General features: G+C 67.0%; 103 protein-coding genes (1 of these 103 cut by a window edge). 35 read left to right on the top strand and 68 right to left on the bottom strand.

What is annotated here, in order from left to right:
- From ACQKLX_RS19390 to ACQKLX_RS19335, 12 genes are all read right to left on the bottom strand, one after another.
- Positions 1-797: molybdopterin molybdotransferase MoeA (locus tag ACQKLX_RS19390; protein WP_427363191.1), on the bottom strand; the 797-nt coding region annotated here is incomplete at its 3' end.
- A gap of 2 nt (positions 798-799) precedes the next feature.
- Complete coding sequence (gene mobB, locus ACQKLX_RS19385; RefSeq protein ID WP_427363190.1) at positions 800-1,330, bottom strand: molybdopterin-guanine dinucleotide biosynthesis protein B; 531 nt, start codon at positions 1,328-1,330, stop codon at positions 800-802.
- Positions 1,331-1,424: 94 nt separating this feature from the next.
- Positions 1,425-2,429 carry a formate dehydrogenase subunit gamma gene (locus ACQKLX_RS19380; protein WP_427363189.1) on the bottom strand — a complete coding sequence of 335 codons (1,005 nt, stop codon included), beginning with the start codon at positions 2,427-2,429 and terminating at the stop codon, positions 1,425-1,427.
- An 87-nt stretch (positions 2,430-2,516) separates the two neighbouring features.
- Positions 2,517-3,113, bottom strand: coding sequence for a formate dehydrogenase FDH3 subunit beta (fdh3B, locus tag ACQKLX_RS19375; RefSeq protein ID WP_326873147.1), 597 nt, complete (start codon positions 3,111-3,113; stop codon positions 2,517-2,519).
- 14 nt (positions 3,114-3,127) lie between these two features.
- Entirely contained in the window at positions 3,128-6,106 is a 2,979-nt protein-coding gene (locus ACQKLX_RS19370) for a formate dehydrogenase subunit alpha (protein ID WP_427363188.1), read from the bottom strand.
- Between the two features lie 13 nt (positions 6,107-6,119).
- Complete coding sequence (locus tag ACQKLX_RS19365) at positions 6,120-6,341, bottom strand: formate dehydrogenase (RefSeq protein ID WP_427363187.1); 222 nt, start codon at positions 6,339-6,341, stop codon at positions 6,120-6,122.
- On the bottom strand, positions 6,338-7,129 hold the full coding sequence (locus ACQKLX_RS19360) for a Cro/CI family transcriptional regulator (RefSeq protein ID WP_427363186.1): 792 nt from the start codon (positions 7,127-7,129) through the stop codon (positions 6,338-6,340). Before ACQKLX_RS19360 ends, ACQKLX_RS19365 begins: the two co-directional genes overlap by 4 nt.
- A 105-nt stretch (positions 7,130-7,234) precedes the next feature.
- Complete coding sequence (locus ACQKLX_RS19355) at positions 7,235-7,909, bottom strand: DUF3306 domain-containing protein (RefSeq protein ID WP_427363185.1); 675 nt, start codon at positions 7,907-7,909, stop codon at positions 7,235-7,237.
- Positions 7,909-8,415, bottom strand: a complete 507-nt coding sequence (locus ACQKLX_RS19350) for a DUF3305 domain-containing protein (protein WP_427363184.1) — start codon at positions 8,413-8,415, stop codon at positions 7,909-7,911. The genes ACQKLX_RS19355 and ACQKLX_RS19350 overlap by 1 nt, the downstream gene beginning before the upstream one ends.
- Before the next feature lie 10 nt (positions 8,416-8,425).
- The gene (locus tag ACQKLX_RS19345; RefSeq protein WP_427363183.1) at positions 8,426-9,436 is read right to left on the bottom strand and encodes a DUF6352 family protein; all 1,011 of its coding nucleotides are present in this window, start codon (positions 9,434-9,436) and stop codon (positions 8,426-8,428) included.
- Complete coding sequence (locus tag ACQKLX_RS19340) at positions 9,433-9,984, bottom strand: DUF6505 family protein (protein ID WP_427363182.1); 552 nt, start codon at positions 9,982-9,984, stop codon at positions 9,433-9,435. The genes ACQKLX_RS19345 and ACQKLX_RS19340 overlap by 4 nt, the downstream gene beginning before the upstream one ends.
- A gap of 154 nt (positions 9,985-10,138) precedes the next feature.
- A complete protein-coding gene (locus ACQKLX_RS19335) occupies positions 10,139-10,882 on the bottom strand; it encodes a biotin/lipoate--protein ligase family protein (protein WP_427363181.1) in 744 nt (247 codons plus the stop codon).
- A gap of 129 nt (positions 10,883-11,011) precedes the next feature.
- On the opposite strand from ACQKLX_RS19335, the gene ACQKLX_RS19330 reads away from it, so the two are divergent.
- Complete coding sequence (locus ACQKLX_RS19330) at positions 11,012-13,051, top strand: 4Fe-4S binding protein (RefSeq protein WP_427363180.1); 2,040 nt, start codon at positions 11,012-11,014, stop codon at positions 13,049-13,051.
- Position 13,052: 1 nt separating this feature from the next.
- Here the strand turns inward: ACQKLX_RS19330 and ACQKLX_RS19325 are convergent, their stop codons facing one another.
- On the bottom strand, positions 13,053-14,309 hold the full coding sequence (locus ACQKLX_RS19325) for a c-type cytochrome (RefSeq protein WP_427363179.1): 1,257 nt from the start codon (positions 14,307-14,309) through the stop codon (positions 13,053-13,055).
- Positions 14,310-14,501: 192 nt separating this feature from the next.
- On the opposite strand from ACQKLX_RS19325, the gene ACQKLX_RS19320 reads away from it, so the two are divergent.
- A complete protein-coding gene (locus tag ACQKLX_RS19320) occupies positions 14,502-14,765 on the top strand; it encodes a sulfurtransferase TusA family protein (protein ID WP_427363178.1) in 264 nt (87 codons plus the stop codon).
- Positions 14,766-14,794: 29 nt separating this feature from the next.
- The gene (locus tag ACQKLX_RS19315) at positions 14,795-15,925 is read left to right on the top strand and encodes an Mrp/NBP35 family ATP-binding protein (protein ID WP_427363177.1); all 1,131 of its coding nucleotides are present in this window, start codon (positions 14,795-14,797) and stop codon (positions 15,923-15,925) included.
- A 16-nt stretch (positions 15,926-15,941) separates the two neighbouring features.
- Here the strand turns inward: ACQKLX_RS19315 and ACQKLX_RS19310 are convergent, their stop codons facing one another.
- Positions 15,942-16,430 (bottom strand): VOC family protein, encoded by a 489-nt coding sequence (locus ACQKLX_RS19310; RefSeq protein WP_427363176.1) that lies wholly within the window; start codon positions 16,428-16,430, stop codon positions 15,942-15,944.
- Between the two features lie 162 nt (positions 16,431-16,592).
- Here ACQKLX_RS19310 and ACQKLX_RS19305 point away from each other — a divergent pair, with 162 nt between their 5' ends.
- Positions 16,593-16,994: an SRPBCC family protein gene (locus tag ACQKLX_RS19305; RefSeq protein WP_427363175.1), complete on the top strand. Its 402-nt coding sequence runs from the start codon at positions 16,593-16,595 to the stop codon at positions 16,992-16,994.
- Here the strand turns inward: ACQKLX_RS19305 and ACQKLX_RS19300 are convergent.
- The 4 genes from ACQKLX_RS19300 to ACQKLX_RS19285 all read right to left on the bottom strand — a co-directional run bounded on the left by ACQKLX_RS19300 (position 16,991) and on the right by ACQKLX_RS19285 (position 19,242).
- Positions 16,991-17,113 (bottom strand): hypothetical protein, encoded by a 123-nt coding sequence (locus tag ACQKLX_RS19300; RefSeq protein ID WP_274532920.1) that lies wholly within the window; start codon positions 17,111-17,113, stop codon positions 16,991-16,993. The two genes, ACQKLX_RS19305 and ACQKLX_RS19300, sit on opposite strands and share 4 nt — an antisense overlap.
- A gap of 71 nt (positions 17,114-17,184) precedes the next feature.
- Positions 17,185-17,817, bottom strand: a complete 633-nt coding sequence (gene mobA / locus ACQKLX_RS19295; RefSeq protein ID WP_427363174.1) for a molybdenum cofactor guanylyltransferase MobA — start codon at positions 17,815-17,817, stop codon at positions 17,185-17,187.
- Positions 17,810-18,703, bottom strand: coding sequence for a formate dehydrogenase accessory sulfurtransferase FdhD (locus ACQKLX_RS19290; RefSeq protein WP_427363173.1), 894 nt, complete (start codon positions 18,701-18,703; stop codon positions 17,810-17,812). The genes mobA and ACQKLX_RS19290 overlap by 8 nt, the downstream gene beginning before the upstream one ends.
- A gap of 20 nt (positions 18,704-18,723) precedes the next feature.
- Positions 18,724-19,242 carry a DUF2478 domain-containing protein gene (locus tag ACQKLX_RS19285; RefSeq protein WP_427363172.1) on the bottom strand — a complete coding sequence of 173 codons (519 nt, stop codon included), beginning with the start codon at positions 19,240-19,242 and terminating at the stop codon, positions 18,724-18,726.
- Positions 19,243-19,419: 177 nt separating this feature from the next.
- On the opposite strand from ACQKLX_RS19285, the gene ACQKLX_RS19280 reads away from it, so the two are divergent.
- Positions 19,420-20,679, top strand: coding sequence for a peptide ABC transporter permease (locus ACQKLX_RS19280; protein ID WP_427363171.1), 1,260 nt, complete (start codon positions 19,420-19,422; stop codon positions 20,677-20,679).
- Between the two features lie 73 nt (positions 20,680-20,752).
- Positions 20,753-20,977: a hypothetical protein gene (locus ACQKLX_RS19275; RefSeq protein ID WP_427363170.1), complete on the top strand. Its 225-nt coding sequence runs from the start codon at positions 20,753-20,755 to the stop codon at positions 20,975-20,977.
- A gap of 9 nt (positions 20,978-20,986) precedes the next feature.
- On the opposite strand, the gene ACQKLX_RS19270 is transcribed toward ACQKLX_RS19275, so the two are convergent.
- From ACQKLX_RS19270 to argE, 9 genes are all read right to left on the bottom strand, one after another.
- Entirely contained in the window at positions 20,987-21,979 is a 993-nt protein-coding gene (locus ACQKLX_RS19270) for an ABC transporter ATP-binding protein (RefSeq protein WP_427363169.1), read from the bottom strand.
- Complete coding sequence (locus tag ACQKLX_RS19265) at positions 21,976-22,977, bottom strand: ABC transporter ATP-binding protein (RefSeq protein WP_427363168.1); 1,002 nt, start codon at positions 22,975-22,977, stop codon at positions 21,976-21,978. The genes ACQKLX_RS19270 and ACQKLX_RS19265 overlap by 4 nt, the downstream gene beginning before the upstream one ends.
- A 43-nt stretch (positions 22,978-23,020) precedes the next feature.
- Positions 23,021-23,968, bottom strand: coding sequence for an ABC transporter permease (locus ACQKLX_RS19260; protein WP_427363167.1), 948 nt, complete (start codon positions 23,966-23,968; stop codon positions 23,021-23,023).
- A gap of 7 nt (positions 23,969-23,975) precedes the next feature.
- Positions 23,976-24,959 carry an ABC transporter permease gene (locus tag ACQKLX_RS19255; protein ID WP_427363166.1) on the bottom strand — a complete coding sequence of 328 codons (984 nt, stop codon included), beginning with the start codon at positions 24,957-24,959 and terminating at the stop codon, positions 23,976-23,978.
- A gap of 73 nt (positions 24,960-25,032) precedes the next feature.
- On the bottom strand, positions 25,033-26,634 hold the full coding sequence (locus ACQKLX_RS19250) for an ABC transporter substrate-binding protein (RefSeq protein ID WP_427363165.1): 1,602 nt from the start codon (positions 26,632-26,634) through the stop codon (positions 25,033-25,035).
- A gap of 157 nt (positions 26,635-26,791) precedes the next feature.
- The gene (locus tag ACQKLX_RS19245) at positions 26,792-27,739 is read right to left on the bottom strand and encodes an ABC transporter permease (RefSeq protein ID WP_427363164.1); all 948 of its coding nucleotides are present in this window, start codon (positions 27,737-27,739) and stop codon (positions 26,792-26,794) included.
- A gap of 8 nt (positions 27,740-27,747) precedes the next feature.
- Entirely contained in the window at positions 27,748-28,728 is a 981-nt protein-coding gene (locus tag ACQKLX_RS19240) for an ABC transporter permease (protein WP_427363163.1), read from the bottom strand.
- 195 nt (positions 28,729-28,923) lie between these two features.
- Entirely contained in the window at positions 28,924-30,513 is a 1,590-nt protein-coding gene (locus ACQKLX_RS19235; protein WP_427363162.1) for an ABC transporter substrate-binding protein, read from the bottom strand.
- Between the two features lie 238 nt (positions 30,514-30,751).
- Positions 30,752-31,900, bottom strand: coding sequence for an acetylornithine deacetylase (gene argE, locus ACQKLX_RS19230; RefSeq protein ID WP_427363161.1), 1,149 nt, complete (start codon positions 31,898-31,900; stop codon positions 30,752-30,754).
- A gap of 151 nt (positions 31,901-32,051) precedes the next feature.
- On the opposite strand from argE, the gene ACQKLX_RS19225 reads away from it, so the two are divergent.
- Entirely contained in the window at positions 32,052-33,020 is a 969-nt protein-coding gene (locus tag ACQKLX_RS19225) for a threonine ammonia-lyase (protein ID WP_427363160.1), read from the top strand.
- Positions 33,021-33,078: 58 nt separating this feature from the next.
- Here ACQKLX_RS19225 and ACQKLX_RS19220 read toward each other — a convergent pair whose 3' ends face one another.
- The gene (locus tag ACQKLX_RS19220) at positions 33,079-33,666 is read right to left on the bottom strand and encodes a hypothetical protein (RefSeq protein WP_427363159.1); all 588 of its coding nucleotides are present in this window, start codon (positions 33,664-33,666) and stop codon (positions 33,079-33,081) included.
- A 98-nt stretch (positions 33,667-33,764) separates the two neighbouring features.
- On the bottom strand, positions 33,765-34,715 hold the full coding sequence (locus ACQKLX_RS19215) for a phosphoribosylaminoimidazolesuccinocarboxamide synthase (protein ID WP_427363158.1): 951 nt from the start codon (positions 34,713-34,715) through the stop codon (positions 33,765-33,767).
- A gap of 215 nt (positions 34,716-34,930) precedes the next feature.
- On the opposite strand from ACQKLX_RS19215, the gene ACQKLX_RS19210 reads away from it, so the two are divergent.
- Both ACQKLX_RS19210 and ACQKLX_RS19205 read left to right on the top strand, forming a co-directional pair.
- Positions 34,931-36,106, top strand: a complete 1,176-nt coding sequence (locus ACQKLX_RS19210; RefSeq protein WP_427363157.1) for a M20 aminoacylase family protein — start codon at positions 34,931-34,933, stop codon at positions 36,104-36,106.
- Positions 36,103-37,209 (top strand): NAD(P)/FAD-dependent oxidoreductase, encoded by a 1,107-nt coding sequence (locus tag ACQKLX_RS19205; protein ID WP_427363156.1) that lies wholly within the window; start codon positions 36,103-36,105, stop codon positions 37,207-37,209. Before ACQKLX_RS19210 ends, ACQKLX_RS19205 begins: the two co-directional genes overlap by 4 nt.
- A gap of 183 nt (positions 37,210-37,392) precedes the next feature.
- Here ACQKLX_RS19205 and ACQKLX_RS19200 read toward each other — a convergent pair whose 3' ends face one another.
- Positions 37,393-37,728 (bottom strand): GIY-YIG nuclease family protein, encoded by a 336-nt coding sequence (locus tag ACQKLX_RS19200; RefSeq protein ID WP_427363155.1) that lies wholly within the window; start codon positions 37,726-37,728, stop codon positions 37,393-37,395.
- Between the two features lie 99 nt (positions 37,729-37,827).
- On the opposite strand from ACQKLX_RS19200, the gene ACQKLX_RS19195 reads away from it, so the two are divergent.
- On the top strand, positions 37,828-38,391 hold the full coding sequence (locus tag ACQKLX_RS19195; RefSeq protein ID WP_427363154.1) for a DUF2239 family protein: 564 nt from the start codon (positions 37,828-37,830) through the stop codon (positions 38,389-38,391).
- Here the strand turns inward: ACQKLX_RS19195 and eda are convergent.
- The 9 genes from eda to ACQKLX_RS19150 all read right to left on the bottom strand — a co-directional run bounded on the left by eda (position 38,388) and on the right by ACQKLX_RS19150 (position 46,824).
- A complete protein-coding gene (gene eda, locus ACQKLX_RS19190; protein ID WP_427363153.1) occupies positions 38,388-39,032 on the bottom strand; it encodes a bifunctional 4-hydroxy-2-oxoglutarate aldolase/2-dehydro-3-deoxy-phosphogluconate aldolase in 645 nt (214 codons plus the stop codon). The genes ACQKLX_RS19195 and eda overlap by 4 nt on opposite strands.
- Positions 39,033-39,057: 25 nt before the next feature.
- Positions 39,058-39,747: a 6-phosphogluconolactonase gene (pgl, locus tag ACQKLX_RS19185; protein WP_427363152.1), complete on the bottom strand. Its 690-nt coding sequence runs from the start codon at positions 39,745-39,747 to the stop codon at positions 39,058-39,060.
- Complete coding sequence (gene zwf, locus ACQKLX_RS19180; RefSeq protein ID WP_427363151.1) at positions 39,744-41,252, bottom strand: glucose-6-phosphate dehydrogenase; 1,509 nt, start codon at positions 41,250-41,252, stop codon at positions 39,744-39,746. Before zwf ends, pgl begins: the two co-directional genes overlap by 4 nt.
- The gene (locus ACQKLX_RS19175) at positions 41,225-41,506 is read right to left on the bottom strand and encodes a hypothetical protein (RefSeq protein WP_427363150.1); all 282 of its coding nucleotides are present in this window, start codon (positions 41,504-41,506) and stop codon (positions 41,225-41,227) included. Before ACQKLX_RS19175 ends, zwf begins: the two co-directional genes overlap by 28 nt.
- A 14-nt stretch (positions 41,507-41,520) precedes the next feature.
- A complete protein-coding gene (locus ACQKLX_RS19170) occupies positions 41,521-42,276 on the bottom strand; it encodes an ABC transporter ATP-binding protein (RefSeq protein WP_427363149.1) in 756 nt (251 codons plus the stop codon).
- Positions 42,273-43,112 carry an ABC transporter ATP-binding protein gene (locus tag ACQKLX_RS19165; protein ID WP_427363148.1) on the bottom strand — a complete coding sequence of 280 codons (840 nt, stop codon included), beginning with the start codon at positions 43,110-43,112 and terminating at the stop codon, positions 42,273-42,275. Before ACQKLX_RS19165 ends, ACQKLX_RS19170 begins: the two co-directional genes overlap by 4 nt.
- A gap of 5 nt (positions 43,113-43,117) precedes the next feature.
- Positions 43,118-44,035, bottom strand: coding sequence for a nickel transporter permease (nikC, locus tag ACQKLX_RS19160; protein WP_427363147.1), 918 nt, complete (start codon positions 44,033-44,035; stop codon positions 43,118-43,120).
- A gap of 5 nt (positions 44,036-44,040) precedes the next feature.
- Positions 44,041-45,108, bottom strand: a complete 1,068-nt coding sequence (locus ACQKLX_RS19155; RefSeq protein WP_427363146.1) for an ABC transporter permease — start codon at positions 45,106-45,108, stop codon at positions 44,041-44,043.
- Between the two features lie 114 nt (positions 45,109-45,222).
- Positions 45,223-46,824 (bottom strand): ABC transporter substrate-binding protein, encoded by a 1,602-nt coding sequence (locus tag ACQKLX_RS19150; protein WP_427363145.1) that lies wholly within the window; start codon positions 46,822-46,824, stop codon positions 45,223-45,225.
- A 239-nt stretch (positions 46,825-47,063) separates the two neighbouring features.
- On the opposite strand from ACQKLX_RS19150, the gene ACQKLX_RS19145 reads away from it, so the two are divergent.
- Genes ACQKLX_RS19145 through ACQKLX_RS19130 form a run of 4 tightly spaced genes read left to right on the top strand, consistent with a single transcriptional unit; the run spans position 47,064 to position 54,589 of the window.
- Positions 47,064-50,447 carry a transglutaminase family protein gene (locus tag ACQKLX_RS19145; RefSeq protein WP_427363144.1) on the top strand — a complete coding sequence of 1,128 codons (3,384 nt, stop codon included), beginning with the start codon at positions 47,064-47,066 and terminating at the stop codon, positions 50,445-50,447.
- An 8-nt stretch (positions 50,448-50,455) separates the two neighbouring features.
- Entirely contained in the window at positions 50,456-52,978 is a 2,523-nt protein-coding gene (locus ACQKLX_RS19140) for a circularly permuted type 2 ATP-grasp protein (protein WP_427363143.1), read from the top strand.
- Positions 52,979-52,988: 10 nt separating this feature from the next.
- A complete protein-coding gene (locus ACQKLX_RS19135) occupies positions 52,989-53,867 on the top strand; it encodes a transglutaminase family protein (protein ID WP_427363142.1) in 879 nt (292 codons plus the stop codon).
- A gap of 14 nt (positions 53,868-53,881) precedes the next feature.
- The gene (locus ACQKLX_RS19130; RefSeq protein WP_427363141.1) at positions 53,882-54,589 is read left to right on the top strand and encodes an HAD family hydrolase; all 708 of its coding nucleotides are present in this window, start codon (positions 53,882-53,884) and stop codon (positions 54,587-54,589) included.
- Between the two features lie 74 nt (positions 54,590-54,663).
- Here ACQKLX_RS19130 and ACQKLX_RS19125 read toward each other — a convergent pair whose 3' ends face one another.
- The gene (locus tag ACQKLX_RS19125; RefSeq protein ID WP_427363140.1) at positions 54,664-56,109 is read right to left on the bottom strand and encodes an aldehyde dehydrogenase family protein; all 1,446 of its coding nucleotides are present in this window, start codon (positions 56,107-56,109) and stop codon (positions 54,664-54,666) included.
- A gap of 197 nt (positions 56,110-56,306) precedes the next feature.
- Between ACQKLX_RS19125 and ACQKLX_RS19120 the strand changes: the two genes are divergently transcribed.
- Positions 56,307-57,110 (top strand): GAF domain-containing protein, encoded by an 804-nt coding sequence (locus tag ACQKLX_RS19120; RefSeq protein WP_427363139.1) that lies wholly within the window; start codon positions 56,307-56,309, stop codon positions 57,108-57,110.
- 216 nt (positions 57,111-57,326) lie between these two features.
- Positions 57,327-58,691 (top strand): sensor domain-containing diguanylate cyclase, encoded by a 1,365-nt coding sequence (locus ACQKLX_RS19115; RefSeq protein ID WP_427363138.1) that lies wholly within the window; start codon positions 57,327-57,329, stop codon positions 58,689-58,691.
- 12 nt (positions 58,692-58,703) lie between these two features.
- Here ACQKLX_RS19115 and ACQKLX_RS19110 read toward each other — a convergent pair whose 3' ends face one another.
- Complete coding sequence (locus ACQKLX_RS19110) at positions 58,704-59,357, bottom strand: glutathione S-transferase family protein (protein ID WP_427363137.1); 654 nt, start codon at positions 59,355-59,357, stop codon at positions 58,704-58,706.
- Positions 59,358-59,505: 148 nt separating this feature from the next.
- Between ACQKLX_RS19110 and ACQKLX_RS19105 the strand changes: the two genes are divergently transcribed.
- Complete coding sequence (locus tag ACQKLX_RS19105; protein ID WP_427363136.1) at positions 59,506-60,720, top strand: polyhydroxyalkanoate depolymerase; 1,215 nt, start codon at positions 59,506-59,508, stop codon at positions 60,718-60,720.
- 4 nt (positions 60,721-60,724) lie between these two features.
- On the opposite strand, the gene ACQKLX_RS19100 is transcribed toward ACQKLX_RS19105, so the two are convergent.
- From ACQKLX_RS19100 to ACQKLX_RS19085, 4 genes are all read right to left on the bottom strand, one after another.
- On the bottom strand, positions 60,725-60,877 hold the full coding sequence (locus tag ACQKLX_RS19100) for a hypothetical protein (protein WP_427363135.1): 153 nt from the start codon (positions 60,875-60,877) through the stop codon (positions 60,725-60,727).
- A 73-nt stretch (positions 60,878-60,950) separates the two neighbouring features.
- A complete protein-coding gene (locus tag ACQKLX_RS19095) occupies positions 60,951-61,646 on the bottom strand; it encodes a phosphatase PAP2 family protein (RefSeq protein WP_427363134.1) in 696 nt (231 codons plus the stop codon).
- Positions 61,647-61,654: 8 nt separating this feature from the next.
- Entirely contained in the window at positions 61,655-62,644 is a 990-nt protein-coding gene (locus ACQKLX_RS19090) for a diacylglycerol/lipid kinase family protein (RefSeq protein WP_427363133.1), read from the bottom strand.
- Positions 62,645-62,828: 184 nt separating this feature from the next.
- Positions 62,829-63,212, bottom strand: a complete 384-nt coding sequence (locus ACQKLX_RS19085) for a PRC-barrel domain-containing protein (RefSeq protein ID WP_244543758.1) — start codon at positions 63,210-63,212, stop codon at positions 62,829-62,831.
- Between the two features lie 346 nt (positions 63,213-63,558).
- Here ACQKLX_RS19085 and ACQKLX_RS19080 point away from each other — a divergent pair, with 346 nt between their 5' ends.
- Complete coding sequence (locus ACQKLX_RS19080) at positions 63,559-63,825, top strand: glycine zipper domain-containing protein (protein WP_427363132.1); 267 nt, start codon at positions 63,559-63,561, stop codon at positions 63,823-63,825.
- A 43-nt stretch (positions 63,826-63,868) separates the two neighbouring features.
- On the opposite strand, the gene hutC is transcribed toward ACQKLX_RS19080, so the two are convergent.
- A complete protein-coding gene (gene hutC, locus ACQKLX_RS19075) occupies positions 63,869-64,618 on the bottom strand; it encodes a histidine utilization repressor (protein WP_427363131.1) in 750 nt (249 codons plus the stop codon).
- Between the two features lie 13 nt (positions 64,619-64,631).
- A complete protein-coding gene (locus ACQKLX_RS19070; protein WP_427363130.1) occupies positions 64,632-65,999 on the bottom strand; it encodes a formimidoylglutamate deiminase in 1,368 nt (455 codons plus the stop codon).
- Between the two features lie 159 nt (positions 66,000-66,158).
- Between ACQKLX_RS19070 and hutI the strand changes: the two genes are divergently transcribed.
- The 5 genes from hutI (at position 66,159) to ACQKLX_RS19045 (ending at position 72,158) form a co-directional block, all read left to right on the top strand.
- The gene (gene hutI, locus ACQKLX_RS19065) at positions 66,159-67,325 is read left to right on the top strand and encodes an imidazolonepropionase (protein WP_427363196.1); all 1,167 of its coding nucleotides are present in this window, start codon (positions 66,159-66,161) and stop codon (positions 67,323-67,325) included.
- Positions 67,322-68,848, top strand: a complete 1,527-nt coding sequence (gene hutH, locus ACQKLX_RS19060; RefSeq protein WP_427363129.1) for a histidine ammonia-lyase — start codon at positions 67,322-67,324, stop codon at positions 68,846-68,848. The genes hutI and hutH overlap by 4 nt, the downstream gene beginning before the upstream one ends.
- A 117-nt stretch (positions 68,849-68,965) precedes the next feature.
- Positions 68,966-69,772: an N-formylglutamate deformylase gene (gene hutG / locus ACQKLX_RS19055; RefSeq protein WP_427363128.1), complete on the top strand. Its 807-nt coding sequence runs from the start codon at positions 68,966-68,968 to the stop codon at positions 69,770-69,772.
- Entirely contained in the window at positions 69,769-71,436 is a 1,668-nt protein-coding gene (gene hutU / locus ACQKLX_RS19050; RefSeq protein ID WP_427363127.1) for a urocanate hydratase, read from the top strand. Before hutG ends, hutU begins: the two co-directional genes overlap by 4 nt.
- Positions 71,437-71,597: 161 nt before the next feature.
- Positions 71,598-72,158 carry a HutD/Ves family protein gene (locus tag ACQKLX_RS19045; RefSeq protein WP_427363126.1) on the top strand — a complete coding sequence of 187 codons (561 nt, stop codon included), beginning with the start codon at positions 71,598-71,600 and terminating at the stop codon, positions 72,156-72,158.
- A gap of 163 nt (positions 72,159-72,321) precedes the next feature.
- Here ACQKLX_RS19045 and ACQKLX_RS19040 read toward each other — a convergent pair whose 3' ends face one another.
- Positions 72,322-73,398, bottom strand: coding sequence for a citrate synthase/methylcitrate synthase (locus tag ACQKLX_RS19040; protein WP_427363125.1), 1,077 nt, complete (start codon positions 73,396-73,398; stop codon positions 72,322-72,324).
- Positions 73,399-73,494: 96 nt separating this feature from the next.
- On the opposite strand from ACQKLX_RS19040, the gene ACQKLX_RS19035 reads away from it, so the two are divergent.
- On the top strand, positions 73,495-74,634 hold the full coding sequence (locus ACQKLX_RS19035; protein WP_427363124.1) for a citrate synthase family protein: 1,140 nt from the start codon (positions 73,495-73,497) through the stop codon (positions 74,632-74,634).
- A 19-nt stretch (positions 74,635-74,653) separates the two neighbouring features.
- Here ACQKLX_RS19035 and ACQKLX_RS19030 read toward each other — a convergent pair whose 3' ends face one another.
- The 10 genes from ACQKLX_RS19030 to ACQKLX_RS18985 form a co-directional block, all read right to left on the bottom strand.
- Positions 74,654-76,117 (bottom strand): lyase family protein, encoded by a 1,464-nt coding sequence (locus ACQKLX_RS19030; RefSeq protein WP_427363123.1) that lies wholly within the window; start codon positions 76,115-76,117, stop codon positions 74,654-74,656.
- Positions 76,118-76,228: 111 nt separating this feature from the next.
- Positions 76,229-77,437: a class I SAM-dependent methyltransferase gene (locus tag ACQKLX_RS19025; protein ID WP_427363122.1), complete on the bottom strand. Its 1,209-nt coding sequence runs from the start codon at positions 77,435-77,437 to the stop codon at positions 76,229-76,231.
- A 185-nt stretch (positions 77,438-77,622) separates the two neighbouring features.
- Positions 77,623-79,029: a TRAP transporter large permease gene (locus ACQKLX_RS19020; protein WP_427363121.1), complete on the bottom strand. Its 1,407-nt coding sequence runs from the start codon at positions 79,027-79,029 to the stop codon at positions 77,623-77,625.
- A 3-nt stretch (positions 79,030-79,032) separates the two neighbouring features.
- On the bottom strand, positions 79,033-79,611 hold the full coding sequence (locus ACQKLX_RS19015) for a TRAP transporter small permease (RefSeq protein ID WP_427363120.1): 579 nt from the start codon (positions 79,609-79,611) through the stop codon (positions 79,033-79,035).
- Positions 79,612-79,804: 193 nt separating this feature from the next.
- Positions 79,805-80,776, bottom strand: a complete 972-nt coding sequence (locus ACQKLX_RS19010) for a sialic acid TRAP transporter substrate-binding protein SiaP (RefSeq protein ID WP_427363119.1) — start codon at positions 80,774-80,776, stop codon at positions 79,805-79,807.
- A gap of 43 nt (positions 80,777-80,819) precedes the next feature.
- Positions 80,820-81,572 carry a FadR/GntR family transcriptional regulator gene (locus ACQKLX_RS19005; RefSeq protein ID WP_427363118.1) on the bottom strand — a complete coding sequence of 251 codons (753 nt, stop codon included), beginning with the start codon at positions 81,570-81,572 and terminating at the stop codon, positions 80,820-80,822.
- 128 nt (positions 81,573-81,700) lie between these two features.
- Positions 81,701-82,486 carry an ABC transporter ATP-binding protein gene (locus ACQKLX_RS19000; protein WP_427363117.1) on the bottom strand — a complete coding sequence of 262 codons (786 nt, stop codon included), beginning with the start codon at positions 82,484-82,486 and terminating at the stop codon, positions 81,701-81,703.
- Entirely contained in the window at positions 82,483-83,256 is a 774-nt protein-coding gene (locus ACQKLX_RS18995; protein ID WP_427363116.1) for an ABC transporter permease, read from the bottom strand. The genes ACQKLX_RS19000 and ACQKLX_RS18995 overlap by 4 nt, the downstream gene beginning before the upstream one ends.
- Entirely contained in the window at positions 83,253-83,774 is a 522-nt protein-coding gene (locus ACQKLX_RS18990; RefSeq protein ID WP_427363115.1) for a mismatch-specific DNA-glycosylase, read from the bottom strand. Before ACQKLX_RS18990 ends, ACQKLX_RS18995 begins: the two co-directional genes overlap by 4 nt.
- The gene (locus ACQKLX_RS18985) at positions 83,771-84,709 is read right to left on the bottom strand and encodes an ABC transporter substrate-binding protein (RefSeq protein WP_427363195.1); all 939 of its coding nucleotides are present in this window, start codon (positions 84,707-84,709) and stop codon (positions 83,771-83,773) included. Before ACQKLX_RS18985 ends, ACQKLX_RS18990 begins: the two co-directional genes overlap by 4 nt.
- A 265-nt stretch (positions 84,710-84,974) precedes the next feature.
- Between ACQKLX_RS18985 and ACQKLX_RS18980 the strand changes: the two genes are divergently transcribed.
- Entirely contained in the window at positions 84,975-86,531 is a 1,557-nt protein-coding gene (locus ACQKLX_RS18980) for an acetolactate synthase large subunit (RefSeq protein ID WP_427363114.1), read from the top strand.
- Positions 86,532-86,992: 461 nt separating this feature from the next.
- A complete protein-coding gene (gene msrA, locus ACQKLX_RS18975; RefSeq protein ID WP_427363113.1) occupies positions 86,993-87,499 on the top strand; it encodes a peptide-methionine (S)-S-oxide reductase MsrA in 507 nt (168 codons plus the stop codon).
- Between the two features lie 182 nt (positions 87,500-87,681).
- Here the strand turns inward: msrA and ACQKLX_RS18970 are convergent, their stop codons facing one another.
- The 5 genes from ACQKLX_RS18970 to ACQKLX_RS18950 form a co-directional block, all read right to left on the bottom strand.
- Positions 87,682-88,725 (bottom strand): histone deacetylase family protein, encoded by a 1,044-nt coding sequence (locus tag ACQKLX_RS18970; protein ID WP_427363112.1) that lies wholly within the window; start codon positions 88,723-88,725, stop codon positions 87,682-87,684.
- Positions 88,726-88,789: 64 nt separating this feature from the next.
- On the bottom strand, positions 88,790-91,108 hold the full coding sequence (locus ACQKLX_RS18965) for a putative bifunctional diguanylate cyclase/phosphodiesterase (RefSeq protein ID WP_427363111.1): 2,319 nt from the start codon (positions 91,106-91,108) through the stop codon (positions 88,790-88,792).
- A 59-nt stretch (positions 91,109-91,167) separates the two neighbouring features.
- Positions 91,168-91,761, bottom strand: coding sequence for a TetR/AcrR family transcriptional regulator (locus tag ACQKLX_RS18960; protein WP_427363110.1), 594 nt, complete (start codon positions 91,759-91,761; stop codon positions 91,168-91,170).
- A gap of 2 nt (positions 91,762-91,763) precedes the next feature.
- A complete protein-coding gene (locus ACQKLX_RS18955; protein WP_427363109.1) occupies positions 91,764-92,939 on the bottom strand; it encodes an acyl-CoA dehydrogenase family protein in 1,176 nt (391 codons plus the stop codon).
- 145 nt (positions 92,940-93,084) lie between these two features.
- The gene (locus tag ACQKLX_RS18950; RefSeq protein ID WP_427363108.1) at positions 93,085-93,348 is read right to left on the bottom strand and encodes a hypothetical protein; all 264 of its coding nucleotides are present in this window, start codon (positions 93,346-93,348) and stop codon (positions 93,085-93,087) included.
- 255 nt (positions 93,349-93,603) lie between these two features.
- Here ACQKLX_RS18950 and ACQKLX_RS18945 point away from each other — a divergent pair, with 255 nt between their 5' ends.
- Complete coding sequence (locus ACQKLX_RS18945; protein WP_427363107.1) at positions 93,604-94,779, top strand: hypothetical protein; 1,176 nt, start codon at positions 93,604-93,606, stop codon at positions 94,777-94,779.
- A gap of 57 nt (positions 94,780-94,836) precedes the next feature.
- On the opposite strand, the gene ACQKLX_RS18940 is transcribed toward ACQKLX_RS18945, so the two are convergent.
- Together ACQKLX_RS18940 and ACQKLX_RS18935 are read right to left on the bottom strand one after the other, a co-directional pair.
- Positions 94,837-95,850, bottom strand: a complete 1,014-nt coding sequence (locus ACQKLX_RS18940) for a TRAP transporter substrate-binding protein (RefSeq protein WP_427363106.1) — start codon at positions 95,848-95,850, stop codon at positions 94,837-94,839.
- 158 nt (positions 95,851-96,008) lie between these two features.
- Entirely contained in the window at positions 96,009-97,907 is a 1,899-nt protein-coding gene (locus ACQKLX_RS18935; protein ID WP_427363105.1) for a TRAP transporter large permease subunit, read from the bottom strand.
- A gap of 153 nt (positions 97,908-98,060) precedes the next feature.
- On the opposite strand from ACQKLX_RS18935, the gene ACQKLX_RS18930 reads away from it, so the two are divergent.
- The 3 genes from ACQKLX_RS18930 to ACQKLX_RS18920 are packed head-to-tail and all read left to right on the top strand — an operon-like array spanning position 98,061 to position 101,427.
- Complete coding sequence (locus ACQKLX_RS18930) at positions 98,061-98,936, top strand: IclR family transcriptional regulator (protein WP_427363104.1); 876 nt, start codon at positions 98,061-98,063, stop codon at positions 98,934-98,936.
- Positions 98,933-100,573 carry an acyl-CoA synthetase gene (locus ACQKLX_RS18925; RefSeq protein ID WP_427363103.1) on the top strand — a complete coding sequence of 547 codons (1,641 nt, stop codon included), beginning with the start codon at positions 98,933-98,935 and terminating at the stop codon, positions 100,571-100,573. The genes ACQKLX_RS18930 and ACQKLX_RS18925 overlap by 4 nt, the downstream gene beginning before the upstream one ends.
- Positions 100,570-101,427, top strand: a complete 858-nt coding sequence (locus ACQKLX_RS18920) for a PCC domain-containing protein (RefSeq protein WP_427363102.1) — start codon at positions 100,570-100,572, stop codon at positions 101,425-101,427. Before ACQKLX_RS18925 ends, ACQKLX_RS18920 begins: the two co-directional genes overlap by 4 nt.
- A 10-nt stretch (positions 101,428-101,437) precedes the next feature.
- Here ACQKLX_RS18920 and ACQKLX_RS18915 read toward each other — a convergent pair whose 3' ends face one another.
- From ACQKLX_RS18915 to ACQKLX_RS18905, 3 genes are read right to left on the bottom strand one after another with little or no spacing between them, the layout of a single operon-like run.
- Positions 101,438-101,800 carry a RidA family protein gene (locus ACQKLX_RS18915; RefSeq protein ID WP_427363101.1) on the bottom strand — a complete coding sequence of 121 codons (363 nt, stop codon included), beginning with the start codon at positions 101,798-101,800 and terminating at the stop codon, positions 101,438-101,440.
- Between the two features lie 2 nt (positions 101,801-101,802).
- Positions 101,803-104,139 (bottom strand): molybdopterin-dependent oxidoreductase, encoded by a 2,337-nt coding sequence (locus ACQKLX_RS18910; RefSeq protein WP_427363100.1) that lies wholly within the window; start codon positions 104,137-104,139, stop codon positions 101,803-101,805.
- Positions 104,140-104,155: 16 nt separating this feature from the next.
- Positions 104,156-104,884, bottom strand: a complete 729-nt coding sequence (locus ACQKLX_RS18905; protein ID WP_427363099.1) for a GntR family transcriptional regulator — start codon at positions 104,882-104,884, stop codon at positions 104,156-104,158.
- 285 nt (positions 104,885-105,169) lie between these two features.
- Here ACQKLX_RS18905 and ACQKLX_RS18900 point away from each other — a divergent pair, with 285 nt between their 5' ends.
- The 5 genes in view from ACQKLX_RS18900 to ACQKLX_RS18880 are tightly spaced (at most 9 nt apart) and all read left to right on the top strand, a layout consistent with a single transcriptional unit that may run on beyond the window.
- A complete protein-coding gene (locus tag ACQKLX_RS18900) occupies positions 105,170-107,095 on the top strand; it encodes a TRAP transporter permease (RefSeq protein ID WP_427363098.1) in 1,926 nt (641 codons plus the stop codon).
- Complete coding sequence (locus tag ACQKLX_RS18895; RefSeq protein ID WP_427363097.1) at positions 107,092-107,814, top strand: aspartate/glutamate racemase family protein; 723 nt, start codon at positions 107,092-107,094, stop codon at positions 107,812-107,814. Before ACQKLX_RS18900 ends, ACQKLX_RS18895 begins: the two co-directional genes overlap by 4 nt.
- Positions 107,815-107,823: 9 nt before the next feature.
- Positions 107,824-108,948, top strand: coding sequence for an NAD(P)/FAD-dependent oxidoreductase (locus tag ACQKLX_RS18890; protein WP_427363096.1), 1,125 nt, complete (start codon positions 107,824-107,826; stop codon positions 108,946-108,948).
- Positions 108,923-109,234, top strand: coding sequence for a (2Fe-2S)-binding protein (locus ACQKLX_RS18885; RefSeq protein ID WP_427363095.1), 312 nt, complete (start codon positions 108,923-108,925; stop codon positions 109,232-109,234). The genes ACQKLX_RS18890 and ACQKLX_RS18885 overlap by 26 nt, the downstream gene beginning before the upstream one ends.
- On the top strand, positions 109,231-109,849 hold the beginning of the coding sequence (locus ACQKLX_RS18880; RefSeq protein WP_427363094.1) for an FAD/NAD(P)-dependent oxidoreductase. It continues 776 nt past the right edge of the window; the window shows 619 of its 1,395 coding nt (coding positions 1-619); it begins with the start codon at positions 109,231-109,233; its stop codon lies off the right edge, out of view. Before ACQKLX_RS18885 ends, ACQKLX_RS18880 begins: the two co-directional genes overlap by 4 nt.

Here is a 109,849-nt window from a genome sequence, read left to right as displayed (position 1 = left end):
TCGCCGGTCGAGACGCCGCCCGAGGTCAGGATCAGGTCGCAGTCCGCCGCCGCCTCGCGCAGCCTCCGAGCGAGGCTTTCACGCTCGTCCTTGAGGATGCCGAGATCGACGACCTCCGCCCCGGCGCGAGACACAAGCGCCCGCAGCAGACTGCGATTGGCGTCGTAGATGCCGGCGGGCGGCAAGGTCGTGCCGGGTTCGTTGAGCTCGTCGCCGGTCGAGAAGATCGCGACGCGGACACGGCGGCGTACCGTGATCTGCGTCAAGCCGAGCGCGGCGAGCAGAGCCAGGTCCTGCGGGCGCAAACGCCGGCCCGCAGCAAGCGCCGTGTGGCCACGCGGCAGATCCTCGCCCGCCGGCCGCGCGTTGGCGCCGCGCTTCAGCCCAGCCGGCAGGACGACAGAGCCGGCATCCAGCGTGACATCCTCCTGCATGAAGACCGTGTCGGCGCCTTCCGGCATCGGCGCGCCGGTGAAGACGCGGATGGCCATTCCCGCCGTCGCCATGCCGGCGGCATCGGCGCCAGCCGGAACCCGTCCGGAGAGCGGCAGGCGCGTTTCCCCTGCGGCCGCCAGATCGGCGAAACGGACCGCAAAGCCGTCGACCGCCGAATTGGCGAAGGGGGGCAGGTCGACCGGCGCGACGACATCCTGCGCAAGCACACGGCCATCCGCTGCGGCGAGCGGGACAATCTCGGTGCCCGCCACGGCGACGACATGCTCGGCCGCGCGTTCGGCCGCCTGCTCGATCGTCAGCATCTGCCCGAAGACGTCGGCATCCGCACTGAGCTGAGCCATCGTCAGATACCCTCTTTCACCCGGGCCAGCACGGCGTCGAGCGGCTGCGCCTTGGCGAAGAGACAATCGGCGATGGCGGGGATATCGTCGAGCCCGATCACCGGCCGGCTGGCATCAGGAAACGGCGTATCGCTGGCGATCGCGACGATGCTGGGGTCACCCGGATGCAGCGGTGGCTTGCCGTTGGCGGCGCGATAGACCTCGAGCTTGGCATGCGGATCGCGCTTGAAACCTTCGACGATGACGAGGTCGACCGGCGACAGCCGCGCCAGCAACTCCGGGAGCACCGCCTCGGGCTCATCGCGCAGTTCGTGCAGCAACGCCCAGCGCTTGGCCGAGGAGATCAGCACCTCGGAGGCGCCGGCCTGCCTATGCGCCCATGAATCCTTGCCGGGCGTGTCGAGATCGAAAGCATGATGGGCGTGCTTGATCGTCGAGACCCTGACGCCGCGGCGGCTGAACTCCGGGATCAGCTTTGTGAGGAGGGTCGTCTTGCCGGCCCCGCTCCAGCCCGCCAGTCCGATCACGCGCATCGACAAGGACATCCTCAAAAGACAAAGCCGGGCGCGAGATGCGCCCGGCTGTCATCGTGCAAATGCCGTCAGCGGGTCAAGCGCGGCAAAAAGCTCACTCCGCCGGCTGCAGCTTGCCGGTGTGGACATGGCCCTTCTTCATCTCGTCGGCGACCCAGAGCGAATGGTGCTCCCTGGCCCAGTTGAGATCGACCTCGCCGGAGCCCATCGCGTCAAAGGCGCCCTCCATGCCGATGGTACCGATATAAATGTGCGCCAGGATCGCGGCGACCATCAGCACGCCGACGATGCCGTGGATCACGTTCCAGAATTGCAGGTTGAGCACGCCGCCCGCGGTCGCCGGGAAGAGCAGGTAGACGCCGGAGACGCCAAGCGCCGTGCCGCCGAGCACTACCGTCCAGAACACGATCTTCTGGCCGCCATTGAAGCGCTTGGCCGGCGGGTGGCCCTTGCCGACGATGCCGCCGCCAGCCGCGAACCAGCGGACATCGACCATGCCGGGAATGTTGTCCTTGATCCAGATCAGGAACATCAGGGCGATGCCGAGCATGAACGGCCAGGCGAGGTAATTGTGCGCCCACTTCGCCACGATCGAGATGTTGGTGAACGCCTCCGGGCCGATCAGCGGCAGCAACAGCGCCTTGCCGAAGGTGACGTTGAGCCCCGACAGCGCCAGCACGATGAAGCAGGCGGCGGTGAGCCAGTGGACGAAGCGCTCGAAACCGTTGAAGCGCGTCAATGTCTGCCCGGACGGGCCCCCCTCGATCCGGATGCGGCCGCGAACGAGATAAAAGGCGATCAGCGCGATCAGCATGCCGAGCACGGCAACGGCGCCGATCTTGGTCATGGTGTTCTGGTGGAAGGCGCGCCATTCGCGCCCTGCCGGACGCTCCAGCGTCGCAGCCTTCGTGTCGGGAATGGTGACACGGCCCTGCAGCTCGGCAGAAGGATTGCCCTTCAGCGCATCGAGGAACTGCTTCTCCTTGACCGAGTCGGCGGTCGGATTGACCTGCTGTGCGACGCTGGGCTGGGCGACGCCGACCGCGACGGCCAGCAGCAGCGCCGTGACGAGAAAGCGGAGATGGGCGCGGAGCGACATGGCGGCATCCTTTCGCGAAGGCGGCATCAAACTGGGGAGGAACGCACCCGACCCTTTTCGAGCCGTGATGCGCCCCCCTCCCCCAGCTCAGATCGTGATGGTTTCCCGGTACGCTGTCTGCCAGCCCCAAGCACCCGAGCCGTAGCCGCGTTTGACCACCCGTTCCTTGTAGATCTGCGCGATCACCTCGCCGTCGCCGGCAAGGAGCGACTTGGTCGAGCACATCTCGGCGCAGAGCGGCAGCTTGCCTTCGGCGAGGCGGTTCGAGCCGTATTTCTGGTACTCGGCCGGCGAGAGGTCGACCTCCGGGCCACCCGAGCAATAGGTGCACTTGTCCATCTTGCCACGCGAGCCGAAGTTGCTGACCTTCGGATATTGCGGGGCGCCGAACGGGCAGGCGTAGAAGCAGTAGCCACAGCCAATGCACAGATCCTTGTTGTGCAGTACGACGCCGTCGGCGGTGTTGTAGAAACAGTCGACCGGGCAGACGGCCATGCAAGGTGCATCGGTGCAGTGCATGCAGGCCATCGAGACCGAGCGCTCGCCCGGCTTGCCGTCATTGATGGTGACGACGCGCCGGCGGTTGATGCCCCAGGGCACGTCGTTCTCGTTCTTGCAGGCGGTGACGCAGGCGTTGCACTCGATGCAGCGGTCGGCGTCGCAGAGGAATTTCATCCGGGCCATGGTTCAGTTCCTCCTCACGCCGCCGCGATCTGGCAGAGCGTGACCTTGCCTTCGTGCATGGCGGTCACGGGGTCGTAGCCATAGGTAGTGACGGTATTGACGGACTCGCCGAGCACGATCGGATCCAGCCCCTTCGGGTAGTTGCCGCGCTGGTCGACGCCCTGGAAGAAGCCACCGAAATGGAAGGGCATGAAGGCCGCGCCCTTGCCGACGCGTTCTGTGACCAGCGCCTTGACCCTGGCCTTGGAGTTGTTCTCCGGGCCGGTGACCCAGACCATGGCGCCATCCCTGATGCCGCGTTCGGCCGCGTCCGCCGTGTTGATCTCGACGAACATGTCCTGCTGCAGTTCGGCCAGCCATTTGTTCGAGCGCGTCTCCTCGCCGCCGCCCTCGTATTCGACGAGGCGGCCGGAGGTCAGCACGATCGGGAAGGATTTTGCGATGCCCTTCTCGACCGCCGCCTTCTGCACGGAGGTGTGCAGGTTCGGGATGCGCAGCGTGCGCTCGTCCGGTCTGGCCGGCCATTTTGCCACGAGGTCGACGCGCGGCGAATAGATCGGCTCGCGGTGGACCGGCACCGGGTCGGGCAGGTTCCAGGCATTGGCCCGGGCCTTGCCGTTGCCATAGGGCACGCAGCCATGCTCCATCGCGACGCGCTGGATGCCGCCGGAGAGATCGGTCGACCAGGAGACATTGTCGATCGTATTGCCGCCGATCCAGGAGATCGTGGCCAGCTCCGCCGGCGTCAGGTCCTTGTCCCAGCCGAGCTTCTTCAGCACGCCCATGGTGAACTCGGGATAGCCGTCCTTGATCTCCGAGTTCAGCGAGTAGGAACCGCCCTCGGCGAGCAGGGTATCCTCGACCTTGCTCCCATCCGGCAGCGTGCGCTCGCGGGTGAGGCCGAAGCGCGGCCGGAAGGTGCCGCCGCCATCCTTCGCAGCGAGCGACGTGTTGTAGAGAATGTGGGTGCCGGGATGCTTGTATTCGGGCGTGCCCCAGCACGGCCAGGGCAGGCCGTAGAAATCGTTCTCGACCGGCGAGCCCTTGGCGCCGCGCAGCGTCACGATGTCGAACTTGTCCTGGTTCGCCATGTGCAGCTTCAGCCGCTCGGGCGACTGGCCGGTGTAGCCGGTCGACCAGCCGCCGCGGTTGATCTCCTTGAGGATGGATTCCGCCGTCGGTTCCAGCCCGATCTTGCCCTGGACCATCTCGTAGGGCCGGAACATCGCGTCGGCGAAGCCGAGCTTCTGCGAGAACTTGTAGATGACCGCGTAGTCGCTGGCGGATTCGAAGATCGGCTCGACGACCTTCTCGCCCCATTGCACCGAGCGGTTCGAGCAGGTGCGCGAGCCCGAGGTCTCGAACTGGGTGCAGATCGGCAGGATATAGGTGCCGTTCTTGCGTCCGCCGAGCGAGACGAAATTGGTCGGGTGCGGATCGCAGACGACAAGCAGCTCGAGCTTCTCGAGGCCCTTCACCGCATCAGGCATGCGCGGAATGGTGTTGCCGCCATGGCCCATGACGAACATGGCCTTGAGATTGTCCTTCTGGTCGACCTGCTCGGCCGGCAGGTTGGCCGCGTCGAACCAGCGGGTCGAGGTATGGCCCGAGGTCTCCATGTTCTGCTTGCGGGTGCGGGCGGCGCGGCCGCCCTTGGCCGGCACCTCGTCGAAGCGCGAGACGAAATAGTCGTAGTCGACGCCCCAGACGCGGGCCCAATGGCGCCAGGCGCCTTCGACCAGGCCGTAATAGCAAGGCAGGTTCGAGATATCCAAGCCGAAGTCGGTCGCGCCCTGGACGTTGCAGTGGCCGCGGAAGATGTTGGCGCCGGTGCCGCGGGCGCCGACATTGCCGGTCGCCAGCAGGAGCGTGCAGATGGCGCGGACGTTGGCCGTGCCAACCGAATGCTGGGTCACGCCCATGCACCAGACGAAGGTCGCCGGCTTCACCGTCGCGAAGGTCTGGGCGACACGCTTCATCTGCTCGCCCGGGACGCCGGTGATGTCCTCGACCGTCTTGGGATCGTATTTCTCGACCTCCTTGCGGACATCGTCCATGCCGTGGACGCGCGCGGCGATGAAGGCCTTGTCCTCCCAGCCGTTCTTGAAGATGTGCCACATCAGGCCCCAGATCACCGCGATGTCGGTGCCAGAGCGGAAGCGGACATAGTCGGTCGCGTGCGCCGCTGTGCGGGTCAGGCGCGGATCGAAGACGATGACGTTGGCGCGCTGCTGCTCCTTGCCGGTCAGGATGTGCTGCATCGAGACCGGATGCGCCTCGGCCGCGTTCGAGCCCATGAACAGCACGGTCTTCGAATTGCGGATGTCGTTGTAGGAATTGGTCATGGCGCCGTAGCCCCAGACGTTCGCGACGCCCGCGACCGTGGTCGAGTGGCAGATGCGCGCCTGATGGTCGACGTTGTTGGTGCCCCAGAAGGCCGCGAACTTGCGGAACAGGTAAGAGCCTTCGTTGGAGAACTTGGCGGAGCCGAGCAGATAGACGGAATCGGCGCCGGACTTGGCGCGAATCTCCATCATCTTGTCGCCGATCTCGTTGACCGCCTGGTCCCAGGACAGACGCTGCCACTGCCCGTCGACCAGCTTCATCGGGTATTTGATGCGGCGGTCGCCATGGACCAGCTCGCGAACCGAGGCTCCCTTGGCGCAATGGCTGCCGCGGTTGATCGGGCTCTCCCAGGCCGGCTCCTGGCCGACCCAGACGCCGTTGTTGACCTCGGCGCGGACCGTGCAGCCCACCGAGCAATGCGTGCAGATATTCTTGACGACCTTGGTGCCGGTGGCCGGGCCGAAATCGGCGGCTTCGGCCTTGCGGACCGAACCGATCTGCAGGGCGCCGGCAGCTGCGACGCCACCGGCGACGAGGCCGGAGCGGCGCAGGAAGGAGCGGCGGTCCATCACGCCGGAGGCGAGGCCCCCGAGGGCGCTCTGCAGGCGACCGCGCTGGACGTCGGCGGATTTGCGCTTGATCAGCATGACGCCAGCCTCCTCAGTAACGGTTGACGCGGTAGAAATCTTTGACGTGCTCGCTCTCGCGATAGCGCGCCTTGGTCTCGTCCTTGCCGGGATCGACGGCGGCCGCGGGCGTGACCGCGACGGGCGCGACGGCCACGGTCGCGCCGGCGCCGAGCGCCTTGAAGAAGTTGCGGCGGTCGAGAGCCGTCTCCTTGCTCTTCTGCGACATCGTCGTCTCCTCCGTGCCGTAAGTCATGCGGGCAGGCTCGCGGCCTGCGTCTCGATCGAGATGTAGAGGCTGCCGACCCGGCCGACGGCGCGATAGAAGCGCGCCGCCTCGGCGGTCTCGAGATCGGCGAAGAAACGGTCGGCCCAGGGCCGGATATGACGAGTGAAGAAGGAGGCCTCGTCGACGTCCTCGCCCGAGATCTCGCCGCGGATCAGCTTCGCCTCGATGTCCATCAGCACGGCGATGTGGTCCTCGGGCTCGCCAACGCGCTCCGCCCGGGCGAGGCCAAGCCTGCCCATGTCCTCGCGCACCAGAGCGAGCGGGCGCTCATGCAGGAAGCCGGTCAGGTAATAGGAGGCGTAAGGCAGGAGTTCGCCACGGCCAACGCCGATGAAGAGCTGGAAGAATTCGTCGCGAACCTGCTCGGGGCTCGCCTCGGCCGCGGCTTCCGCCAGCGCCAGATGGGCCATGCCAAGCGGCGAGGCATCGCCACGCAGGCCTTGCAAGGCGGCCAGCGTCTCGACCGTTGGGGCGCGCCAGAGCAAGGCGCCGATCAGCTCGAACTCGTCAGCGCGAGCAGCATCGAGCTCGTCGATCGCGGGCGTGGCAGCCTCGACGATGATCGGTTCCTGCGGATAGAGGTCGGGCCGCAGCTCGCTGCGGGAGACGCCGGTCAGGGCCTCCACCGAGAGGACGCGATCAGCCGGGACGCGCTTCCAGGTCGAGATCGCCGGCTGCGAGACGCCGACCGCCCGAGCCAGCGCACGTACGCCGCCAGCCGCTTCGATCGCCCGTTCCAGAGCCTGGTCGCGCATGAATGAAGGCGTCTCCAATCCCGCACCGGCACGTTGCGACGTGCTGGAGCCCGCGGTGATAATGAGACCTTATCGCTCTAGATTGCAATTGTTCTCAACTGAAACTCAAAGCGGTGTGGCGCCACCACCGCGCCGCCTCAGGCGCGGGCTTTCGGCGCGATTTTGCGGCGCAGCGGAAGCCTTCGGAATCACAGACACAGCTTCAGTGGCCATTTCGGCGGATTTTGCCGAGGCTTCCAGCTTGCTCAGGCGAACCGGCGACTGCTCAGCCTCGGCCTTCGGTTGCGGCGCAGCAGGATCATCGTCACCCGCCTCATTAGACGAAGGTTGAACAACTGCGACGTCGTTACGCACCGCCTCAGGCGGCTTGCCGAAGATGTTGGCCAGCATCTCCTCGACATTGTCCGACTCGCTGAGCGGCCCGTAGCCTGGCGCGCCGCCCGGTGTATTCCAGTCGAGCGCGTAGTCACGGGCCGGGTCGAGATAGCCCGAGATCGCCGGATCGCTCTCCCAGGCGCGGCGCAGCGCCTTGAGCTTCCACTCCTCCGGCACGTTCTGCTTCAGCCAATGGGCGAGGTCGAAATCCTTGTCGACGAGATCGAGTGAGGGAGGCTCGACCATCTCGGGCTCGGGCGCGGGTGCAGCTAGGTCCGAGGTGGGAGGGGGAGCGTCTCGCTGCTCCACGACCGCGGGCGCAACCGGCTGCTGCGCCTCGCGCTTGCGGCGCGCCCAGCGGCCAAGAAAGCCCTCATCGCGATCTTCGTCGTCGGGGCGCGACATCAATCCTCTCCGCGATCGAGACCGGGGCGTGGCCGCACGCCGCCTTTGCGCGGATCGTGCTCGGTGCGCTTGCGCTTGACGAATTCGCGCTCGACATGGTGCGCCTCGAAGAAGGCGAGCACGGCCCCGGCAATCGCAGCCGGCATCGGCACGGCCTCGACGATGTCATCGACGTTCTCCAGGAAGACCTCACCCTCCGAGGGATCGGCGGTGACGCCGACCAGCTCCAGCGCCGGCTCGATCCCGGTCGGCCGGACGGAGACCCAGAGTCTGGCCTGGCCGGTGGCGAAATTCTCACGGAAATGGGCGGTGTCGACCGAGTGCAGCGTCAGCACGGCCGAGCCGAGATAGAACTGCTCGCGCCTGTCATCGCCTGTGAGCCGGCTCCAGGGCGCGAGCGGCGGCGGCTCGGGCAGCACAGCGATCGGCGCCCAGGCATGATCGGCCCAGGGCGAGTCGAGCTTGCGCCGCTCGACCACGACACCGACCTCGTGATGCTGCTGCATGGCCTTATCCTCAGTTCGCCATCTCGTGAACCACGAGCGGCAGGCCAGTCACCAGGTTCTGCGGCTTCATCCTGACCAGCCGGTCGCCATCCATCGCCAGCATCAGATAGATAGGTGCTCCCCTGGCCGCCGGCAGCACCGGCACCTCCGATGGCAGCGTCAGACGGTAGAGCGCGATCAGGCGCGAGGCCTTGTCCTCGTCGAGCCCCTCGCCCTTCCAGAGCGCATTGCCGATTGCCGTCGCCTGCGCATCGAGGCCGACGAACCAGCGCCAGTTGGCATCGCGCACATTCTCGACGGCTTCGATCTCGACGTCGAAACCATGGATCTGCCTGATCCAGTAGCCGATCGCCCTGCCGAGCGCGACGCGGCCCGAGGGCTTGCCGCCGAGATCGAGCACCATGTCGAAGGCATCCGAGCGCTGCCAATAGCGCTCGGCATCGGCCTGCTTGAGGATATCGAGCGAGGTCACCGCCGGGCCGCCGAGCATGGCGAGCAGCGGCGAAGCGTGCCGGTCGGCCTCGTGCCCCTCGATCATCTCGGCATCGGCCAGCAGGATCGTGTTCTCGTGCAGGGTGACGCGCTGCGGCCGGAACAGGCATTCGGCGGCGCGCACGACGAAGGGATCGCTCTCCTCGTCGAGCCCGGCGCGCAGGATGACGTGAACGAGCTGATCGAGGAAGACGGGCGGGATACCGGAAGCGCCGCCGCGGATGATCCCGGCATAGGCGCCCTGCAGGGTCGGCGCCGCCAGCAGGCGCTCGCGCCAGCCGAGCAGGAAACGCCAGTTCTCGCGCGCATCGGCATCGGCGATGGCTGCGACCTCGCGTTCGGCGACTTCGGCCTGCGGCTCCGCCATCAGTTTGGCGTGCAGGGCCCGTTCGGCAGCGCAGGCCTCCTCAGGCGGCAGAACTTCCGGCCGCGCCAGATAGGCTTTGAGGAAATCATCGGTGACGACGAGGCCGCCGCCCGGCTCGCGGTCGAGCAGGAGATGGCCGGAGCTCGCCCAGAAATGAGTCATCGCGGCGCGTCCTTGATCAACTGCATCAGATCGACCTCTTCCTGCGGCTCGTCCTCGCCATCGGTCTCGACGAACTCGAAGGCGCGGAAGGCATCCTTCGGCGTATCGCCGCGCGGCATCAAGGTCCGGAAGCGCTCGCGGATTTCGCCCTCCTCCAGCGTGCGATGCAAAGCGAGCAGGGTCTGCGTGGGATGATCGCAGAGCGAGGCGGCAAAGGCGATCTCCTCTTCGGCTGCCGCGCGCGCGGCAGCGAGATCGGGGGCGCCGAGTTTTTCGACGAATTGCCCCGCAAGCCGCGCCACTGCCTGCTCACGCTCCTCCGCCGTCGCCTCCGTGACGACAGCGAGCGTGCTCCAGCCGAAGCTGCCGATGCCGAGGAAGCCGGAACGGAAGGCGACGCGCCCCTTGGTGTCGAGCCCGGCCACACTCTCGGGCATGAACAGGAAGGAGCCGGTGACCAGCCATTCGCCCGGTTCCGCCGCCTTGCGGAAAACGAAGCTGTCCGACGGGTCGAGCCTTATCGCACGCGGGAGCTTGAGGGCAGTCAAGGTAAAGCCCTCATCCTGAGGAGCGCTCCGCAGGAGCGCGTCTCGAAGGATGCTCCAGCTGGTTCCGGAGTCTCCTGAACCATCCTTCGAGACGCCGCTGTGCGGCTCCTCAGGATGAGGGCTGAGGAGAAAGGCGGTCTGGTTCCGACGGAAATCACAGCTTCGGCGCTCCGCTGTCACGGTCGAGCCAGTCGGCCTTGGCCAGCGCCTCGGTGAGGCTCCGGCGTTCGGCGCCGAACTGCGAGGTCGCGATCAGGTCGCCATTGGGCTCGATGCCATGGCGCACGCCGACGACCTTTTCCAGCCGGTCGAGCCAGCGCCGCGCCGCCGCCTTGGCGCCCTCCTCCTGCCACTGGCTGACGCCGAGCATGAGATGGCGGCAGAACGACTCGATCAGGTCGACCGCATCGACCTCCTCGAAGCCCTCCTCGGCCATGCCGACACCGGTCTGGCCGAGTTCGAAGGGCGACATCGTCGTGGCCCGGACCATGGCGCCGAAGACGAGCCAGTCCGGCACCTGCCCCTCCGGGCAATCCGCCGGCCAGCCGAGGCGGCCGCCGCCGATCAGGCCGAGATCATAGGTCAGCGCATCCGGCCAGCGGAACAGCAGCGGCCGCTCCGGCGGCGAATGCACCGCCAGCGCATCGGCGAGCGCGTTCATGGCGAGGTAGTGAGCGAGCCGGGCCTCGGCGAGGATGGCATCGGGCTCCAGAACCACCGCGAACTCGACGATGTCGAAACGTCGCACCCAGACCAAAGTCGCGGCCCCGGCCTCAGCCGCGATCGCCTGCGCATGGGCGAAGGCGTCGCCCGATTCGCGCAAGGTGACGAGCGAAAAGCCCGGCGGCAGCACCGGCTCGCGCCTGAGATCGTCCTGCCTGACCGGCCCTGCCGCCATCGTCCCTGCCCTGCCGCCTCTTATCCCAAGGGAGAGGCTTGCTTCTTTGGAGCCATTCCAATTCCATATAAGATGAGATTATCGCAAGCGCGACCAAAGACGCGCCGCGATCATGAGGATGCCTGCCCGATGACCGATGTCGCCCGCACGCTGATGATCTGCTCGTGCGAGGACACGATGCCGCTCGACGGCAAAGCGATCCAGCGCGGCTGCGGTGGCGCCGAGATCAGCGAGCACCGCCATCTCTGCCGCAGCCAGATCGAGCGCTTCCGCGCCATGCTGGCTAAGAGCGATGCGATCACCGTCGCCTGCACGCAGGAAGCGCCGCTGTTCGAGGAGGTCGCAGCCGACCTCGATTACGCCGGCGACCTTCTCTTTACGAACATTCGCGAACAGGCCGGTTGGTCGGACGAGGCCAAGGCTGCTGGCCCGAAGATGGCCGCCCTGCTCGCCGCCGCGAGCGAGCCCATGCCGCCGGCCTCGTTCACGACGCTGACCAGCAAGGGCGTCGCGCTGATCTATGGCCGCGACGAGGTCGCGATCACCCTGGCGCACCAGCTTGCCGAGCATCTTGACGTCACGGTGCTGCTGTCGCGTCCCGGCGAGATCGCGCCGCCGCGCAGCGACGAGTTCCCGGTGTTGAAGGGGACGATCGCGCAGGCAAGCGGCTGGCTCGGCGCCTTCGAGCTTACCGTTAACGACTACGCCGCCCCGAGCCCGTCCTCGCGCGGCAAGCTCGTCTTCGAGGCGCCACGCAATGGTGCGGTCTCGCACTGCGACGTCGTGATCGACGTCTCCGGCGGCACGCCACTGTTCCCGGCCGGTGACCTCCGCGCCGGCTATCTACGCGCCGATCCGCGCGATGCGGCGGCAATCGAGCGGCTCGCCTTCCAGGCGAGCGGGCTCGTCGGCGAGTTCGACAAGCCGGCCTATGTCGCCCTGAACGAAGGGCTTTGCGCCCATGCGCGCTCGCAGAAGACCGGCTGCACGCGCTGCCTCGAGCTTTGCCCGACCGGCGCGATCACGCCGGCGGGCGACCATGTCGCGATCTCCGCCGAGATCTGCGCCGGCTGCGGTGCCTGCGCCGCCGTCTGCCCGACCGGGGCCGTGACCTATGCGCTGCCGCCGGCCGATGCGCTATTGCGCAAGCTGCGGACCCTGCTCGTCACCTATGCCGAGGCCGGCGGGCGCGAGCCGATCGTGCTGCTGCATGACGGCGACCATGGCGAGCCGCTGATCGAGGCGCTCGCCCGCCATGGCGCCGGCCTGCCGGCGCGTGTCCTGCCCTTGCGCGTCAACGAGGTCACCCAGATCGGGCTGGAGATCTTCGCCGCGGCGCTCGCCTTCGGCGCCTCCGCCATCCGTGTGCTCGGCCGCGCCAAGCCGAAGCACGACCTCTCCGGCCTCACGCGCAATCTCGACTATGCCAATGCGCTCGCCGACGCGCTCGGCTATGGCGAGGCACGCGCCGGGCTGATCGAGACCGACGATCCCGATGCGCTCGCCGCCGCGCTCGCGAAGATCGCGCGCGGCACCAGCCCCGCCCAGCCCGCGCGCTTCCGGCCGATGGGAAGCGGACGCCCGCTGCTGCGCCAGACGATCGGCGAACTGCACGCCGCCGCGCCGACACCGGTTGCCAACGTCACGATGCCGCCGCTTGCGCCATTCGGGACGATCCATGTCGACACCGAAGGCTGCACGCTCTGCCTCGCCTGCGTCTCGGCCTGCCCGGTCAGCGCGCTCGGAGATAATCCGGAGCGGCCGACGCTCACCTTCCAAGAAGACCTTTGCGTGCAGTGCGGGCTCTGCGCCGCGACCTGTCCGGAGAAGGTGATCACGCTGGAGCCGCGCGTCGATTTCGACGCCTGGAAAGGCGGCCGCCAGATCGTCAAGCAAGAGGAACCCTTCCACTGCATCGCCTGCGCCAAGCCCTTCGGGGTCCGCAGCACGATCGAGAAGATCGCGGCCAAGCTCGAGAACAAGCACTGGATGTTCAAGGGCGACGGCGCCAAGCGCGCTGCAATCCTGCGCATGTGCGAGGATTGCCGGGTCGAGGCCGTGGTCAACGAGAGCTTCGACCCGCACCACTCGCCGCAGCGCCCGCCGGTGCGCACCACCGACGATTATCTGCGCGAGCGGGCGGAACGGGGCGAGGACCCGCTGGGGTAGCTCAGCGCGTCACCTTCTCCAGCCAGTCGACCAGCGCCTGCCGGTCTTCGGCCGAGTTGATGGTCTGCTCGGGCATCTTGGTGCCAGGCGTGTAGGCGTTCGGGCCGATCTCGAACAGCTTCGCCACCGTCTCCTTGCTCCACACGATGTCCATGCCCTTAAGCGCGTCGGAATAGGCATAGCCCGGCGCGGAGGCGATGTGGCGGCCGAAGATGCCGTGCAGGGTCGGGCCGGCGCGGTTGCCATCCGCCGGCGTCAGCGTGTGGCAGGCCGCGCAGGCGCGGAACACCTGCGCGCCGCGCTCGCCCTGGAAGGCGGCGAGCGCATCCTCGCCGGCGCGCGGCACCACCGCCCCGACATGCTCGCCAGTGACGGCGTTCCAGCGCCGGACCAGCCTGTCGGCGCCGCCGGAGAGGAGCTGCTTGCCGTCAGGCAGGAAGGCGAGCGACCAGACCGGCAGGCCAGGACCGACCAAAGTGGCGCGGATGGTGCGCGTTCTGCGGTCGACCAGCGCGACCTGGCCGCGCAGGCCGCCGGCCGCGATCGTCGCGCCATCCGGCGAGATGGCGAGCGCGATCAGCGGGGTGTCGCCGACCGCGATCTCGGCGCGCTGGGCTCCATCTTGTCCGAACAGGCGCAGACGGCCATCCGCAGCCGCGACCGCGATCTCGCCGTCGGGGGCGACGACGACGCCGTTGAGCGGGGCGGGCTTGGTGACGATCAGCGGCGCGCCGCCATCGGCGGGCCAGAAGCGCAAGGTCGCGTCATAGCCGGAGGAGACGACCATGCCGCCGGGTGCGAAGGCGACGCCGTTGACCGGTCCCTGGTGACCTTCGAGCACCCGGGCCGCACCGTCGGTCAGGGCGGTAACACGCACCGTCCCATCCCAAGACGCGGAGCCGAGATGCTGTCCTTCCGGCGAGATCGCGAGTGCCGCGACCGGCCCCCTGTGACCCTCGATCACCCTCACCGGCTCCGGTGCATCGCCGCGCCAAAGCGCGATCCTGCCGTCCTCGCCGCCGGTGGCGAAGCCGATGCCATTGACCGCGACGGCGGCGTTGACCGCGCCCTGATGGAAGCGCAGCACCCTGATCGCGCTGCCACGGGCGAGGTCCCAGAGGATCGCCGACTGGTCGAAGGAGCCGGTGAGTGCCGTCGCGCCATCAGCCGAAACGGCGGCCGCGCGCACCGGTCCGCCATGGCCGCGCAGTTCCTGAGCGGAGGTGGGCAGTGTCCCAAGGACAAGCGCGAGAAGCACCGCGCGACCCCTTCTCCCCTCGAGGGAGAAGGTGGCAGCGCGAAGCGCTGACGGATGAGGGCCGCGCCGCTGCGCCCATTTTCCATCGCTGCCCGTAGCCATCCTGCCCTCATCCGTCTGCTTCGCAGACACCTTCTCCCCCAAGGGGAGAAGGGTAAAGGCCCCTGTTGCTCCCTCGCGAAAAGCCATCATATGAAGCGCAACATCGTTCGATCGGCTTCGACTATGACGTCCATCCCGCTCAATCTGCGCGGCCTCAAGTGCCCCCTCCCCGCTTTGCGCGTGCGCAAGGCGCTGAAAACCGCGGCTCCGGGCGACCTGTTCCTGGTCGAATGCACGGACCCGATGGCGGCGATCGACATCCCCAATCTGATGCGCGAGACCGGCGACGCCATCGAACTCAGCAGCAGCGAGGGTGAGCTGCTGGTCTTCCACATCCGCAAGGCCGCGGCCTAGCGTCACGCCAGCATAACGGAGCCCAGATCGTGGCCCTTTCGCAAAACGACATCCTGCGCGCGCTCGAACTGGTGAAGCTGCCGGCGAGCGGGCAATCGCTGGCGGCGTCCGGCCGCATCGGCGACATCCTGATCGACGGCGGCAAGGTGATCTTCGCGATCGGCATCGACGCGACCGAAGCCAGCGCGATGGAACCGGTACGCAAGGCGGCCGAGAGCGCAGTCGGCGGCATTCCCGGCGTGACGCAGGTGCTGGTCGGCCTCACCGCCGACAAGGCGCCGGGACGCGCACCCTCGCAGGCGGCCGAAGCGCGCCGGCAGGCGCATGGCCAGCCCGGCCCCGGCGGGCCGGTACCGAAGGCGGCCGGCATTCCCGGCGTCAAGCAGATCATCGCCGTGGCGAGCGGCAAGGGCGGCGTCGGCAAGTCGACCACCACAGCCAATCTCGCTGTCGGCCTGGCGACCCTTGGCCTCAAGGTCGGCGTGCTCGATGCCGACATCTATGGCCCGTCGGTGCCGAAGATCTTCGGCATCACCGGCAAGCCGCGACTGGTCTCGGGCCGCACGCTCGCACCGATGGAGGCCTATGGCCTGAAGATCATGTCGATCGGCTTCCTGATCGACGAGGAAACGCCGATGATCTGGCGCGGCCCGATGGTGATCTCGGCGATCACCCAGATGCTGCGCGAGGTCGCCTGGGGCGAGCTCGACGTGCTCGTCGTCGACATGCCGCCCGGCACCGGCGACGCCCAGCTCACCATGGCGCAGCAAACCCCGCTCGCCGGGGCGGTGATCGTCTCGACGCCGCAGGACCTCGCTTTGCTCGATGCGAGGCGCGGCGTCGCCATGTTCAAGAAGGTCGAGGTGCCGATCCTCGGCATTGTCGAGAACATGAGCTATTTCATCTGCCCGGAATGCGGCCACCGCTCCGACATCTTCGCCCATGGCGGCGCCCGGCATGAGGCGGAGCGGCTCGGCGTGCCCTTCCTCGGCGAGATCCCGCTCGCCATGCCGATCCGCGAGACCTCCGATGGCGGCCGCCCCATTGTCGCGAGCGACCCGGACAGCGCCCATGCCAAGGCCTATGTCGCACTGGCGCGACAGGTGAAGGCCGGCCTTGCCGGGCCGGCCCGGGCGGCGCCGCGGATCGTGATCGAATAAGGCTGGTCGGCCGCCTCTATCTCTGGAGATGGAGGCCGCTTGACCGATCGGCCTGTGTTGCGAACCGATCGGGAGACACTTTTTCTGCTTCCGTCTGTCGCTCGGTCAGCATCCAGATGTGCCCGAATGGGTCGAACAGCGAGGCGACCCGCCGCCCTTCGGTATCGGTCTGGACCCGGTCGCGCAGCGCAGCACCCGCGACGATCGCCTGGGCGAAGCAGATTTCGATGTCGGGAACCGTCAGCAGAATCGTCATGCTGACCGCGCCGGCCGCCTTGGGGAAGAACGGGCCGCCATAGGACGGCTCTTCTTCACGGCGTGGGTTGGAACCGGCGACGGAGACGCGGGTTCCGCCGATGAGCATCTCGACCCCGGCGAGTTCGCCGTCGACCCTGTGCGTCTTGAGCTGCCGTGCCTCGAAGGCTTCGCTGTAGAAGTCCGCGGCCTCCTGCTCACGCCCGTGCTGCACGAAAATCGCCAGGCCCAAGCCGATGCTCTGCTTCATGTCGAATCTCCTGATCCGTCGCCGCTGGGAAAGAGGACCTCGAAGCCGGCGGATTCTTGATCGATCCGCGGCGAGCTCGCGCACGGCCCATCACCGATCCGCGATGACATCAGATTTTGTTCATGATATGTTCTAGGTCACAGAACCTGTGGAGACGCGATCATGCCCGTCCTGCCGACACGCCATATCAGCATCGCGATCGACCGGCCGATCGAGGAGGTCTACGGCTTCCTCGCCGAGCCCCTGAACTTCCCGAAATGGGCAGAAGGCCTCGGGGCTGAGTTCAGCCATGTCGAGGGCATGACCTATCGCGCCAAGACGCCGATGGGGCCGATGCGCGTGCTATTCAGCGAGCCCAATCGCTATGGCGTGCTCGACCATGCCGTCATCCCCGACAGCGGCATGCCTATGCACAACCCGATGCGCGCGCTGGCGAACGGCAGTGGCAGCGAGGTGGTGTTCACACTGCTCAGGCGGCCCGACATGACGGATGACGACTTCGCCCGCGATGCCGAATGGATCGCGGCCGATCTTGCCCGGTTGAAGAAACTGCTGGAGGGCTAGAGCCGCACGCTGCTGGTCGCATAGGCGACATCGACCGGGCGCTGATAGGTCGCCAGCACCAGGCTCGCCCCGTAGGCGGCAATGGCGGCGAAGGCGACGGCGATGGCAAAGGACTTCATGCGGCTTCCCCCAGGAGGCAGGCGAATAAGCTTCGCTTATCGGTTGAATCTAGGGGCGGTGCTTGCGCCGATCAAGCATCGCCAAGCGCGGCATGGAGCCGCTCGGCTTCGGCGAGATCGTCCGGCCGGTTGGCGTTGAAGAAGGGATCGACCGGCGTCACCGGCCATTCGACTTCTGCCACCCCATGGCGCGCCGTCCAGCGGTCGATCTTGCGCTCGTCCTCGAGCGTGAGCGCATGGCGCAGTTCCTCGCGCAGAAAAACCGGCCAGAGCCCGATCACCGGATGGGTCCAGCCGCTCGAGGCGGCACAGGCAAGCGGCACATTCGCCGCCTCCCGCGCCGCATGCAGCCGCGCCACGAGATCCCGCGGGATGAAGGGCGTGTCGGCGGCGACGCTGACCAGCCATTGCGCCCCCGGCCGGTTCGCGGCCAGCCAGTCGAGCCCGGCGAGGATGCCGGCGAGCGGCCCGGCGAAATCCGGCACGCTGTCGGCTACGACGGGCAGATTGTAATCGGAAAAGCGCGCGGGATCGCCATTGGCGTTGAGCAGGAGGCCATCGCATTGCGGCGCCAGGCGGTCGATCACATGGGCGAGGATAGTTCGGCCGGCGATCGTGCGCAGCGGCTTGTCACCGCCGCCCATGCGCCGGGCGAGCCCGCCAGCGAGAAGGAGGCCGAGGGTCGGAGGAGCCGCTTCAATCATCGCCCCCTGCCCCCTTGCGGCGATGCTTGCCGCCCTCGTCCTCGACGCTGTCCGGATCCTGATCGAAGACGATGCGGTCCTCGCCGGCCAGCGCCAGGAAGCGCTTGCCGCGGGCGCGGCCGATCAGGGTCAGGCCGGCCTTGCGGGCGAGCTCAACGCCCCATTCGGTGAAGCCCGAGCGCGAGACCAGGATCGGGATGCCCATGCGAACCGTCTTGATCACCATCTCCGAGGTCAGACGGCCGGTGGTGTAGAAGATCATCTTGCCGGGATCGACATCGTGGCGGAACAGCCAGCCGGCGACCTTGTCGACGGCGTTGTGGCGGCCGACATCCTCCATATAGACCAGTGGCCGGTCGCGTTCGCAGAGCACGCAGCCATGGATCGCGCCGGCCTCCAGATAGAGCGAGGGCGTCGTGTTGATCTTGCGGGTCAGCGCATAGAGCCAGCTCGTGCGCAATTCGGCCTTGGGCAGGACGATCTCGTCGATCGCCTCCATCAGGTCGCCGAAGGCGGTGCCTTGCGCGCAGCCCGAGGTCAGCGTCTTCTTCTTCAGCTTCTGCTCGAAATTGGTGCGCTCCGGCGTGCGCACTACCACGACCTCAAGCTCCTCGTCATAATCGACAGCCTCGACGACGTCGCCACGCCTGAGCATGTTCTGGTTGAGGAGATAGCCGAGCGCCAGATACTCCGGATGGTCGCCGATCGTCATCATCGTGACGATCTCCTGGCTGTTCAGATAGAGCGTCAGCGCCCGCTCAGTGACGACGCGAGTCTCGACCCGAGCGCCGGTGTGGTCGATGCCGGCGACGCGCGCGCCGAGCCGCGCAGCGGCAGGGTCGGGCCGGACCAGATAGTCGTCGAGAAAATCGCTGCCGAGCGGCACGAAACGGCTCCTTGCGGGCGTCAGGCCGGCTGGCGCAGCGCCGCCATCGCCCAACCGGTTACCGCACCCGGCTCGGGCGGCAGGCGCTGCCAATCCTCGCCGGCGAACTCCGACCAGGCGGGAAGCATGTCGTCGCGCACCGCCGTCAGCAGCGGCAGACCGGCAACGACTCCGGCGGCTATCTCGGCACGCAGGCCCTGGCCGAGTACCTCCTGCTTGCCGAACTTGTTGACGATGACGAGGTCGACCGGGCCGGAGAGCGCTCCCGAGACGGCCGCGCCGGCGGCGGCGAGCCCGGCCGCGTCAAGCCGGCAGCCGGTCGAACCGGCGCCGCGATCCTCGCTGATCGGGAAAAGCCGACCAGAGGCGAGATCCTCGAGCGCCATGCTGGCGCAGCCGCTCATGCAGTCGCCATTATTGTGCTGGACCACGCCACCGAGGCGGACGGCCTCGCGCTTCAGGGAATCGGCGACCTCCGCCATCAGTTCATCGATGGGGAAGCCCGAGGAATAGACGATCGCGGCGAGCGGAGCAGTCATCGTTGTCCTTCATCCCACGGAACGACGCTTACGGCCAGTGAACTTTAGGTGTTCCAAACTGCATGAGATGCTTTGCCAGTGTTGCAACGCACCTACAGTCGCAGCCTGCAACCGGCGCTAGGGTGAAATGGGCTGTTCCCGGCATCCCGGCCGGGCGCGGCTCGCCGTGAGTCCCGCGTGCCCATGATCCGTCCGAACTCTCAGACGCCCCTCGACCCCGCGACCGACGCCGCGCTGCTGCTGCGCCGCATCGGCTTCGCAACGCTGGCGCTCGCCTTGCCGCTGGCCTCGCTGGTCTCGCGCCGCGCCGCCGTCGTTCTGGTGCCGATCGGCGTCATCTTGCTGGCCATTGCCGCGTTGATCGAGGCGCCGCGCTGGTTCGCCGGCAACATCAGGGCATCGATCTTCAGCCGTGCCGGACTGACGCTGTGGGCACTGGTCGGCTGGGCCGTGCTCTCGCTGGTCTGGAGCCCCTATACCGGCTCGGCCACCGAGAAGGCGGCCAATCTCTTCCTCGCGGTGGCGCTGGGCTTTGCCGGCGCAGCCGCCCTGCCCGAGCGCATGCGCGCCTCGAACCTCAATCTCGCGGCGCTCGGCGCCGGCACCGCCGCGATCTTCGCGCTCGGCCTGCTGCTGACCGAGGCGCTCGGGCCGGTCGACTCACGCGCCGCCGATGCTGCCGGCAGTGTCGAACGCGGCGTCAGCGTCGTACTCATCATGGCCTGGCCGGCGCTGGCCTGGCTGCTCTCGCGCGAGCGCGGGCTGACGGCGCTGGGGCTGGCGCTCGTCGTCGGGCTGCTCGCCCTCTCCCGCATCGAGGATGGCGAGGCGATGGCGATGCTGTGCGGCGCGATCGCCTTCGGCGCGGTCAGCGCCAACCGCATCGTCGGCGCCAGGCTGATGGGCGGGATCATGGCCGGGCTGATGCTGCTCGCCCCGCTCCTGCCCTTCCTGCTGCTGCCCTTCTTCCGGCTCTCGCCGGCCGTGTTCAGCACAGTCGGCGCCGGGCTCGACATCTGGGCCGACATCATCTCCAGCCGCCCGGTCCAGCTGATCACCGGCCACGGGCTCGACACCGTGCTGCGCGGGCGGACCACCGGGGCACTCCCGATCGAGGTTCCGACCACCATCCTGTTCGAGACCTGGTACGAGCTCGGCCTGGTCGGTGCGGCGACGGCAGCGCTCTGCCTCTATTTCGCCGTCAGCGCCGCCGGCCGGATGCCGGGCGCGCTCGCGGCCGGCGGCGTCGCGGCCTATGTCACGGCCTTCGCGCTGGCGGCGCTCGGCTTCGCCTCGTTCCAGACCTGGTGGCTGATGACGCTGACCGCCGTCGCGCTGCTGTTCACCGCGATCGCCCGGGGGCAGTACCGCACGGAGCGGCCGGTGGCTCCGCTCGGCCGGCGACCGAAGGCGCCGAGCCTGCCGCCTGGGGAGTGAGCGGGCGCAGCTTTTCCCGCCCGCCGCGCAGCGCTATCATCGCTCCCCGTACCGATCGGAGGGCGCGGCCGCGATGCTTGCCGAAGACGATCCGCTCATCCTCGATCTCGTCGAATGGGTTGCGCGCGACGAGCGCTCGCATGCCGACCTCATGGAGAGCTGGCGCACCTCCTGCCCACGCCTGACGGTCTGGGAGGACGCTGTCGATCGCGGCTATGTCGCGCGCGAAGGCCGGCTGGTCACGGTGACGCGCCGGGGCCATGAGCTACTCAGCTCGCATGGCCGGCGCGCCGCCTGAGCAAGCTGCCTACGCCGCTTCCCGCCCCGCATTCACCGCGTGGCAGGCGACGCCGTCGATCACCGGCGGGTTCTCGACCCGGCAACGATCGAAGACCAGCGGACAGCGCGGGTGAAAAGTGCAGCCCGAGGGCGGGTTGATCGGGTTCGGGATCTCGCCTTTCACCCCCTCGCGCGGCTTGCCGATCATGGCGAGGTCCGGCACCGCATCGAGCAGCATCCTAGTATAGGGATGGCGCGGGGCGGCGAAGAGCTGCTTGCCATCGGAGACCTCGACGAGGCGGCCGAGATACATCACGCCGATGCGGGTCGCCATGTGCCGGACGACCGCGAGATTATGGCTGATGAAGAGATAGGTCAGCCCGAATTTCTGCTGCAGATCGCGCATCAGGTTGAGGATCTGCGCCTGCACGGAGACGTCGAGCGCCGAGGTCGGCTCGTCGCAGACGATGAACTCGGCGTTGGAGGCAAGCGCGCGGGCGATCGCAATGCGCTGACGCTGGCCGCCGGAGAATTCGTGCGGGAACTTCTTGCCGTCGTCCGGATGCAAGCCGACCAGCGAGAGCAGTTCTCCGACGCGCGCCTCGATCGCGGCATCGCCCTGGATGATGTCGAAGGCGCGGATCGGCTCGGCGATGATCCGCCCGACGCGCCAGCGCGGATTGAGCGAGGCGTAGGGGTCCTGGAAGATCATCTGGATGCGCCGGCGCAGGCGCTGACGCTCGGCCGCGGCAGCCTGATCGGACATCGAGACGCCGTCGATGGAGACGGTGCCGCCGGAGGGGTGCAGCAGACCGACGACCATGCGCGCCACGGTCGACTTGCCCGAGCCGGACTCGCCGACGAGCGCGAAGGTCTCGCCCTTACGAATGTCGAAGGAGACGCCGTCGACGGCCTTGAGATACTGCTTGTCCTGCCGTTCGAGCACCCGGTTGAGCCAGGGCTTGGAAACGTCGAAGACGCGCTTGAGGTCACGGACCTGGACGAAGGCTTTCTCGCTCACGCTGCGATCTCCGTCTTGCCGGTCGGCACCTGCGCCTTGTCGTAGAGATGGCAGGCGACCTGGTGGCCGCCGACATCGATGAGTTCCGGCCGCTCGACATGGCAACGGGCGAACACCTTGGAGCAGCGCGGATTGAAGGCGCAGCCCTTAGGAATGTTCGAGAGCCGCGGCATCGCGCCGGGAATCTGCACCAGCCGCTCGGCGTCGCCCTCGATCGAGGGGATCGCGCCCATCAACCCTTGCGTATAGGGGTGGAGCGGCTGCTTGATGACCTCGCGCACCGGGCCAATCTCCGCGACGCGCCCGGCATACATCACCGCGACGCGATCGGCGGTCTCGGCGATCACCCCCATATCGTGCGTCACCAGCATCACCGAGGTGCCGCGTTCCTTGCAGAGCCGCTTGATCAGGCCGATGATCTGCGCCTGCACGGAGACGTCGAGCGCGGTGGTCGGCTCGTCTGCGATGATGAATTCCGGCTCGGCGCAGAGCGCGAGCGCGATGACGACGCGCTGGCGCATGCCGCCGGAGAATTCGTGCGGGTAGCCGTCGATGCGCCGTTCCGGCGCGGGGATGCCGACCTCGTCGAGCAAAGCGATGGCGCGCTTGCGCGCATCGGCCGCGTTGAGGTCGGTATGGGTCTGGATCGTCTCGATCAACTGCTCGCCGACCCGGTAGAGCGGGTTGAGGCTTGTCAGCGGGTCCTGGAAGATCATGCCGATGCGCTTGCCGCGGACTCGGCGCATCTCCTCCGGCGGCAGGTGATCGACACGCTTGCCGGAGAGCACGACCTTGCCGTCGGCGATCCGGCCCGGCGGATCGATCAGACCGATGATGGCCGAGCCGGTGACCGACTTGCCGGCGCCGGATTCGCCGACCACGCCGAGCACCTCGCCGCGGGCGATATCGAAGGAAATCTTGTCGAGGGCGCGCAACGTGCCACGCCGCGTGACGAACTCGACGGTGAGGTCCTGAACCGAGAGGACGGGTTGGGTCATCGCAGCTCCGCGGACACGAATGAAGGCGAGAAGCGTATCATCGTCACCTCAGTTTCGGATTGAGCGCATCGCGCAGCCAGTCGCCGAACAGATTGATCGAGAGCGCGAACAGGATCAGCACGAGCGAAGGAAAGAGCAGGATCCACCACTCGCCGGAGAACAGGTATTGCTGGCCGAAGCGGATCAGCGTGCCTAGCGAGGGCTGGGTCGGCGGCATGCCGACGCCGAGGAAGGAGAGCGTCGCCTCCTCGATCACCGCCAGCGCAAGATTGATCGTGGCGATGACGAGCACTGGGCCGGCGACATTGGGCAGGACGTGCTTGAGCATCACCGGCCAGGCCTTGAGGCCGATCAGACGGGCGGCATCGACATAGACCTTGTTCTTCTCGACCAGGGTCGAGCCACGCACGGTGCGGGCATATTGCGCCCAGTTCGACAGGCCGATCGCGACGACGAGGACGAGCAGCGTCATCTGCTCCTGCGCCGCCGGCGGGATCAATCCGCGCGCCACACCGAAGACGAGCAGCGCCACCAGAATCGCCGGGAAGGAGAGCTGGATGTCGGCGACGCGCATGATCAGCGCCTCGGTGCGGCCGCCGACATAGCCGGCGACGAGTCCCAGACCGACGCCGAGCACCAGCGAGAACAGCACCGAGGCCGCGCCAACGATCAGCGAGACGCGCGAGCCGTAGAGGATCGCCGAGAAGATGTCGCGGCCCTGCCCGTCCGACCCCAGCCAGAAGACCTTGCCGGTGATCTCGTTGGGCTGCATCGGCCGCGAGAAGCCGTCGGAGAGATCGAGCGTGGCCGGATCGAACGGGTCGTAGGGCGCGATCAGCGGGGCGAAGACGGCGGCGAGCACGAGCAGCAGCGCCATGATGCTGGCCACCACCGTGATCGGTGAGGAGCGGAAGGAATAGGCGAGGTCCGAATCCCAGAGCCGGGCGAAGCGGCCGGGTGATTTCGGGGCGGGCAAGGGAGCTGTCGTCATCGCCGCCTCACTTCGCCGGGACCAGGACGCCGCCGCGCAGGCGTGGATCGAGCGCGACATAGACGATATCGACTAGGAGCGAGGTCAGCACGAAGACGAAGGCGACGAAGAGCAGATAGGCCGACATCACGGGAACGTCGACGAACTGCACGGCGTTGACGAAGAGCGCGCCCAGTCCCGGCCACTGGAACACCGTCTCGGTGACGATCGCGAAGGCGATGACACCACCGAGCTGGACGCCGGCGATGGTGATCACCGGGATCATGGTGTTGCGCAGGGCATGGCGGAACTCGATCCTGCGCTCGGGAATGCCGCGCGCCCTGGCGAAGCGGATGAAATCGGCGCGCATCACCTCCAGCATCTCGGAGCGGACGAGGCGCATCACCAGCGTCAACTGCAGGAAGCCCAGGGTCAGCACCGGCATGACCAGCGACTTGAGTCCGCTCGCGGTCAAAAGCCCGGTCGACCACCAGCCGATCTGAACGGTGTCGCCGCGCCCGAAGGAGGGTAGCCAGCGAAGCTCGACGGCAAAGATGTAGATCAGCCCGATGCCGATCAGGAAGGTCGGCAAGCTGACCCCGATCAGGGATACCGACATGACGAGATTGGCGATCCAGCCATCGCGGCGGATCGCGGCATAGACACCAAAGGCGATGCCGGTGACGAAGGCGAAGATCGCCGAGAGTACGGCCAGCTCCACCGTCGCCGGCAGCCGCTCGAGGATCAGCGAGGAGACCTTGCGGCCCTGGCGATAGGAGATTCCGAAGTCGCCGCGGGCCGCATCGGCGACGAAGCGGGCGAACTGCAGCGGCACAGGATCGTTGAGGCCGAGCCGCTCAGTCAGCTCGGCCCGGTCCTGCAACGTCGCTTCCTGGCCGAGCATGTTGACGACGGGATCGCCGACGAAGCGGAACATGGAGAAGGCGATGAAGGCGACGGCGAGCATCACCACCAGCCCCTGCATCAGCGAGCGCAGGATATAGGCGAGCATCGCGTCGATAACCCCTCTACACGAACGATGTCGCGGGGCCGTCTAGGTGCGGCCCCTGCGACGGATGCCGGCTCTACGAGCCCTTGAACGAAACCATCTTCAGCTTCGGGTTGTTCGAAACGTCGACGGGTATGTCGAGCGCCGATTTCATGCCGTAGCTGAGCGACTGATGGTGGAGCGGCAGGTAGATCGTCTCGTCCTTCACCTTCGCCCAGATCTTGGCGATGGTGGCGTCGCGCTTGGCGATGTCGATCTCCTTGGAGAGCGTCTGGATCTGCGCGTCGACATCCTTGTCGGAATAACCGGTCGCGTTCCAGCTGCCCTGCGAACCGGTGCGGCTGTGGTACATATAGGAGAAGACGTAGTCGCTATCGAAGGTCGGGACCCCCCAGCCGACGAGGTAGAACTCGGTTTCAGGCGGGTTCTTCTGGATCAGGTTGAAGTGGATCGACTTCGACTGCGAGACCAGATTCACCTTGACGCCGATCTGGCCGAACATGCCGACCGCCGACTGGCAGATGCCCTCATCGTTGATATAGCGGTCGTTCGAGCAGTGCAGCGTCACCGAGAAGCCGTTGGGATAGCCGGCCTCGGCGAGCAGCGCCTTGGCCTTTGCGACGTCGGTCGCAGGCGCCGCATCGAGCTCTTTGGTCCAGCCATTGGCGAAAGGCGGCAGGATGATGCCGGTCGGGATCGACTCGCCGCGCATCACCACGCGCTGGATAGCCTGGCGGTTGATCGCCATGTTCATCGCCTGGCGGACGCGCTTGTCGGCGAAGGGGTTCTTGCCCTCGACATTGTCGCTCTTCAGGTCCTTGGACGCGACGTCCATGCCGAAGAAGATGGTGCGGTTCTCGGGGCCGGAGGTGACGCGCAGCTTGGAATCGCCCTTCAGCCTGGCGATGTCCTGCACCGGCACGTCCTGGACGAAGTCGACCTCGCCGGAGAGCAGCGCCGCGATGCGGGTCGCGTCCTGCTTGATCGGCACATAGGTGAGTTCGGTGATCTCGAGCGGCACCTTGGCCTTGGCCCAATAATTCTCGTTGCGCTTCATTACCGTCTTCACGTCGGCTTCGCGCGAGACGAGGACGAAGGGGCCGGTGCCGTTGGCGTTGCGGACGGCGTAGTTCTCTTCCTTGTTCTTGAAGTCCTGCGCCTTGGTGGCGTTGTTCTTCTCCGCCCAGGCCTTGCTCATGATGCGGATCGAGGAGGTGTTGTTGATGAGGAGCGGATTCGGCCCCTTGGTCTTGATCCGGACCGTCAGGTCGTCGACCTTCGAGACCTTCTCGACCGAGGTCAGGTAGCCCTTGAAATCCGAGGTCGGCTGCATGGCGCGCTCATAGGAGAACACCACATCGTCGGCGGTGAAGGGCGCGCCGTCATGGAACTTGACGCCCTCCTGCAGCTTGAACTCCCAGGTGGTCGGATCGTCCGGCAGCACCTTCCAGGACGAAGCCAGCAGCGGGTGGAGCTTGCCGGCATGGTCGCGCTCGGTCAGGCTCTCATACATATGCTGGTTGACCGAGGTCGTCAGGCCCTCATTCTGGCCGTGCGGATCGATCGTCAGCGCATCGCCCGCCGAGGCCCATTTCAGCGGCTTGGCTTCGACGGCGCCGAGCGCCAGCACGGAGACGCCGAGCAGCGCAGCGGCAAGCGCAAGATTACGCGGTTTCATCGGATTTGACCTCCCAGTCGCGGCCCGGTCGCGGGCCAGCCGAAGCGCCGGATGTTAGGACCCGCCCCCTTGTCTGTCACGGGTCCAATCTGCGTAAAACACATGGCTTCGGCAGGCGTTTGCTGCGCAAAAAGGCGGTTTGCACAGCAAATCCTGCTCATCGCAGCCTCGGGTTCAGGGCGTCGCGCAGCCAGTCGCCGAGCAGGTTCACTGCCAGGACCAAAATGGCGAGAGTCACACCCGGGAACGTCACGATCCACCAGTCGCCTGAGAACAGGTAGCGGTTGCCGATCGAGATCAGCGTTCCCAGCGAGGGCTGGGTCGGCGGCAGGCCGACGCCGAGGAAGGACAGTGTCGCCTCGGTGATGACCGCAAGCGCCAGGTTGATGGTCAGGATGACCAGCACCGGGCCAATCACGTTCGGCAGGACATGGCGCAGCATGATCAGCGGTGCCGGCAGGCCGACGAGCCGGGCAGCCTGGACATAGTCCTTGTTGCGCTCGACCAGGGTCGAGCCGCGGATGGTGCGGGCGTACTGCACCCAGAAGCTCAATCCGATCGAGATCACCAGCACGTAGAGCGCAGTGTCCTCGCGGTTCGCATGCTTGAAGATGCCGCGGACGACACCGTCGATCAGCAGCGCTATCAGGATGGCAGGGAAGGTCAATTGCACGTCGGCGATGCGCATGATCAGCGAATCGACGCGGCCGCCGAGATAGCCGGCGAGCAGGCCGAGCGTGATGCCGATCGTCGCCGCGAGCGCGACGCCGAGCAGGCCGACGATCAGCGAGACGCGCAGGCCATAGAGAATCGCCGAATAGAGATCGCGGCCCTGATCGTCGGTACCGAAGATGAATTTCGGATCGCCGCCATCCTGCCAGGCCGGCGGGATGTTGGCGTCGGAGAGGAAGACGGTCGCCGGATCGAACGGATTGGTCGGCGCGATCCAAGGGGAGAAGAAGGCGCCGACGAACAACACCAGTACGATCACCGCGGCGACCATCGTCACCTTGGAACGCAGGAAGCTCGCCAGGATGTCGCTGTCGAGGATGCGGGCCCAGAGCGAGGGCGGCTGTTTCGAGGAGGAAGCGGGTTGCGCGCTCATGACCGGCCTCAATGCGCCCCGATCGTCGCGCGCAGGCGCGGATCGACCAGCGCGTAGAGCAGGTCGACGATCAGGTTGATGCTGACGAACAGGAAGGAGATCAACATGAGGTAGGCGGCCATGATCGGGATATCGACCTGCTGCACCGCCTTGAGGAAGAGCAGGCCCATGCCCGGCCACTGGAACACCGTCTCGGTGATGATGGCGAAGGCGATGATCGAGCCGAGCTGCAGGCCGGCGATGGTGATCACCGGCACCAGCGTGTTCTTCAGCGCATGGCCGAAATGGATGGCGCGCGTCCTGAGGCCCCGGGCACGGGCGAACTTGATGTAATCGGTGCGCAGGACCTCGAGCATCTCGGCCCGGACGAGGCGCATGATCAGCGTCATCTGGAACAGGCCGAGCGTGATCGAAGGCAGGATCAGAGCCTTCCAGCCCGAGGCGGTCAGCAGGCCGGTAGTCCACCAGTTGCCGATCTTCACCACCTCGCCGCGCCCGAAGGAGGGCAGCCAGCCGAGCGTCACCGAGAACAGGTAGATCAGGAGGATGCCGATCAGGAAGGTCGGCAGGCTGATGCCGACCAGCGAGACCGTCTGGAAGATCTTCGCCAGCCAGCTATCGCGGCGCAGCGCCGTATAGACGCCCATGGGTATGCCGACCAGCAATGAGAACAGAGCCGACATGAAGGCGAGTTCCAGCGTCGCCGGGGCGCGCTCGCCGAGCAGCGAGATCACCGGCAGGCGGAACTGGTAGGAGACGCCAAATTCGAGCCGGGCGGCGTTATAGATGTAGCGCGCGAACTGGACGACGACCGGCTCGTCGAGGCCGAGCGTCTGGCGCAGTTGCGCGACCTGCTCCTGCGGCGTGTCGACGCCGACCATCTGGTTCACCGGGTCGCCGACGAAGCGGAACATGGTGAAGGCGATCAGCGCGACCGCGAGCATCACGATCAGCGACTGGAACAGCCGGCGCAGGACAAATGCGAGCATGGTCGCCTTTCAAGTAGGGCTTCGCCAGCTTCGTCATTCCGGCCAGGATGAAGCGGAATATCGGACTCGATCGTAGAGCTAGGGGCTTACGACGGTTTCCAGTGCCGCGCCGCTATGCGGCTGGTCGGAATGACAGCGCTGTTCTGCGAAGCTGGAGAGGCTGCGCGCCGAGGGATGCTCGGCGCGCGCGGACCCTCACTGCTCCTTGGTGGCGTAGTAGAGCAGCACCGAATTGTCGGCGCGCTGGGCGAGCTTCACCTTCTTCGAGACACCCCAGGCCAGGGCCTGCTGGTGCAGCGGAATGTAGGAGAACTCGTCGACGGTCATCTTGTAGGCCTCGCCGATCATGGCGTTGCGCTTGGCGGTATCCGACTCGACCAGAATCTTGTCGGTCAGCTCGTCGACCTTCTTGTTGCAGTAGTTGCCGAGATTCGACTCGCCGCGCGAGGAGCCAGCAACGTCACGGCAGCCGAGGATGTCGTAGAGGACATTGTGGCTGTCAAAGGTGCCGGGGGTCCAGCCGAGCAGGTAGAACGAGGTCTTGTAGCCACCCGGCTTCAGCACCTTGGCGAAGTACTGCGCCTTGGGCTGGGCGTTGAGGTTCACCTTGACGCCGATACGGGCGAGCATGCCGACGACAGCCTGGCAGATCTGGCCGTCATTGACGTAGCGATCGTTCGGGCAGTCCATGCCGAGCTCGAAGCCCTGCGGGTAGCCGGCCTCGGCGAGCAGCTTCTTGGCGCCCTCGGTGTCGAACTTGGCGCGGGTGAAGCCGGCATGCGGGTAGAGCTCCGGCGCGATCATCAGCGCCGACGGGGTCGAGAGACCGCGCATGACGCGACTCTTGATCGTCTCGATGTCGATCGCCTGGAAGAAGGCCTGACGGACCTTCGGATCCTTGAACGGGTTCTTGCCCTTGACGCTCGATTCCAGCAGCTCGTCACGGGTCTGGTCGAAGCCGAGGAAGATGGTGCGCAGCTCGGGGCCGGTCAGGACCTGGGCGTTGCCCGAAGCGTTGACGCGCTGGATGTCCTGGATCGGAACCGGCTCGATCACGTCGACCTCGCCGGAGAGCAGCGCGGCGACGCGGGTCGCGTCCGAGGAGATCGGGGTGAAGATGATCTCCTTGATGTTGCCTTCGATCTTCTTCCAGTAGTTCTCGTTGAGCTTGAAGACGGTCTTCACGCCCGGCTGGTGGCTCTCGATCTTGTAGGGGCCGGTGCCGTTGGCGTTGAGCGAGGCGTGGCTCGGGGTGGTCGCAGCCGCCGGGGTCGGAGCGACGGCGTTGTTCGCCTCCGCCCACTTCTTCGACATGATGTACCAGGTGTCCCACTGCGCGTTCAGGATCGGGTTCGGCGCGGTCAGCACAACATCGACCGTGTGGTCGTCGACCTTGACGAACTTGGCGCTGGTCGGGATGCGGGTAGTGAAGTTCGAGCCCTGGGCGCGGACACGGTCGGCCGAGAAGATCACGTCATCGGCGGTGAAATCCGAGCCGTCATGGAACTTGACGCCCTTGCGCAGGAAGAAGCGCCACTTCAGGCCGTCAGCCGAAATCTCCCATTTCTCGGCGAGAGCCGGCTCGATCTTGAGATCCTTGCCGCGCGCCGTCAGGCCCTCATAGGGGTGGCCGAGATGCGCGTTGGTGGTGGTCTCGTTGACGGTATAGGGGTCGAGCGACTTCAGTTCGCCCTGGTTGGCGTATCGCAAGGTCTGGGCTTGCACAGCCCCGCACATCAAGGCCAGGGCGGCAACGGCTGCCAGGCAATGGGTCTTGAACGACATGTGAGACTGCTCCCGTTGGTTAGAAACCACTCCTCCCCAGGAGCGGTGCCGGCCGCGCGCCTATTTTGGCGGCAGACCGACGAAGGCGGCAGATTAATGACGGTTCGAAGCCCACGTCCAGTGCGGTCGATCGACTTCGTTCCAGATCGAACTTTGTTGCGAATCCAACTAATGCAACGCACGAAGCTGCGAAGGGCGAGGCAAACCCTTGCAAGGAAGCACCCCGCCCTTTGCGCCTTCAGCGGGCCAGTTCCGTGATCAGCGCACGGACGAAGGCCGTGCCGGCGTCGAGCTGCGCCACGGTGATGAACTCATCCGGCTGGTGTGCCTGGGCGATATCGCCGGGCCCGCAGACCACGGTGGACCAGCCAGCCGCCTGGAACAGGCCGCCTTCCGTGCCGTAGGCGACGACATGGCTGGCGTTGTCGCCGGTGATCCGTCGCGACAGCGTCTCGGCCGCTCCCTCCTTCTCCGGCGCCAGCGGCGGCGTCTGCGAGGTGATTTCCATGGTGATGCCGGTTTCGGGGGCGATCGCCTTCATCGGCCCTTCCAGCTCGGCGATCTTCGCCCGGTAGCGCGCGACATAGTCGGTATCGTCGCCCGGCATAACGCGCACCTCATGGCTGAAGCTGGCGTGCTCGGCGGTGATGTTGACCGCCGTGCCGCCGGCGACGACGCCGACATGCAAGGTCGAATAGGGCGGCTCGAACGCGATGCCGGGCTGCGCATTGGCCTTGTTCTCAGCCATCACCTCGTCATGCCAGGCAATCAGCTTGCCGGCGACCATCACGGCGGGGACGCCGATGTCGACACGGCTCGAATGCACGGCGTGGCCACGCACCGTCGTCTTCATACGGGTGCCGCCCTTATGGCCGGTGACGACCTGCATCATCGAGGGCTCGCCGACGATCACCGCGGACGGCTTCAGGCCCGCCTCCGCCATCGCGTCGATCATGATCGCGGCACCGATGCAGCCGACCTCCTCGTCATAGGAGAGCGCGATATGGAAGGGGCGCTTCAAGCCGGCTTCCAGCATCTCCGGCACCAAAGCGAGTGCGATGGCGTCGAAGCCCTTCATGTCGCAGGAGCCGCGGCCATAGAGCTTGCCGTCGCGTTCGGTCAGCGTCCACGGATCGGAGCTCCAGTCCTGGCCCTCGACCGGCACGACATCGGTATGGCCGGAGAGGACGACACCGCCTTCGACCTGCGGGCCGACCGTCGCGTAGAGATTGGCCTTCTCGCCGTCCGGGCTCGGCACGATCGTGCTCGCGACACCATGGGCGGCGAGATAATCGCGGCAGAAATGGATGAGGTCGAGATTGCTGCGCCAGGACTCGGTGTTGAACGACACCAGCTTGGCCAGCATCTCCTTGGGGGAATATCGCACGGGTAGAAATCTCCAGAAACTGGCCGACAGGCATGAACCGTGCCGGCAGGCTACGCTGGCATTGCCTGTCGTCAATCGCTTCTGCGCGCTTGACCGGGCTGCGCCCGGCGCGCTGTTGTGCCGGCCAAGCAAGCTTCCCCGCGAGTCCGCCATGACCTTCGACGTCACCCTCACCGACATCCAGGCCGCCGCCAACCGCATCGCGGGCAAGGTCCGGCGCACGCCGACCTTCATGAGCGCCGGCCTCTCGGCCCGGCTCGGGGTCGAGACCGTGGTCAAGGTCGAGAGCCTGCAGCTCGCGGGCTCGTTCAAGGTCCGCGGCTGCTACAACAAGCTGCTCGGCCTGTCCGATGCCGAGAGGGCGCGCGGCGTCGTCACCGTCTCCGGCGGCAACCACGCCATCGCCGTCTCGCTGGTCGCCAGCATGCTCGGCATCAGGGCGCTGGTGCTGATGCCGAAGAACGTCGCCCCGCTCAATATCCGCCTGACCCAGGAAGCGGGCGGCGAGGTCGAGCTCTGCGAGGACGCGCTCGCCGCTTTCTCCAAGGCGGAGGAGTACGAGGGCAAGGGCATGACCCATGTCCATTCCTATGATGACCCCGCGATCATCGCCGGCCATGGCACGGTCGGCCTCGAGCTCGCAGCCGATGCCGGCGGGCGGATCGACCATGTCTTCATCTCGATCGGCGGCGGCGGCTTCTCGGCCGGCGTCGGCGCGGCGCTGAAGGGGCTCGACCCGGCTGTGCGCATCCACGGCGTCGAGACCGAAGGCGCGACGACGATGACGCAGGCGCTCGAAGCCGGAAAGCCGGTGCCGATCCGCCCGACCTCGATCGCGCGCACGCTCGGCGCCCCCTTCGCGACCGAGCGCACCATGGCCGCGGCGCGCCAGTTCCTCGAAGAGATCGTGGTGGTGCCGGATGCGGAAGCCGTGCGCGAGCTGGTCTGGGTGCTGCAGAACGGGCGCGTCCTGCTCGAGCCGGCGGCGTCCTGCACGATCGCGGCCGCGCTGACGCGCAAGGACCAGTTCAAGCCGGGCGAGCGAGTCGCGCTGGTGCTGTGCGGCTCGAACGTCGCGCTCGACGACATCGAGCGCTGGCGGGGAGAGTTCGGGATCTGAGCCGATCGAAGGACGCGCCGACCAACGGCGCGCCCTCGACGTCACCGGCCGCTCGCTATCAGGGAACGACCGCCCCCCGAGCCCGCCCGCCGGCGACGCGGCAGGAGCAACCGGCTCCGAGATCGGCCGGATTGATCAGCTGGCAGGTGCGCACGGGCGTTTGGCAATAGTTGCCGATGCCCGATGAGACCGGGGCAGCATAATAGGGGCCGGTATAGTACGGTCGACGGTACGCGTAGGGCGCTCCGTAATAGTAAGGATCGCCGTAGTAATAGGGCGAGGCAGCGGCTGCGCCCAGAATGGCGCCGGTGGCCAAGGCTCCGGCGCCCCATCCCCAACCGCCGCCGTAATAGCCGCGCCGCCAATAGCCCGGGCGCCCGTAGAATCCGCCGCCCCAGCCACCCGGCCGATAGCCCCAGCCGGCGCCGCGATAGAAGCCGCCTCGGTAGCCGAAGCCTCCCGCGCGGACGCCGCCAAAATTCCGTCCTGCCAGGCCGAAACGAGCTCCGCCGCCGAACGCGCCGCCACCAGCGCGGATACCTCCGCCGTGGAAGCCTCTGCCGCCAAATCCCTGCGCCGAGGCGTCTTCGGCAGTAAAAACAAACAAGGGAACGAGCGAAGCGGCGAGAACGATCAGGCGGCGCATGGCGGCCTCCCTCGACGACAAGGACGGGCCACCATTAACGCGCGCGCACTGCGGCTGTTCCGTGGCGCCGACTTTGGGCTGCCGGGCCGAAATCCGCCTCAGAAATAACGCGCCAGATTCCGCCTGATCCGCTCCAGTGGCGCGACTTCGTCCGCCGGCCGCTCGAAGACCTTGCCGGTGATCGTCTCGAACGCCTTGATATAGACCTGCGAGGTCTGTTCGATCAGTTGGTCCGGGATTTCTGGAATCGGCTCGTTATAGGGGTCGCAGCGCGCCGCCACCCAGTTGCGCACGAAATCCTTGTCGAAGCTCTCGGGCTTTTCGCCTTTCGCGAAGCGCTCGGGATAACTGCCGGCGAACCAGTAGCGGCTGGAATCAGGGGTGTGGATCTCGTCGGCAAGGATGATCCTGCCGTCGGGATCGGTGCCGAACTCATACTTGGTGTCGGCGAGGATCAGGCCGCGCTCAGCGGCGACCTTCTGGCCACGGGCGAACAACGCCAGCGCGTAACCCGACAGCGTCTCCCACTGCGCTTTGGTGAGCAGGCCCTGCTCCAGGATATCAGCCGGCGAGAGCGGCTCGTCATGGCCGCCGTCGAAGGCCTTGCTGGTCGGCGTAATGATCGCCTGCGGCAGCGCCTCGTTGTCGCGCAGGCCGTCGGGGAAGCGGGCGCCATACATCTCGCGCTGGCCCTGCTTGTACATGGTCAGGATCGAGGTGCCGGTGGTGCCAGCGAGATAGCCGCGCACCACGATCTCCACGGGGAGGATATCGAGCCGCTGGCCGACGACGACATTCGGGTCGGGATAATCGAGGACGTGATTGGGGCAGATATCGGCCGTCTGCTCGAAGCAGAAGCGCGCGGTCTGGGTCAGCACCTGGCCCTTGAACGGGATGCAGGCGATGGCGCGGTCGAAGGCGGACAGGCGATCGGTGGCGATGATGATGCGGCGCCCATCCGGCAGATCGTAATTCTCGCGGACCTTGCCGCGATAGTGGTTCGGCAATTCCGGGATCGTCACGTCGCGGATCGTGTTCGCCTCGGACATCGCAGCACTCGCAAGCTTCGGAATCATCCGGAGCGACACGCTCCGGCTCCGCCGCTCTTAACCGTTTCCCCACGATGTGGACAGCCAGCCACCACGCATTCGCCAGCCTCCCACCCCTCATGCCGCAATCGGCTTGGACAGGACGCACGGCTCCGGGCTAGCGTGCGCGCCTGGCAACCCGTTTTCTGCCGAGCTGCAGACCTGTCGAGGACACAATGCCCAAATCCGATCTCATCGCCGCGATCGAACCCGAGATCAGCGCGATCCGCCGCGATTTCCACCGCCATCCCGAGCTGCTCTTCGACGTGCAGCGCACCGCCGGCATCGTCGCCGACAAGCTGAAGGAATGGGGCGTCGACGAGGTCGTCACCGGGATCGGGCGCACCGGCGTCGTCGGCGTGATCAAGGGCAAGCGCCAGGATTCCGGCAAGGTCATCGGCCTGCGCGCCGACATGGACGCACTGCCGATCCATGAGGAAACCAATCTCGAGCACCGCTCGACCGTGGCTGGCAAGATGCACGCCTGCGGCCATGACGGGCACACCGCCATGCTGCTCGGCGCCGCCAGATATCTGGCGCAGACCCGCGATTTCGACGGCACCGCGATCGTGATCTTCCAGCCGGCCGAAGAAGGCGGCGGCGGCGGCCGGGAGATGTGCAAGGACGGGCTGATGGAGCGCTTCGGCGTGCAGGAGGTCTATGGCCTGCACAACATGCCCGGCCTGCCGATCGGCCAGTTCGCCATCCGCAAGGGGCCGATGATGGCGGCCGCCGACCGCTTCCTGGTCAAGCTGGAAGGCCGCGGCGGCCACGCCGCCAAGCCGAACGAGACGATCGATCCGCTCGTCTCCGCCTGCCAGATCGTCACCTCGCTGCAGACCATCGCCTCGCGCAATGCCGACCCGCTCGATTCCGTCGTCGTATCGGTGACGGCGCTGCAGGCCGGCGAGGCCTTCAACGTCATTCCGCAGCATGCGGTGATCAAGGGCACGGTGCGCTCGCTCTCGCCGGAGATGCGCGACCTCGCCGAGAAGCGTTTCCGTGAGATCGTCACCGGCACCTGCCAGGCCTTCGGCCTGAAGTTCGAGATCGAATACGAGCGCGGCTATCCCGTCACCTTCAACCATGCCGGCCAGACCGACTTCGTCACCAGCGCGACGAAGAGCGCCTTCGGCAAGGAGGCGATCGACACCACAGTGCCGCCAACCATGGGCTCCGAGGACTTCTCCTTCATGCTCGAGGAGCGTCCGGGTGCCTACATCTTCATGGGCAATGGCGAGTCCGCCGGGCTGCATCACCCCGCCTATGAGTTCAACGACAAGGCCATCCCCGTGGGCATGACCTACTGGGCGAGCCTGGTCGAGATGGCGATGCCGCAGCGCGCGGCATGAGCGACATCGACTGCCTGGTAATCGGGGCCGGCGTCGTCGGCCTCGCTACCGCGCGTGCGCTTGCGCTCGCCGGCCGCGAGGTCGTGATCGCCGAGGCCGCGGACGGCATCGGCACCCAGACCTCGGCCCGCAACAGCGAGGTCATCCATGCAGGCATCTACTATCCGTCGGGCTCGCTGAAAGCCCGGGTCTGCGTCGAGGGGCGCAAGCTGCTCTATCCCTATCTCCGCGAGCGCGGCCTGCCGCACAAGGCCTGCGGCAAGCTGATCGTCGGCACCCATGCCGGCCAGCGCCCGGCGCTGGAGACGATCGCGCACCGCGCCGAAGCCTCGGGCGTCACCTCGCTGCGCTGGCTCGATGGTGCGCAGGCGAAGGCGCTGGAGCCGGAGGTGACCTGCGAGATCGCCCTGCTCTCGCCCGAGACCGGCGTGGTCGACAGCCATGCCTTGATGCTGTCGCTGCTCGGCGAGTGCGAGGCGGCCGGCGGCTCGCTGGCGCTGAACACACCGATCCTGGCCTGGCGGCGCGAGGCCGACGGCTTCAGCGTCGATTTCGGCGGCGAGGACCCGGCGACCTACAGCGCGAACACCGTGGTGAACTCGGCCGGCCATGGCGCACCGCGCCTGCTCGGCAAGCTCGACGGCTTCCCGGCCGCGCATGTCCCGAAGCAGTCCTTCGCCAAGGGCAACTACTTCTCGCTGCTCGGCAAGCAGCCGTTCTCGCATCTGGTCTATCCCGTGCCGGAAGCGGCGGGTCTCGGCATCCACGCCACCATCGACATGGCCGGGCGCGTCAAGTTCGGCCCCGACGTCGAATGGGTCGAGGACGACCAGGACCTCGTCGTCGATCCCGCACGCGCCGAGAAGTTCTACGCGGCGATCCGGACCTATTGGCCCAGCCTGCCGGATGGCGCGCTCGTCGCCGACTATGCCGGCATCCGGCCGAAGCTGCATGGGCCGACCGAGCCGATCGTGGATTTCCGCATCGACGGGCCAGCCGTGCATGGTGTGCCCGGGCTGGTCAACCTGCTCGGCATCGAAAGCCCCGGCCTGACGAGCTCGCTCGCGATCGCTGATCTGGTCGTGGAGCGGCTGGCGGCCTGACGCGCGACCGCAGTGAGAAGCGCGGGATCCCCTCTCCTGGAAGGAGAGGGGTAGGGGAGAGGTGCTCGGACTGAAAACGCCGAGCCTCAACCCAACAGCGCGGTTGGCGCTTGCGGCACTGGTCCAACGGCCTGCACCTCACCCTACCCTCTCCTTACAGGAGAGGGTTCCCCGCGCCCTATCTCACACCGCCTCCGCCCCCAACTCCGCACACCAATGCGCCAGCCGCGCCTTCATGACGCGCTCGCGGCCGGCCTCCAGCGCCTTCTCGTCGAGCTGCTCCAGTTCCTCGAAGGCGAAAGCATCCTCGCCATGCGTGGTCCAGGCCGCCTGCAGGCTGCGCTGGCGATGGCTGCCATGGCGCAGCGTGAACCAGATGCGGTTCTGGATCGTCGACAGGTCCGGGGCCTGCCCGGCCCAGCGCTCGCCGGTCGCAAGGCAGCGCAGCAGATAGATGCCGGCCACAACCTTGCGCTCCTTATAGGCCGCGACGGCGACCTTCCTGTCCTCGTGACGCATCGCGCCCTCCGTGATTGAGGTCGCGGCAAATATCACCCGGACAATATTGACTCAAGTATTTTTATCCGGGTATTTTATAGCATCACGCAAGGATCGAGCATGTCCAACGCCGACCGTCTCTCGACCACCTTCGACGGCAACACCATCCTGGCCCGCGGCCGCCTGGCCGATGTCGCCCTCGCCGTCCGGCAACGCCTGAACGAGCGTCCTGACGCGGCGCTGCTGACCTTCGACGACACGACTGGGCGCGTGATCGATCTCGATCTGCGCGGCACGCCAGCGGAGATCGTAGCGAGGCTGGGGGACGAGCCGCGCGGGCGCGGCCGGCCCAAGCTCGGCGTGGTCGCGCGCGAGGTGACCTTGCTCCCGCGGCATTGGGACTGGCTGGCGGCGCAGCCGGGCGGCGCCTCGCAGGCGCTGCGGCGCCTGATCGACGAAGCCAGGCGCGGCGATCGCGGCGAGACGCAAGGTCGGATCGCCCGCGAGGCGGCCTACCGCTTCATGAGTGCGCTCGCCGGCAACCTGCCAGGCTTCGAGGAGGCAACACGCGCGCTCTTCGCCAATGACGAGATCGGCTTCTTCCGGCAGGCGGCGGGCTGGCCGGCAGACATCCGCACCTACACTCAGGAACTGGCCTGGAGAGCAGTGCGGGACGAGGACTAGTCGCGCAGCTCCGCGACCTTCTCGCGCGCTTCGCGCGACAGCTTCGTCACCTGCGCCCAGTCGCGGTTCTTCACCGCATCGGCCGGGACGAGCCAGGAACCGCCGACGCAGATCACCTGCGGCAGCGCGAGGTAGTTGCCGAGATTGGCGAGCGAGACGCCGCCTGTCGGGCAGAACTGCATCTGCGGGAACGGGCCGGAGAGCGCCTTCAGCCCGGCGACGCCACCCGCCTGCTCGGCCGGGAAGAACTTGCAGGTCAGGCGCCCGGCTCCCACTGCGCGCATGCAGTCGGAGGCGGTGGCGACACCCGGCAGCCAAGGCAGCCCGGTCTTCTTCATCGCCTCGTCGACGCCTTCTGTGAAGCCCGGGCTGACCACGGCGAGCGCGCCGGCATTGTGGACCTCGGCCGCCTGCGCCGGCGTCACCACCGTGCCGGCGACGGGCAGGATGCCGGGAACCTTCTTGGCGACGACTTCCAGCGCCGCCATCGCGGCAGGGCGGCGCAAGGTGATCTCGATCACGTCGATCCCGCCGGCGAGCAGGGCTTCTGCGAGCGGCACGGCGATCTCGGCCTCGTCGATGACGACGACGGGGACGACGGCGCAGGCCTTGAGGCGGGCGATTTCGGGAGCGATCGACATCGGCAGAATTCCTTTCGCGCCTCGCTTACGCCTTGGCCCAGTAGACGTCGAGCCCCTGCGGCCGCGAGAGCAGCAGGCCGACAGGAAAGGCCGCCGGCAATTCGACCGCCGAGGCCAGGACCTCGTCCTTCTCCTGCCCCGAAATCAGCAGGGCGACATGGCCGGCGCCCTGCAATCTTGCCGGCGACAGCGAGAGCCGCGGCGGCAAGTCGGGCGGGCTAGCAGCAACAGCATGGGCGGAAGCTGGCGCGGTCAAAGCCGCGGTCTGCCCGGGGAAGAGCGAGGCGATATGCCCGTCCGCGCCCATGCCGCTGACGACGATGTCGAGCGGCGGCAGGCCCTTGAGCACGCGATCGAGACTAGCTGCGGCGGCGGCGAGGTCGTCGCCGGCATTGTGGAAGGAGACGAACGGGGTTCGTCCTGCGCGCAGCGGCGCGAATGCCGCCCGGATCATGCGCTCGTTCGAGGCCTGGTCGCCCGGCGCGACAAAGCGCTCGTCGGTCGGCATCAGCGTGATGCTCTCCCAGGGCAGCTCATGCGCCCCGAGCGCAGCGAGGAAGCGCGCCGGCGTCGTCCCACCGGGCACGGCGATGAGCGCCCTGCCCTGCGTCACGACGAGCGCGCGCAGCCGGATCGCGACTGCCTCGGCCAGCGCCTCGGAGGCGTCGGCCAGCGTCTCGAAGCGATGGCGGACCAGCGGACCGGCCGCGCTCACTCGCTGAACTCCGGATCGGCCCAGGAGCGGCCATCGCGCTCGATCAGACCGATCGACTGCGACGGGCCCCAGGAGCCGGCGGCATAGCGATGCGGCTGGGGATAGTATTCCTGCCAGCCGGCGAGGATCGGGTCGATCCAGGTCCAGGCCTGCTCGACTTCGTCGCGGCGCATGAACAAGGTCTGGTCGCCGCGGATCACGTCGGTGAGCAGGCGTTCATAGGCATCCGGCGTGCGCACGTCGAACGCGGTCTCGTACCGCAGGTCGAGCTGGCGCGGCACGACCTTGAGCTTGCCGGAGCCCGGCACCTTCATCATCAGCTGGAGCTGGACGCCGTCATTGGGCTGGAGCCGGATGACCAGGCGGTTGGCATAGAGCTCCTCGCAGCCCGGAGCGCGGCCGAAGATCGAATGCGGCACCGGCTTGAAGGTGACGGCGATCTCAGAATAGCGCTGCGCCATGCGCTTGCCGGTGCGCAGATAGATCGGCACGCCGGCCCAGCGCCAGGTGTCGAGCTCGCAGCGGATCGCGACAAAGGTCTCGGTACCGCTGACATGGCCGAGCTCCTCGGCATAGCCCTTGACCCGCTGGCCGTCGATCGCACCCGGCCCGTACTGGCCGCGCACGGTATGGCGCTGCACGTCCGGCCCGACGATCGGCCGCAGCGCCTTCAGCACCCTCACCTTCTCGTCGCGGACCGCATCGGCCTCGAGTTGGTTCGGCGGCTCGATCGCGAACAGGCAGAGCAGCTGCAATACATGGTTCTGCACCATGTCGCGCAGATGACCGGCCTTGTCGTAATAGCCGGCGCGGGATTCGAGCCCGACCGTCTCCGCGACGGTGATCTGGACATTGTCGATGTCGCGGCTCGACCAGGAGCGCTCGAACAGCGTGTTGGCGAAGCGCAGCACCAGGAGGTTCTGCACCGTCTCCTTGCCGAGGTAGTGATCGATCCGGTAGGTCCGGCTCTCTGGCAGGATGCGGGCGACGGCATCGTTGATCTCGCGGGCCGAGGCGAGATCGCGCCCAAGCGGCTTCTCCAGGATGACGCGCGAGGTCGGCGTCAGGATGCCGGAGCTCGCGAGGTTCTCGCAGATCGGGATGAACAGGTCCGGCGGCGTCGAGAGATAGAAGGAGCGCACGCGCTGGGAATCGCCGAGCGCTTCCTTGAGCGCGCCATAGGTCTCGGGCTTCACCGCATCGAGCAGCACCATGGTCAGGCGGCGGCGGAAGGCGGCGATGCGGTCCTGCGACAGGCCGGCAGCGGCGAGCTTGCTGGCGATCTCGTTGGGGATGCCCTCGACATCCTCCTGCTTGCGGACGATGCCGATGATGCGGCTCTCCTCCGGCAGCACGCCCTCCTCGTTGCGCTGGGCCAACGCCGGAAAGAGCTTGCGCAGCGCAAGGTCGCCGCCGGCGCCGAAGATCACCAGATCAAAGGGCGGGACCGGCGTGCGCTCCGGCGCAGCCTCCGGCTTCAGCAGGCGTTCGGCGATGGCGTCCATGGCGGCATGCTCCTGATCGGCCGACATGAGGTCGGCGCGAAGTCCCGTCGATCGATCCGTTCCGGGTCGATCGGAAAGCGCGCGCCAGTCGAACCGAATCCTGCGACGACAATGCGACCAAGCCGGCAGCTTGCCAAACGGTTTAGGTGAAGAATTGGCGACTTGCCGTCATTCTCGGGCCGAGCGTAGCGCAGCCCCGAGAATCTCCTGACAAGCAAGCGCCGGCCCGAGATGCTCGGGTCGAGCCCGAGCATGACGCGCCTCCTCGCTAACCCGCCCGCCGAAAGCCCTCGCTCGCCGTCAGCAGTTGCTGGGCATAGGCTGTCTGCGGGGCACGGGCGGCGAGCGTCGCCGCCGTCATCTCCTCGACGCCGCGGCCGAATTGCATGACCAGCAACCGCTCGCACATATGGCCGACCACGGCGAGGTCGTGGCTGACCAGGATATAGGTCAGCTTGCGCTCATGGCGCAGCGCCTGCAGCAGGTTCAGCACCTCGGCCTGGATCGAGACGTCGAGCGCCGAGGTCGGCTCGTCCAAGAGCAGGATCGTCGGCTCCAGAACGAGGGCGCGGGCGATGGCGACGCGCTGGCGCTGGCCGCCGGAAAGCTGATGCGGATAGCGGAAGCGGAAGGAGGTCGGCAGGCCGACATCCTGCATGGCCCTGCTGATCTTGGCCTCGGCGTCGCGGATGCCGTGGATGGCGAGCGGCTCGGCCAGGGTGTCGTCGACGGTCTTCTTCGGATGCAGCGAGCCGTAGGGGTCCTGAAAGACCATCTGGGCTGCGCGGTAGAAGGCCTTGTCGCGGATCTTGGGCTGGCGCTTGCCGAGAATGTCGACCTCGCCGCTCCAGTCGCGATTGAGGCCGGCGAGCACGCGCAGCACCGTCGACTTGCCAGAGCCGGATTCGCCGACGATGCCGTAGCTCTCGCCCGGCTCGACGGCGAAGGAGAGATCCTTCACGACATGCGAGTCGCCGAAGGAGACGTTGAGCCTGTCGAGGTTGATCGCGGAGTTCGTGCTCATGCCAGCCATGCCGGGTCACGATTGAGGGTGGCGAGGGTCTCGCGCGGATGATCGAGATCGGGCAGGCAGCCGAGCAGGCCGCGCGTATAGGGATGCTGGGCCCGGTCGAGCTCGCCGGCCGGCAGCGTCTCCATCGCCTTGCCGCCATACATCACGATGACGCGGTCGCAGAACGACTTCACCAGATGCAGGTCATGGCTGATGAAGATCAGCCCCATGCCGCGACTGGTGACGAGATCGTCGAGGATCTTCAGCACCTGCAATTGCACGGTGACGTCGAGCGCCGAGGTCGGCTCGTCGGCGATCAGGATCTCCGGCTCGGCGATCAGCATCATCGCGATCATCACGCGCTGGCCCATGCCACCGGAGACCTCGTGCGGATAGAGATCGTAGACGCGGCCGGGTTCGCGGATCTGCACGGCCTCGAGCATGGACAGGCTGCGTTCCTTGGCCTCGCGCGCGCTCGCCTTGTGATGGACGCGATAGGCCTCGGCGATCTGATCGCCGACGGTCTGGACCGGGTTCAGCGAGAATTTCGGATCCTGCATCACCATGGAGATGTGGCGGCCGCGCAATTTGCGCCGGCTCGCCTTGTCCATCGCCGTCAGGTCCTTGCCGCGGAACTCCATGCGCTTCGCGCTGACCACGCCGGGATGCGGGATCAGGTCGAGGATGGCGCGGCCGGTCATCGACTTGCCGGAGCCGGATTCGCCGACGATGCCGAGCCGTTCGCGACCGAGCGTGAAGGAGAGGCCGCGCACCGCGTTGACGATGCCGGTCGGGGTGTGGAAATCGACGCGCAGATCGTCGAGCGTCAGCAGAGCTTGTTCAGACATGCTGCTCACCTCGCATCCAGCACGTCGCGCAGCCCGTCGCCGAGCAGGTTGAAGCCGAGCGCGACGACGCAGATGGCGATGCCCGGGAAGGTCGCGACCCACCACTGGTCGAAGATCTGCTCGCGACCGGTCGAGATCATCGCGCCCCATTCCGGGATCGGCGGCTGGGCGCCGAGGCCGAGGAAGCCGAGGCCGGCGGCGATGATGATGATGCCGGCCATGTCGTAGGTGGTGCGCACGATCAGCGAGGGCACGCACATCGGCACGACATGCTTCAGCACGATCCGCATCTGGCTGGCGCCCTGCAGGCGCATCGCCGAGATGTAGTCGGCATTGCGGATGATCATCGTCTCGGCGCGGGCGACACGAGCGTAAGGAGGCCAGGCCGTGAAGGCGATGGCGATGACGGCGTTCTCCAGGCCCGGCCCCAGCGCCGCGACGAAGGCAAGCGCCAGCACGAGGCGCGGGAAGGCGAGGAAGACGTCGGTGATCCGCATCAGCACGGTGTCGACCCAGCCGCCGAAATAGCCGGCGGCGCAGCCGATCAGGAGGCCGAGCGGCCCGACGGTGATGACGACGAGCATGACGATCACCAGCGTGACGCGGGTGCCGTAAACAACGCGGCTGAAGATGTCGCGGCCGAGTGCGTCGGTGCCGAACCAGTGCTTGGCCGAGGGCGCCAGCAAGCGTTGGTCGAGAGCCTGTGCCAGCGGATCATGCTGCGCGATCAGCGGCGCAAAGGCGGCCATCAGCAGCAGCGCCAGCACGATCACCAGGCCGACCACGGCAGCCGGGTTCTTCCTGAAGGCGAGCCATTGCCGGTAGAGCTGGCCGAGCTTCGCCTGCCGGCGCGATTCCGGCGAGGTCGTGGTCAGCCAGGCGTGCCAGGTGACGGGCGAGGAGGCGTGATCGGTCATGGCCATTCCCCTCAGCGTGCCCGCGGATCGGCCAGCCGGCCTAGGATATCGGAGAAGAGGTTGACGGCGATGAAGACGGCACCGACCACCAGCGTCCCGCCGAGCACCGCATTCATGTCGGCATTGAGCAGCGCATTGGTGAGATAGCGGCCGAGGCCCGGCCAGGCGAAGATCGTCTCGGTCAGCACCGAGCCTTCCAGCAGGTGCATGTAGGAGAGCGCGATCACGGTGACCAAAGGCACGAAGGCGTTGCGCAGCGCATGGCCGCAGACAACGCGCCATTCCGACAGCCCCTTCACCCGCGCCGCTACGACATATTGCTGCTGCAGCTCGGCGATCATGAAGCTGCGGGTCATGCGACTGATATAGGCGACCGAGAGCAGGCCAAGCACGGAAGCCGGCAAGATCAGGTGCCAGAAGGCATCCACGACCGCTTCCCACTCGCCCTGCATGGCCGCATCGAGCATGACGATGCCGGTCATCGGCGTGACGAAATCCTGATAGGCGATCGAGAGGCGGCCGGGACCGGCGACCCAGCCGAGCTTGGCGTAGAACAGCAAAAGCCCCATCAGGCCGAGCCAGAACACCGGGATCGAATAGCCGATCAGGCCGATCACGCGGGCGATCTGGTCGATCCAGCGGCCCTGGTTGACGGCGGCGAGGATGCCGAGCGGGACGCCGAGCGCCACACCGATCAGCGTGCCGAGCGTCGCGAGCTCCAGCGTCGCCGGGAACACCGTCTTGATGTCGTCGGTGACCTTCTGCGCCGTCAGCACCGATGTGCCGAGATCGCCGGTGAAGACCTTGCCGATATAGGTGGCGAATTGCTGCCAGTAGGGCTTGTCGAGGCCGAGTGCGAGGCGCGCCTTGTCGTAGACATCGGCCGGAGCGCGGTCGCCGACCACCGCGAGCACCGGGTCGATCGGCATGACGCGCGCGATCAGGAAGGTGACCAGCAGCAGGCCGAAGATGGTGATCGCGACCGTGGTCAGCTCGCGACCGAGGATCTTGGCCCAGCGGGCGACGCGGCTCTTGGCGCGCGGCGGGGCGGGAGGGGTCGGGGCGCTGATGGCGACCATCGCAGACTCCGTCCTTTCTTGTTCTTGGGGGCATCGCCCGCCCATGCGGGGCGGGAAAGCAAGAACCCGCCGCAGCCTGGTGAGGGGCTACGGCGGGTCCGGCTGGCGGTTGCCTCAGTTCTTGGTGATCGGAGCGTAGAAATTGGTGTCGGAGCTCGGTCCGATCACCCAGTTGTCGACGCCCTTGCGCTGCGCCGAGACCTCGATCTGCTGGAACATGATGACGAAAGGCGAGACCTTCTGGTGGTCGCGCTGCAGCGAGCCGTAGACGGCGGCGCGCTTGCTCGCATCGCTCTCCAGCACGTTGGCCTGGGTGATCTTGGTCATGTCCGGGATGTCCCAGGTATTGCGCCAGGCCAGCGTCTTCGACTTGGCATCCTCACCATTGTCCTCGTTGATGGCGAAAGTCTCGGCATTGGTGTGCGGGTCGAGATAGTCCGGGCCCCACTGGCCGATATAGATGTCGTGGGTGCGGGCGCGGTACTTGGTCAGCGTCTGCTTGCCGTCCCCCGGAAGAATCTCGAGCTTGATTCCGGCCTGGGCCCAGGTCGACTGGACCGCCTGGGCGATGTCCGTGATCGGATTGACCGAGCGGGTGTCCATGGTGACGGTGAAGCCGTTCGGCAGGCCGGCCTTGGCGAGCAGCTCCTTGGCCTTGGCGACGTCGAGCTTGTAGGGCTTGTCCTCGATCGCACCCAGGAAGCCCTTCGGCAGGAAGGACTCGTGGCCCTTATAGGTGCCCTCGACGATGTTCTTCTCAATCGCGTCGTAGTCGACCAGCCATTTCAGGGCTTCGCGAACCTCGGGCTTGGCGAGGTTCGGGTTCTTCTGGTTCAGGCCGAGATAGAGGATATAGCCCTTGTCGCCCTGGATGATGTTGACGTTGGCGTTGCTCTTGACCGCGGCGAGCTGATCCTTGGAGAGGTTGCGGGCGATATCGATGTCGCCCTTCTCCAGCAACAGGCGCTGCGACGCCGGCTCGGCGACGTGGCGCACGATGATGCGCTTGGTCTTCGGCGCGCCCTTGTACCAGCCCTCATTGGCGTCGAGCGCATATTGCTCGTTCGGACGGTAGGCACGGACCTTGTAGGCGCCGGAACCCGCCGAGGCGAGTTTGAGCCAGCCATTGCCCCAGTCGCCGTCTTTCTCGTTCGCCTTGACCAGTTTGGAATCGACGATCGAGGCGACGCCCGAGGTCAGGCAGTTCAGGAAGAAGCTCGGCGCGAACGGTTTTGAGACCGTGATGACGACGGTGTTGTCGTCGGCTGCCTTGACCTTCTCCAGCACGGTGTCCTTGTTCAGGCCGAACTGGGTGAGGATGAAGCCCGGCGACTTGTTCAGCGTCACCGCGCGCTGGAAGGAATAGACGACGTCGGCAGCGGTGAGTGGACTACCGGAGTGGAACTTGACGCCTGGCCGGAGCTTGAAGGTGTAGGTCAGATTGTCGGGGCTGACGGTCCAGCTCTGGGCGAGCTCGCCGACGAGCGCGTTGTTGTTCTTGAGATCGACGCCGATCAGCTTGTCATAGAGGTTGGTGACGACCTCGACGCCGGAGAATTCAAAAGCCTCAGCCGGATCGAGCGTGATGATGTCGTCGATCTGCTTGGCCATGACGATGGTGTCTTTGGGCGTCTGGGCCATGGCGGCGCTTGCCAGCAGGGCAGCGAACGCCGAAGCCACCATCAGTTTCGCAACATGACGCATGGAAATCCCCATTGTGCTGTCTGCGGGCACTCCCGGGCGCCCGTTGGCGCGCACTCTGTGGCCAGATCGTGGCCGATGTCCAGCGGGGGCGGAGCAGAGTTCGAGGGATTGCGCGCAGCATGCACGCTTGTTGCGCAACAGCCTGAATTGCCGGCGCATTCCTGCGCAGGAACAGGCTTGCCCCGCTTGTCCCTGCCGCTATCGTAACGGTAGCGGCCAGCCCGGCCCGCGGCAAAACAGGGTCCCCGCTCTTGGCCATCATCGCCGCTCTGCACCACCTGACCCATTATCGTTACGACCGCCCGGTCACGCTCGGCCCGCAGATCATTCGCCTGAGGCCGGCGCCGCATTGCCGCTCGGCTGTGAAGAGCTATTCACTCAAGGTCACGCCCGCACAGCATTTCGTGAACTGGCAGCAGGATCCGAACGGCAACTGGCTGGCACGCTATGTCTTCCCGGAGCCGGTCACCGAGTTCCGCATCGAGGTCGACCTCGTCACCGAGCTCTCGATCATCAACCCGTTCGACTTCTTCGTCGCCAGCGAAGCCGAGGAATTCCCGTTCGCCTATCCGGACGAGCTCAGCGACGAGCTCGCGCCCTATCTGGTCAAGGAGGAGGCCGGGCCGCTGCTCGCCGCCTTCCTCGCCACGATCCCGCGCGAGACGACAAACACCGTCAACTTCATCGTCGATCTCAATGCGCGGCTCCAGCAGATGATCGCCTATGGCATCCGGATGGAGCCGGGGGTGCAGGAGCCCGAGCAGACGCTTCAGCTCAAATCCGGCTCCTGCCGCGACACCTCCTGGCTGCTCGTCCAGATCCTGCGGCATCTCGGGCTCGCCGCCCGCTTCGTCTCCGGCTACCTGATCCAGATGAAGGCGGATATCGATCCGCTCGAGGGCCCGCGCGGCACCGACAAGGACTTCACCGACCTGCATGCCTGGGCTGAAGTCTATCTTCCCGGCGCCGGCTGGATCGGGATGGACCCGACCTCGGGCCTGCTCACCGGCGAGGGTCATCTGCCGCTGGCGGCGACGCCGCATTACCGCTCGGCCGCCCCCGTCAGCGGCCTGGCGAGCTATGCCGAGACGCAGTTCGCCTTCGACATGAGCGTGACGCGCGTGCACGAGGTGCCGCGCATCACCCTGCCCTTCTCGGACGCATCCTGGACCGAACTCGACGCGCTCGGCGAGAAGGTCGAGGCCGATCTCCAGGCACAGGATGTGCGCCTCACCATGGGCGGCGAGCCGACCTTCGTCTCGATCGACGACCAGACCGGCGAGGAATGGAACACCGCCGCGGTCGGGCCGACCAAGCGCGAGCGCGCCGACGTGCTGATCCGGCGCCTGCGCGAGCGCTTCGCGCCGGGCGGCATGCTGCATTACGGCCAGGGCAAATGGTATCCGGGCGAGAGCCTGCCGCGCTGGGCCTTCGCGCTCTACTGGCGCGAAGATGGCGAGCCTATCTGGCGCAACGCCGCCCTGATCGCGCGCGAGCCAGGCGCAAAAACCGGCAGCGATCGCGAGCACGAAACCGTACCGACCTCAGCTGCGGTCGAGGCACTTGCTGCCGGCCTGTCGGAGCGGCTCGGCCTCGGTGCCGAATACGTGCTGCCGGCCTATGAGGACACCGGGCACTGGCTGGTGAAGGAAGGCCAGCTGCCGGAGAATGTCGACCCGCTTGATCCAAAGCTGTCCGATCCGGAGGAGCGCGCCCGCATGGTGCGCGTCTTCGAGCGCGGGCTCGGCAAGCCGAGCGGCTATGTCATCCCGGTGCAGCGCTGGCAGGCGGCGGCGGAGGACCGGCGCTGGCGTTCGGAGAAATGGAAGCTCCGGCGCGGCAAACTCTTCCTGGTGCCGGGCGATTCACCCGTCGGCTTCCGGCTGCCGCTCGGATCGCTGCCGCATGTGCCGGCAAAGGCCTATCCGCATATCCACCCGCAGGACCCGCTGGAGCCACGCGGGCCGCTGGCGCCCGCCACGGCGGGTTCACCCGGCGCGCCGGTCGCGGCCGATCCGCCGCCAGGCTTCGACGGCCCGGTCCAGTTGGCGCGGCCAGCCAGCAGCAGCGAGCCCCAGGCTGCGCGCCAGGACATCGTCGAGCAGGAGCTCGGCGCCGAGTCGGTCCGCACCGCACTGAGCATCGAGGTGCGCGACGGCGTGCTCTGCGTCTTCCTGCCGCCGGTCGAGCGGCTGGAGGATTATCTCGACCTGATCGCCAGCATCGAGGTGGCGGCCGAAGCCACCGGACAGCCCGTCCATATCGAGGGCTATGCCCCGCCGCATGATCCGCGCCTCAACGTCATCAAGGTCACGCCCGATCCCGGCGTGATCGAGGTCAACATCCACCCGGCGAAGAATTGGGCGCAGGCCGTCGCGATCACCCGCGGCGTCTATGAGGAGGCGCGCCAGTCGCGGCTCTGCGCCGAGAAGTTCATGGTCGATGGCCGCCACACCGGCACCGGCGGCGGCAACCATGTCGTGCTCGGTGGGGTGACGCCAGCCGACAGCCCGTTCCTGCGCCGGCCCGACCTCCTCAAGAGCATCGTGCTCTACTGGCAGCGCCACCCTTCCCTGTCCTATCTGTTCTCCGGCCTGTTCATTGGCCCTACCAGCCAGGCGCCGCGCATCGACGAAGCTCGGCACGACCAGCTCTACGAGCTCGAGATCGCGCTGGCGCAGACGCCGGGGCCGAACGACCCGGCGATCCCGCTCTGGCTGGTCGACCGGCTCTACCGCAACCTCCTGATCGACGTCTCCGGCAATACCCACCGCACCGAGATCTGTATCGACAAGCTCTATTCGCCGGATGGGCCGACCGGCCGGCTCGGGCTGATCGAGTTCCGCTCCTTCGAGATGCCGCCGGACGCCCGCATGTCGCTGGCGCAGCAGCTTTTGATCCGGGCGCTGATCGCCTGGTTCTGGCGCGAGCCGCAGGAAGGCAAGCTCGTGCGCTGGGGCACCAGCCTGCATGACCGTTTCATGCTGCCCGAAATCGTCTGGCAGGATTTCCGCGACGTGCTCGCCGATCTGGAGCGCGCCGGCTACCGCTTCGATCCGGCCTGGTTCGCGGCGCAGCACGAATTCCGCTTCCCCTTCTTCGGCAAGGTCAACCAGGGCGGCGTCGAGCTGGAATTGCGCCAGGCGCTCGAGCCCTGGCATGTGATGGGCGAAGAGGGCGCGATCGGCGGCACCGTCCGCTATGTCGATTCCTCGGTAGAGCGCCTGCAGGTCAAGGCAACGGGCCTCACGCCCAGCCGCCATGTCATCACCTGCAATGGCCGGGCGCTGCCGATGACGGAGATCGCCGCCGGCACCAGCATCGCCGGCCTGCGCTTCAAGGCCTGGCAGCCGGCATCCGGCCTGCATCCGACGATTCCAGTGCATGCGCCGCTGACCTTCGACATCGTCGATACATGGGCGGGTCGCTCGCTCGGCGGCTGCGTCTACCATGTCGCCCATCCCGGCGGTCGCAATTACGAGACACCGCCTGTGAATTCCTACGAGGCGGAGGCCAGGAGGCTGGCCCGCTTCGAGGCGATCGGCCATAGTCCCGGCTCGCTGGCGATTCCCGCAGAAGAGCGCAATCCGGAGTTCCCGATGACCCTCGACCTGCGCCGCCCGCCCGGGGTTTGAGGTCAAGGATGGCTCTGCAGCGCCGATCGAGTTCGACGCGGGTCCGCAACGAGCGGCGCAACGCCCTGCTCGCAGGCTACCGGCCGCTGCCCGGCGCCTATGACGAGCTGATGGCGCCGGACGGATCGATCCGACCGCATTGGGAGCCGTTCCTGGCCGAATGGTCGGCGCTCTCGAACGACGAATTGCAGCGCCGCTTCGGGCTCGCCGATCGGCATGTGCGCGACACCGGCGTCTCCTATCGCGTCCATGGCGATCTCGACGAGAGCGACCCGCTCGCCGGCGAGCGCTCATGGCCGCTGAACCATGCCCCGCTGGTGCTCACCGGGCAGGAGTGGCAGGTGATCGCCGCCGGCGTCGCCCAGCGCGCGCAATTGCTCGATGCCGTGCTCAGCGATATCTACGGGCCCGGCCAGCTGGTCGCCAAGGGCGCGCTGCCGGCCGCCGCGATCACCGGCAGTCCGGATTACCTCAGGCCCGTGCAAGGCACGGCCGGCGCCGGGCAGCTCCAGATCTACGCCGCCGATCTCGGCCGTGGCCCGGACGGGCGCTGGTGGGTGCTGAACGACCGCACCCAGGCGCCATCGGGCGCAGGCTATGCGCTGGAGAACCGGCTTGCCCTCGGCCGCGCCTTCCCCGACCTGTTCCGGACGATGAATGTCGAGCGGCTCGCCGGCTTCTTCCAGGGATTCCGCGCCGGGCTGGTCTCGCGCGCCCGGCGGGTCGAGCCGCGCATCTGCCTGCTGACGCCGGGCCAGATGCACGAGAGCTATTTCGAGCAGGCCTATCTTGCCCGCTATCTCGGCTTCCTGCTGGTCGAGGGTGGCGACCTCATCATGCGTGACGGGCTGGTGCATGTGCGCACCATTGCCGGCTTCAAGCGCGCAGACGTCATCTGGCGGCGCATCGACGGCGATTTCGCTGATCCGCTCGAACTCAACGCCGCCTCGGCGCTCGGCGTGCCCGGCCTGGTCGAGGCGGTGCGGGCCGAAAACGTCGTCGTTGCCAACGGGCTCGGCTCCGGCGTGGTCGAGGCGCGGGCGCTGATGGGCTTCATGCCCCGGCTGGCGCAGGACGTGCTCGGCGAGGAACTGATCCTGCCGAATATCGCGACCTGGTGGTGCGGCCAGCCGCGCGAGCGCGGGATCGTGCTCGACCGGCTCGACGAGATGAGCGTCTCCGCCGCTTTCCGCGCCCCAGGCGACGGGCTCGACGGCGGCACCATGCTGGTCGCCGATCTCGACAAGAATCAGCGCGAGGCGCTGCGCGCCCGCATAGCAGAGCGCGGGCTCGATTATGTCGGCCAGGAGGTGGTCAGCCTCTCGACCATGCCGGTGATGCAGGGCGGCCGGCTGGAGCCCCGGCCGATGACATTGCGCGTCTTCGCCGCCGCAACGCCCGATGGCTGGCAGGTGATGCCAGGCGGTTTCTGCCGCATTTCCGAGGAAGGCGATGCGCGCGCCGTGACGATGCGCTCCGGCGTGCGCTCCAGCGATGTCTGGATCACCTCCGACCAGCCGGTCGAGCACGTGACGCTGCTGCCGAGCCCAGACCGGATCGCGATCCGCCGTATCGTCGGCATCCTGCCGAGCCGCGCCGCCGACAACCTGTTCTGGCTCGGGCGCTATCTCGAACGCAGCGAGGCGACGCTCAGGCTGGTGCGCGCCTTGCTCGGACGCCTGATCAATGCCGACGACCAGGCACCGGGCCATGCCGAGACGATCAAGCGGCTCGCCAACCTGCTCGTCGCCTGGGGTGCGGCACCGGCTGGGGCCAAGAGCCGATCCGTCGCGGCTCAGGCGCGCTCGGCCCTGCACGATCTCGACCAGTACGGCTCGGCCGCCGCCTCGGTACGCGAAGCCAGGCGCACAGCCTCCGTCATCCGCGAGCGGCTCTCGATCGATGCCTGGCGGCTGTTCGGCGACCTGCAGCGCCAGCTCGCCGACCCCGGCAAGCCGACCAGCGCGGGCGAGGCCTTCGAAATCGCCGATAGCGGGCTGAAATCGCTCGCCGCCTTCTCGGGCCTGTCACAGGAGAACATGGTGCGCGGCGCCGGCTGGCGCTTCCTTGATATCGGCCGTCGGGTCGAGCGCGGCGTCACCACCTGCCGTTTCGCCCGCCATTTCGTCGAAAACGATGCGCCCGGCAACTGCCTCGACGCGCTGCTCGACCTGACGGATTCGCAGATCACCTATCGCTCGCGCTACATGCTCGGTGCCTCGCTGCAGCCGGTGCTCGATCTCGTCATGCTCGACCCCTACAACCCGCGCTCGGTCGCCTTCCAGATCGAGCGGCTCGACGCGGAGATCGCAGCGCTGCCTTCGCTCAACGATGACGGGATGCTGGAGGAGCCGCGCCGGCTCGCGCTCAAGCTCGCCGCCGAAAGCCGCACCGCCGAGGCGAGCCGACTCGACAAACATGGCATCCTGTTCTTCGAGCAGTCGCTGATGGGGCTCTCCAACGCGGTGGCCGAGCGCTACTTCCTGCAGAACGCCAGGCCGGAACGGTCGCGGATGACGCGCCTGGCATAGTGGAAAGCGCGTGATCTACGACATTCGCCATCTCACGGCTTACGCCTATAGCCGGCCGGTGCCGTTCGCGCGCTGCATCCTGCGTGTCCTGCCGCGCGACGGGGTCGGCCAGCGTGTGCTGACGAGCCAGCTTGCGGTGACGCCGCGCGGCGCCGAGCGGCGCGACGGGATCTGCTTCTTCGGCAACCGCACGACGACGCTGACCATTTCCAGGCCGCATCGCGAACTCAGGATCGAGATGACTTCGCGGGTCGAGGTGACGCGAGCGGCGCCGCCCTTCCCTGCCCTGACGCGGGGCTGGGAGGAGGTGTCCGAGCGCGCGCTGCAGGCGCAGAGCCTTTCGCCGGAATCCCCGGCCCAATACCTCTATCCCAGCCGGCTGGCGCCGACCGTATCGGAAATCACCGACTACGCCCGCAAGAGCTTTGCGGCGAAACGGCCGGTCTTCGAAGCGGCGGGCGAATTGATGGCCCGCATCCGCAAGGACTTCACCTACGATCCCGAGGCGACCGAGGTCTCGACCCCGATCCGCGAGGCCTTCGCCAACCGCCACGGCGTCTGCCAGGATTTCGCCCACATCATGATCGCGGGCTTGAGGGGTCTCGGCCTGCCGGCCGCCTATGTCAGCGGCTATCTGCGCACGATCCCGCCGGCGGGCCAGCCGAGGCTCGAAGGCGCCGATGCGACCCATGCCTGGGTGATGCTCTGGTGCGGGCCGGAGACCGGCTGGATCGGGCTCGACCCGACCAACGATCTCGTCGTCGCCGACGACCACATCGTCACCGCGACGGGGCGCGACTATGCCGACGTCTCGCCGCTCGACGGCGTGCTGGTCGGTCCCGGCAGCCAGAAGCTCGACGTCAAGGTCGACGTGGTCCCCGTCATATGATTGCCGGCGACCGCATGAGCCGGCCGGCCATTCGCGGCATCCTGTTCGACAAGGACGGCACGCTGATCGACTACCAGGCGAGCTGGGCGCCCACCAATCTCAAAGCCGGCCGCCTCGCCGCCCTGGGCGACGACCATCTGGCGGCGCGATTGCTGACGGTCGCCGGCGTCGATCCTGTTACCGGCTACGCCACCTCCGATGGGCTGCTCGCCTCAGGCAATACCGAGGATGTCGCGCAGGCCTGGGCGCAGGCTGGCGCACCGTTCGGCGTCGAAGATCTGACTGAGCAGCTCGATACCCTTTTCCAATCGGCGGTCGTTGCGGCGGTGCCGGTCTGCGATCTGGCGGCCCTGTTCGCGGCTCTCACCGGCCGCGGGCTCGTCCTTGGCATCGCCTCCAGCGACAGCGAGGCCGCAGTCGCTGCCACGGCCGAGCGCTTCGGCCTCGAACCGCATCTGGCTTTCCAGTGCGGCTATGATTCCGGTCATGGCGCCAAGCCCGGACGCGGCATGGTCGACGGCTTCTGCCGCGCGACCGGGTTGACGGCGGAGACCGTCGCGGTGATCGGCGACTCCACCCACGACATGCATATGGCCGCTGCGGCAGGCGCTGGCTATCGCATCGCCGTGCTGACCGGCGCCGGCAGCGCCGAGGTCCTGCGCCCGCTCAGCCATCTGCTGCTGCCGAGCATCGCCGGGCTGGAGCAGACACTGTTCGATTGAACGCGATAGCCTGGCGGTTATGAAAAGGGCCGCGCTTGCGGCGCGGCCCCCGGTCGTCCCGGATGACGTCCCGCTCAAGCGAGCGTGTAGGAGGTCTTCACCGTGGTGTAGAACTCGCGGGCATAGGCGCCCTGCTCGCGCGGGCCGTAGCTCGAGCCCTTCCGGCCGCCGAACGGCACATGATAGTCGACGCCTGCGGTGGCGAGGTTGACCATCACCATGCCGGCCTCGGCATTGCGCTTGAAATGCGTCGCATGCTTCAGCGACGTCGTGCAGATGCCCGAGGACAGGCCGAACTCGGTGTCGTTGGCGATGGCGAGCGCCTCCTCGTAGTCCTTGACGCGGATGACGTTGGCGACCGGTCCGAACACCTCCTCGCGCGAGATGCGCATGGCGTTGGTCGTCTCGGTGAACAGCGCCGGCTGCAAATAGAAGCCGGGGTTCTCGCGGTTGAGCAATTCGCCGCCCCAGGCGAGCTTGCCGCCCTCGTCGCGGGCGATCTGGATGTATTTCAGATCCTGGTCGAGCTGGCTCTGGTCGACGACCGGGCCGATCGTGGTGCCGGCCTTCAGCGCGTCGTCGACGGTGACGCCCTTCAGCCGCTCGATGCAGGCCTCGACGAAGCGGTCATGGATGCCGGCCTGGACGATCAGGCGCGAGGACGCGGTGCAACGCTGGCCCGTCGAGAAGAAGGCGCCCTGCACCGCGCATTCGACGGCGACCTTGAGATCGGCGTCGTCGAGCACGACGAGCGGGTTCTTGCCGCCCATCTCGAGCTGGACCTTCTTCATCGGGTTGCCGGCGATGCAGGCAGCCGCGACCTTGCGGCCGGTCGAGACCGAGCCGGTGAAGCTGATCGCATGCACATCCTTGTGCTCGAGCAAGGCCTGGCCCACGACCGAGCCGCGGCCCATCACCAGGTTGAGCACGCCCTTGGGCAGGCCGGCGCGCTGGATGATGTCGACCAGCGCCCAGGCAGAGCCGGGGACGAGATCGGCCGGCTTGATCACGACGCAATTGCCGTAGGCGAGCGCCGGGGCGATCTTCCAGGCCGGGATCGCGATCGGGAAATTCCAGGGCGTGATCATGCCGACGATGCCGACCGGCTCGCGGGTGACCTCAACGCCGACGCCGGGACGCACGGAGGGGATGCTTTCGCCACCCAATCGCAGGCACTCGCCGGCGAAGAAGGCGAAGATCTGGCCGGCGCGGGTCGCCTCGCCAATGCCTTCCGGCAGGGTCTTGCCCTCTTCGCGCGAAAGCAGCTTTCCGAGCTCCTCCTTGCGGGCGAGGATCTCGTCCGAGGCCTTCTTCAGGACCTCGTAGCGCTCCTGCGGGGTGGTGCGGCTCCAGGCCGGGAAGGCGGCCTTGGCGGCGGCGACGGCGTTGTTCAGGTCCTCGACCGAGCCTTGCGAATACTCGCCGACGACGTCGTTGGTGTTGGAGGGGTTGATGTTGCGCGAAGCGTTCTGCGAGCCGGCCCATTCGCCGGCGATCAGATTCTTGAAGGGAGCATTCATCGCAAAACCTCGTGCCTAACCGAATTGAGGAGCCGGTCTTAACCGGTTTAGGTCGGCAAGGCCATGCGGACAGGCCCGATGAATGGCGATGCGCGCCCCGCCGTGAGCGCATGCGACGCGCCGGACGGAGCATTTCAAGTGCGTTTTGAACCGAGTGCTTTTGCCGAATTGTAAGCTTTGCAGTTTGAGATGCCGGCGTGCAGACATCGCCACCCTATCGATCTCCGGGCTTCGATACGATACGCGAACAGGCGCGTCTCGATGCCCTCGCGCGCTATGACGTGCTCGACACACCGCCCGAGGAAGCCTTCGATCGCCTGACCCGCCTCGCCAGGCGCATCTTCGGCGTGTCGATGTCGACGATCAGCTTCATCGACGGCCACCGCCAATGGTTCAAGTCACAGCAGGGCATGGCGACCTGCGAGACCGACCGAGGGCCGGCCTTCTGCAATATCGCAATCCAGCAGCCGACCTCGCTGATCGTGACCGATGCCGTCACCGATGAGCGCTTTCGAGACAACCCGTTCGTGACCGGCGAGCCGCATGTCCGCTTCTACGCTGGCATCCCGCTCCGCTGCCCCGAAGGACATGCGATCGGGACCTTGTGTGCCATCGATCCGCAGCCTCGGAGCTTCAGCCCGCGGGACCAGGAAAGCCTGGCCGATCTCGGCGCCCTGGCTATGGAAGTGCTGGAGCTGAGACGCCGTTCGGCTGCGAAGACCGGATCCATGGCAGGGGACGCCGGCCAGTCGGGCTTGGCAAGAGAGTTCGCCCATGGCCGGAGCGTGCTAAAGGCTGGGCGCATCGTCTTCAACAACGGCCGCGCGATCGTCAAATGCACCGTGCGGCAGCTCTCGCCGGATGCGGCAGTCGTCCATGTCATCAGCACCGCGAAGATCCCGGACAGGGTCGCGCTGATGATCGATGCGGACGCGACCTCCAGGCTCTGCTCGGTGAATTCCCGGGCAGAGCAGCATCTCGCACTCGCGTTCGAGAGCTGACGCCTCGCCTGCGACCAGCCCCCGGCAGCAAGCCAGCGGCTGGCCTTGGAGAGACGGTTCGGCGCGGTTTTGCGTGCGCCATTTCAGCTTGCCTTCACCTTTGTCTGCTTTGCTCCGACGGCAATGAAGCTTGCTCGCAACTTCCTTTCTCCGCCCACTCGCAACCAGAAGCAGGCAACGCCATCCCGTTTGCTTCCCTGGCGTGCAGCAATATTGGTGGCAGGGATCGTCTTCGCGGCCGCGCTGTTCGGCCATCTCACCCGCCCACTCGGCTTTCTCTCGACCTTCTGGCCGGCCAACGCCCTGCTGATGGGCGTGATGGTGCGCAATCCCGGCTGGGCCGGACCGCTCGGCTGGGCGGGCGCGGCAGCCGGATATCTCGCCGCCGACTTCGCGATGGGCGGCGGCATCGGCATCACGCTCTGGCTGACGGCGGGCAATCTCACCAACGCCTTCGTCGGGTATCTACTATTCCAGCGCGTCGCCGGCATGGATCGCCAGCTCGAACGACCGCAATCGCTGCTGTTCCTGCTGCTGATTGCCTTCGCCGCCGCAGCCTCAGCCGCCATCGTCGGCAGCGGCTGCCTCGTCGTCTATTTCGGCCAGCCGCCGATGCAGGCCTTCGAGTTCTTCCTGACCAGCGAGTTCTCCAGCAATCTCGTGGTCCTGCCGATGGTCCTGACCGCGCCACCGCTTGCCGAGATGGCCAAACAGCTGGCCACGCACGCCGCGCCGGGCACATGGCGGCCGAAGGCGGTTCTTCCGGGAGCCACCCTGCTCGCCTCGATCCTCGTCGCCACGGCGTTCGGCGGCATGAGCGCGATCGCGATCCCGGTTCCAGCGATCCTCTGGTGTGCCCTGAGCTACGGCGTCTTCCCGACCGCGCTGCTGACCTTCGGGCTCGGCCTCTGGCAGTGCACGGTATTGCTCGCCAAGCTGACACCAGGCACCGCCGAATATGCCGCCGCCCTCACTTCGCATCGCTTCGGCGTCGCCCTGTTCTCGCTCGGGCCGATCATGGTGGCCGCGATCAATGCCGCCCGCTCGCGCCTGCTGGGAGAGCTCGACCTTGCCGCCAACCAGGACGTCCTGACCCGGACCCTGTCGCGCCGTGCCTTTCTCGCGCGCGGCGAGGCGGCGCTGGCCAAGAGCTTCGCCGCGAGCCGGCCGGTGGCGCTGCTGATGCTCGACGTCGACCGCTTCAAGCTGATCAACGACGAATATGGTCACGCGGTCGGGGACGAGGTGCTGGCGAGCCTGGCGGAGCAGATCTCGGCGTTGCTGCGGCGCGACGATCTGTTCGGGCGGCTCGGCGGCGAGGAATTCGCGATCCTGGCACCCGGCCTGACGCAAGCCGCAGCGCTCGCCTTGGCCGAGCGGCTGCGCGACGGCTGCGCCCAATTGCGTGTCCCCGTCGAGGGCCGCGCCCCACTGATGGTCACCGTCAGCATCGGCCTGGTCTGGGGCGTGGCGGGCCCTGGCTGCTCCTCGCAGAGTTTACTGAAGCAAGCAGACGACGCGCTTTACCGGGCCAAGCGCAGCGGTCGCGACCGCGTCGTCGAGACCTCCCTGGCTGCCTGAGCAGAGGGGCGTTCAGAACTCGGCATCGAGCTCCTCCAGCTCCTCCGGTTCCAGCTTCGCGGCCTCGATCCAGCCACGCAGCGCCGGCCAGGCCATGATCGTCTGGCAATAGCCTTCGCTGACCGGATCGAGCACGACGTCATAGGTCAGGAAACGCAGGCAAACCGGTGCGTACATTGCGTCGGCCATGCTCAGTTCCCCGCCGAACAGGTAAGGCCCGCCATAGCGGCCAAGGCAGTCACGCCAGATCTCCGTAACGCGATCGATGTCGGCCTGCGCGCCGGTCCAGACCTTGAAGCCTGGATAGTGAGCCTTGAGATTCATCGGCAGGGCCGAACGGAGATTGGCGAAGCCGGAATGCATTTCCCCCGAGATCGAACGGCAATGAGCGCGCGCTGTCACCTCCCGCGGCAGCAAGCCAGCATCGGGCCTGAGCTCGTCGAGATAGCCCGCGATCGCGAGTGTATCCCAGACCTCGACGCCGTCGTGGCGGAGGCAAGGCACCAGGAAGGACGGCGAGAGCAGCAACAGCTCCGCCCGCGCTGACGGGTCATCCACCGAGAGCACGATCTCTTCGACCTCGAGCCCGGCCAGCTGACAGAGCAGCCAGCCTCGCAGCGACCAGGAGGAATAATTCTTGCTGCTGATCGTCAAGGTGGCGGCCATCGACGGCATCCTCCGCATGCTCGATCAAGGTTCATAGCAAAACATGTTCCAGAGAATGCGACATGGAAAACGTGCTTGCGAACCGCGATTGCTGCAGCGCAACATGGCCTCGCGCGCTTGCCGCGGGCTCTATCAGGGTCGCTGACGGATGCTCTATCTCGCCTATCAGGCCCAATCGGACCTCATCAATCCGGCCCGGACGCTCGCGCAGGCCGCGATCGTCGCACTCGGCAGCCGGGCGATACTCGGCCAGCCCTTGAGCGCGTCCGCCGCCGCTGCGGGCTACGAATTGGTGACACGCGCCGGGCTGACCCATGACCGGCCGCCCTATGGCATCGACAGGGTGGTGAGCGGCAATCGCGAGGTACCGGTCACCGAAGCGGCGGCTCTGACCCTGCCCTTCGGCACGCTGCTGCACTTCAGGAAGGATGCCGATCTGCAGCAGTCGAAGGTGCTGGTCGTGGCACCGCTCTCCGGCCACTTCGCCACTCTGCTGCGCAGTACCGTGGCGACGCTGCTGCAAGACCATGACGTCTACATCACCGACTGGCACAACGCGCGTGAGGTGCCGCTCTCGGCGGGGGCGTTCGGCTATGACGACTACGTCGACTATCTGATCCGCTTCATCGAGACACTCGGCCCGGAGACCCACGTGGTCGCCGTCTGCCAACCTTGTGTGCAAGTGCTCACCGCAGCGGCAGTGATGGCCCAGGCCGCTCACCCGGCACAGCCGCGCAGCATGACGCTGATGGCGGGGCCGGTCGACACCCGCATCAATCCGACGACGGTCAACAAACTCGCCACCGACAAGCCGATCGGCTGGTTCGAGAAGAACCTGATCGCCCGCGTGCCCGCACGTCATCCGGGCGCCGGCCGCAAGGTCTATCCAGGCTTCATCCAGCTCGGCGCCTTCATGGCGATGAACATGAGCCGCCACATCAACGCGCATATCGACCTGTTCACCCATCTCGCCACCGGCGAGGTGGAGAAGGCGGAGGCGATCAAGACCTTTTACGACGAGTATTTCGCTGTCCTGGACCTGCCCGCCGAATTCTATCTCGAAACGGTGCAATGGATCTTCCAGGAGGCGCGGCTGGCTGCGGGTACGCTGACCTATCGCGGCGAGAGGGTGGATTGCCGCGCCATCCGCCGGACCGCCCTGATGACCGTCGAAGGCGAACGCGACGACATCTGCTCGCTCGGGCAGACCGCCGCAGCGCACGACCTGTGCTGCGGGCTCAAGCCCTTCCGCAAGCGCCACCATATGCAGGCCGGCGTCGGGCATTACGGCGTGTTCTCCGGCCGCAAATGGGACGGGCAAATCTACCCGATCGTGCGGAACATGATCCTGGCAAACAGCTGAACCGTCATTTCTCCTTGATCGAGAGGCCGTTCTTGCCGACGGAGATCTCGACGCCCTCGGGCTGCTTCTTCTCCTGATAGAGCGCGTAGCTGACGGCGCCGAGGCCGATGACGAGCAAGCCGATCAACAGGACAAGCGTATTGCGGGACAGCGTCATCAGGAACTCCGTTGCAGATGCGCCGGCTCGGCGCTCCGATCAACGCTGACGCCCGCGCCCGGTTCCGGATCCCTCAGCCGGCGGGCTTGCTGGGCGCTGCGACGGCCTGCGCGGGACCAGCCTCCGTACGGGTCGCGATGCGGCCGATCAGGAAGGTCGCGAGACTCGACCAGGCGACGCCGAGGCACCAGCCGCCGAGCACGTCGCTCGGCCAGTGCACGCCGAGATAGATCCGACTGAGACCGATCGCGATCATCAGGGTCCAGGCGACCCACAGGCAGAGCCGTGCGATGTCGGCGCGGCGCGAGGCGAGGCCGACGAAACTGGCGATGCTGAGCAGCACGACCGCTGCAAGGAAGGCGTGGCCGCTCGGAAAGCTCGCGGTGAAGGTCAGCGCCGCGTGCTCGACGATGTCGGGCCGCTCGCGTCCGAAGGCGAGCTTCAGCACCGTGCTCGCCGCCGTCGCGGACAGGACGCTGGCCAGCAAGCCGATCGCGAGGGGACGGTGACCGCAGAGCCGCAAGGTCAGGGCGGCGATCACGGTCGCGATTCCCAGCCCGATGAAGCTGCCGAGCGCGGTCAGGTCGCGCATCATCTCCCGGAACCAGGCGGGACCGATCGGCGCGGAAGGGTTGGCCGGGTCCCGGAACAGCATCACCAGCGCGCTGTCGATCGAGGAACTGCCGTCGGAGACGACATAGAAGGCCAGGCCGATGAAACCGAAGATCGCCGCGACGGGCAGAAGGAAGCGCGGCTGGAGAAGGAACATCGAATGCCTCACGAAGGGAACTGGTACTCGGCCGGGTAGGGCAAGGGCTCGAGCTCGGCCGGCTGGGCTGCGATCACCCGCAGCGCGCCCGGCAACAGGCGATAGGCGAACGGGCTGGAGCCACGCTCCACCTCGCCATCGAAGGTGACGTGGCCACGGCGCTTGTCACGGCGGGTAATCGTCACCGAGGTGCCGGAGAGAGAAATGAGATTGTGGGAGTTGCGCCAGCCGCCGGTCAGCATCGAGAACGCGGCCTTGGCACGCGAGAGCAAGCCGCCGGTATCGAGGATATGGACCTCGAATTCGCCGCCATCGAGATGCGCGCGGCGCCATTCGGCGCCGTCGAACTGGTTGACAGTGACCAGGACCGCGTCAGCCTCGACCTGACGGCGCTCACCGGCGATCTCCATCTCGATGCGGATCGGATGGGTGAACAGGATCGAGCGCGCCGCCGCGAAAAGGAAGGCAACGAGCCGGCTGAATGGGAATCGGCGGCGGGCATATTCGCGCTGGCGCGCCATCAGGCTGAAGAAGCCCATGCCCGAGATCGAATGGAACAGGCGGCCATTGACGCTGCCGAGGTCCATTGCGACCGGCTCGCCCCGGCAGATCGCAGCGATCTGCTCCTCCACGGTGCCGGTGAGCCCAAGGTCACGGCCGAGCACATTGACCGTGCCGAGCGGCAGGACCGCGACGGTGCGCTTGCACTCCACCAGGATCGGCAAGACGCCATTGATGCTGCCGTCACCGCCGGCAATGACCGGAATCGTCGCATCATCGGCAACCGCTGCCCGCAGGCGCTCCTGAAGCTGGCGCGGCGGTACGAGCTCGACTTCGGCTCGGCATCCGGCAGTCTCGAACGCCGCCGCGATGCGCTGCGCGAAGGCGTCGGCGCCCGCTTCCAGCACCGTACCGGCGCGCGCGTTGGCGATGACGCGAAAGCAGCGCGGCTGCGCCTGCGGTTCGAGTTCGAGCGAGGGGTCCGACAGATGCGCCATGACAGACGGCGATATGGGCGCGGCTCTTGGCCGGAACAAGGCAGGCAGCCAATACCCGCGATGCGAGCATAAAAAAGGTGCGGGCCTTTCGGCCCGCACCACGCAATCACGACGATCCGGCTGGGGGGATAGCGACCGCCGCGAATTGCGCCTTGGTGTGGAACGCCGGCCCGGAGGCGCGCTCTCACATCATCCAATACGGCATCGTGCCGTAGTAATCGTGCACACGCTTGCCGTACTCCTTGTCGTGCCAGTCCGGCTCGCCGTCGGCACCGTACATCGGAGCGGCCTCCAGCTTCTCACGGGTCAGCGGCACGACATAGCCGCCCTTGTCGACATCGTAGTCGAGCATGCTCCACGGGATCGGGTGGTATTTCTCGCCGAGGCCAAGGAAGCCACCGAAGGACATGATCGCGTAAGCGACCTTCCCGGTCGCCTTGTCGAGCATGACGTCGTAGATCGAGCCGAGATGCTCGCCTGCGGTGTTGTAGACATCCGTTCCGGCGACGCGAGCGCCAGCGATCAACGGGTTGGCGGCGTGAGAGGCTGCGGTCATCGTAGCGCTCATCGGTCCCTCCATGCATATCTGATTGGCCGGCGCGCGGCCGGCACGTCCAATCAACCCGGCGAAGGCCGTCTGGTTCCCAACCGGGCCGACAAAATCGCGCGGTCGGCAGGACCGCCAGAACAGCTCGCCGGACATGCTCGCTGACTGCCCAGCCGCCACCGTCAGGAACAAAAGCCGGCTAACGCGGTTTGAGGAGGGATCGAGCGAGCGGCTTCAGCCGGCGCGATTAAGGCGGCGAGCAAGCGCCAGTTGGCGCTGTCGAGCATCACGCATCCGGGGCACATCAGGACATCACACTTGAATGTCTCGTCGCGAAGCCGTCGACCCTCAAGGGAAGGAACGTCCGATGATCAGGAAGCTTCTATTGGTAACTGCCGCGGTGGCCGCGCTCGGCGCCTGCACGCCGCGTGAGGAACGAACCGCGACCGGCGCGCTCATCGGCGCGGGCGCGGGCGCGCTCATCGGCGGCGCCGCGACTGGCCGTGCCGGCGGCGCGCTGGCAGGCGCCGCGATCGGCGGCGCCGGTGGCGCGATCATCGGCAATGCGACCTCGCCGGATCAGATCTGCTACGGCCGCGACGAATGGGGCCGGCGCGTCCGCTACGCCTGCTGATGTAAAGCAGATTGCGAGTGGCGGCTAAAACCCGCCACTCGCTTCAGACCGCCCCGTAAGGCCCGAAGCGTCCGACGAAGCGGTGGCGGCCTCCTGGATAGAGCAAGCGCACGGCCGTGATCGGCTCGGCCTGGTTCCAGGTCCGGCGCTCGACCAGCAGGCAAGGCTCGCCGGCATCGATCTTCAGGAGTTCCGCTTCCTGCGGGTCGGCAGCGATCGCGCTGATCGCGTGCTCAGCCTGCGTCCACAGACTGTTCTGCAGCAGCCAGTCGCCCGGCGGCGTCTCGGCGAAGCCCTCATCCGCGGCCTGCGGGATGGTCGAAAGGTGGATCACCCGATCTTCCAGCACATGCGGCGCGCCATCGGCGAAATGCAGCAGGGTGAGGTGCGCGACATTGGCTGCGCGGCCGAGCTCGAAGCGGGCGGCGAGTTCGCGCGACGTCTTGCCGTCGCGCCGCTGCAGGATGCGATAGCTGTAGGCCTGCCCGAGTTCACGGACCTCCTCCGGGATCGAGAGGATGTCGAGCATGGCGTGGCTGGCCGGTGGGCTCGCGACGATCGTGCCGGAACGGCGCCGGCGCAGGATCAACCCTTCGCGAGCAAGCTGCGCCAGCGCCCGGTGCACGGTCATGCGCGAAGCGCCGAGCTTTTCCATCAACGCATGCTCGGGCGGCACCGCCGTGCCCGGCGGCCAGGTGCCGGCCAGGATCAGATCGCGGACGGCGCGGCGGATCTGGTCATAGAGCGGCCCGGCTCCGTCCAGCGTCACGGCGTCGATCTGAGTGATGGACATGGCTCCGTTTCGTTCAGGCGAGGAGATTGCGGATCACCTGGCCATAGCGGGCAGCGATGCGGGCGCGGTCAATGTGCCGGCCGCCGCTGACCACAGGCTTTCCACCGACGATCACCTCCGCGACCGGCAGGGCCGGCGCGGCGAAGATCGCGCTGTCGAGCGCGAAATCGCCGCCCTTGCCGATGATTGCGGGATGCTCGGCATCGAGGACGGCGAAGTCAGCGCGATTGCCGACGGCGATCGCACCGATGCGGCGGCCACAAGCCTGGGCGCCGCCGGCGCAGGCATCCTGCCAGAGCCTGAGGCCTGCGGAGAGGCCGGGCTCAGCCCAGAGCGCGCGGCGCCGATCGCGCAGGCGCTGCGAATATTCGAGCAGGCGCAATTCGCCACCGGCGCCGATCTCGACATTGGAATCGCTGCCGACGCCGATGCGCCCGCCCTTCTCGCGATAGCGTACGCCGTCGAAGATGCCGTCGCCGAGATTGGCCTCGGTGATCGGGCACAGGCCCGCGACCGCGCCGGAGAGCGCCATCGCATCGCGCTCGGCATCGCTGAGATGCGTCGCGTGGATCAGGCACCAGCGCTCGTTCACCGCGGTGTTCTGCATCAGCAGCTCCACCGGGCGGCGGCCGGTGATGGCGAGGCTGTCCTCAACCTCGCGGGTCTGCTCGGCGACATGGATGTGCAAAGGCACGCCCGAGCGCAGCTCTGCGACCCAATTCAGATCTTCGAGCGCCACCGCCCGCAGCGAATGCGGCGCCATGCCGACGCGGGCATCGGGAAGGCCGGCGACTGCCTTCTCGCTGCCTTCGATCAGGCGCGCATAGGCGTCGCGATCATTGAGGAAGCGGCGCTGGCCCGCCGCAGCCGGCGCCTTGCCGAAATTGCCATAGCGATAGAGCACGGGCAGCAGCGTCAGGCCGATGCCGGTTTCCTCGGCTGCAGCCGCGATCGCCCCGCCCATGGCGGCGATGTCGGCATAGGCCGCGCCGTCCTTGTCGTGATGGAGGTAATGGAATTCGGCGAGCGCGGTGAAGCCGCCCTCCAGCATCTCGACCATGGCCTGCGCGGCGATCGCCTGGACATCGTCAGGGCTCAGGCGATCGAGGAAGCGGTACATCACCTCGCGCCAGGTCCAGAAGGAGTCCTCGGAGGCGCCGCGGCGCTCGGCGAGGCCCGCCATGCCGCGCTGGAAGGTGTGGCTGTGCAGGTTCGGCAGGCCGGGCAGAGCGAGCCCTGAAAGTCTCGTCGCGCCCGCGGGCACCGCCTGCCCTGTCGTGACCGACATGATCGTTCCATGATCGAGCGTCAGCGTGACGTTCTCGGCGAAGCCCTCGGGCAGAAGCCCCTGGGCGAGGTGCAGGGTCGTGGGTCCGGTCACGCGAGCTGTCCCTTTTTATTTGCATATGCAAATCGAGCTTGCTATTTGCATATGCAATTGTCTAGCATAATCGTAACGACAACGAAGTCGAGAGGAGGCGACGTGGCGGCGACCCCTTCCCCCAGCCACCGAGTGTGGACCAATGCCCGGCTCGCGACCATGGCGGCCGATGCGAGTACGCCCTATGGCGTGATCGAGGACGGCGTCATCGTCGCCCGCAATGGCCGTATCGTCTTCGCCGGCCCGCGTGCCGAGGTCTCGAGCTTCGGTCAGGCCGAGGTGACCGACTGCGAAGGCCGCTGGATCACCCCCGGCCTGATCGATTGCCACACCCATCTCGTCTATGGCGGCGACCGCGCCCATGAATTCGAACTGCGCCTGCAGGGCGCGAGCTATGAGGAGATCGCCCGCGCCGGCGGCGGCATCGTCTCCAGCGTGAAAGCAACGCGCGCGGCGAGCGAGGACGAACTCTTCGCCAGCGCCGACAAGCGCCTCGCCGCGCTGATGTCCGAAGGCGTCACCACTGTCGAGATCAAGTCGGGCTACGGGCTCGACATCGACAGCGAGGTCAAGGTGCTGGCGGTGGCCCGCCGGATCGGGCGCGAGCGTCCCGTCGGCGTGCAGACCAGCTTCCTCGGCGCCCATGCGGTGCCGGCCGAGTTCAAGGGCCGGCAAAGCGACTATGTCGACCTCGTCTGCGGTCCGATGCTGGATGCCATCGCAGAGCAGAAGCTCGCCGATGCGGTCGACGTGTTCTGCGAGGGCATCGCCTTCTCGCCCGAGGAGACGGCCCGCGTCTTCAACGCGGCCAAGGCCAAGGGACTGCCCGTCAAGATCCATGCCGAGCAGCTCTCCAATCTCGGCGGCGCGGCGCTGGCGGCCGGCTTCGGCGCGCTTTCCGCCGACCATCTCGAACATCTCGACGAGGCCGGCGTGATCGCCATGGCCAAAGCCGGCACCGTCGCCGTCGTTCTGCCCGGCGCATTCTACTTTCTGCGCGAGACGATGAAGCCGCCGATCGAATTGCTCAGGCAGCATGGCGTGCCGATCGCGCTCGCCACCGACGCCAATCCCGGCACCTCGCCGCTGACCTCGCCGCTGCTGACCATGAACATGGGCTGCACCTTGTTCCGGCTGACACCGGAGGAGGCTCTGGCCGGCATGACCCGCAACGCCGCCCGCGCGCTTGGACTCCAGGACCAGATCGGCACGCTGGAAGCCGGCAAGGCCTGCGATCTCGCGGTCTGGGAGATCGAGCGCCCGGCCGAGCTTGCCTACCGCATCGGCTTCAACCCGCTTCACACCCGCATCCGGAACGGACAATGACCACGCTCTCGCTCACCCCCGGCAAGGCCCGCCTCGCCGACTGGCGCCATGTCGTCGACGGCGCCACCGTCGCCCTGACCGAGACCAGCGCGATCGCCGGCGCCCAGGCGATCGTCGACGACATCGTCGCGGCCGGCACCGTGACCTATGGCGTCAACACCGGCTTCGGCAAGCTCGCCAGCGTGCGCATCGCCGATGACGACCTGACCACGCTGCAGCGCAACCTCATCCTCTCGCATGCGGTCGGCACCGGCCCTGCCCTCCCCGATTCCGTCGTCGCGTTGATCCTGGCAATGAAGGCGGCGAGCCTGGCGCGCGGCGCCTCGGGCGTTCGTCCCGTCGTTGTCGAGGCGCTGGTCGGCGCGCTCAAGGCCGGCGCGCTGCCGGTCGTCCCGGCCAAGGGCTCGGTCGGCGCCTCCGGCGACCTCGCCCCGCTCGCTCACATGACCGCCGCCCTGATGGGCGTTGGCGAGATCAGGCTGAAGGGTGAAGTCCTGCCCGCCGCCGAAGCGCTGAAGCGGATCGGCCAGCAGCCGCTCACGCTCGGCGCCAAGGAGGGCCTGGCGCTGATCAACGGCACGCAGGTATCGGCCTCGCTGGCGCTGGCCGGCCTCGCCAGCGTCGCCCGCGTCTTCGATGCGGCGCTGATCGCCGGCGCACTCTCGGTCGATGCCCTCAAGGGCTCCGACACGCCGTTCGACCCGCGCATCCAGCAGCTGCGCGGCCAGCCCGGGCAGATCAAGGTGGCGGCCCTGCTGCTCGACCTCATCGCCAACAGCGAGATCCGCGAAAGCCACCGCTTCGGCGACAGCAAGGTGCAGGACCCCTATTCGCTGCGCTGCCAGCCGCAGGTGATGGGCGCGGTGCGCGACCTGCTCGGCAATGCCGCGGCGACGCTTGCGATCGAGGCCAATGCCGTCACCGACAACCCGCTGGTGCTGGGGCCGGGCGAGATCGTCTCGGGCGGCAATTTCCACGCCGAGCCGGTCGCCTTCGCCGCCGACATGCTGGCGATGGCCACCTGCGAGATCGGCAACCTCGCCGAGCGCCGGATCGCGCTCCTGGTCGACCCGGTGATGAGCGGCCTGCCGCCCTTCCTCGCCCGCGATGCCGGCCTCAACTCCGGCTTCATGATCGCGCAGGTGACGGCCGCGGCGCTCGCTTCCGAGAACAAGCAGCGGGCCTATCCCGCCTCGGTCGACACCATCCCGACCTCGGCGAATCAGGAAGACCATGTCTCGATGGCGACGCACGGCGCCTTCCGCCTGATCGAGATGGCGAAGAACGCGGCGAGCATCGTGGCGGTCGAATTGATGGCCGCAGCCGAGGCGATCGAACATCACCGCCCGCTCAAGACCTCGCCGCGGCTGGAGCCGGTGCTGGCGCTGATCCGCGAGCGGATCGCGCCGCTGACCGAGGACCGCTATCTCGCGCCCGACCTCGCCGCCGCGACCGAGCTCGTGCTCTCGGGCGCGCTCGGCAAGGCCGCCGGCGTCGACAGCTATGGGGAGCTTTCGGCATGAAAAACTCCACAGTTCCGTCATGGTCGGGCTTGTCCCGACCATCCACGTCTTCGCTGGTCGAACGTGGTCAAGACGTGGATGCTCGGCACAAGGCCGAGCATGACGTTGGAGGCCGGCATGGCTGACATCGTCTCGGTCACGCGCGGTTCCTCGCCGCTGGTCCTGTCGATGCCGCATCCCGGCACCGGCCTGCCGGCCGAGGTCGCGGCCCAGCTCAATGCGCGCGGCACACTGGTCGAGGACACCGACTGGCATATGCGCCAGCTCTACGGCTTCGCCGAGCGCTTCCAGCCGACCATCGTCGAGGCGCAGCTCTCGCGCTTCGTCATCGACCTCAACCGCGACCCGGCCGGCGTCTCGCTCTATCCCGGCCAGGCGACGACCGAGCTGGTGCCGACCACCACCTTCGACGGCGCGCCGATCTGGAATACGGCGCCCGACGAAACCGAGATCGCCCGCCGGCGCGAGGCCTATTTCCGGCCCTATCACGACGCGCTCGCCGCCGAGATCGAACACGCCAAGGCGCAGCACGGCTTCTGCCTGCTCTGGGACTGCCACTCGATCAAGGCGGTGATCCCGCGCCTGTTCCCCGGTACCCTGCCGACGCTTAATCTCGGCACGAATTCCGGCGTCAGCGCCGCGCCTGCGGTCGAAGCCGCTGCGACCGCCGCGATGGCCGGCAGCTCCTTCACCCATGTCGTCAACGGTCGCTTCAAGGGCGGCTGGATCACCCGTCATTACGGCCGCCCGGCCGAACACGTCCACGCGCTCCAGATGGAGATCGCGCTCTCCGCCTATCTCGAAGACGAAGCCGCACCCTGGACCTTCGCCCCGGGCAAGGCCGCCAGCCTGCAAGCCACTCTCGCCGCCATGATCGAGGCCGCGCTCGCGGCCGCCACCCATATCGAACGGACGAAGTCATGACCCGCCTGGACAATACCCGCGTCATCCGCCCCGCCACCGGCACCGAACTCAGCGCCAAGAGCTGGCTGACCGAAGCGCCGCTGCGCATGCTGATGAACAACCTGCATCCGGACGTCGCCGAGAACCCGCAGGAGCTCGTGGTCTATGGCGGCATCGGCCGCGCCGCCCGTTCCTGGGAGGATTTCGACCGCATCGTCGCGGCCCTGCGCCAGCTCGAGGCCGACGAGACCCTGCTGGTCCAGTCCGGCAAGCCGGTCGGCGTGTTCCGGACGCACAAGGATGCGCCGCGCGTCCTGATCGCCAATTCCAACCTCGTGCCGCACTGGGCGAACTGGGACCATTTCAACGAGCTCGATAAGAAGGGGCTCGCCATGTACGGCCAGATGACGGCCGGCTCGTGGATCTATATCGGCACGCAAGGCATCGTGCAGGGCACCTACGAGACCTTCGTCGAGGCCGGGCGCCAGCATTATGGTGGCAATCTCAAGGGCAAATGGGTCCTGACCGGCGGCCTCGGCGGCATGGGCGGCGCCCAGCCTCTCGCCGCGGTGATGGCCGGCGCCTCCTGCCTCGCCGTCGAGTGCAACCCGGACTCGATCGATTTCCGCCTGCGCACCCGCTATCTCGACGAGAAGGCATCGAGCCTCGACGAGGCGCTGGCGATGATCGAGCGCTGGACGAAGAACGGCGAGGCCAAGTCGGTCGGCCTGCTCGGCAACTGTGCCGAGATCCTGCCCGAGATGGTCCGCCGCGGCATCCGGCCGGACATGGTCACCGACCAGACCTCGGCCCATGACCCGGTCAACGGCTACCTGCCGAAGGGCTGGACCATGGGCCAGTGGCGGCAGGCGCGCGAGGGCAATCCGAAGTCCGTCGAGAAGGCGGCGCGCGCCTCGATGCGCGAGCATGTCGAGGCGATGATTGCCTTCCAAGACATGGGCATCCCGACCTTCGACTATGGCAACAACATCCGCCAGATCGCCAAGGAAGAGGGGCTGGAGAACGCCTTCGCCTTCCCGGGCTTCGTGCCGGCCTATATCCGCCCGCTGTTCTGCCGCGGCATCGGCCCGTTCCGCTGGGCCGCCCTCTCCGGCGATCCGGAGGACATCTACAAGACCGACGCCAAGGTGAAGGAGCTGCTGCCCGACAACAAGCACCTGCACAACTGGCTCGACATGGCGCGCGAGCGCATCTCGTTCCAGGGCGTGCCGGCGCGCATCTGCTGGGTCGGCCTCGGCGACCGCCACCGGCTCGGCCTCGCCTTCAACGAGATGGTCCGGTCCGGCGAGCTCAAGGCGCCGGTCGTGATCGGCCGCGACCATCTCGATTCCGGCTCGGTCGCCTCGCCGAACCGCGAAACGGAAGCGATGAAGGACGGCTCGGACGCGGTCTCCGACTGGCCGCTGCTCAACGCCCTGCTCAACACGGCGTCCGGCGCGACCTGGGTCTCGCTGCATCATGGCGGCGGCGTCGGCATGGGCTTCTCGCAGCATTCGGGCGTCGTGATCTGCGCCGACGGCACGGATGACGCGGCCGCCCGCCTGTCGCGCGTGCTCTGGAACGACCCGGCCACCGGCGTGATGCGCCATGCCGATGCCGGCTATGACATCGCGCTCGACTGCGCCCGGGAGAAGGGGCTGAATCTGCCCGGCATCCTGGGCTGAACCCACATGTCATTCCGGGGCTCCGCGCAGCGGAGAACCCGGAACCCACGACTGGGCGAGCCTTGCCCCATCGCGACGTTGCACCCAGTCGTAGGTTCCGGGTTCGCCCTTCGGGCGCCCCGGAATGACAAATATTGAGCGCGAATACGAAGGACCGTTCCATGCGCATCATCCGCGCCGCCGACTGCCTGGTCATGCCGTGGAAGAACGGCGGCGGGACGACGACCGAGATCGCTGTGGCGCCGGAAGGCGCCTCGCTCAACGATTTCGACTGGCGCATCAGCATGGCCCATGTGGGCGCAGACGGGCCGTTCTCGTCCTTCCCCGGCATCGACCGGACGTTGTCTGTGCTGACCGGGGCCGGCATCACGCTGGCATTCGGCGACGGCGAGCGCATCAGGCTCGACCGCAGCAGCGCGCCCTACCCTTTCGCCGCCGATCGGGCGGTCGAGGGGCTCCTGGTCAACGGGCCGATCGACGATCTCAATGTGATGAGCCGCCGCGGCCGCTGGCAGCACCGGGTCGAGCGTGTATCGGGCGCTGGTTCGCTCGCTGCGAGCGAAGGCCTGTTGGCGCTGGTCGCCCGCAAGGGCGACTGGCTGGTGAATGGTGCGGCTCTGCCCGCCGGCGACAATGCGGTTCTCGACAAGCCGGGGCGCGTCGAGCTTACCGTTAGCGGCGGCGAGGCTGAGCTTTATGCGGTCTGGTTGACTGCAAAGTAGGTAAGCGCGGGATCCCCTCTCCCGGATGGGAGAGGGGTAGGGGTGAGGGACCGCCGCGAATTATTGGAATGCAACGGAGCCGTTGAACCTTCTGCGGCAAGGGCAGGCCCTCATCCCTGCCCTTCTCCCACACGGGAGAAGGGTTCCCCGCGCCTCACCCGACCTACGCCGCCTGCCGCGGCTCCGGGCCGACATAGACCGATTGCGGCCGGATCAGGCGGCCGGTCTCGATCTGCTCGCGGGCATGGGCGAGCCAACCGGTGGTGCGGCCGAGCGCGAAGACGCAGGTGAAGGCCTCCGGCGGGAAGCCGAGCGCCTCCAGCAGCAGCGCCGTGTAGAACTCGACATTGGTTTCGAGCGAGCGGCCGGGCTTGCGCTCGCGCAGGATGGCGAGCGCCGCCTGCTCGACAGCCTCGGCATGGCGCAGGCGCCCGGCATCGGCGCCGAGCTTGGCGATCGCCTGCTTCAGCGCATCGGCGCGCGGATCGCGGACGCGGTAGATGCGATGGCCGAAGCCCATCAACCGCTCGCCGCGACCCAGCGCATCCTCCAGCCAGGCGCGGGCATTGGCCGGCTCGCCGATCGCATCGAGCATCTCGATCACCGGCCCGGGCGCGCCGCCATGCAGCGGGCCCTTGAGCGCGCTGATCCCGGCCAGCACGGCCGAAACCAGCCCGGCCCGGGTCGAAGCGACGACGCGCGCGGCGAAGGTCGAGGCGTTGAGGCCGTGATCGGCGACCGTGACGAGATAGGTGTCGAGTGCCGCGGCCTGCGCCGGCGTCGGCACTTCGCCGCGCAGCATGCGCAGCGTGTCTGCCGCCTGTGACAGTGCCTGGTCCGGGGCGATCGGGGCGAGCCCACGCTGCTTGCGCACAGCGGCTGCGGTGAAGACGGCAGGCGCAGCAAGCAGTTTGAGCGCGGTGTCAGCCCCCTCGCCATCGCCGATCTGCGCTGTCCAGGCGCGAACCGCCTCGACCGGGCCGAGATCGGCCGAGAGCGCGGTGCGCTCGACGATGCCGAAGAGATCGGCCCGGGCCTTGCCGAGCGCCATCGGCAATTCGGTGCTTCGTGGCAGGCCGGGCAGCAAGCCGTCGAACATCAGGGCCGCCATCTCCTCGAAGCTGGTGCGGCCGGCGAGCTCGGCGAGGCTGTGGCCGCGGATCACCAGGCGGCCGGCAGCGCCGTCGACCTCGGAGAGCACGGTATGGGCGGCGACGACGTCATCGAGACCATCGGACATGTCAGGAACTCCTCAAAAGTTTCGCCCTGAGGATCGGCTCCCGCATTGCAACAATCAATCTTGAACAATATAATCAATATATTCGGCGGAGGGGCGATGCAGGACTGGTTGACAGCACAGGAGGCGATGGCGCGGCTGCGCCTTAAGCCGCAGACGCTCTACGCCTATGTCAGCCGCGGGCTGATCGAGGCGCGCGGCGATGGCGAGGATTCACGTCGCAGCCTTTACCGGGCCGAGGACGTCGCCCGGCTGGAGCATCGCAAGGCGCGCGGCCGGCGGCCGGCTGCAATCGCGGAGGATGCGATCGCCTATGGCGAGCCGGTGCTCGCCTCCGCCATCACCACGATCGAGCGCGGCGGCCTCTGGTATCGCGGACAGGATGCGGCGCGCCTCGCGCAGAGCGCCAAGCTGGAGGATGTCGCCCGTCTGCTCTGGGATTGCGGCACGCAACGCTTCCCGCCCCTGTCGACGATCGTGCCGCCGGGCGAGCCGTTGGCGCGCACCTTCGCGGTGATCGCGGCGCGGACCGCGAGCGACCGGCCAATGGTCGGGCGAACCAAGAAAGCGCTCTATCTCGAAGCCGCCGCCGTGCTCGACACGCTGGTCGACGCCATCGCCGGCGGCCCGGGAGAAGGGCCGATCCATGCCCGGCTGGCGCGGGCCTGGGGCTGCGAGGCCGATGGCTCGGAGCCGATCCGGCGCGCACTCGTGCTGCTTGCCGACCACGAGCTCAACGCCTCGACCTTCGCGGCGCGCGTCACCGCCTCGACCGGCGCTTCGCTCGCCGCCTGTGCGCTGGCCGGGCTCGCTGCGCTCTCCGGTCCTTTGCATGGCGGCGTCGCGCCGCGCGTGCTGGCGCTGATGCGGGAGATCGGGCGCGACGGGCTGGAGACGGCGCTCGCGGCACGGCTGGAAACCGGCACCAAGCTGCCAGGCTTCGGCCATCCGCTCTATCCCGATGGCGATCCGCGGGCACGGGCGCTATTCGCAGCCTTCGAGCCGCCGCCGGCCTACGCACAGGCGCAGGCCGCGATCGCGGCGTTGACGGGCGAGGGGCCGAACATCGACTTCGCGCTCTCGGCGCTGGCAGCGAAGCTCGCTTTGCCGGAGACCGCCCCCTTCCAGATCTTCGCCGCGGCGCGCTGCACCGGCTGGCTCGCCCATGCGCTGGAGCAGAACGAGAGCGGCCGATTGATCCGCCCGCGCGCCCGCTATGTCGGGCAACCTCCCGCCTGAGACCGGCAGACCGCTCGCGCTACTGCGCCTGCGCGCGCAGCGTCTCGAAATCCTTGTCGAGCCTTGCGAGCGAGGCCGCGATCTTCTCTCGCCGCTCCTTGATCCAGGCGCCCTGCTCCGCGATCCGGCCCTTGGCCGCGGTCAGCATCCGCTCCATCTCGGCCGGCTGCGGGCCGCCGACGGTTGCGCGGCTGCGCACGATCGCGACGGGATCGAGTGCCGCGCGGAACTCGGCCTCGGCGATCGGCAGCTCGGTCGGATAATCCGTCCCCTTCACCACCGCGGCATAGATCCGCCTTGCCTCGGCATAGGGAAAGTCGAGCGGCTTGATGTCGTGATCCTTGGCGTGGGTGACGACCTCGGAGGCGAAATGGTGGCCGACCCGGAAGGGCAGCCTGTATTTGCGCATCAAGAGGTCGGCCAGTTCCTGCGAGGCGGTCCAGTCGCTGTTCAGCTCCTCCAGCGCCCGCTCGGGGCTGATCACCAGCCCTTTCAGGATGCGGTCCCAGTTGGCGAGCACGGTGACCGCGCTCTTCACCATCGCGCTGTTGGGTTTGACGTCCTTGGGGTCGCTCATCCCCGGCGTGATGTTGTGGGCCTGGATCGCGGCGCCCATCGCAAGCGAGAGCGCCGTCGAGGCCTGCTGGCGCGTGGTGTTGAGCAGGCCGGGATTGCGCTTCTGCGGCATGGCGCTGGAGACATAGGTGTTGCCGTCGCCCTCCTGCAGCAGCATCCAGGGCCGCGCGAAGGCGTATTGGGTCATGACATCCTCGACGAAGGCGCCGGCATGCAGCGCGATGCTGGTGACGATCGCGCCGGCCTCGACCGGGTGTTCGGCGGAGGAGATCTGGCCGGCGTCATAGGCGTTGTCGACGATCGCCGCGAAGCCGAGATAGTCGGCCATGCGCTTGCGGTTGAGCGGCCAGCTCGTGCCGTTGAGCACGGTCGTGCCCATCGCCGAACGGTCGATCCGGGCATAGGCCTCGCGGATGCGCTGGGCGTCGCGCTCCAGGCCGGCGGCATGGCCAAGCAGAGCGTGGCCGAGGCTGTTCGGCTGGGCGGCGACGCCGTTGGTATAGTTCGGCACGATGGTCGCCGCGTGCTTCTCCGCCAACCCGACCAGTGTCGCCGTGGTGCGGTTGAGCTGGTCGGCGAGCGCCAGCATGTCGTCGCGCAGGATCGCGGCGCGGTAGGTCGCGTGCATGTCCTGGCTCGACCGGCCGGCATGCAGCAGCGTGACCTCCTGCCCACCAGCTGCGATCAGCAGGGGTTCGAAGCTGATCACCGTCGACGGCCGTTTGCCTCCCGGCTTGGCGCCATCGCTCAAAACCTTGACGAGACCGGCGGCGATGCGCGGAGCCAGAGCCTTGTCGAGCAGGCCTTCATCCGTGTTGATCACGGCTGTGGCCTTGTTGATCTCGCCGAGCCAGAAGAACTCGTCGCGGGCCTGGCGCTCCTGGGCGAGAGCTGGAAGAGCTGACATCTGCGCCGCTATCGCGAGCGCAATCATCAATGATCGCACGATCGACCTCCGCTAGTGCCCCCGCCAGGCAGAAGCCTAACGGGGGCATTGCAGCAGCTCAATCGCGCGCATTCAGGCGGCTCGTCCAAGCCTCGCAGCCGCCTTGCCTTTCTCGTTCATATAGTCTCGCGTCATCGGCAGCGTACCGAGCCGCTTGGCGAGCTGGAGCTGGAAGACGACGAGGCCGTCATGGCGGAAGCTCGCCTCGGATGCGGCGAGATAGAACTCCCACATCCGCGCGAAGCGCTCGTCATACATCGCCACCGCTTCCTGGCGATGGGCGAGGAAGCGCTCGCGCCAGGCCTTCAGCGTCTGCGCATAATGCAGGCGCAACACCTCGACATCGGTGACGATCAGCCCCTCCTTCTCCACCGCCGCCGTGACTTCCGACAAAGCGGGGATATAGCCGCCGGGGAAGATGTACTTGGCGATGAAGGGGTTGGTCGCGCCGGGCGGAGTGCTGCGGCCGATCGTGTGGATCAGCGCGACGCCGTCATCCTCCAGCAGCTCGCGCACCTTGCGGAAGTAGTCGCGGTAGTAGCCGACGCCGACATGCTCGAACATGCCGACCGAGACGATGCGGTCGAAACGCTCGGGCACGGCCCGGTAGTCCTGCAGGCGGAACTCGACCGGCAGCCCCGATTCCTCGGCCCGCTTGCTCGCCGCGGCGAGCTGCTCCTCGGAGAGGGTGATGCCGGTGACCTTCGCCCCGGTTTCTCTGGCGATCGAGAGACCGAGCCCGCCCCAGCCCGAGCCGATGTCGAGCACGCGCTGGCCTGGCTTCAGCGCCAGTTTCGCCGCGATGCGGCGCTTCTTGGCCGCCTGCGCTTCCTCCAGCGTCGCACCCGGATGCTCGAAGAAGGCACAGGAATACTGCTGGTCGGCATCGAGGAAGAGCCGGAAGAACTCGCTCTTCAGGTCATAATGGTGATGAACGTTGCTCTTCGCCCAGCCCGGCGTGTTGTGCTGCTTCAATCGCCGCACCGCTGTGCGCAACCGGCTCAGCCCTCCCGCCCAGGCTGAAGGCGGCTGCCGGGACAGGCCTCTCACCAGGGTTTCGAGCAATTGGTAGATCGTGCCGCGCTCGACAATGACGCGGCCATCCATCACCGCCTCGCCCAGAGCGAGCTCCGGGTCGAGCGCCAATCTGAACTCGGTTTCACGATCGGCGATACGCAAGGTGATCTCGGGTGCCGCACCTCGCCCGGCCGAATGGAGCGTTCCATCGGCGAACACGACATCGACACGCGGCTCGCAAATGAGCCGGGACAACATATTCATAAGCAGACTGCGCATGGCGCCACCTCACGGCAGTGCCCCTTCGCCATCAGAGATGGCGATCACCCGCAGCAGCGTAACAGTGGGTTCGGCGCAAAGCTGATCCACGCCCGCCGCATGCAGCTGTCAGCCTCCTGACAGGAAAAATGGGGGCGGCGGGCCGTTCTCGCCAGTCGCCCCCAACAGCCTCACCGGATCATGCCCATGGTGCGCGGCAGCCAGAGCGTCAGCTCGGGGATGAAGGTGATCGCGATCAGCGCCGCGAAGAGCGGCACCAGCCAGGGCAGGATCGCCATGGTGGTGCGCTCGACCGAGAGCTTGGCGACGCGCGAGAGCACGAACAGCACCATGCCGAGCGGCGGATGCAGCAACCCGATCATCAGGTTCAGCGTCAGGATCAGGCCGAAATGGATCGGATCGATGCCGAGCTTGAGCGCGATCGGCAGCAGGATCGGCACGACGATGGTGATCGCCGCGATGGTGTCGAGGAAGCAGCCGATGAAGAGCAGCAGCAGGTTGACCAGGATCAGGAACACCCACTTGTTCTGGGTGAAGCCGAGGATCAGGTCGGAGAGCAGCTGCGCCGTCTGCGACACCGTCAGCAGCCAGGCGAAGATCGAGGCGGCGGTGACGATGAACAGCACCGAGGCGGTGGTCTCGATCGTGTCGAAAGTCGCCTTGGTCAGGCTGCGCATGGTCATCGAGCGATAGCGCACCAGCCCGAGGAAGAGCGACCAGATCACCGCGGCAGCGGCGGCCTCGGTCGGCGTGAACCAGCCCATGGTCATGCCGCCGATCAGGATGACCGGCGTCATCAGCGCCATGACCGCCGAGAAGTCGAAATAGTAGTCCATGGCCAAGAGCACGGCGAGCGCGATGCCGATGGCGAGGTTGGGATCGAGCCCGGCGAAGACGAGGCCATAGGCCAGCACGGGGAAGCCCATGACGACCAGCACCTCGATGCCGGCCGAGCCGAGCTCGCGCAGCGAGAACTTGGTGTCCGAACCCCATTTGTAGATGCGGGCGAAGATCGCGACCGTCAGCATCATGAACAGCGTCATCACCACGCCGGGGATGACACCGCCGAGGAAGAGCGCACCGATCGAGGTGTTCGCCATCATGCCGTAGATGACGAAGGGCAGCGAGGGCGGGATGATCGGCCCGAGCGTGGCGGAGGCGGCGGTGACGCCGACCGCGACCTCGGTCGAATAGCCATGATCCTTCATCGCCTTGATCTCGATCGTGCCGATGCCGGCCGCGTCGGCGATCGCGGTGCCGGACATGCCGGAGAAAATCACCGAGCCGATGATGTTGACCTGGGCGAGGCCGCCGCGCATCCAGCCGACGAGTGCAACCGCGAAGGAATAGATCCGGCCGGTCACGCCGGCAATGTTCATCAGATTGCCGGCGAGGATGAAGAAGGGCACCGCCAGCAGCGGGAAACTCTCGACACCGGCGATCATGCGCTGGGCCAGGATCACGTCCGGCACGGTGCCTGAGACGAGGATGAAGGCGAGCGAGGCAACGGCCATCGAGATGGCGACCGGCACGCCGAGCACCATCAGGCCGAGGAAGGTTCCGAGCAGGATCAGCATGGATCAGGCCTCCGAGCCGTCGAAGGCCGAGGGACGCTCCAGCACGGAGTAGCCACGGCGCCAGTTCTGCCAGGCGACCTGGACCGAGCGCAGCGTCATCAGCGCGAAGGCGATCACGACGGCGTAAAACACCGGCGACTTCGGGAACTGGATCGTCGTCATCATCTCGTCGGGAATGAGCTGGGCGTAGCGATGGGTCAGCACCGTGCCATAGGCGAAGAAGCCGATGCGGATGATATCGACCAGGGTCGAGAGCGCTCGACCGGCACCGTGCGACAGATAGCGGTAGAGGAAGTCGACCTGGATGTGGCGCGAGGCGCGCACGCAGAGCGAGGATCCCAAGAAGACCACGACGATCAGTGCGTAGATCGCGATCTCCTCAGTCCAGGCGAAGCTGTCATTCAGGACATAGCGGGTGAAGAACTGCGCCACGACGCAGGCGACCATCAGCCAGAAGGCGGCGAGCGTCACCCAGTCCTCGAGGCCGTAGCCGGAGAGATCGGCCGGCGGCGGCGCCTCGTCGAAGACGTGGGCGATCTCCTCGCTGGTGACTTGGGTGTGGACTTCCGGCGTCGTGGTCATCGCTCACTCTTCGCTTCGACAGTCCTCAGCCGTCATGCTCGCCCTTGTGGCGAGCATCCACGTCTTGAACACCGCATTCGATCAGCGACGCGAAGACGTGGATGGTCGGGACAAGCCCGACCATGACGGAAGGGGCGACGTTCAATAGTCCCGGAGCAGGCCTATCGACCGACTCCGGAATGACGGCGTCAGCTCACTTGATCGCCTGGATGCGCTCCCAGTCCGCCTTGCGATAGCCGTACTGCTCGAAGGTCACGTTCTTCTGGACCGCGGCCAGGAAGTCGGCCTTGTCGATCTCGGTGACCGAGAGGCCCTTGTCCTTGAAGACCTGGACGAGCTTGGTTTCGTCAGCCTGGATCTTCTTGGTGGCGCGCTCGGCCGCCTCCTGGGCGACGTCGGTGAAGATCTTCTTGTCCTCGGGCGAGAGTTTGGCCCAGAGCTGCTTGGAGACCACGGTGTTGAGGTGATCGACGATGTGGCCGGTCAGCACGATGTGCTTCTGGACCTCGTAGAACTTCTTGGCGTCGATGGTGTTGAGCGGGTTCTCCTGCGCCTCGACCGTGCCGTTCTGCAGCGCGAGATAGACCTCGGCGAAGGCGATCGGCGTGGTGTTGGCGCCGCAGGCACGCGGCATGGCGAGATAGGCCGGCACATCGGGCACGCGGATCTTCAGGCCCTTCATGTCGGCGCAGGTCTTGATCGGCTTGTTCGAGGTGGTGTGGCGCGTGCCGTAATAGGTCACGGCCAGGATCTGGTGGCCGCTCTTCTCCTCATAGCCCTTGGCCATCTCCTTGAAGACATCGCTCTTCACATAGGCGAGGAGGTGATCAGGGCCGCGGAAGATGAAGGGATAGTAGGTCACACCGATCGGCGGATAGGCGCGCGCCGCGAAGCTCGAGCCCGAGATGATCATGTCGACAGTGCCCAGCGTCAGGCCCTGGTTGATGTCGGTCTCCTTGCCGAGCTGAGAGGCCGGATAGACCGTGATCTCGTATTTGCCGTTGCTGCGCTTCTTGATCTCCTCGGCGGCCCAGACCGACTCGGTGTGGAACGGCTCGGAGGTCTCGTAGACATGGGCCCATTTCAGCTTGGTCTGGGCTTGCGCCGGCGCAGCGGCGAAGAGGGCGCCGGCGGCGAGCGCGGCAAGGGCGTAATGCAATTTCATCGTCTGTCCTCCCTGAAGGTCACGGATGTGATCTGGCCTTGCGTCATTTGATCGGGCGTGGCCGGCGCTGACGCTCGCCTGCCCGCTTGAGGTCGGTGTCGCCGAAGCTCTGCGAAAAGCGCTCCTGCGAGGCCTGGAGATGAGCGCACATCGTCGCGCGCGCCGCGTCACGATCGCCTCGGGCAAGCGCGGCATGAATGGCGCGGTGCTCGCGCGCCGCGGTGCGCCAGGACTCCTCGTTCTCGAAATATTGCGCGAGCTGGCGGAAATAGGGGCTCATGCGCTGATCGAAGAGCTCGCCGACGCAGCGCACCAGCACGGTGTTGCCGAGCATCGCCGCGATCTCGACATGGAAGGCGCGGTCGAGCGCGATCAGCCGCTCGGCCGGCAGCCCGGGCTCTTCCATCTGGTCGAGGATCCCTGCGAGTTCGGCGAGTTGCTCGGGCCTCGCCTGCGCTGCGGCGTCAGCCGCAATCGCGCCCTCGACCAGCCGGCGCGCCGCCAGCACTTCGAACGGCCCCTCGACGGGGAACCCCGCTGCAGCGGTCTGCGCGGCAGCCTGGGCGGGATCGACGACATAGACGCCGGAGCCCATGCGGATGCGGACACGGCCTTCGACCTCGAGCGCGATCAACGCCTCGCGCACAGAAGGGCGGGAGACGCCGAGCTTCTCCGCGAGCTCGCGCTCGGGCGGCAGGCGGCTGCCGACCGGGAATTCGTGCTGGTCGATGAGATGACGCAACTGATCGGCGATCTGCCGATATAGACGTGGCGACTCGACGACTGCGAGCGGCATCAGCTCCCCGGACCCTTCCCTGCGCCACCTGTTCAGGTGGCTTCGATTTGGCCATGTGGTCAGGCCAATTTCGGCAGGGAAGGAACCACCATACCGGACCGGAGTCAACCGGTATGGTGGTTGGGGTGCTAGTGGCTTTCGGCCGCCAGCACCGCCTCGACCCGGATCTCCTCGACCAGCCGCTCCTTCAGCGCGACGAACTCCGGCGTGGTCTTGATCGTGTAGGGCCGGGGGTGGGGCAGATCGACCAAGATATCGGCCTTGATCCGCCCGGGGCGCGCACTCATCACCACGACGCGAGAGCCGACGAAGATCGCCTCCTCGATGTCGTGGGTGACGAAGAGCACGGTCTTCTGCTCGCGCTCCCAGATGCCGAGCAGCATCTCCTGCATCAAGGCGCGCGTCTGGTTGTCGAGCGCGCCGAAGGGCTCGTCGAGCAGCAGGATCTTAGGATCATTGGCGAGTGCGCGGGCGATCGCGGTGCGCTGCTGCATCCCGCCGGAGAGCTGCTTCGGGAAATGGTCGACGAAGCCGGCAAGGCCGACACGCTCGGCCCATTTGCGGGCAATGTCGAGCCGCTCGCGCTCCGGCACGCCCTTCTCGCGCAGGCCGAAGGCGATGTTCTGCACCACGCTCAACCAGGGGAAGAGCGTGTAGCTCTGGAAGACGAAGCCGCGATCGGCGCCCGGCCCGGTGACGGGCGCACCGTCGAGCAGGATCTTGCCCTCGCTCGCCGTCTCCAGCCCGCCGATGATGCGCAGCAGCGTCGACTTCCCGCAGCCGGAGGGGCCGAGGATGGTGATGAAGTCGTTGTCGGCGACAGTGAGCGAGGTCGGCATCAGCGCCCGCGTCGGCTGGCCCTTGCCTCTGGCCGGGAAGACCTTGCCGACCTGGTCGATCAGAAGCTTGCTCATGCCTGCGCCCACGGAAACAGGCGCTGGTTGACCGCCTTGAAGAGGAAATCGGAGATCAGCCCGATCAGGCCGATGATGATGATGCCGAAGATGATCTGCCCGGTGTTCAGCAACGCCTGGCTGTCGGTGATCATGTGGCCGATGCCGGAGGACGACCCGATAAGCTCTGCGACGATGACATAGGTCCAGGCCCAGCCGAGGACGAGCCGGAAGATCTCGGCTATCTCCGGCGCGGCATTGGGCAGGAGCACGCGGCGCACCACGGAGGAATCGCTGGCGCCCAGCGTATAGGCGGCATCGACCAGGTCGCGTCGGATGCCGCCGACTGCGACAGCGATCATCAGCACGAGCTGGAAGAACGAGCCGATGAAGATGACGAGCAGCTTCTGCGTCTCGCCGATGCCAGCCCAGAGGATCAGCAGCGGGATGAAGGCCGAGGCCGGCAGATAGCGCGCGAAGGAGACGAAGGGCTCGAGGAAGGCCTCGACCGGCTTGTAGGCGCCCATCAGGATGCCGAGCGGCAGCGCGAACATGACGGCGAGGATGAAGCCGCCGACGACACGCCAGATCGTCATGCCGATGTCGAACAGGAAGCCGTGGTTGACGAGCAGGTTCCAGCCTTCGCCGACCATGGTCAGCGGGTCGGCGAGGAACAGCTTCTGGACATAGCCGCCGAAGGTCGCGATCGACCAGACCACGACGAAGAGTGCGAAGAAGGCGATGCCATAACCGACGCGGGCAGTGGCGGAGACCGGCTGGAGTGGTTTCATCGTCTGAGACTTGTTTCCTTCACGAGAGCGGCGAGTTCGCGCCAGGGCTCGATGGACCAGTAGCCGGATGCCGCCCCGGAGGTGGAGGGCAGGATGAAGACGCGGCTTCCTACAAGCGAGGATGGCTGGAGGCCATAGGCGAGCCTATGGCCCCTCTCCTCTCCCAGCGCAGCCTGGGCGGCACGCTTGCCGTTGAACGCGACGATTGCCGGCGCGTGCTCGCGAAGCTTGGCCAGGAAGCCGGTGATATCGAAATGCTGCCGCGTCAGTGCCGTGTCGGGGCCGGACGTTCCCTTCGCGACGTCGGTGAAGCCGAGACCGTATCGCGGCAGGTCCGGGAAATCCGCCGGGCCGAGCGGCTCGGGAATCAGCCCGGTCTCGAACAGTGTCTTCCAGAACTTGTTGCCGGGGCCCGCATAGTAGGCGCCCCGCCGGGCGGAGACCGCTCCGGCCTGCGTGCCGCAGAAGACGACATGCAGGCCGGCGGTCAGAACGTCCGGCAGGACGTGATCAGTCACTTGCCGGCGACGTACTTCGTCTCGACCAGCGTGGCGATGTCGGGCTTGGCCTTGATCAGGCCGATCTCGAGCAGCAGCTCGGCCGCCTTGCTGGTGAAGGCCTGCCATTCGCCGTCGAAGAACTTCTTGTTACCCTCCGCGTCAGACCAGCGCAGGTAATTCGCCGACTTGCCGAACTGCTCGCCGGTCTGCTTCACATCGGCGCCCATGATGCCATAGGCCTTGGCCTGATCGGCCTTGATCATCGCGAGCGCGTCGAAATAGCTCTTGGTCAGCGCCTTGGCGGCGGTGTCGTTCTCGGCCAGGAATTTCGGCGTGCAGCCGAAGGTGTCCATCACCATCGGGTAGTCGAGCGTGGTGGCGATGATCTTGCCGGCCTCGGGCTTCTCGCGCACCGCCGAGAGATAGGGCTCATAGGTCATGGCGGCGTCGTTCTGGCCGGCGATGAAGGCCTGCGCGGCCGGGCCGGGCTCCATGTTGACGACGCTGACGTCCTTCACCGACATGCCGTTCTCCTTGAGGATCCAGGCGAGGGCGAAATAGGGCGAGGTGCCGGGCGCGGAGGCCGCGACCGTCTTGCCCTTGAGGTCCTTGATCGAGGCGGTCGAGCCACGCACGGCCATGCCGTCGGCGCCATAGCTCTTGTCGAGCTGGAAGATCTGCTTGGTCTTGATGCCGGCGGCGTCCCAGACGATCCAGGTCTCGACCGTGGTCGCGGCGCACTGGATGTCGCCCGAGGCAATGGCGAGGTGACGGTCCTTCTGCGGAATCTTCTTGATCGAAACGTCGAGGCCGTTCTTGGCGAAGATGCCGGCCTCCTTGGCGAGCACCAGCGGCGCGAAGCCGGTCCAGCCGGAGATGCCGATATTGACCTTGGTCTGCGCCTGCGCGCCGCCGGCGGCAAGGAGAGCCGCAAGGCCGGTCGCGGCCAGCATCCCGATACGCTTCACACCCGTCATGACGAACCTCTTCCCCTCTTGTTCCCGCTCGCGGCGGACACCCCGGCCAACGCAGCCCGATCGCGCCCGATAAAGCAAGCTTCGTTCCAAATCACGTTAAATGCATATGCAAACCGGTCAAGGCGGCATCACGCGGACTAGGGAAAGCAATGACATTCTCTTGTTTGACACTGTGGTGGCGATCCCGTCCCCTCGGCATGACAGGCGCGAAGCGCCTTTGGCTATCGAGAGGTTCTTCCGGATGAATGGCGCCGACCGCCTGTGCGACACGCTGCTGGTCAACGATGTCGATGTCTGCTTCGCCAATCCCGGCACCTCCGAAATGCATTTCGTCGCTGCGCTCGACCGCAAGCCGCAGATGCGCTGCGTGCTCGGCCTGTTCGAGGGCGTCGTCACCGGCGCGGCCGATGGCTATGCCCGCATGGCCGACAAGCCGGCGGCGACGCTGTTGCATTGCGGGCCCGGCATGGCGAACGCGCTCGCCAACATGCACAATGCCCGGCGCGCCTATACGCCGATGATCAACGTGGTTGGCGACCACGCGACCTACCATCTCCAGCATGACGCGCCGCTGACCAGCGACATCGAGAGCCTGGCCTGGCCGATGTCGCAGTTCGTGCGCCGCATCGCCTCGCCGGAGGATGTCGGCCCGGCGATCGGCGAGGCCTATGCGGCATCGCTGTCGCTGCCCGGCGTCACCACCGTGATCCTGCCGGCCGATTGCGCCTGGGGCAGCGTCGAGCCGGCGCAGTTGAAGCGGACATCGGTGCCGGCACCGAAGCAGGTTGATCAGGCCCAGATCCGCGAGGTCGCAGCCCTCCTGCGCAAGCACGGTTCGCGCGCTGCGATCATGCTGACCGGCTCGGCCCTGCGCGAGGGGCCGATGGCGATGGCCGCGCGCGTCTGCGCCGCGACCGGCGCGCAGATCTTCTCGCAGATGTCGAACGGGCGGATCGAGCGTGGCGCCGGCCGCGTCGCGATCCCGAAAGTGTTCTATCCGATCGACATGGCGCTGCAGCAGCTCGCCAATATCGACCTGCTCGTGCTGATCGGCGCCAAGGTCCCGGTCGGCTTCTTCGCCTATCCCGGCAAGCCGGGCCGGTTGGTGCACGAGAACTGCCATATCGAGCAGCTCGCCGTGCAAGGCGACGACCTGCCGGGCACCATCGAGGCGCTGGCCGAGGAACTCTCCGCACGGGCCACGCCGCCCGCCTTCATCGCAGCGCCGCAGGCAACGGATCAAGCGCTGCCGACCGGCACGCTCGACGCCGACAAGGTCTGCGCCATCGTCACGCGGCTCCTGCCGGAGAATTCGATCATCTGCGACGAGTCGGTCTCGTCCGGCCGCAGCTTCTACTATGACTGCCATGGCGCGCCGCAGCACGACTATATCCAGCTCACCGGCGGTTCGATCGGCGAGGGCATTCCGCTCTGCGTCGGCGCCGCCGTCGCCTGCCCCGACCGCAAGGTGATCGGCATGCAGGCCGACGGTTCCGGCATGTACACGGTGCAGGGCCTATGGACGCAGGCACGCGAGAATCTCGACGTCGTCACCGTCATCTTCGCCAACCGGACCTATGCGATCCTGCATGGCGAGATGCGCAATGTCGGCGTCAATGATTTCGGCCGCAACGCCAAGCTGATGCTCAATCTCGACGAGCCGGCGCTCGACTGGGTGTCGATGGCGAAGGGCATGGGCGTCGAGGCGGCCCGCGCCACGACCGCCGAGGAATTCACCAGGCTGTTCAAGGGTGCGCTGGGGCGGAAGGGGCCGTTCCTGATCGAGGCGGTGATCTGAGCGGGAGCGATACTTGCTGGAGCGCGGACCTTCCGCGCTCTCAGGACCTCTGCCGCTTTTGATGCTGATAGCGACCGAAGAACCAAATCGGGCACAGATATTGAGCCGAAAACGGTATCCATGCAGGAAGGCCTAGCGCCATACTCAGCACGAGCGTTGCAAGGACCGTCGCAATTGTTCGCCAAAAGCCAATCCACAGACTTGGGATGTCCCAGAACCACCCGCTGATGGAATCCCAAAGGCTGAGCATGCCTCTTGATGCAGCTCATAGGCGAAGGATCGGTTAAGCCGATCCGAGAAAGTGCGGGTCAGGCGCAGTTGGCCGGAAGAGCCGAGCCGGGATGAGAGGCCGCCACCGGGCAGCCGCTTCCAGCGATCAGTCTTGCCAACCGTAACCAAATGCGACGGCATGGCGAATTCAGGTTCCGATGCTTATCTTGGCGCGATCAAGGAGGTTTGACATGACGGAACGTGCTGTACTCGCAGGCGGTTGCTTCTGGGGCATGCAGGACCTGATCCGCAAGCTCCCCGGCGTCGAGACGACCCGGGTGGGCTACACCGGCGGCGACGTAGAGAATGCGACCTATCGCAATCACGGCAGCCATGCCGAGGGGATCGAGATCAGCTTCGATCCCGCCAAGATCGGCTACCGGCAGCTGGTCGAGTTCTTCTTCCAGATCCACGACCCGACCACGCTGAACCGCCAGGGTAACGACCTCGGCACCAGCTATCGGTCGGGCATCTATTATGTCGACGAGACCCAGAAGAAGATCGCCGAGGAGGTGATCGCCGAGGTCAACGCGTCGGGCCGCTGGCCGGGCAAGGTCGTCACCGAGGTGAGGCCCGAAGGCGACTTCTGGGAGGCGGAGCCGGAGCACCAAGATTATCTGGAGCGCTACCCGGCCGGCTACACCTGCCACTGGGTCCGCCCGGACTGGGTGCTGCCACGTCGTGAGGCGGCGGAATAACAGAGTTCAAAGGCGCGCACGGCCGTTGACGTCGCTCCTTCTCCCCTCGGGGGAGAAGGTCCCGGCAGGGGGATGAGGGCGCTACGACTGGGTGAACGACAAAGGGCCGCTTACGCGGCCCTTCCCTCATCCGACCCGGCTGCGCCGGGCCACCTTCTCCCCCGAGGGGAGAAGGATGAGCCTCAATCTTTGAACCCGCCCAGGAACGCATCGAGGCAATCGCCGATCGCCTCGATCGCGTAGCCGCCCTCCTGCACGACCAGCGTCGGCAGGCCGAGCGCCTTTACCCGCTCGCCGATCGTGCCGAAATCGGCGGCCTCGAGCTTGAGCACGCCGATCGGATCGTCCTTGTGGGCGTCGTAGCCGAGCGCGATCACCAGCGCCTCGGCGCCGAACTCGCGGATGGCGCGGCCGGCGCGGTCGACCGCCGCTTCCATCTCGGCGCCGCCGGCGCCATGGGCGAGCGGCAGGTTAAGATTGAAGCCTTCGCCCGGCCCGTTGCCGCGCTCGTCCTCATAGCCAGTGAAGAACGGGTAGTAGTTCACCGGATCGGCATGGACCGAGATGGTGAGCACATCGTCGCGGCGATAGAAGATCTGCTGGGTGCCGTCGCCGTGATGGGCGTCGACATCGAGGATCGCGACCTTGCCGAACTTCGAGCGCAGGCGCTGCGCCGCGATCGCGCTGTTGTTGAGATAGCAGAAGCCGGTGGCGCGGTCGGCGCGGGCATGGTGGCCCGAGGGACGGCAAAGCGAATACACCGCCCGCTCACCGGCGAGGATTGCATCGGCGCCGGACACGGCGGTCTCGGCCGAACGCAGAGTCGAGAGCCAGCAATGCTCGCCGACCGGCACCGAGAGATCGCCGAGATACCAGCCGAGCTGGCCCATGATCCCGGTCGGCCGGCAAGGCGGGCGGACGTCCTCGTCGGTGCGGCCGCTCCAATAGGGGAAAGTGTTGGGCCAGGCCTCGGGCCCACGCTCTGGCAGAGCGAGCCAGCGCTCCCACAACCCTTCGAGGAAACGGACGAAGCCTTCGTCATGGACGGCGAGGATCGGCGCCGTGCCGTGCTCAACCGAGCGCTCCGGCGTGACGCCGTGCTTGGCGAGCGCGCCGAGCAGCCGCTCGGTCCGCTCCGGCAGGTCCTTCGGCGCGACGATCTGGCCGAAGCGCATGTACTGCTGCGGGTCGTGCTTGGACTGGTCGGGATGATAGAAGGCGCGCATGCAAGGCTCCGATATCGAAGCCGGCATAGCGCCATGAAAACCGCGCTGCGACCAGTGCGCCTGATCAGGCGGCGGCACTATCCCCGTGCATGGCGTCGCCCTTGGGCAGCAGGTCCGGCAGTTGCAGCAGCCAGGGCACGCGGCCGGCCGGGGCGGGCCTGGCATAGCGATAGCCCTGGGCGAAGCGGCAGCCCTGCTCCTTCAGGAAAGCTTCCTGCTCGGCGGTCTCAACGCCCTCGGCGATGACGTCGAGGCGTAGATCCGCAGCGAGCCGGATCAGCGCCCGCACGATCGCCGCATCGCCGCCATTCTCGGTGACATGGCTGACGAAGCCGCGATCGATCTTGAGCGCATCGACCGGAAAGCGCTTGAGATGGGTGAGCGAGGCGTAGCCGGTGCCGAAATCATCGAGCGCGACACGCAAGCCCGCGGCGCGCAGGGTCTTCAGCGTGCGCTCGGCCTCGTCGGCATTACGAGTGAGCAGCACGGTCTCGGTGACCTCGACGCCGAAATGGCTCGCCGGCACGCCCGCCGCCGCGAGTTGGCCGAGCAGTCGCTCCGGCAGCGCCGGATCGCGGAAGACGCTGGCCGCGAGGTTGACGCAGACATGGCCGACATCGAGGCCGGCATCGAGCCAGCGCCTGAGATCGCCGATGGCCGCCGCGATGATCGCATCGCTGATCCCGTTGGCGATCTCGGCGTCCTGAAAGCCCTCCTGGAAGGCGGCAGCCGGAATGATCCCGCGCTCGGGATGGTGCCAGCGCGCCAGAGCCTCGAAGCCAACGATCCGGCCGGTCTCGACCGCGACCTGCGGCTGATAGTAGGGCAGGATGCGCTCGTCCTTCAGCGCACCGGCCAGCCCCTGGCAGATCGCGACACGACGCGCCATCGCAGCGCGCATCGCCGGCTCGTAGACGATCGCCATGTTGCGGCCGTTCGCCTTGGCCCGGTAAAGTGCGAGGTCGGCGTCCTTCATCAATTCGACGCCGTCGCGATCATGCTCGGGCGCCAGCGCGATGCCAAGGCTCGCCCGCGTCGCGATCATCTGCCCGGCATGCTCGCAGGGCCGGCGCAGCACCTCGATCAGCGCCTCGCCCCTTACCAGCGCCTGCAGCGCCGTCAGCCGCTGCGTCGAGAGCACGACGAACTCGTCACCGCCAAGGCGGGCGACAAGCTCATCCGAACCGATCGCACCAGCGAGCCGCTTCGCCGCCTCGATCAGCAGCGCATCGCCGGCATCATGGCCGAGCGTGTCGTTGATCGACTTGAAGTCGTCGAGGTCGATCAGGAAGAGCCCGACCGCCCCGCCCTTGCTCGCCATCCGCGCCAGCGCCTGCTGCATGCGCTCGCCGAAGAGCAGACGGTTCGGCAGCCCGGTCAGCGCGTCATGTGTCGCCTGCAAGCGGGTGCGGGCTTCGGCCGCCTTGCGGTCGGTGATGTCGACGATGCCGGCGACGACAGCCGGGTTCTCGCCGATCGGCACCGTCGTCGCCGTGATCAGCACGTCGCGGACGGCGCCGCCGCCGTCGCGCACCTGCGCCTCATGACCCTCGATCTGATCATGGTCGTTGAGCAGGCGGGCGATGACGCGGCGGTTGCCACCGTCGAGCAGTACGTCCCGGACCTGTGCCTGCGCGACCTCGTCGCCGAAATAGCGCTTGGCCGCATCGTTGCCGCGCAGGAACCGGCCGTCGCCGCGCGAGGTGACGACGAGCGGGATCGGCACCGCCATGAAGATGCGCTCGATCATCGCCTGGCTGGCGCCGAGCTCGTCCTTGGCCTGGCGCTCGGCCTGGGTCGCGGCCCATTCGAGCCGACGCAGGCGATTGCCGTGCACGACGACCAGCCCGAGCGCGAAATTGAGCATGACGAGGACAAGGATCAGGCCGGGCAAGGTCGACGGCATCGGCCCGCGGCCGAGATAGCCGGCGAGCATCAGCGCACTGCAGCCGAGCCCCAGCGCCATCGTCCAGCGGAAAGCGGTCGGCGCCACCAGATAGAAGATCGAGGGCAACATCAGCACGACGAAGAGCGCAAGATCGCTACGCGACGACACCAGCAGCGCAACCATCAGCCCGGTCGTGACTTCCCAGCCGATCAGCACGGCCTGCGCCTGCGAAAAGCGCGTCGCCTTGCGCACCAATGCGAAGCAGAGGAGCGAAGCAATGACGACCATCAGGCGCGCAGGCACGGCGACAAAGAAATGCGGCGAGCCGTAGAAGCGCCAGTCGCTGGCGAGGAAGAGCGTGTTGAGGACCGCCGAGATCAGGAAGATCAGTCGGCACTGCCGCAGCATCTCGCCGAAGCGCGCATCACGAAACGCTGTCTCGCGGACGGAATCCCGGAACTCGCCACCGAATCGAAACAGACCGTCGCGCATCATGCCTTACATTCGTTCGGCAGCGGTCAAGGGCAGGTTAAGGCGAGCCAGCGACTAACGTCTCAAGGCGCGACGAGCGTCACGAGCTCGCCGGCAAGTTGCGGTATGTCGAAACGCCCTTCGCGATACCAGTCGACCGAGCCGTTCATGGCGCCGAGCAGGAAGAGCCGCAGCCGCTCCGGCGCGATGCCAGGCGTAAGTACGCCCACGCCGGCGAGTTCCTCGATCAACGCTCGCCAGAGATCGTCATAGGCGCGGCGCGTCCGACGTACGCTCTCCGGCGTCGGATTCTCGCCGAAGCTGAAGACCTTGATGCTGGCGCAGGTGTAGTCGGAATGGCCGTGCAGGGCGGCAAGGTGCGCGGCGATCGCGGCTTCGAGCCGGCGCCGCGGATCAGCTTCACCGGCCGCCTCGAGAGCGGCGCGAACCGCCTCATGAACAAAGCCAACGCCGTCGTTGACGACCGCCTCTACGATCTCTTCCTTCGAGCGGAAGTGGTGATAGAGGCTGGCCTTGCGGATGCCGACCGCCTCGGCGATCTCGCGCAGGCTGGTCTGGTGATAGCCGTTGCTGCGCAGCAGGCGCGCGGCATGGTCGAGGATCAGGCGGCGGGCGCCACCCTCCAGTTCCGCCCGCTCGGCGCGTCCGGTCACCACCGTCACAGCCGCTTCGCCACCTCTTCGAGCATGACCTCGGTGGCTCCGCCGCCGATCGCCTGGACGCGGGCGTCGCGGGCCATGCGCTCGATCGCGCTCTCGCGCATGAAGCCCGTGCCGCCATGGAACTGGACGCAGGCGTACATGACCTCGTTGACCAGCTCGCCGCAATACGCCTTGACCATCGAGACCTCGCGCGTCGCGTCGAAGCCCTTGGCGTCGAGCCAGGCGGCATGGTGGACGAGCTGGCGCCCGGCCTCGACTTTGGCCGAAAGCATTGCGAGCTTCTGGCGGATCGCCTGCTTCTGCCAGAGCGGGGCGCCGAAGGCTGTGCGCGTGCGGACATAGTCGACCGTCAGCTCGATCGCGGCCTGCGCCTCGCCCATCGCCATGGCGCCGATCACGGTGCGCTCATTCTGGAAGTTGCGCATGATCGCGTAGAAGCCGCGCCCCTCGCCGCCGAGCAGGTTCTCTGCCGGAATACGGCACTCCTCGAAGACCAGCTCGGCCGTATCGGAAGAGCGCCAGCCATGCTTGTCGAGGGCGCGGCTGACGCGGAAGCCGGGCGTGTCCTTCTCGACCAGGAACATCGAGACCGACTGCGACGGCTTGGCCGAAGCATCGGTCTTGGCGGCGACGCAATAGAGATCGGCATGGACGCCGTTGGTGATGAACATCTTGGCGCCGTTCAGCACATAGGAATCGCCGTCGCGCCGGGCTGTTGTGCGGATGCCCTTCACATCCGAGCCGGCGTCAGGCTCGGTGACGGCAATGGCGCAGATCACCTTGCCGGCGACGATATCGGGCATCCAGCGATCGCGCTGCGCCTTACTGCCGGCATTGAAGAGATGGACCGAGGCCATGTCGGTGTGAACGAGCGCGGTGATGGCGAAGCCGGAGAAAGTCGAGCGGCCGAGCTCCTCGGCCAGCACCACGGTCGCCAGCGTATCGAGTTCCGAGCCGCCATATTCGGCGGGGTAGCGGATACCGAGGAAACCGAGCTCGCCCATGCGGGCCAGCACCTGCCGCGGCACCATGCCGGCCTCTTCCCAGGCCAGCCCGTGCGGCTTGACCTCGCTTGCGACGAAGCGGCGCAGCTGGTCGCGCAGCGCCTCGTGCTCTTCGCCGAAATAGGGCGAGCGCAGCGTGCCGCCGCCAACCGCATCGAAACCGTCCATCGCCGCCATCATCTCCGCTGCCTTTCAGATCAGCCTAACCTACCGTTCGGCAGGTAGGCAATCTCCCATGCCGGACGTGAAAAGAGGGGCCGCGAGGCCCCTCTTCCTCCGGGCCGGGCGATCGCCGGCTGGCTACATTTCGGAATCAGTTGCAGCCGCAGCCATGCCCGCCATTGCCGATCCCGATGCCGCCACGGCCGACGCTGACCTTGTTGCCGTTCAGGATGCCATTGCCGCTCAGCACCGAGACGTTGTTGAGCACCTTGACGTTCGAAACGGCGGTCGTGACCGAGGCCACCGACGCGACGACATTGCCGAGAAGGCCGCCGCCGCGACCGCCCTTGCTGCCAGCCATGGCAGGCGTGACGGCAAAGGCGGCGACAGTTGCAAGAACAAATGCGTATTTCATCTTTCTCTCCCTGCTCTCGCTTCGGGATCGAAGCGATATACACGTTATGGTTGCATTTTATTTCAATCGCAATCTGAAGAGGTTGTTAACCATACTTGCTAGGCTTAACCGGCCACCATCCGAATACACTCGCTAATAAAATATCGATTATCTTATATTAAATGATGTCTACTCTTATGAATACGATCGAATTCTTAGCTGTATTAACGTACCATTAGGTATAATCACCTACTCTCGACTGAGAGGGGTGATGCCATGCGTCCTGTTTGTTCAGTCTTCGCGCTCTGCGGCGCCTTGCTCAGCGCTTTTCCCGCCACCGCCGAAGAGGAGCCAGCCGAGACCTTGGTCTCCACGGCAGTGGTCGGCCTGCGCGGCGGATTCGACTCGAGCCCGACCAACAGCCGGGGGGAGAAGGGCAGCCCGACCCTGACCGGCTTTGCGAGCTGGAACTATCTGCGCGGCACGGTGCAGGACGGCTACGGGCTCGACCTTCTCCTGATCGACACCCAGTACGATCCGCGCCAGCTCGCCGCCAGCCGGTCGCATGCATTGACGCTGAAGCACGCGACGGGGATCGGCGAGAACCTTTCGCTGCAGTCCTCGCTGGCGATCGAGAACGAACAGACCTGGTCACGCCGCCGCAACGCGCTGACCTGGCGCGAGCGGTTCAACCTGAGCCTCGGCTCCATCAGGCTCTTCGCCAATGCCGAGGCGCGGCTTGCCGCATTGAACGAGCGCAACGTCTTCGCCTATGGCGATTTCCTGCCGCAGGACGAGAACCTCGCCACGATCGGCATCACACCGGGGATCGCCTGGCGCCAGGGAGACACCGAGATCGGCGTCTCCTTCACGGCGGCACGCACCCGCTTCACCAATGGTACCGACTATCTCGGCATGCGCCGCGACAACTACCGGCTGCAGCCCAATCTCTTCGTCTCGACCGCATTCAAGGGGGCAAGCTTCGAGGCCTCGCTCTCGCCGCTACAGGTCATCTTCCCGGACAAGGAGTTCGAGAACGAGAAGACGCTACTCTATACGGCCAAGCTGCGCGTTCCCTATGAATGGCTGACGCTCGATCTGTCGTCGGGCCGCACCGTCGAGGACACCACCCTGCCCTTCGCGGTGATCAACCTCGTGACCCAGCACGAAGGCAAGCTCACCGCGCGTTTCAACGACACGAACGCGCTCTCGCTCACCGTCCGGCAGAAGCTGGAGGATTATCTCGGGCTCGACGCGACGACGCGGACATCGAGCATCGGCCTCGACTATCAGCGCGGCCTCGGCAACGGCATGACCGCGACCGCCTCGGCCGCCTGGCGCAAGACCAAGGATACCGGGCTTGAGGCGGTTCCGGCCTTCGTCGTCCAGCTCGGCCTGCAGAAGCAGCTCGATTTCAGCGAGCCGGGCAAGGGCGCGAAGAAGGGTGGGTGAAACGCATTGCGGCACGCCCTTGAGCGCGCCGCAACGACTATCGGAACGGTACCGCGATCAGGCCAGCTTGCCGCCGACCGCCTTCTCCAGGATCGCCCAGGCCTCGTCGCCGTACTTGCCCTTCCACTCGCCGTAGAAGCCGGCCTTCTGCAGCGTCGCCCGGAATTCGTCGGCCTTGGTCTGGTTGATCGTCATGCCCTTCGAGGTCAATTCGGCCTGCAGGCCAGCATTGAGCTTGGCGACGTCGGCGCGCTCCAGCATGGCGGCGGCATCGATATTCTTGGCGACGATCGTGCGCAGGTCCTGCGGCAGACGCTCCCAGGCGCGGCGATTGGCCAGGAACCAGAAGCCGTCCCACATATGGTTGGTCAGCGAGAGGAACTTCTGCACCTCGAACAGCTTGGCGGTCGCGATGATCGCTAGTGGGTTCTCCTGGCCGTCGACGATCTTGGTCTGCAGGGCGGTATAGACCTCGGCGAAGTTGATGCTGGCCGGGGCCGAGTCGAAGGCCTTGAACATCGAGGTCCAGAGCGGCGAGACCGGCACGCGGATCTTGAAGCCCTTGAGGTCGGCGGGGCTGGCGATCGGGCCCTTTGACGAGGTCATCTGGCGGAAGCCGTTGTCCCAGATCTTGTCGAGGACATGCAGGTTCGCCTTGGCGATCTGGCCGCGGACATAAGCACCGAGCTCGCCATCCATCGCCTTCCAGACGGAGTCGTAGTCCGGGAAGGCGAAGCCGATGCCGCTGACTGAAGCATTCGGCACCAGGGTCGACAGGATCAGCGGCGACAGCGTGAAGAACTCGACGCCGCCGGAGCGGACCTGGTTCAGCATGTCGGTGTCGGAGCCGAGCTGGTTGTTGGGGAAGATCTGGATGACGACCTTGCCGTTGGTCTCGGCCTTGATCTTCTCCATCGCCTCGGTGGCGCGGAGGTTCATCGGGTGCGAGACTGGCAGGTTGTTGGCGTATTTGTAGGTGAACTCCGGCGTCTGGGCGCGGGCGATCGAGAAGGTGCCGATCGTGGCGGCGGCAGTCGCGCCCTGCAGGATCGTGCGGCGTGAGATGGACATGGTCTTTCCTCCAAACATTCGTTGTTATCGGCGATCAGGTTTCGTCGTCATTGTGAGCGAAGCGAAGCAATCCATAAGGTCTCGCGCAATCCTTCTGGATTGCTTCGTCGGCAGGGCCTCCTCGCAATGACGGCATGACGAGGCGTGCCGCATCACGATCACAGGAACATCGTCGAGAAGGACGGGACATAGGCGATGATGGCGAGGCCGGCGAGCAGGGCCAGCAGATAGGGCCAGATCGCGCCCATCGCCTCGTCCGGTTCGACATTGCCGATCTTGCAGGCGATGTAGAAGCCGATGCCGATCGGCGGGGTCATCAGGCCGATATTCATCGCCGTGACCACCACCATCGAATAATGCACGTCGTTGATGCCGAGGCTCTTGGCGATCGGGAACATCAGCGGCGCCATCAAGACGATCGCCGGCAGACCCTCGAGGACGCAGCCGAGGATCATGAAGACCACGATCGTCACCGCCATGAAGCTGATCCAGCCGCCGGGCAGATGGGACATCGCCGTGGCGAGGTCGCGGGCGAAGCCGGTCTGGGTCAGGGCCCAGGCCATGGCCGAGGCGGTGCCCAAGATCATCAGGATCGCGCCCGAGAGCGCCGCTGTCTCGACCAGCATGCCGTAGAAGGTGCGCCAGCTGATCCCGCCATAGAGGACGATGCCGACGATCAGCGCGTAGAGCACGGCGATGGTCGAGACCTCAGTCGCGGTGGCGACACCGCCGCCGACGGCGCTGCGGATCAGGAAGGGCAGGACGAGGGCGGGGGCGGCGACCAGCGCCGTCTTCCAGATCACCGTGAACGGCGCACGGCGCACGCCCTTCAGCATCTCGCCGCGAGCCTTCCAGCGCGCCAGGATCGCGAGCACGAGCAAGAGCACAGTCGCGACGACGAGGCCGTTGGTGAAGAGCCCGGCGATCGAGACGCCAGCGACCGAGCCGAGCACGATCAGCACGATCGAGGGCGGCACCGTCTCGGCCATCGCAGCGCCGGTCGAGAGCAGCGCGATCAGCTCCTTGGGCTGGTAGCCGCGGCGCTTCATCTCGGGGAACAAAGCCGGCGCCACCGTCGCCATATCGGAGACCTTGGAGCCGGAAATGCCGGAGACCAGGAAGAGCGAGCCGAGCAGGACATAGGACATGCCGGCGCGGACATGGCCAAGGAGCGAGGCGAGGAAATCAACGATCGCCTTGCCCATGCCGGTCGAGTCGAGCACGCAGCCGAGCAATACGAAGATCGGCACCGAGAGCAGGATCAGGCTCGACATGCCCTCGTCCATGCGCCCGATCATCACGAAGATCGGCACGCTGGTGCTGAAGGAGAGGAAGCAGAGCGCGCCGAGCCCGAAGCAGAAGGCGATCGGCACGCCGGCGACGAGGCAGAGGCCGACGACGCCGAGCAGGAAGATGGCGATGTTGACGTAGCCCAGCGTCTTGAACACCGGCGTCAGCAGGAAGAAGGCGGCGGCGACGAGGCCGATCACCGCAGCCGAGATCAGGAGATCGCGCAGCGTGCAGGTGCGCACCGCATAGGTCAGCACCAGCGCCAGCATGGCGATGATGCCGAAGGCGATGGCCGAGACGCGGTAGCTCGAGGGGATGTTGAGCGCCGCCGAAGTGACGTAGGATTCCTCGATGACATATTCGATCGCCGGCCAGGTCATCACCGCGAGGAAGGTCGCGACCGCGAGCAGGCCGAAGGCATGGGCGAGGCCGCGCAGGCGCTCCGGCAGCATGCCGACGAACAGCGTCAGGCGCAGGTGCTCGTTGCGGTCGATGGCGATGGCGGCGCCGAGCATGGCGAGCCAGAGGAAGCAGATCGAGGCGGCTTCGTCGATCCAGACCACCGGGATCGACAGCACATAGCGCGAGGTCACGCCGGCGAGCAGCAGCGTGACGATGGCGACGAGCAGGCACGCGGCAATGATTTCGAGCGGACGCACCAGCGCCGAGCCGACACGCTTGGGGGTATGATCGAGGCTGTCCAGGATCGCGGCGACACCATCGCTGGCATGCGCGCCGGCCGCTGCGCTCGTGCTTGTCTCGGCCATAAGGGCCGCTCCTCCCATCCACCCGCCAAACTAACGGGTCCACATTATGGCGAATTTCCTCGCTCGTTCCGGCTGGAACATACACGGATCGACCGCTGTTGCAATCGTGAACGCTGCCATCTACACCTTTAGCGCAGAAGAGAGGTCCGCATCATGGACCCAAACGCGGCAGAGGAAATGCGGCCCGAAGCCCTATCGACGCCCGATCTGTCAGGCTCGCAGAGCGTCGACCGCGCCTTGCGATTGCTGGCGCTCGTCGGCCGCGAGAGTGCGTCGGGCCTGCCGCTCAGCGAGATCGTCGAGGAGAGCGGGCTGAACAAGCCGACCGTCCGGCGGCTGCTGCTGGCGCTGATGCGGGCCGGCCTGGTCGAGCAGGAGGTGCGAACGCGGCGCTACCATCTCGGCGAGGAAGCCTTTGTGCTCGGCCTGCTCTCGGGCCAGCGCCATGGCCTGCTCGATCTCGCCATGGAAAGCCTGCACGCGCTGTCCGACACGACGCAGGACACCAGCTTCTTCTCGATCCGGCGCGACCGTTTCGCCATCTGCCTGCATCGCGAGGAAGGCACCTGGCCGGTGCGCACCCATGCCCTGCAAGCCGGCGACCAGCACCCGCTCGGGGTCGGCGCCGGCTCACTCGCCATGCTGGCGCTGGTGCCCGACACCGAATCCACGGCGATGATCGAGGCTAACCGCGCCGTGCTCGCGGCACGCTACCCCGCCTATTCGCCGGCCCAGCTGATCACGGACATCGCGCTCGCCAGGGCGCAGGGTTTCGCCCTCAATCCCGGCCGGATCGTCACCAATTCATGGGGCATCGGCGTCGCCGTGCGCTATCCGGACGGGCGCGTCGCCGGCGCGCTCAGCATCGCCGCGATCGATTCGCGCATGCAGCCGCATCGGCAGGAAGAACTCGGAGCGCTGCTGCGTCACGAGGCGCGGCAGGTAGAGACGCGGATCGCCGACATGCTCGACCGGCGGCAGGCAAGGCCGGCGCAAGACGAGACCAGGACAGCGGAGACGACGCCATGACGACGAGCCAAGCAGGCGCCGGCCCGGTCGGTGGGCAAAAGCCGGTGACGACGCGGGTGATGAACCTCGCGCATTTCCTGACGCGCAATGCGCGCCGCTTCGCCGACCGGCCCGGCCTTATCTGGGGCGAGCGGCAGTGGAGCTGGAGCGAGCTCGATGCGGCGGCGCATGCGCTCTGCGCGGCGCTGGCGGCGCGCGGCATCGGCAAGGGCGACCGCATCCTCGTTCATTCGAAGAATTGCGACGAGATGTTCGTCTCGATGTTCGCCGCCTTCCGGCTGGGGGCGATCTGGGTGCCGACCAATTTCAGGCTGATGCCGGACGAGGTCGCCTGGCTCGCGACCTCCTCCGGCGCCAAGGCTTTCCTCTGCCATGGCGATTTCCCCGACCATGCCGCAGCCGTCGCCAAGGAAAGCAAGGCGCTCTCGTTCACCTGGCGCATCGGCGCGGGCTCCTTCGGCGAGACGACGCTGACCGAGGCGATCGCCGCGCATCGGGGCCAGTGCGTGCCCGACGCCATCGTCGACCGCGACGATCCCTGCTGGTTCTTCTTCACCTCGGGCACGACCGGCCGTTCCAAGGCAGCGGTGCTGACCCATGGCCAGATGGGCTTCGTCGTCACCAACCATCTCGCCGATCTCGTACCGGGCTCGACGGAAGCTGACGCCTCGCTCGTCGTCGCGCCGCTCTCGCATGGCGCCGGCGTGCACCAGCTCGTGCTCTCGGCCCGCGGCGCGCCCTCGATCCTGCTGCCGACCGAGCGCTTCGACATCGACGAGGCCTTCCGCCTGATCGCCAAGCACCGTGTCACCAATATCTTCACCGTGCCGACCATCCTGAAGATGCTGGTCGAGCATCCGGCCGTCGACCAGCACGACCATTCCTCGCTGCGCCATGTCATCTATGCCGGCGCACCGATGTATCGCGAGGACCAGAAGACGGCGCTGAAGAAGCTCGGCAAGGTGCTGGTGCAGTATTTCGGCCTCGGCGAAGTGACCGGCAACATCACCGTGCTGCCGACCTATCTGCACGTGGAAGAGGACGGGCCGGAAGCGCGCATCGGCAGCTGCGGCGTCGAGCGCACCGGCATCCAGGTTGCGATCCAGGACGACGCGGGCAATGAGCTGAAGCCCTTCGAGACCGGCGAGATCTGCGTGATCGGCCCGGCGGTCTTCGCCGGCTACTACGAGAATCCCGAAGCCAATGCGAAGTCCTTCCGCAATGGCTGGTTCCGCACCGGCGATCTCGGCCATATGGACCAAGAGGGCTTTATCTACATCACTGGCCGCGCCTCGGACATGTACATCTCTGGCGGCTCGAACATCTATCCGCGCGAGATCGAGGAGAAGATCCTGACCCATCCGGCGATCGCGGAAGCCGCCGTGCTCGGCGTGCCCGATGCAGTCTGGGGCGAGATCGGCGTCGCCGTCTGCGTCGCGCGCAGTCCCGTCGACGAGAACGAGCTGGCGAGCTACCTCGCCGAGAAGATCCCGCGCTACAAGATGCCGAAGCGGTTCTTCTTCTTCGAGGAGCTGCCGAAATCCGGCTATGGCAAGGTGCCCAAGCGCCTCGTGCGCGACGAGCTGGAGAAGCGCGGCCTGCTCGACTTCGTCCGCGCGCCGGGAGCCCAGGCGTGAGGACGATCCAGCAGCCGGGGCCGGCGGAGCCCGAGCGCATCCAATGGAGCGAGGCGCGCGGCCGCAAGCTCACGCTGGAGCTGAAGCCCGGCCTGCTGCTCGATGCGATCGCCGAGGCCTTCGCCGCGCAGGGTTTTTCCAGCGGCGTGCTGCGCCTGCCGGCCGGGCTCACCCTCGCGCCCTTCGCCTATGTCATGCCGGCGCTCTCGGCGACACCGGAGCACGCCGCTTTCTACAGCGAGACCTTCCGGCCTGATGGCGTGACCCGGATCGAGACGGGAGCGCTGACTTTCGGCGAGCGCGACGGCGCCCCGTTCTTCCATGGCCACGCGCTCTGGCGCGAGGCCGACGGAAGGCACAATGGCGGCCATATCCTGCCGGACCAGAGCTTCCTGGCCGAGCCCGTCACGGTCGATGCGGTCGGACTGGATGGCGCTGGCTTCGTCGCGGGCCATGATCCAGAGACCAATTTCAAGCTGTTCATGCCGGCGCAGCGGCCGAGTTCTGGTGCAGAAGTCGGCGGCCGCTTCTTCGTGCTGCGGCTGCGGCCGAACCGCGATGTCTTCACGGCGCTGGAAACGTTTTGCGCCGAGCGCGGCATCGCCCACGCCGTCATCCATGGCGGCGTCGGCTCGACCATCGGCGCGCGCTTCGCCGACGGCCGCTCGATCGAGCCCTTCGCCACCGAGATCGCGATCACGGCGGGCCATGTCGCACCCGGCGAAGACGGCAAGCCGGAAGCGGCGCTCGCGATCGCGCTGGTCGACTATACCGGCGGCAAGGCGCAGGGCGCGCTTCAGCGCGGCGACAATCCGGTACTGATGACGCTGGAACTGGTGCTGGAGACGGGCTAGCCGCGCTCCGTCACTGCGCGGCGGTCAGGATGATCTCGACCTTGATCCCGGGATCGGCCATCTCGACCACGCCGCAGCAGCGGGCCGGGGCGTGCTCCGGATCGATCCAGCGGTCCCAGACCGCGTTCATCCCGGCATAATCGGCCATGTCCTTGAGCCAGATCGTAGCGCTGAGGACCTTGCGGCGCTCGCTGCCGCCCTCGGCCAGCAGCTTGTCGATGCGGGCGAGTGCTTCCTGCGTCTGCTGGCCGATGTCGCCGCTGAAATCGTCGGCGACCTGGCCGGCGAAATGCAGCGTGCCGTTATGGACCACGACGCGGCTGCGGCGACCATTGGAATCAATGCGGCGAATCTCAGTAGTCGACACGGCCATCCTCATTCGGCGGGTTTGACGCCCGCGGGCACGATTGCCGGCGGCGCATAGCTGGTGATCTCGGGCAGCGGCCCGCGATAGGCTTCGATCTCGACGAGGCAGGAATGGGCGCTCGGCCCCTGCCCCAGACGCGACGTGCCGCGATCGGGCGTCAGCACGTTCGGGTTGCCGTGCTTGTCGAGCGTTCCAGGCCGGCCGGGCTCGAACGGGTCGAACCAGGCGCCGGTCGAGAGTTGGACCACACCGGGGCGCAGCGCATCCGAGATGCGCAGCCCGGCGAGGCAGGCGCCGCGATCGTTGAAGACCCTGACGACGTCGCCATCCTTCAGGCCCCGGCTTGCCGCGTCCTGCGGATGCATGCGTATCGGCTCGCGCCCGGCGATCTTGCTGTCGCGGGCGTGGCTGCCATGGTCGTACTGGCTGTGCAGCTTGGTCACCGGCTGGTTCGAGATCAGATGCAGCGGGAAGCGCTCCGCCGCGGCGGCGCCTAGCCATTCCTGCGAGGGCAGCCAGGCCGCGTGGCCCGGACAGTCGTCGTAGCCAAAACCTGCGATCCGCTCGGAAAAGAGCTCGATCAACCCGGACGGTGTCGCCAGCGGATGCGCCTGCGGGTCGGCTCTGAAATCGGCCATCAGCGGCTTCACCACCTCAGGCTCCGGAAGCAGCGTCACGCCCTGGCGCCAGAAGCTGTCGAAATCGGGAATGTCGAGATTGGCCGCGGCGATGCGCTGGCGCGCCAGCCCGTAGAGTTGACGCAGCCAGCTCTCCTCGTCGCGCCCCTCGGTGAACGCTTCCTCGACATCGAGCCGGGCGGCAAGGCCGGAGAAGATCGTATAGTCGTCGAGCGCCTCGCCGGCTGGTTCCGCCGCCTTGTGCGAGGCGGCCAGCATCAGGTCGCGATTGGCGCAGACGATGTCGTTGCGTTCGAGCTGGGTGGTGACGGGCAGGACGATGTCGGCATGGCGGGCGGTCGCCGTCCACCAGGGCTCGTGCACGATGATCGTCTGCGGTCGCTGCCAGGCTCCGACCAGACGGTTCAGGTCCTGATGATGATGGAACGGGTTGCCTCCGGCCCAGTAGACCAGCTTGATGTCGGGATAGCTCCGGCGCTCGCCGTTGAAGTCGTAGGCGCCGCCGGGGTCGAGCAGCATGTCGGCGATGCGCGCGACCGGGATGAAATCGGCGACCGGATTGTCGCCCTGCGACAGCGACGGCCAGGTGATCTCCTGCGCGGCGTTGCCGATGCCATTGACCGAGCCGTAGCCGAAACCGAAGCCCCCGCCGGGCAGGCCGATCTGGCCGAGCATGGCGGCGAGCGTGATCGCGATCCAATAGGGCTGTTCGCCATGGTCGGCCCGCTGTAGCGACCAGGACATCATGATGAAGGTCCGCTTCGCCGCCATCCGGCGGGCGAGCGCGCGGATGTCGTCGGCCGGGATCTGTGAGAGCGCCGAGGCCCAGTCCGCCGTCTTGGGCGTGCCGTCGGCCGCGCCGGTCAGATAGGCTTCCACCTTGTCGAAGCCGGCGCAGTAGCGCGCCAGGAAAGCGCGATCGTGCAGGCCTTCGCTCAGCAGCGTGTGGCAGAGGCCGAGCATCAGCGCGACGTCGGATTGCGGACGCGGCGCCCACCAGTGCGCGCCAGCTTCCAGCGCGGTGTCGTCGCGGATCGGGCTGATCGAGACCAGTTCGGCGCCCTCGTCGCGGCAGGCGAAGATGCCCTCGCGCAACGCGTGGCGACTGAGCCCGCCGGAGGAGACCTGCGCATTCTTCGGCGAAGCGCCGCCGAACATCACGATCAGCTCGGCATGGCCGGCCAGCAGCCGCCAAGGGGTATGGCCGCTGGCGAGGCCGCGGCGATCGCCGATCACATGCGGCAGGATCGTGTCGGCGGCGGCGAAGGAGTAGTTCTGGACCGAGCGCGTATAGCCGCCGATCGTGTTGAGGAAGCGGTGGACCTGGCTCTGCGCATGGTGGAAGCGCCCGGCGCTGGCCCAGCCATAGGAGCCGCCATAGATCGCGCCGTTGCCATGGCGGCTGCGCACGCGGTCGAGCTCGCCCGCGACCAGCGCCAGCGCTTCGTCCCAACCCACTTCGACGAAGGGCTCGCCGCCGCGCCCCTCCCCGCCCGCTGCATGCCCGCGCTCCAGGAAGGAGCGCCGCACTGCCGGCCGCAGCACGCGCGCCGGAGCGGTGCGCGCCGCCAGCATCGCCGAGGCGATCGGCGAGGGATCGGGATCGGCCTCGAACGGGTCCAGCGCGACGGGGTGCCCCGCCTCCATCCGCACCCGGTAGGTGCCCCAATGCGTCGCCAGCGTCTGTCGTTCGGGCTGCGGCAGCATCTCGTCCTCCCGCGCCCTAGAGCTCTGCCGCAGCCGGCGCAGCGGCAGCGTTCAGTTGCTGGGCCTCGAGCAGATCCAGCGCCCGCCAGGCGCTGGAGAAATGCTCGACCAGCAGGCGCCCGAGCAGCGCACCGTCGCGCTTGTCGAGCGCCTCGATGATCGCCTCATGCTGGTTGCTGACGAAGGTCCAGTCCTTCTGCTGCATGATCGCGAGATAGCGCACGCGGTGCAGGCGCAGATTGAGCTGGCCGTGCACCTCGATCAGCGAGGCGTTGCGCGACGCTCCGATGATGCCGAGGTGAAAGGCCTGGTTGGCGCGGAAATAGCTGAGCTTGTCGCGCCGCTCGAAGGCCCCGACCATCTCCTGGTGCCAGCGGTGGGCGGCATCGATATCGTTCTGCACCGCGCGCTCGCAGGCCATCTGGCCGGCCAGGCCTTCCAGCGTCGAGTAAACCCGCAGCAGGTCGCGCAGCTCCGCGACGCTCGGATTGACGACGGTCGCGCCGCGATTGGGATGCAGGTCGACGAGCCGCTCGACCGCGAGGATCTTCAAGGCGTCGCGCAAGGGCGTCCGCGATACGGCGAGCTCCAGCGAAAGAGGCTGTTCGCGAACGCGCTCGCCCGGCTTCAGCTCGTCATGGATGATGAGCTCGCGCAGATGGGCGGCGATCTGCTGGGGCAGCGGCTGCGCCGCGACACGTCGCGCCGAGGCTTCCAGCATCGGCATGCTGAACGGTACCGTCACGCTCCCGCCTCCATTCATGCGCCGCTCCCGGCATCCGCGATTCCCTGCAAGATCATATCCGCTCTCCAGGCAACCGGGAGTTGTCCGCAAAAACGAACGACACGTTCGCTGCGGAGAAATTTTTTCCGAAAATTGCGCGTCAAAGAGAATTGACGACACGAAACTTAGCTGTCTTGATTATTGTATGCAATCGACAAAAGCAGGGGCACGTCAAGTCCGACGTTTCTCCCTCCGCTCCGGTCGATGCATGTCCGGCATGGCGGCTGCGCTCGGGGGCAACGAACGATGCGGCGGATAGACGGCGTTCCAGGTATCCTTCTCGGCCTGTGGTCGGTGGCCGCGGTGCTGGTCCATCTCTATTTTGCAGGCACCGGCTATCCAGAACCATTGGAGCTCGCCGCGATCCATCTCGCGCTGTTCGTGCCGCCGGTCTTCCTGCTCTTCCCGGCGACCGAACACTCGCCGAAGGACCGGCCGAGCATCCTCGACCTCATGCTGGCGGTCTGCGCCTTCGTGCCGAACGTCTACATCTACCTGAACCAGGAACAGATCTACGAACGCACCAGCTTCATCGACCCGCTCACGCCGGTGCAGTACCTGCTCGGCACAATGATGGTCGTGGCCGTGGTCGAGGCGACGCGGCGCTCGATTTCCTACACGCTCGCCGGCCTCGTCGTCGCGGTGATCGGCTATATGGCGATCTGCCATCTCCTGCCCGGCGCCTGGTATTACCGCGAGCTCACCTTCGCTCATATCACCGAGATCAACTTCCTCTCGGTCGGCAGCGGCCTCTACGGCTCGCTGACGGTGATGAGCGCGACCATCGTCGCTTCCTTCCTGATCTTCGGCTCGCTGATGCAGGCGAGCGGCATGAGCCGGCTCTTCGGTAATTTCGGCGCCCTCACGGGCGGGCGCTTCACCGGCGGGCCGGCCAAGGTCGCGGTGATCTCCTCCGCGCTGTTCGGCACGATGAGCGGTTCCTCCGTCGCCAATGTCGTGGTCACCGGCTCGATGTCGATCCCGCTGATGAAGCGGCTCGGCTTCCGGCCGGTCTTCGCCGCCGGGATCGAGGCGGCGGCGAGCGTCGGCGGGCCGCTGGTGCCGCCGGTAATGGGCGCGGCGGCCTTCATCATGTCGGAGATGATCGCGGTCCCCTATTCGGCGATCATCGTCGCGGCGGCTATGGGCGCGGCACTCTATTACGTCAACATCCTCGCCGCGGTTCATTACGAGTCGAAGAAGCTCGGCATCGGCGCAATCCCGCGCCACATGCTGCCCAGCCTGTCCGACCTCGGGCGCGACGCCCATCTCGTCCTGCCGCTGGCACTGCTGGTGACGATGATGATGATGCGGTTCTCGCCCTATCTCGCCGCCTTCTGGGGAACGATCGCGACGGTCGTGGTCGCGGCGCTGCGCAGCCATACCCGCATGGGGCCGCGCGCACTCTTCATCGCCTTGCGCGACGGCGGCTATCTGATCTCGATGATCGCGGTCGCCGTGACTTCGGCCGGCATCATCACGGCGGCGCTGACCGCGACCGGCCTGCTCCTCGCCTTCACCGGCATGATCAAGGCGGCGGCCGGCGGCTCGCTGCTGCTGCTGGCGCTGCTGATCGCCGGCACCTGCCTGTTCCTCGGCGTCGGCATCCCGACGACGCCGGCCTATATCATCACCGCCGCGATCGGCGCGCCGCTCATCGCCGAGCACGGCGTGCCGCTGATCGCGATCCACCTCTTCATCTTCTACTTCGCCGTCCTCGCCGACGCCTCGCCACCTGTCGCGCCAGTGGCGGACGCCGCCGCGACCATCGCCGGCGCCCCGCCGATGACGACCGGCTGGTATGCCTGTCGCTTCGCGCTCGGCGGCTTCGTCACCGGCATGGCCTATATCTACGAGCCCGGCCTGATCCTCGAGGGCTCGCTGTTCGGCATCGTCTCGACGGCGATCGCGTTGTCGACAGGCCTCGTCCTGATCTCGGCCGGCCTCGTCGGCTACACCTGGGGGCCGCTGCCCGCCTGGCTGCGCCTCGCCTATGTCACCGCCGGCAGCCTGTGCTCGCTCGCCTACATCGTGCCGGTCTGGCAGCGCGGGCTCGTCGGCATCGCTTTAGTCGGCTCCACCATCCTGATGAGCCGCATCGCCACCGCGCGCGGCACTGCGCCCGAACTCAAGCCGGCGCTGGTCAACCATGCCGAAGGAGAACTGCGTTGAACGAGCGGAAGAAGACCTATTACGGCGTGAGCGTCGGCATCCTGATGGTGCGCTCCTATTTCGAGCGCTTCCTCGGCGATATCGGCCATGCCGGCACCTGGAACTTCCCGGTGCAGTACCGCATCGTCCATGACGCTATTCCCGCGCGGATGACCGACCTGCACAATGTCGACCTGCTCGACAAGTTCAAGGTGGCGGCGCAGGAGCTGATCGATGCCGGCGTCGATGGCATCACCACCACCTGCGGCTTCCTCTCGATCTACCAGCGCGAGCTCGCCGAGTTCTGCTCCGTCCCGGTCGCGACCAGCGCCCTGCTGCAGGTGCCGATGGTCGAGCGGCTGATCCCGGCCTCGAAGCGCGTCGGCGTCCTCACCTACAATGCGGCCTCTCTGAGCGGGCGCTATTTCGAGGGCGTCGGCGTCGCCGCCGATACCCCGGTCGTCGGCATGCCACAGGATAGCGAATTCGTCCGCTCGATCCGCGACGGCGACAACAGCGTGCCTTTCGACACACTGCGCGCCGAGGTGCTGGAGGCGGCCGGCCGCCTGCTGCGCGAGAACCCGAACATCGGCGCTATCGTCTCCGAATGCACCAATCTCACGCCCTACAGCGCCGACATCGTCGAGAAGTTCGGCGTGCCCGTCTATGACGCGGTGTCCCTGGTGAACTGGTTCCATGCCGGCTTGCGGCCGCGCCGCTTCCGGCAGGACGAGCGCTGAGGCGCCGGCATGGCAGCGGGAACCGAGATCGCGATCGTCGGAGGCGGGCTGGTAGGCGCCGCGATCGGGCTCGGGCTCGTGCGCGGCGGCACAAGCGTCACGCTCTATGACGAGGGCGACGTCGCCCACCGCGCCGCCCGTGGCAATCTCGGCAATGTCTGGGTGCAGGGCAAAGGACTGGCGAGCCCGCCCTATGCCGACCTCACCCGCCAGGCCGCATTGGCCTGGCGCGACTTCGCCGGCGCGCTGACCGACGAGACCGGCATCGACCTGCGCTTCCGGCAGGACGGCGCCTTCTTCTGCTGCTTCACACCGGAGGAACTCGACAAGCGCGCCGGCCAGCTCGAAGCGGCGGAGGCGCGCTCGCAGATCCCGAGCGGCTATGCGCGTGCAAGCCTGTCCGACATGCGGGCCGACTTCCCGATGCTCGGCGACGGCGTCGCCGGCGCGACCTTCTGCAAGCTCGACGGCATGGTCGATCCGCTGCGGCTGCTGCGCGCCCTGCTCGCCGCCTTCCAGAAGCGCGGCGGGCGCTACCTGCCGCGCGCCCGCGTCGAGACCATCACGGCGGAAGCCGGCAGCTTTCGCATCGCCTCCGCCGGCGGCGTGGGCCATGCCGACCGCATCGTGCTCGCCGCCGGGCTCGGCAATACCAGCCTGGCGCCCCAGCTCGGGCTGGAGGCGCCGGTGCGGCCGGTGCGCGGCCAGATCCTGATCACCGAGAAGCTGCGACCGTTCATGCCACGCGGCATCAGCTTCATCCGCCAGACCGAAGATGGCGGGCTGATCTGCGGCGAGTCCTCCGAGGAAGCCGGTTTCGAGGAAGCGACGACGCGCAATGTCCTGCAGGACACGGCGCGGCGCGCCACCACCGTCTTCCCCTTCCTGCGCGATGTCCGGGCCGTCCGCTCCTGGGGCGCGCTGCGCGTGATGAGCCCGGACGGCCAGCCGATCTACCAGCGCTCGCCCAGCAACCCGCAGGCCTTTCTGACCTCGGTCCATAGCGGGGTCACGCTCGCGCCCTTCCATACCGGGCCGCTCGCCGATGCCATCCGCGCCGGCGCACTGCCCGACGATATCGCCCTGCCCTTCTCCCCGGCCCGCTTCCATGTTCAAGCAACTCGCGCAGCCTGACCGGCCTCTGGTCGGCATCGTCCTGTCCGGTCGCACGGTCAGCGCGCCCGAGGGCGAGACGCTGGCTGCCGTGCTGCTGCGCGAGGGCTTCGGACCGTTCCGCACCACCCCGGCAGGCGGGCGCGAGCGCGCGGCCTATTGCATGATGGGCGTCTGCTTCGACTGCCTCGTCACCATCGACGGCCGGCCGAACCGCCAGGCCTGCCAGGAGCGCGTCCGCGCCGGCATCTGCGTCGAGCCGCAGCAGGGCGCCGCCCTCCTTCCTGCTCCCGGGAGCAAGGCATGAGTGGAAACGTCGACTTCGCCATCATCGGCGCAGGGCCGGCAGGCATGGCCGCCGCGATCGCCGCGCGCCGGCATGGGCTGAGCGTCGCGGTGATCGACGAGCAGCCAGCTCCGGGTGGGCAGATCTTCCGAGCCGTCACCGAGCCGGCGCCGCTGCCCGCTTCGGTGCTCGGCCCCGATTATCATGCCGGGCGGACGCTGGCGGAGCGCTTCCTCGCCTGCGGCGCCGATTACCGGCCGGGCTCGCTGGTCTGGCAGGAGGAGAAGGGTACGCTCGACCTCACCGGCCCGGATGGGCCACAGAGCCTCCAGGCGAAGCGGATCATCGTCGCCAGCGGGGCGATGGAGCGGCCCTTCCCGATTCCCGGCTGGACTCTGCCCGGCGTGATGACGGCTGGCGCCGCCCAGATCCTGCTCAAGACCGCGGCCAGTGCCGCGCCCGGCGCCGTGTTCGCCGGCAGCGGGCCGCTGATCTATCTCATCGTCGCACAATATGCCCGCGCCGGCGTCCCGGTCGCCGCCTTGCTCGACACGACGCCGCGTGGCGCACGATTGAAGGCGCTGCGGCAACTGCCGGGCGCGCTCATGGCGCCGTCCTACCTGCGCAAGGGTCTCG

The organism is Allobosea sp. NPDC003192 (assembly GCF_050275675.1).
GTDB lineage: Bacteria > Pseudomonadota > Alphaproteobacteria > Rhizobiales > Beijerinckiaceae > Allobosea.
This window is presented reverse-complemented; position numbering and strand designations above follow the sequence as displayed.

Excerpts from the sequence above, each read along its gene's own strand:
- mobB (WP_427363190.1), bottom strand. The coding sequence starts at position 1,330 with ATGCGCGTGATCGGACTGGCGGGCTGGAGCGGGGCCGGCAAGACGACC.
- ACQKLX_RS19380 (WP_427363189.1), bottom strand. The coding sequence starts at position 2,429 with ATGTCGCTCCGCGCCCATCTCCGCTTTCTCGTCACGGCGCTGCTGCTG.
- fdh3B (WP_326873147.1), bottom strand. The coding sequence starts at position 3,113 with ATGGCCCGGATGAAATTCCTCTGCGACGCCGACCGCTGCATCGAGTGC.
- ACQKLX_RS19370 (WP_427363188.1), bottom strand. The coding sequence starts at position 6,106 with ATGCTGATCAAGCGCAAATCCGCCGACGTCCAGCGCGGTCGCCTGCAG.
- ACQKLX_RS19365 (WP_427363187.1), bottom strand. The coding sequence starts at position 6,341 with ATGACTTACGGCACGGAGGAGACGACGATGTCGCAGAAGAGCAAGGAG.
- ACQKLX_RS19360 (WP_427363186.1), bottom strand. The coding sequence starts at position 7,129 with ATGCGCGACCAGGCTCTGGAACGGGCGATCGAAGCGGCTGGCGGCGTA.
- ACQKLX_RS19355 (WP_427363185.1), bottom strand. The coding sequence starts at position 7,909 with ATGTCGCGCCCCGACGACGAAGATCGCGATGAGGGCTTTCTTGGCCGC.
- ACQKLX_RS19350 (WP_427363184.1), bottom strand. The coding sequence starts at position 8,415 with ATGCAGCAGCATCACGAGGTCGGTGTCGTGGTCGAGCGGCGCAAGCTC.
- ACQKLX_RS19345 (WP_427363183.1), bottom strand. The coding sequence starts at position 9,436 with ATGACTCATTTCTGGGCGAGCTCCGGCCATCTCCTGCTCGACCGCGAG.
- ACQKLX_RS19335 (WP_427363181.1), bottom strand. The coding sequence starts at position 10,882 with ATGGCGGCAGGGCCGGTCAGGCAGGACGATCTCAGGCGCGAGCCGGTG.
- ACQKLX_RS19330 (WP_427363180.1), top strand. The coding sequence starts at position 11,012 with ATGACCGATGTCGCCCGCACGCTGATGATCTGCTCGTGCGAGGACACG.
- ACQKLX_RS19320 (WP_427363178.1), top strand. The coding sequence starts at position 14,502 with ATGAAGCGCAACATCGTTCGATCGGCTTCGACTATGACGTCCATCCCG.
- ACQKLX_RS19310 (WP_427363176.1), bottom strand. The coding sequence starts at position 16,430 with ATGAAGCAGAGCATCGGCTTGGGCCTGGCGATTTTCGTGCAGCACGGG.
- ACQKLX_RS19305 (WP_427363175.1), top strand. The coding sequence starts at position 16,593 with ATGCCCGTCCTGCCGACACGCCATATCAGCATCGCGATCGACCGGCCG.
- ACQKLX_RS19300 (WP_274532920.1), bottom strand. The coding sequence starts at position 17,113 with ATGAAGTCCTTTGCCATCGCCGTCGCCTTCGCCGCCATTGCCGCCTAC.
- mobA (WP_427363174.1), bottom strand. The coding sequence starts at position 17,817 with ATGATTGAAGCGGCTCCTCCGACCCTCGGCCTCCTTCTCGCTGGCGGG.
- ACQKLX_RS19285 (WP_427363172.1), bottom strand. The coding sequence starts at position 19,242 with ATGACTGCTCCGCTCGCCGCGATCGTCTATTCCTCGGGCTTCCCCATC.
- ACQKLX_RS19275 (WP_427363170.1), top strand. The coding sequence starts at position 20,753 with ATGCTTGCCGAAGACGATCCGCTCATCCTCGATCTCGTCGAATGGGTT.
- ACQKLX_RS19265 (WP_427363168.1), bottom strand. The coding sequence starts at position 22,977 with ATGACCCAACCCGTCCTCTCGGTTCAGGACCTCACCGTCGAGTTCGTC.
- ACQKLX_RS19260 (WP_427363167.1), bottom strand. The coding sequence starts at position 23,968 with ATGACGACAGCTCCCTTGCCCGCCCCGAAATCACCCGGCCGCTTCGCC.
- ACQKLX_RS19255 (WP_427363166.1), bottom strand. The coding sequence starts at position 24,959 with ATGCTCGCCTATATCCTGCGCTCGCTGATGCAGGGGCTGGTGGTGATG.
- ACQKLX_RS19250 (WP_427363165.1), bottom strand. The coding sequence starts at position 26,634 with ATGAAACCGCGTAATCTTGCGCTTGCCGCTGCGCTGCTCGGCGTCTCC.
- ACQKLX_RS19245 (WP_427363164.1), bottom strand. The coding sequence starts at position 27,739 with ATGAGCGCGCAACCCGCTTCCTCCTCGAAACAGCCGCCCTCGCTCTGG.
- ACQKLX_RS19240 (WP_427363163.1), bottom strand. The coding sequence starts at position 28,728 with ATGCTCGCATTTGTCCTGCGCCGGCTGTTCCAGTCGCTGATCGTGATG.
- ACQKLX_RS19235 (WP_427363162.1), bottom strand. The coding sequence starts at position 30,513 with ATGTCGTTCAAGACCCATTGCCTGGCAGCCGTTGCCGCCCTGGCCTTG.
- ACQKLX_RS19225 (WP_427363160.1), top strand. The coding sequence starts at position 32,052 with ATGACCTTCGACGTCACCCTCACCGACATCCAGGCCGCCGCCAACCGC.
- ACQKLX_RS19220 (WP_427363159.1), bottom strand. The coding sequence starts at position 33,666 with ATGCGCCGCCTGATCGTTCTCGCCGCTTCGCTCGTTCCCTTGTTTGTT.
- ACQKLX_RS19215 (WP_427363158.1), bottom strand. The coding sequence starts at position 34,715 with ATGTCCGAGGCGAACACGATCCGCGACGTGACGATCCCGGAATTGCCG.
- ACQKLX_RS19210 (WP_427363157.1), top strand. The coding sequence starts at position 34,931 with ATGCCCAAATCCGATCTCATCGCCGCGATCGAACCCGAGATCAGCGCG.
- ACQKLX_RS19205 (WP_427363156.1), top strand. The coding sequence starts at position 36,103 with ATGAGCGACATCGACTGCCTGGTAATCGGGGCCGGCGTCGTCGGCCTC.
- ACQKLX_RS19200 (WP_427363155.1), bottom strand. The coding sequence starts at position 37,728 with ATGCGTCACGAGGACAGGAAGGTCGCCGTCGCGGCCTATAAGGAGCGC.
- ACQKLX_RS19195 (WP_427363154.1), top strand. The coding sequence starts at position 37,828 with ATGTCCAACGCCGACCGTCTCTCGACCACCTTCGACGGCAACACCATC.
- eda (WP_427363153.1), bottom strand. The coding sequence starts at position 39,032 with ATGTCGATCGCTCCCGAAATCGCCCGCCTCAAGGCCTGCGCCGTCGTC.
- zwf (WP_427363151.1), bottom strand. The coding sequence starts at position 41,252 with ATGGACGCCATCGCCGAACGCCTGCTGAAGCCGGAGGCTGCGCCGGAG.
- ACQKLX_RS19175 (WP_427363150.1), bottom strand. The coding sequence starts at position 41,506 with ATGCTCGGGCTCGACCCGAGCATCTCGGGCCGGCGCTTGCTTGTCAGG.
- ACQKLX_RS19170 (WP_427363149.1), bottom strand. The coding sequence starts at position 42,276 with ATGAGCACGAACTCCGCGATCAACCTCGACAGGCTCAACGTCTCCTTC.
- ACQKLX_RS19165 (WP_427363148.1), bottom strand. The coding sequence starts at position 43,112 with ATGTCTGAACAAGCTCTGCTGACGCTCGACGATCTGCGCGTCGATTTC.
- nikC (WP_427363147.1), bottom strand. The coding sequence starts at position 44,035 with ATGGCCATGACCGATCACGCCTCCTCGCCCGTCACCTGGCACGCCTGG.
- ACQKLX_RS19155 (WP_427363146.1), bottom strand. The coding sequence starts at position 45,108 with ATGGTCGCCATCAGCGCCCCGACCCCTCCCGCCCCGCCGCGCGCCAAG.
- ACQKLX_RS19150 (WP_427363145.1), bottom strand. The coding sequence starts at position 46,824 with ATGGGGATTTCCATGCGTCATGTTGCGAAACTGATGGTGGCTTCGGCG.
- ACQKLX_RS19140 (WP_427363143.1), top strand. The coding sequence starts at position 50,456 with ATGGCTCTGCAGCGCCGATCGAGTTCGACGCGGGTCCGCAACGAGCGG.
- ACQKLX_RS19130 (WP_427363141.1), top strand. The coding sequence starts at position 53,882 with ATGAGCCGGCCGGCCATTCGCGGCATCCTGTTCGACAAGGACGGCACG.
- ACQKLX_RS19125 (WP_427363140.1), bottom strand. The coding sequence starts at position 56,109 with ATGAATGCTCCCTTCAAGAATCTGATCGCCGGCGAATGGGCCGGCTCG.
- ACQKLX_RS19110 (WP_427363137.1), bottom strand. The coding sequence starts at position 59,357 with ATGGCCGCCACCTTGACGATCAGCAGCAAGAATTATTCCTCCTGGTCG.
- ACQKLX_RS19105 (WP_427363136.1), top strand. The coding sequence starts at position 59,506 with ATGCTCTATCTCGCCTATCAGGCCCAATCGGACCTCATCAATCCGGCC.
- ACQKLX_RS19100 (WP_427363135.1), bottom strand. The coding sequence starts at position 60,877 with ATGACGCTGTCCCGCAATACGCTTGTCCTGTTGATCGGCTTGCTCGTC.
- ACQKLX_RS19095 (WP_427363134.1), bottom strand. The coding sequence starts at position 61,646 with ATGTTCCTTCTCCAGCCGCGCTTCCTTCTGCCCGTCGCGGCGATCTTC.
- ACQKLX_RS19090 (WP_427363133.1), bottom strand. The coding sequence starts at position 62,644 with ATGGCGCATCTGTCGGACCCCTCGCTCGAACTCGAACCGCAGGCGCAG.
- ACQKLX_RS19085 (WP_244543758.1), bottom strand. The coding sequence starts at position 63,212 with ATGAGCGCTACGATGACCGCAGCCTCTCACGCCGCCAACCCGTTGATC.
- ACQKLX_RS19080 (WP_427363132.1), top strand. The coding sequence starts at position 63,559 with ATGATCAGGAAGCTTCTATTGGTAACTGCCGCGGTGGCCGCGCTCGGC.
- hutC (WP_427363131.1), bottom strand. The coding sequence starts at position 64,618 with ATGTCCATCACTCAGATCGACGCCGTGACGCTGGACGGAGCCGGGCCG.
- hutI (WP_427363196.1), top strand. The coding sequence starts at position 66,159 with ATGGCGGCCGATGCGAGTACGCCCTATGGCGTGATCGAGGACGGCGTC.
- hutH (WP_427363129.1), top strand. The coding sequence starts at position 67,322 with ATGACCACGCTCTCGCTCACCCCCGGCAAGGCCCGCCTCGCCGACTGG.
- hutG (WP_427363128.1), top strand. The coding sequence starts at position 68,966 with ATGGCTGACATCGTCTCGGTCACGCGCGGTTCCTCGCCGCTGGTCCTG.
- hutU (WP_427363127.1), top strand. The coding sequence starts at position 69,769 with ATGACCCGCCTGGACAATACCCGCGTCATCCGCCCCGCCACCGGCACC.
- ACQKLX_RS19045 (WP_427363126.1), top strand. The coding sequence starts at position 71,598 with ATGCGCATCATCCGCGCCGCCGACTGCCTGGTCATGCCGTGGAAGAAC.
- ACQKLX_RS19040 (WP_427363125.1), bottom strand. The coding sequence starts at position 73,398 with ATGTCCGATGGTCTCGATGACGTCGTCGCCGCCCATACCGTGCTCTCC.
- ACQKLX_RS19035 (WP_427363124.1), top strand. The coding sequence starts at position 73,495 with ATGCAGGACTGGTTGACAGCACAGGAGGCGATGGCGCGGCTGCGCCTT.
- ACQKLX_RS19030 (WP_427363123.1), bottom strand. The coding sequence starts at position 76,117 with ATGTCAGCTCTTCCAGCTCTCGCCCAGGAGCGCCAGGCCCGCGACGAG.
- ACQKLX_RS19025 (WP_427363122.1), bottom strand. The coding sequence starts at position 77,437 with ATGAATATGTTGTCCCGGCTCATTTGCGAGCCGCGTGTCGATGTCGTG.
- ACQKLX_RS19020 (WP_427363121.1), bottom strand. The coding sequence starts at position 79,029 with ATGCTGATCCTGCTCGGAACCTTCCTCGGCCTGATGGTGCTCGGCGTG.
- ACQKLX_RS19015 (WP_427363120.1), bottom strand. The coding sequence starts at position 79,611 with ATGACCACGACGCCGGAAGTCCACACCCAAGTCACCAGCGAGGAGATC.
- ACQKLX_RS19010 (WP_427363119.1), bottom strand. The coding sequence starts at position 80,776 with ATGAAATTGCATTACGCCCTTGCCGCGCTCGCCGCCGGCGCCCTCTTC.
- ACQKLX_RS19005 (WP_427363118.1), bottom strand. The coding sequence starts at position 81,572 with ATGCCGCTCGCAGTCGTCGAGTCGCCACGTCTATATCGGCAGATCGCC.
- ACQKLX_RS19000 (WP_427363117.1), bottom strand. The coding sequence starts at position 82,486 with ATGAGCAAGCTTCTGATCGACCAGGTCGGCAAGGTCTTCCCGGCCAGA.
- ACQKLX_RS18995 (WP_427363116.1), bottom strand. The coding sequence starts at position 83,256 with ATGAAACCACTCCAGCCGGTCTCCGCCACTGCCCGCGTCGGTTATGGC.
- ACQKLX_RS18985 (WP_427363195.1), bottom strand. The coding sequence starts at position 84,709 with ATGCTGGCCGCGACCGGCCTTGCGGCTCTCCTTGCCGCCGGCGGCGCG.
- ACQKLX_RS18980 (WP_427363114.1), top strand. The coding sequence starts at position 84,975 with ATGAATGGCGCCGACCGCCTGTGCGACACGCTGCTGGTCAACGATGTC.
- msrA (WP_427363113.1), top strand. The coding sequence starts at position 86,993 with ATGACGGAACGTGCTGTACTCGCAGGCGGTTGCTTCTGGGGCATGCAG.
- ACQKLX_RS18970 (WP_427363112.1), bottom strand. The coding sequence starts at position 88,725 with ATGCGCGCCTTCTATCATCCCGACCAGTCCAAGCACGACCCGCAGCAG.
- ACQKLX_RS18965 (WP_427363111.1), bottom strand. The coding sequence starts at position 91,108 with ATGATGCGCGACGGTCTGTTTCGATTCGGTGGCGAGTTCCGGGATTCC.
- ACQKLX_RS18955 (WP_427363109.1), bottom strand. The coding sequence starts at position 92,939 with ATGGACGGTTTCGATGCGGTTGGCGGCGGCACGCTGCGCTCGCCCTAT.
- ACQKLX_RS18950 (WP_427363108.1), bottom strand. The coding sequence starts at position 93,348 with ATGAAATACGCATTTGTTCTTGCAACTGTCGCCGCCTTTGCCGTCACG.
- ACQKLX_RS18945 (WP_427363107.1), top strand. The coding sequence starts at position 93,604 with ATGCGTCCTGTTTGTTCAGTCTTCGCGCTCTGCGGCGCCTTGCTCAGC.
- ACQKLX_RS18940 (WP_427363106.1), bottom strand. The coding sequence starts at position 95,850 with ATGTCCATCTCACGCCGCACGATCCTGCAGGGCGCGACTGCCGCCGCC.
- ACQKLX_RS18935 (WP_427363105.1), bottom strand. The coding sequence starts at position 97,907 with ATGGCCGAGACAAGCACGAGCGCAGCGGCCGGCGCGCATGCCAGCGAT.
- ACQKLX_RS18930 (WP_427363104.1), top strand. The coding sequence starts at position 98,061 with ATGGACCCAAACGCGGCAGAGGAAATGCGGCCCGAAGCCCTATCGACG.
- ACQKLX_RS18925 (WP_427363103.1), top strand. The coding sequence starts at position 98,933 with ATGACGACGAGCCAAGCAGGCGCCGGCCCGGTCGGTGGGCAAAAGCCG.
- ACQKLX_RS18915 (WP_427363101.1), bottom strand. The coding sequence starts at position 101,800 with ATGGCCGTGTCGACTACTGAGATTCGCCGCATTGATTCCAATGGTCGC.
- ACQKLX_RS18910 (WP_427363100.1), bottom strand. The coding sequence starts at position 104,139 with ATGCTGCCGCAGCCCGAACGACAGACGCTGGCGACGCATTGGGGCACC.
- ACQKLX_RS18900 (WP_427363098.1), top strand. The coding sequence starts at position 105,170 with ATGCGGCGGATAGACGGCGTTCCAGGTATCCTTCTCGGCCTGTGGTCG.
- ACQKLX_RS18890 (WP_427363096.1), top strand. The coding sequence starts at position 107,824 with ATGGCAGCGGGAACCGAGATCGCGATCGTCGGAGGCGGGCTGGTAGGC.
- ACQKLX_RS18885 (WP_427363095.1), top strand. The coding sequence starts at position 108,923 with ATGTTCAAGCAACTCGCGCAGCCTGACCGGCCTCTGGTCGGCATCGTC.